This is a genomic window from Falsiruegeria mediterranea M17, assembly GCF_900302455.1.
GTDB classification, from domain to species: domain Bacteria; phylum Pseudomonadota; class Alphaproteobacteria; order Rhodobacterales; family Rhodobacteraceae; genus Falsiruegeria; species Falsiruegeria mediterranea.
The window spans coordinates 338,941-441,409 of the sequence record NZ_ONZG01000004.1 but is presented as its reverse complement, the minus strand read 5'-3'; the positions used below and the strand labels follow the sequence as shown (position 1 = coordinate 441,409).

General features: G+C 59.9%; 108 protein-coding genes, 1 other RNA gene, 1 pseudogene and 1 riboswitch. Of the genes and pseudogenes, 42 read left to right on the top strand and 68 right to left on the bottom strand.

What is annotated here, in order from left to right; all coding sequences use genetic code 11:
* From TRM7615_RS25920 to TRM7615_RS10700, 3 genes and pseudogenes are all read left to right on the top strand, one after another.
* A pseudogene (locus TRM7615_RS25920) lies at positions 1–140 on the top strand (sulfopyruvate decarboxylase subunit beta); the annotation flags it as partial.
* Entirely contained in the window at positions 140–1,237 is a 1,098-nt protein-coding gene (locus tag TRM7615_RS10705; RefSeq protein WP_108787249.1) for an alpha-hydroxy acid oxidase, read from the top strand. The pseudogene TRM7615_RS25920 and the gene TRM7615_RS10705, both read left to right, overlap by 1 nt.
* A gap of 340 nt (positions 1,238–1,577) precedes the next feature.
* Positions 1,578–2,945: an efflux transporter outer membrane subunit gene (locus TRM7615_RS10700; protein ID WP_165821412.1), complete on the top strand. Its 1,368-nt coding sequence runs from the start codon at positions 1,578–1,580 to the stop codon at positions 2,943–2,945.
* A gap of 23 nt (positions 2,946–2,968) precedes the next feature.
* Here the strand turns inward: TRM7615_RS10700 and TRM7615_RS10695 are convergent, their stop codons facing one another.
* The 9 genes from TRM7615_RS10695 to TRM7615_RS10655 all read right to left on the bottom strand — a co-directional run bounded on the left by TRM7615_RS10695 (position 2,969) and on the right by TRM7615_RS10655 (position 12,369).
* Complete coding sequence (locus TRM7615_RS10695) at positions 2,969–3,940, bottom strand: FecCD family ABC transporter permease (RefSeq protein ID WP_235824058.1); 972 nt, start codon at positions 3,938–3,940, stop codon at positions 2,969–2,971.
* A 43-nt stretch (positions 3,941–3,983) separates the two neighbouring features.
* Positions 3,984–4,931: an ABC transporter substrate-binding protein gene (locus TRM7615_RS10690; RefSeq protein WP_108787243.1), complete on the bottom strand. Its 948-nt coding sequence runs from the start codon at positions 4,929–4,931 to the stop codon at positions 3,984–3,986.
* Positions 4,932–4,949: 18 nt separating this feature from the next.
* Positions 4,950–5,735 carry an ABC transporter ATP-binding protein gene (locus TRM7615_RS10685; protein WP_108787241.1) on the bottom strand — a complete coding sequence of 262 codons (786 nt, stop codon included), beginning with the start codon at positions 5,733–5,735 and terminating at the stop codon, positions 4,950–4,952.
* 158 nt (positions 5,736–5,893) lie between these two features.
* Positions 5,894–6,100: riboswitch (cobalamin riboswitch) on the bottom strand.
* Positions 6,101–6,117: 17 nt separating this feature from the next.
* Positions 6,118–6,621 (bottom strand): DUF2478 domain-containing protein, encoded by a 504-nt coding sequence (locus tag TRM7615_RS10680; protein WP_108787239.1) that lies wholly within the window; start codon positions 6,619–6,621, stop codon positions 6,118–6,120.
* Between the two features lie 71 nt (positions 6,622–6,692).
* Positions 6,693–7,358 (bottom strand): NnrU family protein, encoded by a 666-nt coding sequence (locus tag TRM7615_RS10675; RefSeq protein WP_108787237.1) that lies wholly within the window; start codon positions 7,356–7,358, stop codon positions 6,693–6,695.
* Between the two features lie 40 nt (positions 7,359–7,398).
* On the bottom strand, positions 7,399–8,292 hold the full coding sequence (locus tag TRM7615_RS10670; RefSeq protein WP_108787235.1) for a DMT family transporter: 894 nt from the start codon (positions 8,290–8,292) through the stop codon (positions 7,399–7,401).
* Between the two features lie 3 nt (positions 8,293–8,295).
* Entirely contained in the window at positions 8,296–10,359 is a 2,064-nt protein-coding gene (locus TRM7615_RS10665; protein WP_108787233.1) for an ABC transporter permease, read from the bottom strand.
* Positions 10,356–11,408, bottom strand: coding sequence for a quaternary amine ABC transporter ATP-binding protein (locus TRM7615_RS10660; RefSeq protein WP_108787231.1), 1,053 nt, complete (start codon positions 11,406–11,408; stop codon positions 10,356–10,358). The genes TRM7615_RS10665 and TRM7615_RS10660 overlap by 4 nt, the downstream gene beginning before the upstream one ends.
* A gap of 10 nt (positions 11,409–11,418) precedes the next feature.
* On the bottom strand, positions 11,419–12,369 hold the full coding sequence (locus tag TRM7615_RS10655; protein WP_108787229.1) for an ABC transporter substrate-binding protein: 951 nt from the start codon (positions 12,367–12,369) through the stop codon (positions 11,419–11,421).
* A gap of 239 nt (positions 12,370–12,608) precedes the next feature.
* Here TRM7615_RS10655 and TRM7615_RS10650 point away from each other — a divergent pair, with 239 nt between their 5' ends.
* From TRM7615_RS10650 to TRM7615_RS10635, 4 genes are all read left to right on the top strand, one after another.
* Positions 12,609–13,187 (top strand): hypothetical protein, encoded by a 579-nt coding sequence (locus tag TRM7615_RS10650; RefSeq protein WP_108787227.1) that lies wholly within the window; start codon positions 12,609–12,611, stop codon positions 13,185–13,187.
* A 30-nt stretch (positions 13,188–13,217) separates the two neighbouring features.
* Positions 13,218–13,622 carry a PaaI family thioesterase gene (locus TRM7615_RS10645; protein WP_108787225.1) on the top strand — a complete coding sequence of 135 codons (405 nt, stop codon included), beginning with the start codon at positions 13,218–13,220 and terminating at the stop codon, positions 13,620–13,622.
* 59 nt (positions 13,623–13,681) lie between these two features.
* Positions 13,682–14,344: a DNA-3-methyladenine glycosylase I gene (locus TRM7615_RS10640; RefSeq protein WP_108787223.1), complete on the top strand. Its 663-nt coding sequence runs from the start codon at positions 13,682–13,684 to the stop codon at positions 14,342–14,344.
* An 85-nt stretch (positions 14,345–14,429) separates the two neighbouring features.
* Complete coding sequence (locus TRM7615_RS10635; RefSeq protein WP_108787221.1) at positions 14,430–15,110, top strand: hypothetical protein; 681 nt, start codon at positions 14,430–14,432, stop codon at positions 15,108–15,110.
* On the opposite strand, the gene TRM7615_RS10630 is transcribed toward TRM7615_RS10635, so the two are convergent.
* Positions 15,111–15,518 carry a c-type cytochrome gene (locus TRM7615_RS10630; protein WP_108787219.1) on the bottom strand — a complete coding sequence of 136 codons (408 nt, stop codon included), beginning with the start codon at positions 15,516–15,518 and terminating at the stop codon, positions 15,111–15,113.
* A gap of 12 nt (positions 15,519–15,530) precedes the next feature.
* Positions 15,531–15,920: a c-type cytochrome gene (locus TRM7615_RS10625; protein ID WP_207775228.1), complete on the bottom strand. Its 390-nt coding sequence runs from the start codon at positions 15,918–15,920 to the stop codon at positions 15,531–15,533.
* Between the two features lie 149 nt (positions 15,921–16,069).
* Between TRM7615_RS10625 and TRM7615_RS10620 the strand changes: the two genes are divergently transcribed.
* Positions 16,070–16,507, top strand: a complete 438-nt coding sequence (locus tag TRM7615_RS10620; RefSeq protein ID WP_108787215.1) for a DMT family transporter — start codon at positions 16,070–16,072, stop codon at positions 16,505–16,507.
* Here TRM7615_RS10620 and TRM7615_RS10615 read toward each other — a convergent pair.
* The 4 genes from TRM7615_RS10615 to proS all read right to left on the bottom strand — a co-directional run bounded on the left by TRM7615_RS10615 (position 16,491) and on the right by proS (position 21,473).
* Positions 16,491–17,177, bottom strand: coding sequence for an ABC transporter ATP-binding protein (locus TRM7615_RS10615; RefSeq protein WP_108787213.1), 687 nt, complete (start codon positions 17,175–17,177; stop codon positions 16,491–16,493). The genes TRM7615_RS10620 and TRM7615_RS10615 overlap by 17 nt on opposite strands.
* Positions 17,170–18,456 carry an ABC transporter permease gene (locus TRM7615_RS10610; protein WP_108787211.1) on the bottom strand — a complete coding sequence of 429 codons (1,287 nt, stop codon included), beginning with the start codon at positions 18,454–18,456 and terminating at the stop codon, positions 17,170–17,172. The genes TRM7615_RS10615 and TRM7615_RS10610 overlap by 8 nt, the downstream gene beginning before the upstream one ends.
* Before the next feature lie 851 nt (positions 18,457–19,307).
* The gene (locus TRM7615_RS10600; RefSeq protein ID WP_108787209.1) at positions 19,308–19,667 is read right to left on the bottom strand and encodes a group I truncated hemoglobin; all 360 of its coding nucleotides are present in this window, start codon (positions 19,665–19,667) and stop codon (positions 19,308–19,310) included.
* 408 nt (positions 19,668–20,075) lie between these two features.
* Positions 20,076–21,473, bottom strand: a complete 1,398-nt coding sequence (gene proS / locus TRM7615_RS10595) for a proline--tRNA ligase (RefSeq protein WP_108787207.1) — start codon at positions 21,471–21,473, stop codon at positions 20,076–20,078.
* Between the two features lie 161 nt (positions 21,474–21,634).
* On the opposite strand from proS, the gene TRM7615_RS10590 reads away from it, so the two are divergent.
* The gene (locus tag TRM7615_RS10590; RefSeq protein WP_108787205.1) at positions 21,635–22,609 is read left to right on the top strand and encodes an isopenicillin N synthase family dioxygenase; all 975 of its coding nucleotides are present in this window, start codon (positions 21,635–21,637) and stop codon (positions 22,607–22,609) included.
* A gap of 6 nt (positions 22,610–22,615) precedes the next feature.
* On the opposite strand, the gene TRM7615_RS10585 is transcribed toward TRM7615_RS10590, so the two are convergent.
* Positions 22,616–23,488 carry a hypothetical protein gene (locus TRM7615_RS10585; protein ID WP_108787203.1) on the bottom strand — a complete coding sequence of 291 codons (873 nt, stop codon included), beginning with the start codon at positions 23,486–23,488 and terminating at the stop codon, positions 22,616–22,618.
* A 375-nt stretch (positions 23,489–23,863) separates the two neighbouring features.
* Here TRM7615_RS10585 and TRM7615_RS10580 point away from each other — a divergent pair, with 375 nt between their 5' ends.
* From TRM7615_RS10580 to TRM7615_RS10565, 4 genes are all read left to right on the top strand, one after another.
* On the top strand, positions 23,864–25,720 hold the full coding sequence (locus TRM7615_RS10580; RefSeq protein WP_108787201.1) for an SLC13 family permease: 1,857 nt from the start codon (positions 23,864–23,866) through the stop codon (positions 25,718–25,720).
* Positions 25,721–25,790: 70 nt separating this feature from the next.
* Complete coding sequence (locus TRM7615_RS10575) at positions 25,791–26,858, top strand: AI-2E family transporter (protein ID WP_108787199.1); 1,068 nt, start codon at positions 25,791–25,793, stop codon at positions 26,856–26,858.
* Position 26,859: 1 nt separating this feature from the next.
* Positions 26,860–27,531, top strand: a complete 672-nt coding sequence (locus tag TRM7615_RS10570) for an HdaA/DnaA family protein (protein WP_108787197.1) — start codon at positions 26,860–26,862, stop codon at positions 27,529–27,531.
* Positions 27,532–27,611: 80 nt separating this feature from the next.
* On the top strand, positions 27,612–29,156 hold the full coding sequence (locus TRM7615_RS10565) for a Ppx/GppA family phosphatase (RefSeq protein WP_108787321.1): 1,545 nt from the start codon (positions 27,612–27,614) through the stop codon (positions 29,154–29,156).
* A gap of 230 nt (positions 29,157–29,386) precedes the next feature.
* Here the strand turns inward: TRM7615_RS10565 and TRM7615_RS10560 are convergent, their stop codons facing one another.
* The 7 genes from TRM7615_RS10560 to TRM7615_RS10530 all read right to left on the bottom strand — a co-directional run bounded on the left by TRM7615_RS10560 (position 29,387) and on the right by TRM7615_RS10530 (position 35,874).
* On the bottom strand, positions 29,387–29,770 hold the full coding sequence (locus tag TRM7615_RS10560; protein ID WP_165821410.1) for a hypothetical protein: 384 nt from the start codon (positions 29,768–29,770) through the stop codon (positions 29,387–29,389).
* Between the two features lie 30 nt (positions 29,771–29,800).
* Complete coding sequence (locus TRM7615_RS10555) at positions 29,801–30,805, bottom strand: endonuclease/exonuclease/phosphatase family protein (protein ID WP_108787195.1); 1,005 nt, start codon at positions 30,803–30,805, stop codon at positions 29,801–29,803.
* A gap of 3 nt (positions 30,806–30,808) precedes the next feature.
* Positions 30,809–31,489 carry a molecular chaperone DjiA gene (locus TRM7615_RS10550; RefSeq protein ID WP_108787193.1) on the bottom strand — a complete coding sequence of 227 codons (681 nt, stop codon included), beginning with the start codon at positions 31,487–31,489 and terminating at the stop codon, positions 30,809–30,811.
* Between the two features lie 65 nt (positions 31,490–31,554).
* The gene (locus tag TRM7615_RS10545; RefSeq protein ID WP_108787191.1) at positions 31,555–32,037 is read right to left on the bottom strand and encodes a GNAT family N-acetyltransferase; all 483 of its coding nucleotides are present in this window, start codon (positions 32,035–32,037) and stop codon (positions 31,555–31,557) included.
* Complete coding sequence (locus TRM7615_RS10540) at positions 32,034–32,642, bottom strand: VOC family protein (protein WP_108787189.1); 609 nt, start codon at positions 32,640–32,642, stop codon at positions 32,034–32,036. The genes TRM7615_RS10545 and TRM7615_RS10540 overlap by 4 nt, the downstream gene beginning before the upstream one ends.
* A 144-nt stretch (positions 32,643–32,786) precedes the next feature.
* Positions 32,787–34,913 (bottom strand): methylmalonyl-CoA mutase, encoded by a 2,127-nt coding sequence (scpA, locus tag TRM7615_RS10535; RefSeq protein ID WP_108787187.1) that lies wholly within the window; start codon positions 34,911–34,913, stop codon positions 32,787–32,789.
* Positions 34,879–35,874: a hypothetical protein gene (locus TRM7615_RS10530; RefSeq protein WP_108787184.1), complete on the bottom strand. Its 996-nt coding sequence runs from the start codon at positions 35,872–35,874 to the stop codon at positions 34,879–34,881. The genes scpA and TRM7615_RS10530 overlap by 35 nt, the downstream gene beginning before the upstream one ends.
* 108 nt (positions 35,875–35,982) lie before the next feature.
* On the opposite strand from TRM7615_RS10530, the gene TRM7615_RS10525 reads away from it, so the two are divergent.
* Positions 35,983–36,429: a DUF4174 domain-containing protein gene (locus TRM7615_RS10525; RefSeq protein WP_108787182.1), complete on the top strand. Its 447-nt coding sequence runs from the start codon at positions 35,983–35,985 to the stop codon at positions 36,427–36,429.
* A gap of 103 nt (positions 36,430–36,532) precedes the next feature.
* Here the strand turns inward: TRM7615_RS10525 and TRM7615_RS10520 are convergent, their stop codons facing one another.
* Both TRM7615_RS10520 and TRM7615_RS10515 read right to left on the bottom strand, forming a co-directional pair.
* Positions 36,533–38,578, bottom strand: a complete 2,046-nt coding sequence (locus TRM7615_RS10520; RefSeq protein ID WP_108787179.1) for an acetyl-CoA carboxylase biotin carboxylase subunit — start codon at positions 38,576–38,578, stop codon at positions 36,533–36,535.
* A gap of 126 nt (positions 38,579–38,704) precedes the next feature.
* Positions 38,705–38,887, bottom strand: a complete 183-nt coding sequence (locus tag TRM7615_RS10515) for a hypothetical protein (RefSeq protein ID WP_370739795.1) — start codon at positions 38,885–38,887, stop codon at positions 38,705–38,707.
* Between the two features lie 701 nt (positions 38,888–39,588).
* Here TRM7615_RS10515 and TRM7615_RS10510 point away from each other — a divergent pair.
* Positions 39,589–40,731, top strand: coding sequence for a DcaP family trimeric outer membrane transporter (locus tag TRM7615_RS10510; protein WP_108787176.1), 1,143 nt, complete (start codon positions 39,589–39,591; stop codon positions 40,729–40,731).
* Positions 40,732–40,808: 77 nt separating this feature from the next.
* On the opposite strand, the gene TRM7615_RS10505 is transcribed toward TRM7615_RS10510, so the two are convergent.
* From TRM7615_RS10505 to TRM7615_RS10485, 6 genes are all read right to left on the bottom strand, one after another.
* Complete coding sequence (locus TRM7615_RS10505) at positions 40,809–41,159, bottom strand: hypothetical protein (RefSeq protein WP_108787174.1); 351 nt, start codon at positions 41,157–41,159, stop codon at positions 40,809–40,811.
* Positions 41,160–41,228: 69 nt separating this feature from the next.
* Positions 41,229–41,366 carry a hypothetical protein gene (locus TRM7615_RS25540; RefSeq protein ID WP_165821409.1) on the bottom strand — a complete coding sequence of 46 codons (138 nt, stop codon included), beginning with the start codon at positions 41,364–41,366 and terminating at the stop codon, positions 41,229–41,231.
* A gap of 214 nt (positions 41,367–41,580) precedes the next feature.
* Positions 41,581–42,057 (bottom strand): DUF6497 family protein, encoded by a 477-nt coding sequence (locus TRM7615_RS10500; protein ID WP_108787171.1) that lies wholly within the window; start codon positions 42,055–42,057, stop codon positions 41,581–41,583.
* Positions 42,054–42,452 carry a cupin domain-containing protein gene (locus tag TRM7615_RS10495; RefSeq protein WP_108787169.1) on the bottom strand — a complete coding sequence of 133 codons (399 nt, stop codon included), beginning with the start codon at positions 42,450–42,452 and terminating at the stop codon, positions 42,054–42,056. Before TRM7615_RS10495 ends, TRM7615_RS10500 begins: the two co-directional genes overlap by 4 nt.
* A complete protein-coding gene (locus TRM7615_RS10490) occupies positions 42,449–42,937 on the bottom strand; it encodes a GFA family protein (protein WP_108787167.1) in 489 nt (162 codons plus the stop codon). Before TRM7615_RS10490 ends, TRM7615_RS10495 begins: the two co-directional genes overlap by 4 nt.
* Positions 42,938–42,997: 60 nt before the next feature.
* Positions 42,998–44,530 (bottom strand): acyl-CoA carboxylase subunit beta, encoded by a 1,533-nt coding sequence (locus tag TRM7615_RS10485; RefSeq protein ID WP_108787165.1) that lies wholly within the window; start codon positions 44,528–44,530, stop codon positions 42,998–43,000.
* Between the two features lie 194 nt (positions 44,531–44,724).
* Here TRM7615_RS10485 and TRM7615_RS10480 point away from each other — a divergent pair, with 194 nt between their 5' ends.
* The gene (locus tag TRM7615_RS10480; RefSeq protein ID WP_108787317.1) at positions 44,725–45,945 is read left to right on the top strand and encodes a multidrug effflux MFS transporter; all 1,221 of its coding nucleotides are present in this window, start codon (positions 44,725–44,727) and stop codon (positions 45,943–45,945) included.
* Here the strand turns inward: TRM7615_RS10480 and TRM7615_RS10475 are convergent.
* Positions 45,940–46,788 carry a LysR family transcriptional regulator gene (locus TRM7615_RS10475; protein WP_108787163.1) on the bottom strand — a complete coding sequence of 283 codons (849 nt, stop codon included), beginning with the start codon at positions 46,786–46,788 and terminating at the stop codon, positions 45,940–45,942. The two genes, TRM7615_RS10480 and TRM7615_RS10475, sit on opposite strands and share 6 nt — an antisense overlap.
* Before the next feature lie 97 nt (positions 46,789–46,885).
* Here TRM7615_RS10475 and TRM7615_RS10470 point away from each other — a divergent pair, with 97 nt between their 5' ends.
* The 3 genes from TRM7615_RS10470 to TRM7615_RS10460 all read left to right on the top strand — a co-directional run bounded on the left by TRM7615_RS10470 (position 46,886) and on the right by TRM7615_RS10460 (position 49,808).
* A complete protein-coding gene (locus tag TRM7615_RS10470; RefSeq protein ID WP_108787161.1) occupies positions 46,886–47,173 on the top strand; it encodes a YciI family protein in 288 nt (95 codons plus the stop codon).
* Between the two features lie 70 nt (positions 47,174–47,243).
* On the top strand, positions 47,244–48,644 hold the full coding sequence (locus tag TRM7615_RS10465; RefSeq protein ID WP_108787159.1) for a helix-turn-helix domain-containing protein: 1,401 nt from the start codon (positions 47,244–47,246) through the stop codon (positions 48,642–48,644).
* A 132-nt stretch (positions 48,645–48,776) separates the two neighbouring features.
* Positions 48,777–49,808, top strand: coding sequence for a fatty acid desaturase (locus TRM7615_RS10460; protein ID WP_108787157.1), 1,032 nt, complete (start codon positions 48,777–48,779; stop codon positions 49,806–49,808).
* Between the two features lie 48 nt (positions 49,809–49,856).
* Here the strand turns inward: TRM7615_RS10460 and TRM7615_RS10455 are convergent, their stop codons facing one another.
* The 8 genes from TRM7615_RS10455 to TRM7615_RS10420 form a co-directional block, all read right to left on the bottom strand.
* Positions 49,857–50,096 (bottom strand): HP1242/YdcH family protein, encoded by a 240-nt coding sequence (locus TRM7615_RS10455; protein ID WP_085794983.1) that lies wholly within the window; start codon positions 50,094–50,096, stop codon positions 49,857–49,859.
* A 102-nt stretch (positions 50,097–50,198) separates the two neighbouring features.
* A complete protein-coding gene (locus tag TRM7615_RS10450; protein WP_108787155.1) occupies positions 50,199–50,846 on the bottom strand; it encodes a thermonuclease family protein in 648 nt (215 codons plus the stop codon).
* 68 nt (positions 50,847–50,914) lie between these two features.
* Positions 50,915–52,573 (bottom strand): choline dehydrogenase, encoded by a 1,659-nt coding sequence (betA, locus tag TRM7615_RS10445; RefSeq protein WP_108787153.1) that lies wholly within the window; start codon positions 52,571–52,573, stop codon positions 50,915–50,917.
* Between the two features lie 97 nt (positions 52,574–52,670).
* Complete coding sequence (betC, locus tag TRM7615_RS10440) at positions 52,671–54,179, bottom strand: choline-sulfatase (RefSeq protein WP_108787150.1); 1,509 nt, start codon at positions 54,177–54,179, stop codon at positions 52,671–52,673.
* On the bottom strand, positions 54,176–54,748 hold the full coding sequence (gene betI, locus TRM7615_RS10435; protein ID WP_108787148.1) for a choline-binding transcriptional repressor BetI: 573 nt from the start codon (positions 54,746–54,748) through the stop codon (positions 54,176–54,178). The genes betC and betI overlap by 4 nt, the downstream gene beginning before the upstream one ends.
* A gap of 71 nt (positions 54,749–54,819) precedes the next feature.
* Positions 54,820–55,818, bottom strand: a complete 999-nt coding sequence (locus TRM7615_RS10430) for a DUF1036 domain-containing protein (RefSeq protein WP_108787146.1) — start codon at positions 55,816–55,818, stop codon at positions 54,820–54,822.
* Positions 55,819–55,857: 39 nt separating this feature from the next.
* Entirely contained in the window at positions 55,858–56,772 is a 915-nt protein-coding gene (locus tag TRM7615_RS10425) for a DMT family transporter (protein WP_108787144.1), read from the bottom strand.
* Between the two features lie 39 nt (positions 56,773–56,811).
* Positions 56,812–57,411: a LysE/ArgO family amino acid transporter gene (locus TRM7615_RS10420; RefSeq protein ID WP_181893083.1), complete on the bottom strand. Its 600-nt coding sequence runs from the start codon at positions 57,409–57,411 to the stop codon at positions 56,812–56,814.
* A gap of 91 nt (positions 57,412–57,502) precedes the next feature.
* Between TRM7615_RS10420 and TRM7615_RS10415 the strand changes: the two genes are divergently transcribed.
* From TRM7615_RS10415 to TRM7615_RS10405, 3 genes are read left to right on the top strand one after another with little or no spacing between them, the layout of a single operon-like run.
* Positions 57,503–58,387, top strand: a complete 885-nt coding sequence (locus TRM7615_RS10415; RefSeq protein WP_108787142.1) for a LysR family transcriptional regulator ArgP — start codon at positions 57,503–57,505, stop codon at positions 58,385–58,387.
* A gap of 38 nt (positions 58,388–58,425) precedes the next feature.
* On the top strand, positions 58,426–59,118 hold the full coding sequence (locus TRM7615_RS10410; protein ID WP_108787140.1) for a nitroreductase family protein: 693 nt from the start codon (positions 58,426–58,428) through the stop codon (positions 59,116–59,118).
* A gap of 21 nt (positions 59,119–59,139) precedes the next feature.
* Complete coding sequence (locus TRM7615_RS10405) at positions 59,140–60,000, top strand: COG3904 family protein (RefSeq protein WP_108787138.1); 861 nt, start codon at positions 59,140–59,142, stop codon at positions 59,998–60,000.
* A 118-nt stretch (positions 60,001–60,118) separates the two neighbouring features.
* On the opposite strand, the gene TRM7615_RS10400 is transcribed toward TRM7615_RS10405, so the two are convergent.
* The gene (locus tag TRM7615_RS10400; RefSeq protein ID WP_108787136.1) at positions 60,119–61,120 is read right to left on the bottom strand and encodes an isopenicillin N synthase family dioxygenase; all 1,002 of its coding nucleotides are present in this window, start codon (positions 61,118–61,120) and stop codon (positions 60,119–60,121) included.
* 140 nt (positions 61,121–61,260) lie between these two features.
* On the opposite strand from TRM7615_RS10400, the gene TRM7615_RS10395 reads away from it, so the two are divergent.
* Entirely contained in the window at positions 61,261–62,145 is an 885-nt protein-coding gene (locus TRM7615_RS10395) for a LysR substrate-binding domain-containing protein (protein ID WP_108787134.1), read from the top strand.
* On the opposite strand, the gene TRM7615_RS10390 is transcribed toward TRM7615_RS10395, so the two are convergent.
* Positions 62,142–62,594, bottom strand: coding sequence for an SRPBCC family protein (locus TRM7615_RS10390; RefSeq protein WP_108787132.1), 453 nt, complete (start codon positions 62,592–62,594; stop codon positions 62,142–62,144). The two genes, TRM7615_RS10395 and TRM7615_RS10390, sit on opposite strands and share 4 nt — an antisense overlap.
* Before the next feature lie 113 nt (positions 62,595–62,707).
* Here TRM7615_RS10390 and TRM7615_RS10385 point away from each other — a divergent pair, with 113 nt between their 5' ends.
* Entirely contained in the window at positions 62,708–63,403 is a 696-nt protein-coding gene (locus TRM7615_RS10385) for a helix-turn-helix transcriptional regulator (RefSeq protein ID WP_108787130.1), read from the top strand.
* 66 nt (positions 63,404–63,469) lie between these two features.
* On the opposite strand, the gene TRM7615_RS10380 is transcribed toward TRM7615_RS10385, so the two are convergent.
* The 3 genes from TRM7615_RS10380 to TRM7615_RS10370 all read right to left on the bottom strand — a co-directional run bounded on the left by TRM7615_RS10380 (position 63,470) and on the right by TRM7615_RS10370 (position 66,127).
* On the bottom strand, positions 63,470–64,210 hold the full coding sequence (locus tag TRM7615_RS10380) for a YebC/PmpR family DNA-binding transcriptional regulator (RefSeq protein ID WP_108787128.1): 741 nt from the start codon (positions 64,208–64,210) through the stop codon (positions 63,470–63,472).
* A 92-nt stretch (positions 64,211–64,302) separates the two neighbouring features.
* The gene (locus TRM7615_RS10375) at positions 64,303–65,523 is read right to left on the bottom strand and encodes a serine hydrolase domain-containing protein (protein ID WP_108787126.1); all 1,221 of its coding nucleotides are present in this window, start codon (positions 65,521–65,523) and stop codon (positions 64,303–64,305) included.
* A gap of 19 nt (positions 65,524–65,542) precedes the next feature.
* Positions 65,543–66,127 carry a TetR/AcrR family transcriptional regulator gene (locus TRM7615_RS10370; RefSeq protein WP_165821407.1) on the bottom strand — a complete coding sequence of 195 codons (585 nt, stop codon included), beginning with the start codon at positions 66,125–66,127 and terminating at the stop codon, positions 65,543–65,545.
* 163 nt (positions 66,128–66,290) lie between these two features.
* Between TRM7615_RS10370 and TRM7615_RS10365 the strand changes: the two genes are divergently transcribed.
* The 5 genes from TRM7615_RS10365 to TRM7615_RS10345 all read left to right on the top strand — a co-directional run bounded on the left by TRM7615_RS10365 (position 66,291) and on the right by TRM7615_RS10345 (position 71,955).
* Positions 66,291–68,063, top strand: a complete 1,773-nt coding sequence (locus TRM7615_RS10365; protein ID WP_108787123.1) for an SLC13 family permease — start codon at positions 66,291–66,293, stop codon at positions 68,061–68,063.
* An 18-nt stretch (positions 68,064–68,081) separates the two neighbouring features.
* Positions 68,082–68,552 (top strand): cupin domain-containing protein, encoded by a 471-nt coding sequence (locus tag TRM7615_RS10360; RefSeq protein ID WP_108787120.1) that lies wholly within the window; start codon positions 68,082–68,084, stop codon positions 68,550–68,552.
* Positions 68,553–68,604: 52 nt separating this feature from the next.
* Positions 68,605–69,339 (top strand): glutamine amidotransferase, encoded by a 735-nt coding sequence (locus tag TRM7615_RS10355; RefSeq protein ID WP_108787118.1) that lies wholly within the window; start codon positions 68,605–68,607, stop codon positions 69,337–69,339.
* Positions 69,340–69,422: 83 nt separating this feature from the next.
* Positions 69,423–70,280: a bile acid:sodium symporter family protein gene (locus TRM7615_RS10350; protein ID WP_108787116.1), complete on the top strand. Its 858-nt coding sequence runs from the start codon at positions 69,423–69,425 to the stop codon at positions 70,278–70,280.
* A 13-nt stretch (positions 70,281–70,293) separates the two neighbouring features.
* Positions 70,294–71,955: an FAD-binding dehydrogenase gene (locus TRM7615_RS10345; protein ID WP_108787114.1), complete on the top strand. Its 1,662-nt coding sequence runs from the start codon at positions 70,294–70,296 to the stop codon at positions 71,953–71,955.
* Positions 71,956–71,957: 2 nt separating this feature from the next.
* Here the strand turns inward: TRM7615_RS10345 and TRM7615_RS10340 are convergent, their stop codons facing one another.
* The 4 genes from TRM7615_RS10340 to TRM7615_RS10325 form a co-directional block, all read right to left on the bottom strand.
* A complete protein-coding gene (locus tag TRM7615_RS10340; protein ID WP_108787112.1) occupies positions 71,958–73,142 on the bottom strand; it encodes a TPM domain-containing protein in 1,185 nt (394 codons plus the stop codon).
* Between the two features lie 56 nt (positions 73,143–73,198).
* On the bottom strand, positions 73,199–73,873 hold the full coding sequence (locus tag TRM7615_RS10335) for a YbaY family lipoprotein (protein ID WP_165821406.1): 675 nt from the start codon (positions 73,871–73,873) through the stop codon (positions 73,199–73,201).
* A 165-nt stretch (positions 73,874–74,038) separates the two neighbouring features.
* Entirely contained in the window at positions 74,039–75,817 is a 1,779-nt protein-coding gene (locus tag TRM7615_RS10330; RefSeq protein WP_108787108.1) for an SLC13 family permease, read from the bottom strand.
* A 126-nt stretch (positions 75,818–75,943) separates the two neighbouring features.
* Complete coding sequence (locus TRM7615_RS10325; RefSeq protein WP_108787106.1) at positions 75,944–76,762, bottom strand: TIGR00282 family metallophosphoesterase; 819 nt, start codon at positions 76,760–76,762, stop codon at positions 75,944–75,946.
* A gap of 151 nt (positions 76,763–76,913) precedes the next feature.
* On the opposite strand from TRM7615_RS10325, the gene TRM7615_RS10320 reads away from it, so the two are divergent.
* Positions 76,914–77,141 carry a DUF333 domain-containing protein gene (locus tag TRM7615_RS10320; RefSeq protein WP_108787104.1) on the top strand — a complete coding sequence of 76 codons (228 nt, stop codon included), beginning with the start codon at positions 76,914–76,916 and terminating at the stop codon, positions 77,139–77,141.
* Position 77,142: 1 nt separating this feature from the next.
* Here the strand turns inward: TRM7615_RS10320 and TRM7615_RS10315 are convergent, their stop codons facing one another.
* Positions 77,143–77,700, bottom strand: coding sequence for a 5-formyltetrahydrofolate cyclo-ligase (locus TRM7615_RS10315; RefSeq protein WP_108787102.1), 558 nt, complete (start codon positions 77,698–77,700; stop codon positions 77,143–77,145).
* The gene (gene mgtE, locus TRM7615_RS10310; RefSeq protein WP_108787100.1) at positions 77,697–79,091 is read right to left on the bottom strand and encodes a magnesium transporter; all 1,395 of its coding nucleotides are present in this window, start codon (positions 79,089–79,091) and stop codon (positions 77,697–77,699) included. Before mgtE ends, TRM7615_RS10315 begins: the two co-directional genes overlap by 4 nt.
* Positions 79,092–79,238: 147 nt before the next feature.
* Here mgtE and guaD point away from each other — a divergent pair, with 147 nt between their 5' ends.
* A complete protein-coding gene (guaD, locus tag TRM7615_RS10305; protein ID WP_108787098.1) occupies positions 79,239–80,522 on the top strand; it encodes a guanine deaminase in 1,284 nt (427 codons plus the stop codon).
* Positions 80,523–80,640: 118 nt separating this feature from the next.
* Here the strand turns inward: guaD and TRM7615_RS10300 are convergent, their stop codons facing one another.
* From TRM7615_RS10300 to TRM7615_RS10290, 3 genes are all read right to left on the bottom strand, one after another.
* Positions 80,641–81,975, bottom strand: coding sequence for an 8-oxoguanine deaminase (locus tag TRM7615_RS10300; RefSeq protein WP_108787096.1), 1,335 nt, complete (start codon positions 81,973–81,975; stop codon positions 80,641–80,643).
* A gap of 122 nt (positions 81,976–82,097) precedes the next feature.
* On the bottom strand, positions 82,098–82,889 hold the full coding sequence (gene hisN, locus TRM7615_RS10295; RefSeq protein ID WP_108787094.1) for a histidinol-phosphatase: 792 nt from the start codon (positions 82,887–82,889) through the stop codon (positions 82,098–82,100).
* Positions 82,890–82,946: 57 nt separating this feature from the next.
* Complete coding sequence (locus TRM7615_RS10290; protein ID WP_085794954.1) at positions 82,947–83,318, bottom strand: helix-turn-helix domain-containing protein; 372 nt, start codon at positions 83,316–83,318, stop codon at positions 82,947–82,949.
* Between the two features lie 348 nt (positions 83,319–83,666).
* Between TRM7615_RS10290 and TRM7615_RS10285 the strand changes: the two genes are divergently transcribed.
* Positions 83,667–84,623, top strand: a complete 957-nt coding sequence (locus TRM7615_RS10285) for an NADPH:quinone oxidoreductase family protein (protein WP_108787312.1) — start codon at positions 83,667–83,669, stop codon at positions 84,621–84,623.
* 11 nt (positions 84,624–84,634) lie between these two features.
* Here TRM7615_RS10285 and TRM7615_RS26235 read toward each other — a convergent pair whose 3' ends face one another.
* On the bottom strand, positions 84,635–84,805 hold the full coding sequence (locus tag TRM7615_RS26235) for a hypothetical protein (RefSeq protein ID WP_370739798.1): 171 nt from the start codon (positions 84,803–84,805) through the stop codon (positions 84,635–84,637).
* 179 nt (positions 84,806–84,984) lie between these two features.
* On the opposite strand from TRM7615_RS26235, the gene TRM7615_RS26230 reads away from it, so the two are divergent.
* Positions 84,985–85,218: a hypothetical protein gene (locus TRM7615_RS26230; RefSeq protein WP_370739794.1), complete on the top strand. Its 234-nt coding sequence runs from the start codon at positions 84,985–84,987 to the stop codon at positions 85,216–85,218.
* A 669-nt stretch (positions 85,219–85,887) separates the two neighbouring features.
* On the opposite strand, the gene TRM7615_RS10275 is transcribed toward TRM7615_RS26230, so the two are convergent.
* Positions 85,888–86,766, bottom strand: a complete 879-nt coding sequence (locus tag TRM7615_RS10275; RefSeq protein WP_108787090.1) for a LysR family transcriptional regulator — start codon at positions 86,764–86,766, stop codon at positions 85,888–85,890.
* A gap of 125 nt (positions 86,767–86,891) precedes the next feature.
* Between TRM7615_RS10275 and TRM7615_RS10270 the strand changes: the two genes are divergently transcribed.
* From TRM7615_RS10270 to TRM7615_RS10260, 3 genes are all read left to right on the top strand, one after another.
* Positions 86,892–87,101 carry a DUF1127 domain-containing protein gene (locus tag TRM7615_RS10270; RefSeq protein ID WP_108787310.1) on the top strand — a complete coding sequence of 70 codons (210 nt, stop codon included), beginning with the start codon at positions 86,892–86,894 and terminating at the stop codon, positions 87,099–87,101.
* A gap of 179 nt (positions 87,102–87,280) precedes the next feature.
* On the top strand, positions 87,281–88,057 hold the full coding sequence (locus tag TRM7615_RS10265) for a Bax inhibitor-1/YccA family protein (RefSeq protein ID WP_108787088.1): 777 nt from the start codon (positions 87,281–87,283) through the stop codon (positions 88,055–88,057).
* A 96-nt stretch (positions 88,058–88,153) separates the two neighbouring features.
* Positions 88,154–88,624 carry a GNAT family N-acetyltransferase gene (locus TRM7615_RS10260; protein WP_108787086.1) on the top strand — a complete coding sequence of 157 codons (471 nt, stop codon included), beginning with the start codon at positions 88,154–88,156 and terminating at the stop codon, positions 88,622–88,624.
* A 2-nt stretch (positions 88,625–88,626) separates the two neighbouring features.
* Here TRM7615_RS10260 and TRM7615_RS10255 read toward each other — a convergent pair whose 3' ends face one another.
* The 3 genes from TRM7615_RS10255 to rpmG all read right to left on the bottom strand — a co-directional run bounded on the left by TRM7615_RS10255 (position 88,627) and on the right by rpmG (position 89,953).
* Complete coding sequence (locus tag TRM7615_RS10255) at positions 88,627–89,142, bottom strand: hypothetical protein (RefSeq protein ID WP_108787084.1); 516 nt, start codon at positions 89,140–89,142, stop codon at positions 88,627–88,629.
* A 64-nt stretch (positions 89,143–89,206) separates the two neighbouring features.
* Positions 89,207–89,689, bottom strand: coding sequence for a GNAT family N-acetyltransferase (locus TRM7615_RS10250; protein ID WP_108787082.1), 483 nt, complete (start codon positions 89,687–89,689; stop codon positions 89,207–89,209).
* A 96-nt stretch (positions 89,690–89,785) separates the two neighbouring features.
* Positions 89,786–89,953 (bottom strand): 50S ribosomal protein L33, encoded by a 168-nt coding sequence (rpmG, locus tag TRM7615_RS10245; RefSeq protein WP_039682682.1) that lies wholly within the window; start codon positions 89,951–89,953, stop codon positions 89,786–89,788.
* Positions 89,954–90,259: 306 nt separating this feature from the next.
* On the opposite strand from rpmG, the gene TRM7615_RS10240 reads away from it, so the two are divergent.
* From TRM7615_RS10240 to TRM7615_RS10230, 3 genes are read left to right on the top strand one after another with little or no spacing between them, the layout of a single operon-like run.
* Positions 90,260–90,898, top strand: coding sequence for a DUF1326 domain-containing protein (locus tag TRM7615_RS10240; protein WP_108787081.1), 639 nt, complete (start codon positions 90,260–90,262; stop codon positions 90,896–90,898).
* 12 nt (positions 90,899–90,910) lie between these two features.
* A complete protein-coding gene (locus TRM7615_RS10235; protein WP_108787079.1) occupies positions 90,911–91,753 on the top strand; it encodes a DUF2182 domain-containing protein in 843 nt (280 codons plus the stop codon).
* Between the two features lie 58 nt (positions 91,754–91,811).
* Positions 91,812–92,144 (top strand): GYD domain-containing protein, encoded by a 333-nt coding sequence (locus tag TRM7615_RS10230; RefSeq protein ID WP_108787077.1) that lies wholly within the window; start codon positions 91,812–91,814, stop codon positions 92,142–92,144.
* Positions 92,145–92,159: 15 nt separating this feature from the next.
* On the opposite strand, the gene rnpB is transcribed toward TRM7615_RS10230, so the two are convergent.
* From rnpB to TRM7615_RS10200, 6 genes are all read right to left on the bottom strand, one after another.
* Positions 92,160–92,558, bottom strand: an RNA gene (gene rnpB, locus TRM7615_RS10225) — RNase P RNA component class A.
* Between the two features lie 302 nt (positions 92,559–92,860).
* Positions 92,861–93,592 carry an N-acetylmuramoyl-L-alanine amidase gene (locus TRM7615_RS10220; protein WP_108787075.1) on the bottom strand — a complete coding sequence of 244 codons (732 nt, stop codon included), beginning with the start codon at positions 93,590–93,592 and terminating at the stop codon, positions 92,861–92,863.
* Complete coding sequence (locus TRM7615_RS10215) at positions 93,543–94,376, bottom strand: hypothetical protein (protein ID WP_108787073.1); 834 nt, start codon at positions 94,374–94,376, stop codon at positions 93,543–93,545. Before TRM7615_RS10215 ends, TRM7615_RS10220 begins: the two co-directional genes overlap by 50 nt.
* Before the next feature lie 43 nt (positions 94,377–94,419).
* Positions 94,420–95,907 (bottom strand): Asp-tRNA(Asn)/Glu-tRNA(Gln) amidotransferase subunit GatA, encoded by a 1,488-nt coding sequence (gene gatA, locus TRM7615_RS10210; RefSeq protein WP_108787071.1) that lies wholly within the window; start codon positions 95,905–95,907, stop codon positions 94,420–94,422.
* 3 nt (positions 95,908–95,910) lie between these two features.
* On the bottom strand, positions 95,911–96,198 hold the full coding sequence (gatC, locus tag TRM7615_RS10205; RefSeq protein WP_108787069.1) for an Asp-tRNA(Asn)/Glu-tRNA(Gln) amidotransferase subunit GatC: 288 nt from the start codon (positions 96,196–96,198) through the stop codon (positions 95,911–95,913).
* A gap of 147 nt (positions 96,199–96,345) precedes the next feature.
* The gene (locus tag TRM7615_RS10200) at positions 96,346–97,905 is read right to left on the bottom strand and encodes an adenylate/guanylate cyclase domain-containing protein (protein ID WP_108787308.1); all 1,560 of its coding nucleotides are present in this window, start codon (positions 97,903–97,905) and stop codon (positions 96,346–96,348) included.
* A 238-nt stretch (positions 97,906–98,143) separates the two neighbouring features.
* Here TRM7615_RS10200 and TRM7615_RS10195 point away from each other — a divergent pair, with 238 nt between their 5' ends.
* Both TRM7615_RS10195 and TRM7615_RS10190 read left to right on the top strand, forming a co-directional pair.
* Positions 98,144–98,722 (top strand): TetR/AcrR family transcriptional regulator, encoded by a 579-nt coding sequence (locus tag TRM7615_RS10195; RefSeq protein ID WP_108787068.1) that lies wholly within the window; start codon positions 98,144–98,146, stop codon positions 98,720–98,722.
* Between the two features lie 124 nt (positions 98,723–98,846).
* Positions 98,847–99,260 (top strand): ester cyclase, encoded by a 414-nt coding sequence (locus tag TRM7615_RS10190; RefSeq protein WP_108787066.1) that lies wholly within the window; start codon positions 98,847–98,849, stop codon positions 99,258–99,260.
* A gap of 54 nt (positions 99,261–99,314) precedes the next feature.
* On the opposite strand, the gene TRM7615_RS10185 is transcribed toward TRM7615_RS10190, so the two are convergent.
* Both TRM7615_RS10185 and TRM7615_RS10180 read right to left on the bottom strand, forming a co-directional pair.
* Entirely contained in the window at positions 99,315–99,839 is a 525-nt protein-coding gene (locus TRM7615_RS10185) for a hypothetical protein (protein WP_108787064.1), read from the bottom strand.
* A gap of 102 nt (positions 99,840–99,941) precedes the next feature.
* Positions 99,942–101,090, bottom strand: coding sequence for an aromatic ring-hydroxylating oxygenase subunit alpha (locus TRM7615_RS10180; protein ID WP_108787062.1), 1,149 nt, complete (start codon positions 101,088–101,090; stop codon positions 99,942–99,944).
* Between the two features lie 107 nt (positions 101,091–101,197).
* Between TRM7615_RS10180 and TRM7615_RS10175 the strand changes: the two genes are divergently transcribed.
* Complete coding sequence (locus tag TRM7615_RS10175) at positions 101,198–101,782, top strand: TetR/AcrR family transcriptional regulator (RefSeq protein ID WP_108787060.1); 585 nt, start codon at positions 101,198–101,200, stop codon at positions 101,780–101,782.
* Here TRM7615_RS10175 and TRM7615_RS10170 read toward each other — a convergent pair.
* Positions 101,757–102,422: a ceramidase domain-containing protein gene (locus TRM7615_RS10170; RefSeq protein WP_108787058.1), complete on the bottom strand. Its 666-nt coding sequence runs from the start codon at positions 102,420–102,422 to the stop codon at positions 101,757–101,759. The genes TRM7615_RS10175 and TRM7615_RS10170 overlap by 26 nt on opposite strands.
* Positions 102,423–102,469: the final 47 nt, after the last annotated feature.

The window sequence follows — 102,469 nt, the reverse complement described above, 5'->3', positions numbered from 1 at the left end:
CCGTGCTGCAGGCGGCGCTGGACGGTGGCAAGATGACCGTGATCGTCAGCAAATGCGAAAGCGGCAACGCAAAAATGCCCGTCATAACAATGGATCCCGTCGTCATCAGAGACAGGTTCATGAAGGCTGTCGCCAGCTGATGAGCAGCACTGCAATCCATTCGGCCGAAGATGCGCGCCGTCTGGCCAAACGGCGACTACCGTGGATGGTGTTCGACTACATCGACGGTGCTGCCGGGCGGGAAACCGGTGCCGCGCGCAATCGCGCGGCACTGGACGCCATCACGCTGCGCCCGCGGATCCTGCGGGACGTCAGTGAAAGGTCCTTGAGCACAACCCTCTTTGGAGCCGAGGCAGAACGCCCTTTTGGCATCGCCCCCATGGGCATGTGCAACCTGTCGGCCCCGGGTGCAGACCTGATGCTTGCCCGTTTGGCCGCGCGTTACAAGATACCGCACGGCGTTTCCACCGTCGCCTCAACCCCGATGGAACAAATCATCGAAACGGCCGAGGGCCACGCCTGGTTCCAGCTCTACTTCAGCGGCGATGGCAGTGGCACATTCAAGCTGGTGGAGCGCGCGAAATCCTCGGGTTATGAAACCCTTGTCCTGACCGTCGACGTGCCCGAAGTGGGCCGCAGACCACGTGAACTTCGTCACGGATTCACCATGCCCTTCAGGATCGGCCCAAAGCAGTTCCTTGATTTTGCCGTTCACCCTCGCTGGTCACTGTCGACGTTGTTCAAGGGACGCCCGACGATGGCCAATTTCGACATGCCCGGGTTTGACTTTGACCGTACGGAAAGCCGCGCCCGCGCCACTTGGGACACGCTCACACGACTGCGCGACGCCTGGCCCGGCAAACTGGTCGTCAAAGGTGTTCTGGACGTCGAAGATGCCCAACAGCTTGTCTCGGCTGGCGTGGACGCCATTCAGGTTTCAAGCCACGGCGCGCGGCAACTCGAAGCATCTCCTGCCCCGATCGAAGTGCTGCCCCGAATGCGTGAAGCACTCGGGCCGGAATTTCCGTTGTTCTATGACTCCGGCATTCGCTCGGGCGAGGACGTTCTTAAAGCCCTCTCAGGTGGCGCCAACTTCACATTTGTCGGTCGCAGCCTGCAATTTGCCATCGCTGCCAGAGGCGAAGCTGGCCTCAACAGTCTCTGGGATGTTCTGAGCAGCGAATTGGACATCGCCATGGCGCAAACTGGCCTGACAAAATTGCCAATTCCGAGCTAAAGCACACGTCAGCTCTGCACTCGACCTCGCCACAGTGTTTTCTTCTGTGTTTTAACCGTGGTGTGGCATGACAAGATGAGCCCGCCCTTTGTTCCGGAACAGGTTGGCACAGTGGCAGCGACAACATCTTTGGTCGAAGTGGGGCACGCCCTCATTTTCGCAACAAGCCCCCGTTGATCGCCGTGCAAATTGGCGACATTTGCAAAAATTGCGTACAGGCAAATTGTCAGCCACGACTTGGACTGTTTAACATAGGCACAAAATCCGAGCGGCGCAGGACGGCAACAACATCGGGCAACAAGTAAACAGGCGCAGGTTTCTGACAACTGCCGGGGCCCATTTGGCCTTGGCGGCAGGGTGCACTGTTGGCGAGGACTTTCAAAAACCGGCCAAGGACGTGCCTGCGCAATTCCTGGGCGATCAGACCGAAAGCTCGATCACGCGCGGCAATGTTCAATGGTGGCAGGCATATGGTGACAATAAGCTGAACCGCTTGGTGCAATTGGGGCTGGCACAGAACCTGGATGTCCGCAGGGCCGTTGCCCGCGTCGAGCAATCCCAGGCCATTCTGGATGGTGCAGGCTATCCGTTTTCCGGCACCACCCGCGTGTCCGAGTTCAAGGTTGCGGGCGGCGGCACTGACGGCCGGGCCGACACCGGGTTTGTGCGCGCCGAGGCCAGTTGGCAGGCGGATCTGTACGGGCGCCTCAAGCGCGAGCGCGAGGCCGCGCTCTACAGGCTCGAAGGGGCCTATGCCGATGCCAATGTGGCGCGCATGACGCTGTTGGATGAATTGGTCACGGCATATATCGACGCACGGTTCTATCAAGAGCTGATACGGATCAATCTCCGCGTGGTGTCTTCACGCGAGCAGACGCTGAACGCCACGTTGCAGGCGCGAAAGCGGCGCTCGGAAATAGGGCCGGTCGAGGCAGAGCAGATCGACATCCCCGAGGTGTCCGACCTGGATGTGGCACAGGCACGCACATTGGTGGCCTCGGCACGTGCGGAACTGCCCGAGGCGAAAATCCTGTTCTTCAAGTCGGTGTCGCGGGTGGGCACGCTGCTTGGCCAGGCCTGGGATCGCCCACGCGAGGGGCTGGATCGAACGGCTCCGCAGCCGGTTCCATCGCCACGAGGGTTGAAGACAGGCGTGCCAACGGATCTGGTCCGCAATCGGCCAGACGTGCGTTTGGCCGAAAAACGTCTGGCGGAGTCTGTGGCTCTTGCTGGCGTGGCCGAGGCGGACCTGTATCCCGAATTGAAGCTGACCGGAAATATCAACGTCAATTATTCGGGCAATGACCTGCTGCCAACTGCGGGATTTGCGCGACTTGGTTTGGACATCCCCTTGTTTGACCTTCCCGAACGTCGGTCCAAGGTCCGGTTTCAAAAGGCCCGCACCAAAGAGCTGCTGGCAGCTTGGGAAGAAACGGTCGTCGAAGCGGTCGAAGAGGTGCAGGATTCTCTGGTCAGCCTGAAAAACCACCAGGAGGCGGTAAAATTCACCGGTGAAGCGATTTCCAATCTGAACGAGGTGCTCAAGCTGGCCCGGCAGGCTTATGTCGCCGGGCAAAGCGGGTTCTTGCAGGTGCTGGATGCCGAGCGCGCCTTGCTGGCTGCCGAAAACGCCCTGGCCCTGGACAAGCGCAATTTTGCGGTGGATTTCGTTGATTTGAACGTCGCGCTTGGTGGCGCCTACGGTTAGGCTCCGGTGTGATACCGTGTCGCCTACCGTCTGGCTCTGGCGGTTCGGAACAACAAGGCGAACACAAACATCGAGCCGATGGATGTGGTGACGATCCCAACCGGAAGCTCCTGCGGTGCCAGCAACAATCTGCTCAGAATATCCGAGCCGGTCAGCAAAGTGGCCCCCACAATCGCTGCTGTCGGCACCAGGTTCCCGTGCAGCGGCCCTGTTATGCCGCGGGCGATATGCGGGACCATCAGGCCGACAAAGCCGATGACGCCCGCCACAGAGACAAACACAGCCGTGGCAAGGGCGGCGACAAAGAACATACTGAACCTCAGGCGCTGTACGGGGACACCAAGCGTCGAGGCCGTCAGGTCCCCGGTCAGCAAGGCATCCAGCCAACGGCTGCGGTAGAGCGCATAGGTCAACACCAGAAGCAAACCGGCGCAAACCAGGGGAAAGGTCTCCCACCGGGCCAGTCCAAGGCCACCCAGCATCCAGAAGATGACTGAATGCGCTGCCCGGCTGTCGCCGGCAAAAATCAGGTAGTTGGTGATGGCAGCAAACAGGAACGACACCGCAAGGCCCGACAGGATCAGTTTTTCCGGTGCGCTGGTGCGCAACGCGTGAACCAGCCCCAGAACGATCCCCGAGGCCACCAGACCGCCGCAAAAGGCGGCAAGGGGCAAGGTCCAAAATCCCAGGACATCCCCGGTGACGGTGATCACAAAGACGGCCCCCGCCGCCGCGCCCGACGACAGGCCAAACAGAAACGGGTCAGCCAGATCGTTGCGGGTCGTGGTTTGCAGGACAACGCCCACAATGCCCAGACCGGCCCCGATGACGGCAGCAAACAAGGCGCGCGGCAAGCGCAGATCAAAGACGATCCGATGCAGCGGCGACATCTCTCCGTCCGTGATCCCAGTGCCCAGCAGAACGGCCTTCAGCGCCTCGCCTGCGGGAATGGGGGTGGTCCCGTAGATGGTCGAAATCAACAAGAAGGCGGCCAAAACGGCCGTCCCCGGTATCAAGGTAAGGCTCAATCGCCCCATATCAGTTGAGCTCGGGATGCATCGCCTGCACCATTTTCGAGATCGCCTTGATGTTTGCAGGCCCCGGTGTCAGCTCTTCGTAGCGCAAACCGATCCAGCGTTCGTTCTTGACCGCATCGGTCTGGGACATGACAGGGTGCTCCTGAAGGAACTTGAACGTGTCCTCGGCGCCGTTGCCAGTCTGATAGTCCAGCAGAACCAGGAACTCGGGGTTTGCTGCTGCAACCGTCTCCCACGAGGTGCGACCCCAGCTTGTGTCCATGTCGTGGGTCACGTTTTCACCGCCTGCGGCCGCAATCATCGCATCCGGAATTGCAAACTTGCCAGCGGTGAACGGCGCATCAGCCGGACCATCCAGCAGGAAGACGCGGGGTTTTGCGAGATCGGCAGTTTTGGTTTGAATCGAGGCCAGTTCATCCTTCCACCCGCTTACCAGTGCTTCGGCCTTATCGGACACCTGCATGACCTCACCCAGACGCAGCACGTCCTTGAACAGCAAGTCCATGCTGGCAGCGGGGCGGTCCTTGTCCAGATGCACGCAGCTCTCAGACAGGATCATCGTTTTGATGCCAAAGGGTTCCAGCGTGTCGGGCGTCACGTCACCACCCGGCTTCATACCATAGTACCAGCCCGCAAAGAACAGATCCGGCTCAGCCGCGACCAGGTTTTCGACCGTGGGATATTTCGGCGCCAGTTCGGGGATATCACCACGCAACTCGTCAAACTCTGGGCTGGTCTTGTACCAGCCGGTGATGCCCGTCAGGCCCACGATCTTGTCCTGCAAATCCAAGGCAAAGGCCATGTCGGTCATGTTCATGTCATGCACGATCAGCCGCTCGGGCGCGGTCTCAAACGACAGCGGTTCGCCGCAGTTGTCGACGGTGATCTCTTGTGCAGAGGCACCGCCTGCCATGGCTGTGACCAGTGCCACGGACCAGATATGTTTCATTCCTGTTGTCTCCATAATTCAGGGTGTGAGCGTGGTTCTACGGATGTCCAAGGCCGGCACCATGCGGCCCTCGTGATGAAAACACAGGTAGTCGACACCAAAGGTGTCGCGCACATGTTCCGGTGTCAGCACGTCTTCTACCGGCCCAAAGCTGGTGAGGCGCGTGGATTTCATCAGCGCCACATGGGTGGCAAACTCGGGGATCATGACCAGATCATGCACGATCATCACCACCGTGATTCCCAGCCCGGCCACAAGCGACAGCATCCGCCCCTTGGCGTCCGGGTCCAGATGGTTGGTCGGCTCGTCCAGAAACAGCAACGAAGGCCGCTGCGCCAAGGCGCGTGCGATATGAGCCCGCTGACGCTCGCCGCCCGACAACATCGACATCTTCTTGGTCGCCAGATGGTCCAGACCCGTCGTCTGCAGAATACGGGCCAACTCATCGGCGTTTTCCCGGGCCGAGCGGTCCGAGCGGATGGGGATCTGTCCCAGGGCCACATAGTCGCGCAGCATCAGCCGCCCGTCTGGCAGTTCTTGCTGGCTGACCACGGCAATCATTCGGGCCCGCTCGACCGCTGTCATCTGTTTCAGGCTGTGCCCTTTGATCAGAACATCCCCCAACGCCAGATCGACCGCGCCGCAAAGCAGGTTCAAGAGCGTGGTTTTCCCCGCACCGTTTGGACCGGCAATCGCCAGAATGGCACCTTCACCCAGCTCGAATGAAGTGCTTTTCAGCAGGACGTCACCGTTCAGGGCATAGTATTCAAGATCGCGTGCAATCAGAAAAGAGTTGCTGGTCATGACAGCCCCCAAAAGGGTGTCGACATCAGAACATTTCGATCAAGTGTTTCCAGCATTGTCCGCTCCGCTTGTTGCCAAGCGCGGACAGAAGGTGCCGATCATGCAAACACGCAACGAACGTGCCATCAAAGCCTCCTTCCAGGACGCCCCGCCCCGGGTTGGTTGAACATAAGATGGCAGGTCTCCTGACTTGCGGGTCGATGCTTGGCCATCCTTCCCGACCTTTTCGGCCAGTGGACATTTGGCTTCGCTCACCGCTTACAGTTGCGGGGGCAGTCACGGACTTGGCGCGCGGGGCAAACCTCACCGTGTTCCCTTTTCATCCCTTGGGTGATCCCAAGGGAACCATCACTTGTCTGAGTGCCCGAAATTCGAAAACGCGTCAAGAAATACCATTCAGCCAGGCCGACATCGCATCCAGATCCGCAGGCAGCTTTTCGGCAACCCCTTCGGAGAATGTGATGAACCGGTCTTCGTTCAGGCCGTTCACACCAACCAGGACAGGGATGTCACGGGCAAGGGCCTCGCCGATGATAGGGCGGAACCCCCGGCCATCAGCCTCATGCTTGCCGAACTTGTTGACGATCAGCAAGCGCGGCTGTTCCTCGAGGGCCGCCGTCACCAGCCCAACGGATTGCTCCAGCGCGGCCGGATCCAACCGACACCCGCGTGAGCCCTCGCCGAGAGACTGCGAGATTCGGATCACCTCGCCGTTGCCCGAAAGCACCCGCAGATCCATGTCGCACTTGGCGCTGTCTGCGCATTCGGTGTTGGTCTGGACCACACCAGCCAGGGACACACCCTCGGCCTCGAGCCGCTCGGCAAAGGCGCTGAGCAAGCGGTCGGTTTCGCCACGCTGCGTGGTGGTGACATAAGCCAGATGCATGAAAAAGGTTCCTTCGTCCCCAGGTTCCCGACCAACTAGCACGGAGTATGGCCCTCGACCAGCGTGCCGGTTCACACGGGCAAGGGGGGCAGCCCGATGACAGTTTCATGAGCGAGCAGCAAAAGCGCGAAAAGGCCAGCCCCCATTACCCAGTCCAACAGCGCGACCTGCGCTAAACCACGCGGATTGAACATCGCGGTCCTGGCGGCCGCGGCTTCCCACGCGTGACACATCTCCCGACGTTTGCGCCGATCGATGAGGCGCATGCCAATCAGGGCAAATCCCCCCATCAGTCCAAAAAGGATGACATGGGCCAGATCGCCGTTGACCAGCAAATGGGCACTGGCCCAAAGCGACGCCGCCAGCAGGATCGGGTGACGCGACACGGCCAGAACGCCGGGGCGCATAGGATCGAAAGCGCCCCGCCCCAAGCCACCAAAGGACAGCGGATTTACGGCGCGCAGACCGGCAACCGCCAGCACGCTCGCAAGCGGCATCAGCACCAAAGGCACCCAACGCAACAGGGGATCGGCAGGAATGACACCCACGAACGGTGCGCGGGCCGCTGCACCAAACAGCCAGACCAGAATGACGATGGACAAGGCGCTGTAAGCCAGCAGATAGCCTCGCTGCCCCAGCCGCGACACCAACCACGGGCGCACGGGCGGACGCACGGGAATCATATGACTGAGGAAGAACACCACCAGCGCCGCATTGAATTCAAACCAACTGCTCATTAGGGCCCTATCCGTTTTCTGGCAGACTTACGGCGGCGTCTCAGGTCCGTCCTTGACCCGGATCAACCTTCTGACCGAAAAGCGAAGGCAAAATCTCACTCAGCGCGCCCAAAACGATCAACGCTGCCCCCGCCACGCGCAGCGGCCCAAAGGGTTCGTCCAGCAGAATGGCACTGGAAATCACGCCTGCAAGGATCTCGGCCGTCAGCAGAAAGGTCAGCGTCGCCGGGCTGAGCACCTGGGCGCTCCACAAGGTGAGTGCCAGGATCGGCACGACATAGAGCAGCCCCAGTCCCAACCCGCCCGCGATCAAGACCCCCTGCCCGCCGTTGGGCCAATCGCCTTCGATTGTCATGAACAACAGGGCGATCAGGGCAGCAGTCAGCGCCGAAACTGCGCTCAGCGGAATGGGGCGTGCGCTGCCGGGGTTGATGAAGATCAATGTTGCCCCTACCGACCAGGCGATGCCCGACATCACCGCCAACCCGTCGCCGACCGTCACACCGGTGGTTGCGATGTCCCCGCCCAGAACCAGAAACGCCCCGGACAGTGCTGCAATCAAGGCCAGCGTGGATGTCCAGCGCCACGGCATGTTCAGGAACCGCCACTCGATCAGCTTCGACCAGGCAGGCGCAAGGTAGAAGAGCAGGATCACCCGCACCACGTCGCCATAGTTCAGCGCCACCGAATAGGTGCCAATGGCCACACCGACACAGGCCGCGCCCAGCACCGCCTTTGGGCCCAGGAAAAACGGCTCGCGTCGGATCAGCATCCAGAGAAGACAGGACAGGAACGCCCCGGCGTTCATCGCCGCACCGCCCGATGCGCCGGTCAGACCAAGGGCGTCGAACCAGCGAATGGGGATCCACCATAGCCCCCAAAGAGCCGCGGCGAGGAAAGCCAGAATGACCGGCCTGAGCCCCGCCGCTGCCATGATCTATAGCCCCAACGCCTTGCGCCGCTCTTCGGCGAAGCCCTGCACCAGACGGTCGGCCACAAGGGCCAGGATCGCCATCGCCGCACCGGCCGAGATCCCAAGACCGATGTCCGCCTTGCCAAGCGCCAGATAGATCGACTGACCCAGACCGGTGGTTCCGATCAGCGCCGCGATGACCAGCATCGCAAAGGCATAAAGGATCGTCTGGTTCAGACCCAGCAGGATGGTAGGCGCCGCATAGGGGGCCTTGACGTCGCGCATGATCTGAAACTGGGTTGCTCCGCTAGCAATCGCCGCCTCCATCATTTCCTCGGGCGTGTTGACCAGTCCGTGCCGCGTATAGCGGATCATCGGCACGATGGCATAGGCGCAGATCGCCAGAAAGGCGGAAAATTCACCGATCTGGAACACCATCAGCACCGGGATCAGGAACACGAACAACGGGATCGTCTGCAACATGTCACAGATCGGGCGCACGATTTTCCATGCCAGCGGGCTGATTGCACTCAGCAGGCCGATCAAACCGCCGACGACGGCGCAGGCAAAGACCGCAGCGCCGCTGAGGTACAGCGACAGAAGCGCCCGGTCCCAGAGGCCCGAAATCAGGATCGTCGACAGCAGGCCCGCGGCCATGATCGCCAGACGCGGGCCGCCTGCGACCCAGCCGAGTGCTGCGGCACCGGTCAGGACAAAGGGCCACGGCAAATTCGAAATGCCAGTTTCCAGCATGCCAAAGCCGATCAGAACCATCAGTCCCCCCGTCACATTCCCCCGCCACGCCAGCACCGCACCGATCGCGGCACCAGCCAGGAACAGCCCAAGGCTCATGTTCGTGGTCCAGGCAAAACCCCAGGTGAACGGCAGAACCGCCTGATCCAATCCGATCCGCAGTGGCAGCAACACATAGAACATCGCGTTGTTCTTGAACGCATCCAGTGCCGCACCGTTCGAGCGCGTGAACTCGGTCAGGCCATTGTCCAACGCATCAGATACCGGGTCGAGCAATGTCAGGTCAGACGGAACCGGCAGGCGCGTCCAGAAAGCCACGGTGAAGATCACCGCAAAGCCGAGCAGCCCCCACACAACGCGGGTGTCATACCGCTTGCGCTCGGTCGCCAATGCACCGCTCATCCTGTCGATGACCATGGCAAAGACCACAATCACCATGCCCGCAATCAGCGCCTCGCCGAACTGTGCCTTGCGCATGGTCAAAAGCACTTCCCAACCAATGTCGTTAAAGCCGCCGATAACGGCCGCGATGATCACCATCGACAGCGCCGCCATCAAACATTGGTTCACACCCACCATGATCTGGGTCGAGGCCGAGGGGATCTCGACCTGAAACAGCTGCTGCAGGCGGGTTCCACCTGCCATCACAGCGGCTTCTTTCACTTCGGATTCCACGCGCTCCAACCCCAGCAGCACATTGCGCGCCATCGGTGGGGCGGCATAGATGGCCGAGGCGATCAGACCCACCACCGGACCAAAGCCAAAGAGCAGCAAGAGCGGCGTCAGGTAGGCAAAGGTCGGTACAGTTTGCATAATGTCCAGAACGGCTTGCAAGGCATTCTTGATTCTTGGGAATTCGTTTGCGAGCACACCGATTGCGCCCCCAACGAGCAAGGCCAGCGGCACTGACACTGCAACCAGCGCCAAGGTATTCATGCTCTCGGACCAGTAGCCCGAAGCGAGCACGAAGCTCAGCCCAAGAAACCCAAGCGCCGCCATCGGCAAGCCGCCCAGATACCACCCCACGGCCGTGACAATGCCGATCACCAGCGGCCAGGGCGTGCCGTTCAGGACAAAGTTGGCCCAGTCCATCGGGTACGCCATCAGCGCCGAAAACCCGCGTGCGACCGGTTTCATCGTGGTCAACACCGTGGTCAGGATCGACCCTACCCAATCGGTTGCGGGCAACACCCATGCCGCGGGCCATTTCACCAGCCAAGGGGCGACAGGCTCCAGCGCCAAACAGATGGCCCCCACGAGCAAAGTGATCAGCGCCGCCTGCGTGCCAACCGTCAGCCGCACGCGGGTCGTCGGCGCGTCTGTCAACGCGGTCATGCCTCTTCCACCTGAAGGGCGGCCGCCAGATCAGCCGGGTTCACCATGCCCACGAGGTTACCTTCCTTGTCGCGCACCGGCACGGGCTCATAGAGCTCCATGCAATGCGCAAGGGCCGCGTCCAGCGTCATATCCGTGCGCAGGCCAGGATCATCCGGGCCGACACCTTCGGTGCCCTGGTGCATGACTGAGGCGACACGGGCGTGCTGGCCTTTGGCCACGTCCTTGGAGAACTCGCGCACATAATCATCGACCGGGTTCAGCACGATGTCGGTCGGTGTGCCGATCTGCACGATCTTGCCATCGCGCATAATTGCAATGCGATCAGCGAGTTTCAGGGCTTCGTTGATGTCATGGGTGATGAACACGATGGTTGTTTTCAGCTTGGCCTGAATCTCCAGGAACTCGTCCTGCAACTGCCGCCGGATCAGCGGATCAAGGGCCGAGAACGGTTCATCCAGGAACCAGACCTCACAATCGGCCACCAGCGAACGGGCGATGCCGACCCGCTGTCGCTGCCCACCGGACAACTCGCGCGGATATCGATCTTCGCGCCCCTCAAGGCCAACCAATTCAATAACTTCGGCAGCCTTCTTCAGCCGCTCCTTGCGGGATACACCCTGCACACGCAGGGGATAGGCCACATTGTCCAGCACGGTCATATGCGGGAACAGACCGAAATGCTGGAACACCATGCCCAGCTTCTTGCGCCGCAACTCGATCAGCCGCTGCTTGCTGGCTGTCATGATGTCTTCGCCGTGAATGCGAATTTGTCCGCCGGTGCCATCGAGAAGTTGCGAGATACAGCGGATCAGGGTTGACTTGCCCGAGCCCGAGAGGCCCATGATGACAAAAAGTTCACCCTCTTTGACGTCGAAATTGGCGTCTTGCACGGCGGGAACATACCCGGTTTCGCGCAAGATCTTGGAGGCGGCGTCTGCGTCATTCCCTGACCGAGCCAAAGCGTCGGTCAGGGCCTTTTCAGCGCCCGGGCCAAACACCTGCCAGAGATCCTGGCAGGCGATGGCCGGCGTGTTTGCGTCGGTCACGTGGTGTGGCTCACTTGGTTGCGGCGTCGACAACCGGACGCCAGGTGCCTTCGTTTTCCGCCATCCATGCGGCGACAACATCTTCGACCGAACCGCCATCAACGTCGACGGCACCCATCATCGGCTGCTGGTCGGCAACATCGAGAGTGTAGTTCGACAGGATCTCGAACGCGGCCGGCCACTTGTCTTCCATACCGGACCAGGACGCCTTGAAGATGCGGGTCGGGGCAAAGTCGCAGTCGTTGACGGCATTGGGGTTCGGCCCCCACGACGCGTCGGTAAAGCATGCGTCTTCGCCTGCGGGCAGTTCAACAAACTGCACATCATAGGCCGACATCGCCCAATGCGGCTGCCAGAAGGTGATCAGCAACGGCGACTTGCGCTCGGTCGAGGCGCGCAGTTCTGCAATCAGGGCACCCTCGGACCCCGCCGGAACCGCTTTGAAAGGCAACTCAAGGCCGGTCATACGGTCCGCACCGGGTGTGCCCCAATCAGCTGGGTAGTCAACCAGGCGACCCGCTGGCAGGGTTTCGGCGGTGGCAAAGTTCTGCGCGCATTCTTTCAGGGCTTCCCACGCAGGCAGGCCTGGGCACATTTCGGCAACATGCGAGGGGTACGCGATACCCTCTTTCGCATCCAGGCCCAGATCGCCCAGCTCGGTCACGCCGCCGGCATCAATGTGCTTGGCGTATTCTTCGGACACGTTCGACGACCAGATTTCCAGCGCCGCGTGCAGCTCACCATCGGTCATCGCCTGATACATGTTCATGTAACCGGCGGTCACATATTCAACGTTGTACCCGGCCGCTTTGAGCATTTTGCCCGCCACATGAGTGGTGACGTGCTGACCCGTCCACTCATTGACCGCCAGTTTGATCGGCTCGTCCACAGCGCCAAGCTCGGCTGCGTGTACGGTGCCCGCCAAAGCAGTCAGTGCGATCCCAAGACCTACAGATTTCATTGAGGTGTCTCCCTGTTATTGTACGTTTTCCCTATCAGTATCCGGCAATTCCCAAGAGGTGTCACCTGACTATCTGACGGTTTTTTATTGATTGATGAGTCAATCAGTAACGATTCTTGCTCATTTGTCGACCCCTTACGCAATGCAGGATGTCGTTCAGTTAGTTGCACCAATACTTGGCACAGCAGCACAAGCCGCCTAAAGTTAGCCAAAGACGAAATGACGGAGGGGAACCCAAGATGAACCGGATGCCAACACTCAGCCGTTTTGTAGGTGCTGTCACAGGCTGTCTTTTGGGAACAACTGCACTGGCAGAGCCCATCGACTGGAAAACCGTAAGAGGTTGGGATATTTCGTTTTATCCTGCGAGCGAAGGCTGCCAGGCTTTTGCCCTATTCGAAGAAGACACCGCATTCTTCATTGGGTTTGACAACACCGAGAACGAGCTGTCGCTGGACGTGACATTGCTGGATCAGAAATGGCGGTCAATCGAGGCCGGCAAGGAATACAAGATCGAAGTCAAATTTGGTGACGAAAGCCCCTGGACCATGGATATGGACGGGCTCAAGACAGATGAATTTCCGGGTTTGGGCATCATGATCGATGCGGGATCGGATCAGGCCGAGCTGTTCATTGACGAGTTCCAGCGCGAGAACTCGATGAAATGGAGTTTCAAGTCGACTGTCTTGGGGCACTACACCCTGCGCGGGTCGCGTGCGGCGTTCAACGAGGTTATTGCATGCCAGCGTTCTTACATGCGGGCACAGTCTTCGTCTGACCCCTTCGCACAAAGCTCGTCAGATCCGTTTGCTGACTGATACCGCCTTTCCCCCCCGCCCGAGGTCCCGATGACACCACAATCTGCCCAGATCATCCTGGATGAAAACTTTGCTGACTGGGTCAAAGCACTGGACCTGAGGGTTCAGGCGATCGACGCGGATCACGCCCTGATCCGAATGCCCTTGGCCGATCATCTGGCGCGTGTTGGCGGGATCGTATCCGGGCAAGCCCTGGCGGCGCTGGCGGATACGACAATGGTCCTGGCCGCTGTGGCCCATGCGGGCGAGTTCAAACCGTTTGCCACCACCGACCTGCACACGCAGTTTCTGCGTCCCGGGGTTGGCACCGCCATCCTGTGCCGGGCCGAAGTGGTGCGCGCCGGGCGCGCTTTGGTCTTTGCTCGCTGTGACATGACCGAAGAAGACAGCGGCAAGAAAGTTGCCACCGCAACCGCCACCTTCTACGCGCCTTAGAGGGGGGCATCCCCTTACGGGAACAATGGCAACTCACCTCAAACGAGAGAGCAAGCCCAATGCATCATTTCGACGAGATCTTTGGCCTGGCCGCTGCCCGCCACGGGGGTGAGGCCGCTCTGAACGCCCAGCTCACCAAGCCCAAAACCGTCGCCGAATTGACTGAGATACCGGATGATCGATGGCTTTCGGTGATCACCAAATGCGTCTTTCAGGCCGGGTTCAACTGGAAAGTCATCGAGGCAAAGTGGGACGGGTTCGAAGAGGCATTTGATGGTTTTGATCTGGGTCGCTGTGCGTTCATGGACGACGAGAAATTCGATGCGCTTCTGACGGACACTCGCATCGTGCGCAACGGCACCAAGATCGCCACTGTGCGTGACAATGCTGCCTTTCTGCTGGAGCTGCGACAAGAGGGGGGCGTTGGTCAAACCCTGGGCGGCTGGCCTTCGACCGACTACATCGGGTTGCTGGCCATGCTCAAATCCCGCGCCTCGCGCCTGGGTGGAACCACCGCACAATTCGCCATGCGTTTTGCCGGGCGCGACGGCTTCATCCTGTCCCAGGACGTGGTGGCCCAGCTGGTGGCCGAAGGGGTTGTCGACAAAACACCGACCTCGAAAAAGGCGCTGACAGCCACGCAAGAGGCGTTCAACACCTGGATGGATCAATCCGGCCGCTCGCTGACCGAAATCAGCCGCGTTCTGGCGATGAGCCTGTGAACCGCGCACAAGGTATTTTGTCACCTCACAACATATTTTCTTCCGCCCCCTATCCGGGCCAAGGCGACCGGGCTAGGTTTGCCGCATGATCCTGCGTGCGTTCTTGCTCTTGCTGCTTCTAGCGTCCTGCGGGCGCCCACTTACGCCGACCGAGATGTCGTTCGTTTCCTCGATCCATGGCGAAGATCTGAACTTGAAACGGGTGCGTTTGGTTAAGGGCGCACCCGTGGGCAGCGTCACCTTCAAACGCACACCGCGCCCCCGAGTTGCTTGCCGCGAACGTATTCTGCCCCCCGTCAAGGAAGAGATCGTGACAACCTCTCCGGCGGCGGTGGCATTATTCAACAAGGTCTATTTCACAAAGAATTGGTATGTCGACGACTATCTGCCCACCTACCCCGAGCGGCTCTACCTGGTCGAAGCGATGCTCTTGGCCCACGAGTTGACCCATGTCTGGCAATGGCAGAACCGCGAGCGCACAGGATATCACCCGCTTTTGGCGGCCGCCGAACACACACGTTCGGACGATCCCTATCTGTTCGATTTGAACGGGGCACCGGATTTCCTGAGCTACGGATATGAGCAACAAGGCGCGATTGTCGAAGAATACGTCTGCTGTCGCGCCCTGGCTCCGGACGCGCCCCGCACACAGCGGTTGCACAATATGTTGATAGACGCCTTTCCGGTTTCAGACCTGCCACAATCCCGGCAGCATGACGTCTATCTGCCTTGGAAAAAGGCCGAACTGAGCGGTATCTGTGACTGATCAGCCCTCTGACTGAATGCTTTCCAGAAAGGCCAGCAACGCAGCGAGGCTGCGCGGCGTGGGTGTCATCGTGCCATCGATGTCAATCGGCACCTGCTCACCCGCAAGGATCGCCCCGAATTCCGGCATGGCGCCCGGATTGGCGTGCCCCTTTTGTCCGTATCCGTCGATCTTGGACAGCACCTTTGCCCGCGGGAAAGTGCCGCCATTGTCAGCGGCCAGCTGTGTCAGATCAGGCGCAATGGCCCGACTGCTCAACTCTCCGCCTGCGGCATCATAGTTGTGACAGGCAGCGCAGTTCTCCACAAAGATCTGCTCGCCTTCCTTGGCGGTCGGCATGGCGTTCTGGGCTTGGCATCCCGCCAACAATGCCACCGTGCCCAATGTCAGAATGCTTGCTCGTGCCATGCCCGTTCCTCCTCAATTCGCTTGTAGTGTACGCATGTAAGCGATCAGGTCCACAATCGGCTGGCTTGTCATCAAAGGTTGCCCCGTATGCGTTTTGATGGCGACATCCCGTCCTTCGAAGAAGTCACCATAAACCGGCATCGGGCTGCCGTGACTGATCAGAGCATCGCGGCCGTCGATCCGCTTGGCCACCCGCTCGACCGGAAAGATGCCATCCTGTTCAAGCTGGGTCAGGTCCACCGGCTTGATCACCAGAACACCCGCCATCGGTCCCTGCCCTGTCGCCTCTATCCCGTGGCACGTCGCGCAGTGTTTCAGATACAAAGCCTCGCCCATTTCGGCATCCTGCGCCATGCTAGCACTAGCCGCCAACCCCAAAACCAAAGACAACACCGCTTTCATCAAACTCTCCCTTTCCTAATCGCCTATTCACCCCTACGCACAGACCGCCACAACTTTGTGACCCGCGCGCCCCTGTCCAGCCTTGTGCACCCCCCCGACTGCCGCAATGATCCAGATCAACGCCAAACCCGTCCAACAAGAGGCCCCTCATGACCCACTACGCCACTCTGATGTTGGCCGCTGGCATCGGCATTCCGGTTCTGGCCGCGCTGAATGCGGCCCTGGGGCAACACATCGCCTCTCCAACGGCTGCCGGTGTGGTGCTGTTTGCCGTGGCCTTTCTGGGGTCGACGGTGGTGATGCTGCTCTTTCCCGGCCCCGCTGCGCTGATGCACCTGGGTGGGGCGCCCAAACACTTGTTTATCGCAGGGCTTCTGATCGCCTTTTATGTCCTTACAATCACCCATGTTGCACCGCATTTCGGGGTCGGAAACGCGGTGTTTTTTGTGTTGTTGGGTCAGCTGATCAGTGCCGCCGCCATCGACCACTTTGGCCTGTTTGGCGCGCAGGTCTCACCGCTCACATGGGTGCGCGCAGGTGGGATTGCAGTGATGGCCCTAGGCGTGGGGATCACGCAACTGGCGTGAGCACACCATTGTCCAGACGGAGCATCCGGTCCATGCGGGCCGCCAGTTCCATGTTGTGCGTGGCGATGAGCGCAGACAAGCCTGTACCCGAGACCAGATCAACCAGGGCCGCAAACACCTGATCCGACGTCGCCGGGTCCAGGTTGCCCGTGGGTTCATCTGCCAACAGGACGCGCGGCTTGTTGGCCAGGGCCCGGCAGAACGCAACCCGTTGCTGCTCGCCACCCGACATGGCCGCAGGACGGTGATCGGCGCGGTTTGCCACGCCGACACGACCCAGCAGGTCTTGCGCGCGAGCGCGGGCCTCACGCTCGGACACGCCATTGGCCAGTTGCGGCAAGGTGATGTTTTCAAGCGCCGTGAACTCGGGCAGCAGGTGGTGGAACTGATAGACAAAGCCCACATCGCTGCGCCGCGTGGCGGTGCGGCGGCGGTCGCTTTTACCGGTCATGTCCTGACCGCCGATCTCGACCGTTCCGGCGTCCGGCGTGTCCAGAAGTCCCGCGATGTGCAACAGCGTGGACTTGCCTGCCCCGGACGGCGCCACCAGCGCCACGGTTTCGCCAGCGCGCAGCTCCAGATTCGTGCCGCGCAGCACCTGAACCTCGCCCGGGGTGCCTGCCAGATAGGTCTTTGTCAGCCCGGACAGACGCAAACTTACATCATTCATAGCGCAGCGCCTCGACCGGGTTCAGCCGCGCCGCACGGCGGGCTGGAAAGTAAGTGATGAGCCAGCTCAGCCCCATGCTGAGCGCAACCGACGACAGCACATCCGACGCGGTGATTATAGCGGAAGGGAAGATGAAGCCGCTCGCTTCGAGATCCCGCACCCCGCTGCCCGAGACCCAATCGACAAATGCGTAAACGCTGTCGATGTTGAGCGCAAAGATCACCCCCAGGATCACACCGAACACTGTTCCGGCGGTGCCAACAGATGCGCCGCAGATAAAGAACACCCGCAGAACCGCCCCTTGGGTCAGCCCGATGGTGCGCAGGATGCCGATGTCGCGGCCCTTGTTCTTGACCAGCATGATCAGGCCCGAGACGATGTTGAGCGCCGCGATTAGCACCAGGATCGCCAGCACGATAAAAATTGCGTTGTCCTGCATCTTGAGGGCCCGGATCATGCCGCCCGCGCGATCCCGCCACGTATACAGATATGCCCGGTCACCCGCGGTTTCGAGCACCGGCAGGATCAGCGCCTCGGCCCTCAGCGGATCGCTCAGCCGGAGGTCGATCTGATCAACGGCCCCTTCGCGGTTGAAGAAACTTTGCGACTCGCTCAGCGGCATATACAGGCGGCTTTGATCGACAAAGCCCTGGCCAGACGTAAAGACATAAACCACGTCATAGACCGACACCCTGACCGAACGCCCCATCGGCGTGCGGGCCCCATCGGGCGACACCAGCTTGAGCCGATCGCCCACACCGATCCCCAGCTGTCGCGCCAGAGCACCGCCAATGGCGACCCCTTCGTCGAACCGGGCAAGATCGCCCCAGCTGTCTTCGGCCTCGGCAATCATCGGATAGTCGCGCAGGTCGTCCAGCGTGATGCCGTAGACATCAACAGGCATGTTGCGGCCCTGAAAGCTGCCCATGACCTGGGCCCGCACCAGCGGGGCCACGTCCTCGACACCCGCCATGTCCGCCAATCGCGCAGACAAGTCGTCATAATCTCGGATCAGGTGATCCTTGGGAATTTCAGCCTGCAAATCCCGGCGATAATGCACATCCATATGGGCGTTGGCACCCAACATTGTCTGCACGATGTCAGACCGTAGCCCTTCGCGCACCGCCAAGGTTGCCACCAGGGCAAACACCGCCAGAGTGATCCCGATCAAGCTGATCCACGTCATCACGCTTACCCCACCCTCGGCACGGCGCGCGCGCAGGTATCGCCACGCGATTTTCCATTCGAACGGGGCAAACGGGGCTGGGGTGGTGGCCATTTTGGCTCCTGCTCTTGTCGTTGCGGCGAAGAGTGAAGTCTGCGGTCAGTGGGGTCAAGTCAATGCCCCGTTATTCGCGCGGTATATGCGGGGTTTCTCGCGCATGCATGGTTTCCAATCTGGCAACACTGTGCCGATACACTCCGCGATTGTCACCAAAAAGCCCAAGCAATTAACCAAAGTTAACAAAAAAGCGCGGCAAATTTTGGTCAACTTCGATCCATCTGCAAACCTCAGGACACAAGGGGGTTTGCGAAATGCCACAGGGCAGCATCGAAAAGGAGATGTTCATGGAACCGAACCGACCCAATGTACCCCAAAACGTGCATCAACTGCGCGTCAACAGCATGGGACGTCAAATGACCCACGGACCCGCAAGGATCGATTGCGAAACCGCAAGCCTGCTGCGGGCCATCCTGCTACCACTGTTTGCTTCAGCCACAAGTTGGACTGACTTAATCGACAAGCTAGAAGCAAAGGGCTTTCACCCCATGTTCCGCACTGGGCAACTTTGCCTGACCAAACAATCAGACGGGTCAAGAATTTGCGGCTTGCGGTTTCTGGGACTAGATATATACGAGCTAGTTCTGCGTTTCGGACGACCTTGTGTCATGCCACATTCGGGATCGTCCGCTGACGGTGAGATACTACGCCAGCCACCGAATGGACCGCTGCTGCATTGAACAGGCCGCAGAAAACACCCAGTTCGCGAAGCTAAGTGCTGCGGGCACCGCTGATGCCCGCCTGCAATCCAATAAATGTATGTCGCCAGCTTGCATTGTTGCCCGGGCGCAGGATCACGACAGGAAAAATGATCCGACGATCAGCATAAACTCAAAGTTTGTTGCACCTCAGATCCCGACGACCTGATCTTTTAAACTGTACAGAATATACAGGACTTCTTCCTGTTCCCGCTGGCCTATGTCATTTGCCTGAAGCGCATTCATTGCATCATCAAGAACCGCGACAAATTCATCGCCATTGATGTTCATATGTTTATGCGTCGTAACCATATCTTTGCCGGTATAAATCTCTGGTCCGCCAGAGCCTGTAATGAAAAAGTTTCCGGCCATTTCCTTAAGATTGTCTGCATCACTTCCAGAGAAGCGCGCCGAGACGACTGGATTGCTCAGGTGATTGTCGACAAGCTTATCGACTATTCGCCTAATTCCCTCGGTTCCCCCCAATCGATCGTATAGCGTAGCAGTCATTATGCACCTCCTTGCATTCGGCTTACTCAAACTATTGATCTTGCAGACACGCTAGCACGATAAGTGGTTTGAGACCAAATTGTTACGACACCGGGTCGGGCACGGTGCTTTGACCAGCCACGCACTCAATCTCGGATTCAATCCGATTTGCTCGTTTTTTAGCTGACAAGAAGTTCAATCAAGCGAGCGGCCCACATTGATGAGCGCTGCATTGGCAATTCATTCACAACGATGAGGATACGCCTGTTATCAATTTAGACGCCGCGATATTCGCCGACTAACGCGTCTCTCGTTTCCAAGCCTGATTGCGAGGCTCGATCCGAAGAGACGTTGGCGTGACCTGCCACCCAAGATACGCATTTGCGACGAAGGCCGCCGATTTCATCAGGCAGCCTTCGTTTGTTGGTTTTAAACCCAGGTATGGAACGACCGGTTGGCCATGGGTTCCGGGTGTGCCGCGCCGCCACCGCGGTGCGGGGCATAGATCTCGGCAACTTTCTTGACCGCTTCTTCGGGTGCCATCTCAACGCTCTCACCGGTTTTGCGGCTGGTCAGTTCCACGACACCGTTCTTCAGTCCGCGCGGACCAACGGTGATGCGCCAGGGCAGACCGATCAGGTCCATCGTGGCAAACTTGCCGCCAGCCCGTTCCTTGCGGTCGTCGTAAAGCGGCTCCAGACCTACCGCGGTCAGCGCCGCCTCGATCTGCTCACAGGCTGCATCGGCGGCTTCGTCGCCCTGCTTCAGATTGACGATACCACAGTGGAACGGGGTCACGCCTTCGGGCCAGATGATGCCGTTTTCGTCGTGGCTCGCCTCGATGATTGCGCCCAGCAGACGCGAAACGCCGATGCCATGGCTGCCCATGTGAACCGGGGTCTGTTTGCCATCGGGACCCTGCACCACCGCATTCAGAGGTTCCGAGTATTTGGTGCCAAAGTAGAAGATCTGCCCCACCTCGATGCCTCGTGCAACGCGACGACGCTCTTCGGGGATCTGGTTGAACAGCTCTTCGTCGTGGGTTTCATCGGTGCGGGCATAGCGCGATGTGAACTCTTCAAGCACCGACTGGCACTGCTCGACGCTGTCATAATCGATCTCGCGGTCGCCAAAGGTCAGATCAGTGACGGCGCTGTCATAAAACACCTCGGACTCGCCAGTTTCGGCCAGCACCAGGAATTCATGCGTGTAATCGCCCCCAATCGGCCCGCCATCGGCGCGCATCGGGATCGCCTGCAGGCCCATGCGTTCATAGGTGCGCAGATAGCTGACCAGGTGACGGTTATAAGCGTGCAGCGCGTCCTCTTTGGTCAGGTCAAAGTTGTACCCGTCCTTCATATAGAACTCGCGACCCCGCATCACGCCAAAGCGCGGACGGATCTCGTCGCGGAACTTCCACTGGATCTGATACATCGTCAGCGGCAAATCCTTGTAGCTGCTGACATTGGCGCGGAAGATATCAGTGATCAGCTCTTCGGCGGTCGGCGTGAACAGCATGTCCCGGTCGTGCCGGTCCTTGATGCGCAGCATTTCCTCGCCATAGGCATCATAGCGACCGCTTTCGCGCCACAGGTCCGCCGACTGCATGGTCGGCATCAGCATCGGGATGTGACCGGCGCGCATCTGCTCTTCGTGGACGATGTTTTCCAGCTTGCGCAGCACCTTGAACCCCAAGGGCAACCAAGAATAGATACCGGCAGCAGATTGCTTGATCATACCGGCCCGCAGCATCATGCGGTGGCTGACGATCTGGGCCTCGCTCGGGGTTTCCTTGAGCACAGGCAGAAAATAGCGGGACAAGCGCATTGCGGTCTCTCTGATCATTGGCGTTTTCGCTGATCTAAGGCATCCCTGCGCCTGGGGCAATCGGCCATTGTGGTTTTCGCGACCACGATGTGTCGGAAATCGGGTTGATCCCTGCGACAGCACAGCCGAGGCTCGACCAACAGACAACATTGGAGCGCAGGATGCAGAGCATTCCCACCATCGACATTTCGCCCCTGCGCGATGCAGAGCACCCCGATAGGGCTGATGTGATCGCCCAAATCCACGAGGCCTGCACCGACATTGGGTTCCTGTCGATCGTGGGTACGGGTGTCACACAACAAACGGTCGACGAGATGCGCGCCTGTGTCCGCGCGATGTTCGCCCTGCCCGAGGCCAGAAAATGGGACCAGGCCATCACGCGCGACAATTACCGGGGTTTCATCCCGTTTGGCTTCTTCTCTCCCAACGACGGGTCGGGAACGGCAGACAAATACGAAGGCTACAAGCTGCATCAAGAGGTGGCCGCGACAGATCCAATTGTGGCTGAATGCCCGCTTTACGGCCCCAACCGATGGCCCACCGAAGTATCTGAGGCGCGTGACACGGTTTTGGCCTACTGGTCTCAATTGGATGAGGTGGCGCTATTGCTGCTTGGGGCCCTTGCCGAGGCACTGAACCTGCCGCCTAAGACGTTCCAAGACGCTTTTGCCACGCCCATGACCAACATGACCCTTCTGCATTACCCACCACAGGCCCCGGACGAACCTGGATTTGGCATTCACCCGCACAAGGACACCGATGCGCTAACCATCATCGCCCCCGATCCGGTCGGTGGGCTAGAGGTGCAGACACGCGACGGCGGTTGGATCACCCCCGATTGCCCGCCGGGCGGATTTGTCGTGAATATCGGTGACATGTTGGAGCTGTGGTCCGGCGGGCGTTTGGTTTCCACCCCGCACCGAGTGGTGAACCGGTCCGGGAAAGAACGCTTTTCTTTCCCTTACTTCGCCGTCCCCCGACATGATGTGGTGGTCGAACCGCTTCTGCCTGCCATGCCCGGTTTTAACAGGCCTTCGGTCCATTGCGGTCACTGGTCTGCTGAAGTCTGGCGCACCAACTGGCCGGACGAGACGGCCGACCAAGACACCCCAGAATTAGGTACGATCCATAGTTAGGCACCGTTACGGATTGCGTCGCATGTCCCGATAGAGCAGCACCGATAGAACCAAACCATACAAACCCCATTGTTCTTCGACGTATTCCGCTCCTGGGTAGAAGGAGGCAAAAATCCACAGCATCGGCATCATCCACAAACCGTAGCGGTCGCTGACCTGTATGATGCGGGGCACGCCGTTCATTCGATAAACCCAAGATAAAATCTCTATCCGTCGGAACCAGGTGAAGAAACACAAAAAAGCGGCGTTGAACGGTACATACAAATACTTCTGTATTGGGTTGATCAGATTGTGGAAATTCAGTTCTTCCTGATAGTTGTATTGCACCATTACGTCGGGCGTTTCGATTCCCAGAACCCGTTGACCCCAGCTGATTTCCTCGAAAGCGAAAAGCAACCAGGCAAGCCCCAAAAAGATCGAAAACCGCGACCCCATGTAACCGCATATCAAAAAGATCACGCCGCCAAGCAACGCCAGCACAAAAGTGCCCCACTCCAAAAGTGTATCTTCGGGATCCGCTCCCTGAAGTACGATCCGCAAATAGTAGCTGTAGAATAGGAAATGAACGACGAAGAAGGCCAGATACCAAAAGGCGAATGGCCTGGGAAAACTCCAGATCCGATATGTGACGGCCGAAAGCACGACCCAGAGCGCAAACAAGACCGGTGCCAAGGTAAATTTGGCAAAAGTGTACCTTGGGCTAGATATCTCACCGTCAGGTGACAGATACGTTGCCATAACGTGGATTAACTCAGCCTGAAAGCTTGTGTAGGCTATGACCGCGCCCAAAACCCAAAGGCAGGAAAAACACACAACCCCCACAAGCAATTGCCGACTGTTTCCTTGTGCGCCTTCACCCTGACATTGCTTCACGTCCATCACCCTCCTCCCCGAGAGAGATTGCGACAAAGGATGAGCTCCCCCAAGCGATCCCTTGCCACCCCGGTTCAGCCCAAGCCCTGCGTTTCGTCAAAATTGTCGAACCAGTTTAGACACTTAGGCAGAAAATTCAAATTTTTCTCTGAACCGCCGGCTGTGTCCGGATCAATTTGCTCGCTTCTGACACATACTGGGTGTGTTTTTGCAGCTCCACTTCGTCGGGCACGTTACCAGAATGAGCTGAAAATATTGTTGCGCAGCAACTGGACTCAAAGAAACATCATGACAATATAGCCAGTCATTGATTAGGGTAATTTCAATACCAACGACAAACTAAATGGGGGCGGAGTGGAACAACTTGCCTTTACTTACGAAATGGGCGTGGTCGCCGCGCTCTTGGCATTCACGGTTTTTCTCTTTGTTTCCGAGCTGATACGAATAGATCTTAGCGCCATTCTTGTGCTGGTGATCATCGGCATGCTCAGCTACCTGCCGGGGCTGGAAAGCCTGGCCGACGTCAACAACCTGTTTGACGGCTTTGCCTCCAATGCTGTGATCTCGATCATCGCCGTGATGATCGTGGGCGCGGGCCTGGACAAGACCGGGATCATGAACAAGGTGGCCGCTGTCATCTTGCGGTATGGCGGTCGGACCGAGGGGCGCATTCTGCCGATCATTTCGGGCACAGTGGGGGTGATTTCATCCTTCATGCAGAACGTTGGCGCCGCCGCCCTCTTCCTGCCTGTGGTAAGTCGCATTTCATCCCGCTCGGGCATTCCGCTGTCGCGCTTGCTGATGCCAATGGGCTTTTGCGCCATTCTGGGTGGCACCATGACCATGGTCGGTTCATCACCGCTCATCCTGCTCAACGATCTGATCCTGACCGCAAACGAAGGCCTGCCCGAGGGGCGCAAGATGGAGCCATTTGGCTTGTTTTCCGTCTTTCCAATCGGCGCGGTCCTGATCCTGACCGGGATCGTCTATTTCCTGGTACTGGGACGCTGGGTCCTTCCGGCCGTTCCGGCCCGCGTCGACGGCACCACAGCACAGGGTACGCAAACCTACCTCAAAAGGGTTTATGGCCTGAAAGCAGAGGTTTTCGAGGTCGACGTGCCCGCCGACAGTCCGCTGGTGGGGCAGATCCTGGCGGACATCAACCTGGAGAACAACCTCTACATCATCTCGACCTTCTATCGCGGCAAAGTGTCGATGGTGCAGATCCTGACGGCCGAAATCGCCGCCCCCTGTCGACTGGCGATTATCGGAAAATCCAAGGTGGTGCACAGCTTTGCCCGCAAATACGGGCTGCATGTCCGCCCCGAACTGGATGTGTTTTCCGAAGAGTTCGCCACCACCAACGCCGGTATCGCCGAGCTGGTCATCCCGCCCGACAGCCAGCTGATCGGCAAATGCCCCCGCGAGCTGCAGCTGCGCAAGACCTATGGCCTGAGCTTGCTGGCCATCCACCGGGGCGAGGACACGCTCAGCCACGTGGAAACCGAAGACCACGAGCCTACGGCCATTGGCCTGGTCGAGTTCAAACCGGGTGACATGCTCGTCTCGCATACACGTTGGGACAACCTGACACGGATCAAGCAGAATTCTGATTTCATCGTGGTGACATCGGACTTCCCGCAAGAAGAGCTGCGCCCGCAAAAGGTCGGCTGGGCCTTGCTGTTCTTTCTCATCGCCGTCTCGCTGATCCTGTTCACGGACATTCGCCTGTCGCTGTGCTTGCTTGTGGGTGCTGTCGGAATGCTGCTGAGCCGCGTGCTCAGCATTGACGAGGCTTATCGCGCGGTTGGTTGGAACACCGTGTTCTTGTTGGCGAGCCTCATTCCACTGGGGCAAGCTGTGCAAAACACCGGCACAGCTGCATGGATCGCGCAACAAATCATGTTCATCCTGGACGGCTGGCCCATCTGGTCGCTCCAAGCAGGCGTCGCCATTCTGGCGACCGTGTTCTCGTTGGTGATGTCCAATGTCGGTGCCACTGTGCTGTTGGTCCCGCTGGCCGTGTCAATTGCTGTCGCGGCAGGGGCCAATCCGGCGATCTTCGCGCTGACAGTTGCAATCTCCACCTCGAACAGTTTCATTATCCCGACCCATCAGGTGAATGCGCTGATCATGGGGCCCGCGGGCTATAAGGTGATGGATTTTGTCCGCTCGGGCGGCATCATGACTGTGCTGTTCCTGGTGGTATCCCTGACCATGCTGAACGTCGTGTTCTAGGTTCAGAACGCTTGCAACCTGCTCCACCTTGGGCGATGTACACTACAACGTTCACGGGTTTGGAGCAGGCATGTCCCTGACAGTTAAAGAACAGGTACGGTATTGGGGCATTGTGTTGGCGGTTTTCGTCCTTGCCCTGTGGTTTCTGGGTGACGTCCTTCTGCCTTTCGTGATCGGCGGTGCCATTGCCTATTTCATCGACCCGATAGCAGATCGGCTTGAGGCGTTGGGCCTGACGCGCATGGCGGCGACCGGCGTGATCACCATCGCCTCTGTCCTTCTTTTCGTGATCATGATCTTGATGGTTGTTCCGGCCTTGATCGCGCAGCTGATCGACCTGATTGAGGTGCTGCCGCAACTCTTCCGCGACCTGCGTGCCTTCGTCGACGAGCGCTTCCCTTCACTGATGGACCGCGAATCCAACGCGCATCAAATGCTGGCCACCATTGGCGAAACGCTCAAGGCGCGCAGCGGCGACTTGCTGGAGGGGCTCCTGGGTTCGGTGGGTTCGGCCGTCAACATTGTCGTGCTGCTGGTTATCGTGCCGGTCGTGGCCGTCTATCTGCTGCTGGACTGGGACCGCATGATCGAGCGCATTGACGAGCTGTTGCCCCGCGACCACCAGCCCATCATCCGCACGCTGGCCGCCGACATCGACAAGGTTCTCGCCTCTTTTGTGCGCGGCATGGGCACAGTCTGCCTGATCCTTGGCACCTACTATGCTGTCGCCCTGATGATCGTTGGCTTGCAGTTTGGTCTGATCGTGGGGTTCATCGCAGGTCTCGTGACGTTCATTCCGTATCTGGGCGCGTTGATCGGTGGCGCACTGGCCATCGGTCTCGCGATGTTCCAATTCTGGGGCGACTGGGTGTCTATCGGCATCGTCGGCGCGATCTTTGCCTTTGGTCAGGTGATCGAAGGCAACGTGCTGACCCCCAAGCTGGTGGGCAGTTCCGTCGGCCTGCACCCGGTCTGGCTGCTCTTGGCCTTATCCGTCTTTGGTGCGCTGTTCGGCTTTGTCGGCATGTTGGTTGCCGTCCCTGTCGCCGCCGCCCTTGGCGTGATCGCCCGCTTTGCCACCGCGCAATATTTGGACAGCCGCCTGTATCGCGGTGTGTCGGGTCGGGACGTCGAATAAAATGGCCGAACAGCTGAGTTTCGATCTCCCCGCCAAGACGGCTCTGGGGCGAGAGGATTTCTTTGTCTCGCCTGCCAACGCGCTGGCGGTTGCGATGATTTCGGCCTCAAGCTGGCCGGGCAACAAGCTGGTGCTGACAGGCCCCGCTGGGGCTGGCAAAACCCACCTCGCTCACGTCTGGGCAGGCGAGACCGGCGGGCGTATCGTGAATGCACGCGATCTGACCTATGACGCGGTGCCGGATTTGGCCACCGGCCCCATCGCGGTCGAGGATGTGCCTTTTGTCGCTGATGATCTGGAAAAGCAGAAGGCCCTGTTTCACCTGCACAATCTGACCCTGGCCGAGGGGCACACCCTGCTGATGACCGGTCGCCTGGCGCCCCGGTTCTGGGAAATGCCCCTGCCCGACCTGCAAAGCCGCATCCAGGGGGCACATCACGTCGCGCTTGATCCCCCCGATGACGCGCTCCTTTGTGCTGTGTTGGCCAAGCTCTTTGTTGACCGCCAGCTTAGCCCCAAGCCCGAGGTGATTTCCTACCTCGTCAAACACATGGACCGGCAATTCGACACTGCCGCCCAGGTGGTGGAACGCCTGGACCGCGTGGCGCTGGCCGAAAAACGCACCATCACCCGGGCGCTTGCGATCCGGTTGCTGAATGATGACACCCTCTGACCCTTTGGATGCAGACCACCATGACAATTGACGCAGACCCTGCAATCTCGCACTCTGACCATGATCTATCTGGGGACGACATGGATCTGCTCACTGATGAAAGCGCGCCCGAATGGGGCGTATTTGGCCGCCCGCTGTTTGATGATCCGAGCGTCCGGCATTTGTCCCGGATCGGCGTGGTCGATGTCGGTTCGAATTCGGTCCGGATGGTGGTCTTTGACGGCGCGGCGCGCTCGCCTGCCTATTTCTACAATGAAAAGATCATGTGCGCCCTTGGCGCGGGCCTGTCGGACACTGGACGATTGAACCCGAAGGGACGTGAACGGGCGCTTGCGGCGCTGGAACGGTTCCAACATCTAGCCAAGGGCCTGGAACTGCCCCCCCTGCACGTGGTCGCCACCGCAGCCGTGCGTGACGCCGAAGACGGGCGGGAATTTTGCGCCGAAGTGCTGGAGCAGACCGGCCTGCACATCCAGGTCATCGACGGCCAGGAAGAAGCGCGACTGTCGGCCCAAGGCGTCTTGCTCGGTTGGCCCGGGGCCTATGGCCTGATCTGCGACATAGGCGGCTCGTCCATGGAACTCGCCGAGATTTCCGACAACACGGTGGGTCGGCGCGTGACCTCATCCCTGGGGCCCCTCAAGCTGCGTGACATCAAAGGGGGCCGCAAGGGACGGCGGGCACACATCAAGGAAGTGATGGAGGGGCTGCGCGACCAAATGGGCCCCCAACGCGATCGCCTGTTCCTGGTTGGCGGCAGCTGGCGCGCGATTGCGCGCATCGACATGCTGCGCCGGGGCTATCCGCTCAAGGTTCTGCACGAATACCGCATGACCGCCCACGATGTCCGTGAGACGGTAAAGTTTATCGAAACCGGCAATGCGGACAAAATCCGCAGCGCCGCCGGAGTGTCGTCGTCCCGCATGGCACTGGTGCCTTTTGCGGCGGATGTGCTGGTTCGATTGCTGCGCACGTTCAAACCCAAGGACATTGCGATCTCGAGCTACGGTATTCGCGAGGGGCTGCTGTATGAGCAGATGCCCCTGCGCCTGCGCAAGCGCGACCCGCTGATCGAAAGCTGTTATTTCGCCGAATCCAAAGACGCCCGATTGCCCGGTTTTGGCAAACAGTTGTTTGACTTCGTCATGCCGCTGTTCAAATCCGCGCCCAAGTCACGCATTCGTTTGGTAAAGGCGGCCTGCCTGCTGCATGATGTGAGCTGGCGTGCCCATCCCGACTATCGCGCCGAGGTTTGTTTCGACAACGCCACCCGCGCCAACCTCGGCGGGTTGAAACACTCGGAACGGGTCTTCCTTGGGCTGGCGTTGCAGCATCGCTATCGCAACAAGCGCGAAGGCAACCGGTTCGAACCGCTCTATGAGTTGCTGGACGAGAAAGAACAGAAGCAGGCCGAGATCCTCGGCAAGGCTATGCGGTTCGGTGCGATGCTGTGGATGCAAAAGGACGCCGAATTGGGCAATTTGAAGTGGTATCCAAAGAAAAAGCAGCTGGAACTGCTTCTGCCCAATTCCTCGCGAGCGCTTTATGGCGAAGTTGGAGAGGCCCGATTGAAGTCGCTGGCGCAGACCCTTGAGGCCGAACTGGTCGTCAAACGGCGCGCCTAAGGCATTTGTACCTCCATTTCGGGGGCCCTCCCGCCCGTCGTTGATGTCCCTTGCGGGACATCGCCTCCCGTTGGGCCGGGCCTCGCTTCGCTCGGCGGATGGCGTTTGTAGGAAACCAGGCGTTTCAAGCGGAACCGCGCCGAGCGACAAGCGAGGCACCCGGCCCAAGGCCGTTCGCTGAGCTGACGAAGTCAGGTTGGCGCGGGCGCAGGAGCCTTTCGGCCAAGCACTCAGATGTCGGTCTGCTCTGGCGCTCCGTCTGGCTCAACCGTTTCCGGCACCTGTTCTTCGGGCCGCTTCTTGCGAATGATGATATCGCCATTGGGCAGCATTTCCGGCGCGTGATAGGCGCTCCAGTCCTGCACCTGGTCCACCAGATCGGCAAGCGCCGGGCCCATCTGTTCCAGAAAGCTCAACATCGACGGGCCAAACTGTTCGGCCATCTCCAGCATACTTTCAAGTGCTGGCTCCATCTCTTGACGCAACCCCTTGAAAAACAGTTCAGCGCCCTGCTCCATCAGGGATTTCTCGTCCGGTTCACCACCCGTGTCCTGCGCCTGAAGCGGTGCAGTCATCAACAACCCGACCATGGATAGCATAAGGATGTGTTTCATGGCTTCCATATAAGACCTTCGCGGCCCCATTCAAAGATCAACGTCCAGCGTCACCGGGAAATGATCCGACGCGAGCCGCAGCGCCTGTTGCAGCTCTGGCGACGCCTGACAGTCTGCGCATCGATCAGGATGCCAGATTTTCCATTCCGGGTGGCGGTTCTGAATGGTCGAAGTGACAAGGATGTAGTCCAGCAAAGCCTCCAGCGTGCTGCCGGTTTCCGGGTTTTCAAACCGGGCGGTGACCTGTTTTTGTCCCTGTTCCGTCGCATAGGGGTGAGGATCATAAAGGCCCGCATCCAGCAGGATCTCGACCGAGGACCTGCCAAAAAGGTTTTCGAATTCATCCAACCCCGGACCGTCGTTCAGATCCCCCAACAGGATAACCTCTTCGCCTCGCGCCTGATGGGCCTCCACCCGTTGCCGCAGCCAGATCGCCTGCGCCAGCTGTTTGCGCCGGTTTGCGATCGACCGGCGGATCACCTCATCGCGCGTCTTGGCCCCATGCGGCGCCTTGGATTTGAGATGCACGCCAATCATCCGAAACTGCGATCCGGCTGCTGTCTGCACCGCCAACTCAAGGGGCGGCTTGGAAAACCGCACCAGATCCTCGGTCGCGTCGATGTCCAGATCTATGCGGAAGGTTCCGTCGAACCGCGGTGCCTCGGCGCTGCCTTTCTTGCCGGTTTCATCCCCTTTGGGATCATGATGCACGGTCAGACGGTCCGGGTCATAAAGAACCGCAATCTCTTGATGGGTGTCATTGGGAAACCCCATCAAGGCCTTGCTGGTGCGCAGCCCAAAGGCCTGAACAAAATGATCAAGCGCCCGCACCGTGCTCTGCCGCTTGCCGGTGTTGGGCGCCTCTACAATCAGCACGATGTCCGCGTCGAGTGCGGTGAACACCTTAGCCAAAGCCTCAATCTGCTGCACCCGCGTGACGCCGTGGCGCCCCGACCAGCTGTCGTCGGCAATCAGTTGGTCATCCTTATCAAAGAGATTGGCGAACCACTCGACATTGTAGGTGGCCACGCGCATGGATCAGACCCGCGCGCCATTGATCTCGTCCCAGGCGCGGTTGATGTCGATCATGCGCTTTTCCGCCAGTTTGATCGCCTCTTCTGGAACCCCGCGCGCGATCATCGCATCGGGGTGGGTTTCGCGTACCAGCTTGCGCCAGACCTTGCGAATTTCGGGCAGCGGCATGTCCGGTTCGACCCCCAGAACCATGAAGGGGTCATTGGGCGCATCGGGTACAAAACGGGCCCTAAGACCGAGAAATTGCGCCTCACTCAGGCCAAAGATCCCGGCCACATCGCCCAGGAACTCATTCTCGTTGGGGTGGTAGAACCCATCCGCCATGGCGATGTGAAACAACCCCTCCATCAGGTCATTCAGGGTCTGACGATCCTCGGCAAACATCGTCTTGATCTGCTGGGCATAGTCACGATAGCCCGCCACATCCGTACGCGCCATATTGAACACGCGCGCCGCGCCAGCCTCATCATCACGCGCGATCTGGAACACTTCGCGAAAGGCGGTGACCTCGTCGCGGGTGACCTGCCCGTCGGCTTTGGCCATCTTGGCGCCAAGCGCGATCACGGCGATGGCAAAGGCCACCGACCGCTCGGGCGGCGTGCGCAGCTTTTCGAAAACTTGGCTAAGGCTTTCGCCCTGGGCCAGTGCGCTGAGCGCGTCGGTGATGCGGGACCATAAAGACATGGAGTTACCCTATCGTGGAGAAAACCCTTTGTCAGGTGCGTCTTAGTGGCACCAGGATCAAGACCCTAGGTCAGAATTTTCTGCATCAGGATCAGATCAAGGTACGTTTCCCACTTGCACCCAACCTGCGGCATACGCCCTACCTCGTGAAACCCAATAGCCGTGTGAAAGGCCACACCATTGGGGTTGCTGCTGCTCACCCCTGCGACAAATACATGCACGCCGTCATCCCGCGCCACCTGTTCCAGTGCGGCCATCAAGGCGCGTCCCACGCCTGCCCCCCTGGCCCGTGGGGCCAACTGGATCGAATGCTCTTTGGTCTTTGCATATCCCGGTCCGCCCCGAAATGCACCGTAGGTCGCAAAACCCGCAACGTGCCCGTCCATTTCTGCGACCAAGAAGCAAGGCCCGCGCGCCGAAATGGTGTCTGCAATCTCGGCCACATCTTTTTCGATGGTGGTAAAGGTGATCGTGGTGTCGCGGATGATGGCGTTGGTGATCTCGGCGATTGCCCCTGCATCCCCGTCCTGCGCCTGCCGGATGATCATGCCAGAACCCTTGGGCCAGACGGCGTGGTGAACTCGGCCCTCAGGCCAGGTGCTCCGGCCTCGACCACAATCCGCGTGTCACGGATCAGGACCTCGACAAGCTTGCCAAGCTCCCGGGCCTCAGGATGCGACAAGATCAATCGATCCAGAGAGCACCCCGAAGGCGCCATAGAGCCTGCCGGCGGTGTTCCCAACCACTGCAGCACAGCCGGGCACAGGTTGTCGAAGGGCAGAATTCCGTCCAGCGGCACCGTCATGAGCCATTGCAGATCGCCGCGCTGCATCTCGACCACCCGTTGCGCGTGGTCCGGCAGTTGCGCCTGCTCGGCCATCAGGTCATCGGCGCGCAAAATCCAGTTGGTCAGGCGTGCAGGTCCCTCAAACCGGTCAAGATCGAACCACCGTGGTTGGTCCTGAGGGTCAACAGATGGATCAACAGCAATCGCCTCAAGATACAGACCACCCTCCAGCCCGATCAGCCGGTTGTGGGTTCCATATCGCGGATGCTGCCCACCAGGCCCCATCGACACGCCAAGCGCCTTTTCGACATGAGCCACAGCCTCGTCCAACGTTGCGCCCGCAACAGCAAGATGATCCAACTTCATTCTCGGGTCCTCCTACCCGGACTTAGCCATGAAAAAAGCAGCGCGCCAAGGCCCGCTGCTTCTTCTTGTTTCAAAATACGGTCGGGGGTGAATGCTCATGCTGAAAGCTTGAGCAGAGGGGGCAGACAGCCCCCTCCCTAACGATTAGCTACGCGCTTCGCCGATCAGCTTCAGAATGTCCTGCGCTGCTTCGGGGATGTTGGTGCCCGGACCAAAGATTGCCTTGACCCCGTTGTCATAAAGGAACTGGTAGTCCTGCTGCGGGATCACACCGCCACAGATCACGATGATATCCCCGGCGCCCGCCTTCTTCAGTTCTTCGACCAGTTGCGGGGCCAATGTCTTGTGACCTGCCGCCTGAGACGAAATGCCGATGACGTGCACGTCGTTGTCGACCGCATCCTGCGCCGCCTCGGCGGGCGTTTGGAACAGCGGCCCCACATCGACGTCAAAGCCGATGTCGGCAAAGGCCGTCGCAATCACCTTGGCGCCGCGGTCGTGCCCGTCCTGGCCCATCTTGACCACCAGCAGACGCGGGCGGCGACCTTCGGCCTCGGCGAACTCGTCGATGCTTTTCTGGATCGCGGCAAAGCCTTCGTCGCCTTCATAGGCCGCGCCATAGACACCTGCCAGCGTTTTGACTTCGGCGCGGTGACGACCGAATTCTTTTTCCATTGCCATGCTGATCTCTCCCACAGAGGCCCGGTGGCGGGCGGCTTCGACCGCGGCTTCCAAAACGTTGCCGCCCTCTTTGGCGCGACGGGTCAGTTCGTCCAACGCGCCCTGACAGGCGGCTTCGTCGCGCTCGGCACGCATCTTTTGCAAACGCGCGATCTGGCTGTCGCGCACCGCCATGTTGTCGACGTCCAGAATGTCGATCGGGTCTTCTTTTTCCTTGCGGTATTTGTTGACGCCAACAACCACCTCTTCGCCGCGGTCGATCATCGCTTGACGGCGCGCCGCCGATTCCTCGATCCGCAGTTTGGGCATGCCGGATTCGACGGCCTTGGTCATGCCGCCCATTTCCTCGACCTCTTCCATCAGCGCCCAAGCCTTGTCGACCAGCTCGGCCGTCAAGCTTTCGATGTAGTAAGAGCCAGCCAAAGGATCGACCACATTGGTCACGCCGGTTTCTTCTTGCAGCACCAGCTGGGTATTGCGCGCGATACGGGCCGAGAAATCGGTGGGCAACGCAATCGCCTCGTCCAGAGCGTTGGTGTGCAGCGACTGAGTGCCGCCCAGCACCGCCGACATCGCCTCATACGCGGTGCGGATGACGTTGTTATAGGGGTCTTGTTCCTGCAACGACACGCCCGAGGTCTGGCAATGGGTGCGCAGCATTTTCGAGCGTTCGGATTTTGCGCCAAACTCGGTCATGACGCGGTGCCACAGGGTCCGCGCGGCCCGCAGTTTCGCGATCTCCATGAAGAAGTTCATGCCGATGGCAAAGAAGAACGACAGGCGGCCCGCGAACTTGTCCACATCCATGCCAGCATTGATCGCCGCGCGCACGTATTCGCGGCCATCAGCGATGGTATAGGCCAGCTCCTGCACCAGGTTCGCCCCGGCCTCTTGCATATGGTAGCCCGAGATCGAGATCGAGTTGAATTTCGGCATCTCGTTCGAGGTGTATTCGATGATGTCCGAAATGATCCGCATCGAGGGTTCCGGCGGATAGATATAGGTGTTGCGCACCATGAACTCTTTCAGAATGTCGTTCTGAATGGTGCCCGCCAGCAAGCTCTTGTCATGACCCTGCTCTTCGCCCGCGACGATGAAGCTCGCGAGGATCGGGATCACGGCGCCGTTCATGGTCATCGAGACCGAAACCTTGTCGAGCGGGATGCCGTCAAACAGCACCTTCATATCTTCGACTGAGTCAATGGCAACGCCCGCCTTGCCGACGTCACCAACCACACGGGGGTGGTCGCTGTCATAGCCACGGTGGGTGGCCAAGTCGAAGGCGACAGAGACGCCCTGCTGACCGGCGGCCAGGTTGCGGCGGTAAAAAGCGTTCGATTCCTCGGCGGTCGAAAAACCCGCGTACTGCCGGATCGTCCAGGGGCGGCCTGCATACATGGTCGCCTTGACGCCCCGGGTGAACGGACCCACGCCGGGCAAGGTGCCCATATGTGGCAGGTCCGCGGTGTCTTCTTCGGTATAGAGCGGCTTGACGTCGATGCCTTCCAGCGTCGTCCAGGTCAAATCGTCAACCGGGCGGCCGCGCAGCTCTTTTTCAGCCAGCGCCCGCCATTCGTCGGTCTTGGTCATTACGTCTTCCTCTTGTTCTGTTCGTCGTTGGCGGGGTTTGCCCCACCGGTTTTTTGTCCGGGTCGTAGACCAGCCAGGCCGTTCCATCGGCACCAGAGGTCAACCACATCAAATCGTCTGCATAAGCCTCGCGCAGGGCAGCGGTCTGTCGTTCGGTAAACGGCAACCAGCGACCGCTGCCCTTGGGCAGCTTGCGCGAGATGTTGCGCGGCAGGCTGCGCCGCAATTGGGGCAGGCGCGGCGTTGCGTTCAACCGCACGTCGCTGCGCGCCGACGGCACGGTGCAGCCCAGGACCGAGCGCAGCTGCGCGTCGGGTCGCCCCTGAAAACTCTCAAACGGCAGCACCCAAAGTCGCGCGCCGGGTACAGCACAGCTGACATCGGTGATCACATCGCGCCATGTGCGCAGCCCGTAAGCGATCCGGTCCAGCGCTTCGGCATCAGGAACCCCACGTCCACGGGTCAACCCATAGCCAAGCGCAGACGCCCAATACAGGTCGAGCCCGCGAATGTTCAGCATGACATCCGTAACCCGACCATCAAAGGCTTGCGCATAACGCGCCATGCGTTCACCGGCGCCCAGATACAGCGCCTTGTCTCGCAGGTTCTGCCGGACCGAGCCCAGCATGTTCTCCTCGCTGACCACCAGACGCTTGGCGCCCCGTGCGGCGCAGCTGTCCAGGTTTATCTGCACACGCCCCGCGCTGCGTTTCTGGAGGTTCTTGCGCAGAGGCGGCATCTTGTTCGGAACAATCCCGTTGAATAGCCCATTGCGTGTCCGGTACGGCCCCCAAAACACCGTTCCGCTCTGCCTAAGGCGTTCAGCATTGTCGCGCATGTAGGCCTGAAAAGTGGTGGTCGCGCACCGATGTGCGCCGATGTGCAGAATAACGTCCATAAGCTCGCCTTTGTCCAAAGCCGCGCGTGGCGACCGGTTCCGGGGGTATTCAATGACAGTCATGCCCAACCCCTGACGAAGCGATTAACGTTAAACTTTTTGGTGATGGCGTGCAGATCAGTGGTCGCAATCGGCGACCGAGGGTCTATATTCAACTCAACAGGAGACCCAATGACACGCACATTAGCCCTTGTTTTATCGGTGTTATTTCCGGTCACATCGCTGGCCGCAGACGCCACGCAGCCAGGCGATCCAGCCTTTGTGCAGCCCGCCGGTGACAGCGATTTGAGCGAATTTTTATGGACAAATCGGCCCATCGTCGTCTTTGCCGACACCGATGCGGACCCAAGGTTCCAGCAGCAGCTCGACATCCTGATGAAGGGCGAGGCCGAGATGCTGGAGCGCGATGTCGTGGTCCTGACCGACACCGACCCGGGCGCACGTTCGGCGCTGCGGACCAAGCTGCGGCCGCGTGGCTTCCAGCTGGTGCTCATTGGCAAGGACGGCGGAGTAAAACTGCGCAAGCCCTTCCCGTGGAGCGTGCGCGAACTGAGTCGCTCCATCGACAAGATGCCCTTGCGCGAACGTGAAATCCGCGAGCGGCGCGGGCTGAATTGAACCCGATCTGATACCCCCACAGGGGGACTGGTTGCCCCGGCAAGACCTGCCGGGACACCACATGCGTATACGCGATTATCACGTATCCGCAGCGACATAAGGCTTATTCGAACTCCATGATCACATCGTCAACCGCAAGGCTGTCGCCTGCGCTTGCGTTGATCTTGGAGACGACACCCTTCTTCTCGGCGCGCAGGATGTTTTCCATCTTCATCGCCTCGACGGTGCAGAGCGCCTGGCCCTCTTGCACTTCGTCGCCCACCTCGACGTCGACCTTTACGATCAGGCCGGGCATCGGGCAGAGCAGCAGTTTCGATGTATCCGGCGCCACCTTTTCCGGCATCAAGGCTGCCAGTTCCGCCTGACGTGGGGTGCGCACGTGCACGGTCAGATCCGCCCCGCGCGAGCGCAGGCGGAAGCCACCGGACACCTTGCCCACCTTCAGAACCAGCGGGCTACCGTCCACATCCAGCGTTGCCAGCTGATCACCGGGCGTCCAGTCCGACGCGACACGGTGCGTGCTGCCATCAGCAAAGGTCACGGTCGAGCCGTCATGATCAGCGGCGATGCTCACTTCAAAGCTTTCGCCCTGCAGCGAGACCACCCATTCGGTGCCCACCTTGCGCTCGTGGTTATCCATGCGGCCCGACACACGGGTACGGCGGATCTCGGCGACACGGTGCATGGCCGCAGCAGAAGCAGCGATGCGACGCAGGTCTGCCTCGGGCAGCTCAACGCCCTGGAACCCTTCGGGATACTGCTCTTCGATGAAGGCCGTCGTCATGGTGCCGTCGATAAAGATCTGGTGGTCCATCACGGCCGAGACAAACGGCAGGTTGTGGCCGATGCCCTCAACCTCAAAGCTGTCCAGAGCCACGCGCATCGCCTCGATTGCGGAAGCACGATCCGGGCCCCAGGTGCAAAGCTTAGCGATCATAGGGTCGTAATACATGCTGATCTCGCCGCCTTCATAGACGCCAGTATCGTTCCGTACGGCCGTTTCACCTTCAGGCGCATCGCCATGCCAGGTACCATTGGCAGCCATCGGACCGGCGGCAACCTCGGACGGAGGACGATAGCGGGTCAGACGACCAATCGACGGCAGGAAGCCGCGATAGGGGTCTTCGGCATACAGACGGTTTTCGATGGCCCAGCCAGTCAGGGTCACGTCTTCCTGCTTGATGCTCAGTTCCTCGCCACCGGCGACGCGGATCATCTGTTCGACCAGGTCGACGCCGGTGATCAGCTCGGTCACGGGGTGTTCCACCTGCAGGCGGGTGTTCATTTCCAGGAAGTAGAAGTTCTTGTCGCCATCGACGATGAATTCCACTGTCCCGGCAGAGGCATAGCCCACCGCCTTGGCCAGCGCGACCGACTGTTCGCCCATAGCCTTGCGTGTGGCCTCATCCAGGAACGGCGAAGGCGCTTCTTCGACAACTTTCTGATTACGGCGCTGGATCGAACATTCACGCTCGCCCAGATAGATGCCATTGCCGTGGCTGTCGCACAGAACCTGAATTTCGATATGACGCGGCTGCGTCACGAACTTTTCGATAAAGATCCGGTCGTCGCCAAACGAATTCGCGGCCTCGTTCTTGGACGATTGAAAGCCCTCGCGCGCCTCATCATCGTTCCAGGCGATCCGCATGCCCTTGCCGCCGCCGCCAGCCGAGGCCTTGATCATCACCGGATAGCCGATCTCGTTCGAGATCTTGACCGCCTCATCGGCATCCTCGATCAGCCCCATGTAACCCGGAACGGTCGAAACGCCTGCCTCTTGGGCGATCTTCTTCGAGGTGATCTTGTCACCCATCTTTTCGATCGCACCCTTGGGGGGGCCGACAAAGGCGACACCAGCGTCGGCCAGAGCCTCGGCAAAGCTCGCGTTTTCCGACAAGAAGCCATAGCCCGGATGCACCGCCTGTGCGCCGCTTTGCTTGATCGCGTCCATCACCTTGTCGATGACGATATAGGACTGGTTCGCGGGTGGTGGGCCGATGTGGATGGCCTCGTCCGCCATTTGCACGTGCAGCGCCTGCTTGTCCGCATCCGAATAGATGGCGACGGTGGAAATGCCCATCTTGCGCGCGGTCTTGATAACCCGGCAGGCGATCTCGCCCCGGTTGGCGATCAGGATCTTGTTGAACATGCGATGTCCTTTGTCTTGGGTGTTTGAGAACGCAAAACGCCGCCCCAGACCAAATGGCCCAAGGCGGCGTTCTGCGCATGTTGGATCAGACCGCAGGCGGCCTGGATGTGACGTGCAGCTGAGGCGTCAGTTGCAGGTGTTCTGTGTCTTGCAATAGATGACGTTGCCCGCAGCCCCAGCCGCGGCCCCGATGACCGGGTTACCGTCGAGCGCGAGTGCGCCCAGGAACCCTGCCCCGCCGCCATAGAGCGCCTGTTCCGTCGGGTTGTCCCCGCAGGCCGCCAAACCGGCGCACAGTGCCAAGGCCATACAAATCCCTTTTGCTCGCATCCTGCCCATCCTTCTTTTTGTTCTGGTGTTTGCGCGCCCAGATGAGGGGGATCGCCCCCTGCCCGCAAGACCGCAAAGCGGTCAGTCAGAACATGCGCAAAACCCTGCCGAACAAGGGGCTTAAGATAGGCAGAAAAAGGGGCGGGCAGATACGAATGCTCGCAACTGGCCCGCCCTTGAGAAGGGGTACGGAATAGATGGTGTGTGGATGGCGCAGGCATTGTAGTGCCACCCACAAGCGCCACGCTGCCCCAACGGCAGATGCGCGCCAAGCCTGTTGCCTGACACACGGTCCGATGGGCCGCTTTCTGCCGAATTTGGACCGGGGCTTGCAGAATCATGCCGATCCCATGCTCACCCAGAAGAGCGCGAGCGCGTGTGGCTGTAGACCGTGCATTCCGGTGGCAGGCGCCAGCTTTTGTAACAACGGCGTGACACCAAATCGCTGACTTTCCAGGTCTCGGTAACGCTTCATTAACCGATCGGTACACCATACACGGAAATGTATGGCGCGAATTCAACGACATGGCGAGCGACCAAAACTTGTCGTGATCAGAACCGCCATCAACATCAATTTTCGCTGAAAAAATAACACCTTCCGCTCTCATCGTTGTCATTTCACCGTGCCCGATCTGCGTGAAAGGGGTGGTCCGCACCACTCGCAATGGAGGAGAGACCCAATGCAACATTCTCACATGCATCGGCTGAGTTTGGCGGCCTTGGCCAGCTTGGTCACAGCCGGGCTTGCCCAGGCGGACGAGGCCGGCACCAAGGCCCAGATCGACGCTCTGAATGCGCGTGTTCAGGCGCTTGAGAGCGCCAAGGCCCAGCCCGAGGGGGGCGATTTCCGTCTGGGTGGCACCACTGTTGACCTTTACGGCTATGTCAAAGCCGACGCCTACTATGACTTCGACTTCAACCAGGGCGACACCGCCTTTGTGAATAACATTGGCGAACCCACCAACGCCACCGACGGCAATTTTGGCGCCACGGTGCGCCAATCTCGCCTGGGCGTACGTACCACCACGCAATCCGATTTTGGCGCCATCGGAGGTCAATTGGAGTTCGACCTGTTCGGATCGAGCGGCACGGCCGAACTGCGTGTGCGTCATGCCAACGTGCGGATTGGCGACAACTGGCTGATCGGCCAGTACTGGACCAACTTCATGCCGCTGGCTCAATATCCCACAACCGTGGAATTCAATGGCCCCGTCGGCATCGCCTTTGCCCGCGTCCCGCAGCTGCGATACTCGAAGTCCTTTGGTCAAACCACCTTCAGCGCCTCGGTCGAGGAAAACACTGCGGCCTCGAACGACCCGGTCATCACGGCGGCCCTGTCGCATGACACCGACCTGTTCAGCGCCCGCATTGCGGGCCTTTACGGTTCGGTGCAGGCAGGCAACGTCGAGGTTGATCAGACCGGTGTGACACTGTCCGGCTCGGTCCGTCCCTGGGCCGGAGGTCTGCTCCAGGCCACCTACGTTCAGGGTGAGGCGCTTGGCCCGCTTCTGGTTGGCGTTGGCAGCGCCATCTCTGGCGGTCAGGCCAATGACGTCGAAGGCTACACGCTGGAACTGCGCCAGTCGGTTGGGGAAAAGTGGAACTTTGGCATCGCTTATGGCCGCGAGGATTACGACCTTCCGACCTCGACCGGGGCGCTGTCGTTTACCGAGTTGGAAACGATCCACGTCAACGCCTTTTACAACGCCACCGATAACCTGACCTTCAGCGGGGAATACATCATCGGCGAGCGCAACGACGCCACCAGCGGTGCCACCTTTGAAGGGGACCGCATTCAGCTGGCTGTTCAGCTGAACTTCTGACGCAACACCACTGTCCCGCTCTTTCCCGAGCGGGGCCGCGGCCTGTGGCCAATACTTATGTCGGCGCCCCAAATCCATCAGCGGCGATCGAACACATCCGGGAACGAAACCTGGGCAGTACTCACGTCGATGACCAGCAGGGCCTCATAGCTTGCGGGATCAAACGGATCTTCGGCGGCAATCACCTCGCGCTCGAACAGCCAGCTCAAGCGGCCCGCGTCCAGATTGCCACGCTCGAACGGCTGATCGCCGAACTGCTCCCACAATGCCTTCATGAACCCCGCGTCGGCACGGCGATCTGCAGGCTTGCGATCGCGAAACCGCTCGCGCCGCGTGATGGCGGTGACGCCCTTGGGGTTGGGGCGGCGAATGATGAATTGAAAATCGGTGCCCGGAAGGCGGCCAGGAAATCCGCGGTGTTTCAGCATGACACGGCCCCCCGGTACAGGGCGGTCAGCAGGGTTGGGATCGGCCCAAAGGCCGACCCCAGGACCAGTTTACTTGAGTTTACCGGTGTAGACCGGCTCGGTCGAGATGGGCTCGACGATGACAAACTCTTCTTCTTGCGAGTTGTCGCATGCCGCAACGGCGCCGACAAAGGCGACCATTGCAAGGAATTTGATGCTCTTGGACATCCGTCTCTCCTGGTTAGGTTTTCGAAACCAGCAAAGGGCGTACCCTCTACCTGCCTCAGTTCCGAGGTTACGGCCCCCGATAGGGAACCGGGCCTGAACATACTGGAAAAGATGTCGGAAATACATCCGAAGCGCGTCAAGTCTGTGTGCTGTGACTCCAAAGCCTCATATCCTTCTTTCGGTGAAGTTCGACCCGCAACATATTGTGGTGTCATCAGAACTCCTCCCAGATACAGCGGGCATTTTCCAGCCGATAAGCTTCAAAAAACTGGGTTACATCAGGCGCGCTCTCACCAAATGCCACGGCTTTGTCCGAGAGCGAAATCACCACGCGCGCGGGCACCAGCTCGCGTTGTAGGACGTAAGGCACCGCCAAGGTTTCGCACAGATGGTCCATGTCGACGGCAGACACGTCATAGCCGACACGCCCCACCGTCTGGCCGATCTTGGGCGCGACAAAGCGAAAGCGCAGCCACAACTCGCCGGGGTTTTCATCAAGCAGAACGTTGTCCAGATAGATGGGTTGGCCCGAGGGAACGGGCAACGACGCTTCGGCGACGACATGGGTGGACACCAGAGACAGAACCGCAAATGCGCAGCCCCAGCCTCGCCAAGGGCGAGCTCCTCCTGCCGGGGCTGCGTGCGCACAGCAATCCGCGTGCGCGGTTCTATCTCTGCGTGCGCGGATCATGGAGCTGATTCGTCCTTGGTGTCAAACTGAGATGGTGACGTGATCTCAATTAGTTCCATGTCATCAGAATGACGGACTTCGCGGTGCTTGATGCCGGGGGGTTGCAGGACACTCGATCCCTCGCGCAGGACATGTTCGCCCTGCCCTTCGTATTCAAAGACGACCCAACCCTTGGTGACATAGACCATCTGAAAGTCCAGCTCGTGACTGTGCCACGCGCCAGGACTTTCCATGCCCGGCACAGCCCGGATCACATGCGCGCCAAACTTGCCTTGGGTTGCCGCATCAATCCCCAGATCGCGATATTCGAAAAACGCACGCAGCCCCTGCCCCACAAACTTGCCATCATCGGCGTGGGAAATGGTGAAGGCCTGATTTTTCCAAAGCTCAGTCATCCGCGCACCAGGCAATGCTCGTCATACACAACGGGTGTGATAGCACTCCCGTCCAGCGTTGAGGCATGTTCCTCAAACACCGGGAAACCGGCCTGAACCAACGTGCCTTTTTGCGCGCTAGATGTGAAAATATACTTCGAGTTTTCAGGGGAGCGCTCGAACCAGTTTGGATCGTCTAACGTTCCGGTCATAACACCTACGAAACCGGGGAACCGCTCCAACTCAATAAACACTGTGGTCGCGCAATTGGGGCACGAATTGAGATACAACTCCTTACCGCTTCCTTCGGACACATGCGTAAACACTCGGGGCGCTCCCGACATCACCTTGAATGCCGCCCCCTGAAACCCCGCTAGGGCGTTCATCGGCGCCCCAGTCATACGTTGACAGAATTGGCATGAGCACCAAGTCAGGCGCATCGGCTTTTCGGATAGGGCATACCGCAAGTCGCCGCAAAGACAGCCACCCTCATGTATCGCAGACATCCCCTATCTCCTTCTGTCACTGCTTACCGGGAGGCCGTGCCCCACCAAAACGAATTCCGATTACAACGGAATGTTGTCATGCTTTTTCCACGGGTTCTTCAGCTGCTTGTTGCGCAGACTGGCAAACGCGCGGGACACGCGGCGGCGGGTCGAATGAGGCATGATCACCTCGTCGATGAAGCCGCGCTCGGCCGCCACAAACGGGTTGGCGAACCGATCTTCGTAATCCGCTGTGTGCGCCGCGATCTTGTCTGCATCGCCCAGGTCGGCGCGGTGGATGATCTCGGTAGCGCCCTTGGCGCCCATCACCGCGATCTCAGCCGTGGGCCAGGCATAGTTGAAATCGCCGCGCAGGTGCTTGGACGCCATAACGTCGTAGGCACCGCCGTAAGCCTTGCGGGTGATCACGGTCACTTTGGGGACGGTTGCCTCGCCATAAGCAAACAGCAGCTTGGCACCGTGTTTGATGACGCCGCCATATTCCTGCGAGGTGCCCGGCAGGAAGCCCGGAACGTCGACCAGCGTCATGATCGGGATCTCAAAGCAATCACAGAAGCGCACAAACCGTGCGGCCTTGCGCGAACTGTCGATATCCAGGCAGCCCGCCAGAACCATCGGCTGGTTGGCAACGACACCCACGGTCTGGCCCTCAAGCCGGATGAAACCAGTGATGATGTTCTTGGCGTAATCTTCCTGGATCTCGTAGAAATCACCCTCGTCCGCGACCTTGGCGATCAGCTCTTTCATGTCATAGGGCGTGTTCGGGTTTTCCGGGACGATGGTGTCCAGCGAGTTCTCGATCCGGCCCGGTTCGTCAAAGAAGGGGCGCACAGGCGGCTTTTCGCGGTTGTTGAGCGGCAGGAAGTCGACCAGGCGGCGCACTTCGGCCAGAGCCTCGACATCGTTTTCGAACGCACCATCGGCCACGGATGATTTTTTGGTGTGGGTCGATGCGCCACCCAGTTCCTCGGCGGTGACGACTTCATTGGTGACGGTTTTCACAACGTCAGGGCCGGTGACGAACATGTAAGAAGTGTCTTTGACCATGAAGATGAAGTCAGTCATCGCAGGCGAATACACGGCACCACCGGCGCAGGGGCCCATAATCACGCTGATCTGCGGCACCACGCCGCTGGCCATGATGTTGCGCTGGAACACTTCGGCGTAGCCTGCCAGCGAGTCGACGCCTTCCTGAATACGCGCCCCGCCCGAGTCGTTCAGGCCAATGATCGGCGCGCCGTTCTGGATCGCCATGTCTTGGATCTTGCAAATCTTTTGCGCGTGGGTTTCCGACAGAGACCCACCAAAGACGGTGAAATCCTGGCTGAACACATAAACCATACGACCGTTGATGGTGCCCCATCCGGTGATCACACCGTCGCCCGCATGCTTTTGATTTTCCATACCAAACTCGACACAGCGATGTGCGACGAACATGTCGAACTCTTCAAAGCTGTCTTCGTCCAGCAGCAGTTCGATCCGTTCGCGCGCCGTCAGCTTGCCGCGTGCGTGCTGCGCATCGATGCGTCGTTGTCCGCCACCCAGACGCGCATCGTTGCGGCGATCTTCGAGTTCGGTCAGGATATCTTTCATGGCGGTTGTCCTCGCGATGGTCCTATGTACAATTTTGCCGGACCATATAGAGTGCGCAGCACGAACCAAAGGAATATTCCGCAAATTTGCAAAGCCCAAGAACGCCAACTCATGCGAAATGCAAATTTGCTAATTGTCATGTCAACGCGACGTCCCCCGTGGACCTTTCCGCGTGACAGGAATAGATGCGAAGCATGCAACCTGAGTCTCAATCCAAGACGCCATCTCGGTCGGGGCGCACACCGCCCACCATCACCACGCTGATCCTGCTGTCAGGGCTGTCGGCTTTGGGTATGAACGTTTTCCTGCCCAGCCTGCCGAACATGACCGAGCATTTTCAGACGGACTATCGCCTGATGCAGCTGTCGGTCGCCTTGTACCTGGCCGTGAACGCGGCACTTCAGGTTGTGATTGGCCCCATCGCGGATAAAGCGGGACGTCGGCCTGTCATCCTATGGGGGCTCGCACTGTTCCTTCTGGCCACGCTCGGCACAATCTTTGCCCCAACGGCCGAGATCTTTCTTGTCTTCCGAATGTGTCAGGCCGTGATCGCTGTTGGCATCGTCCTGAGCCGCGCCGCCGTGCGTGATATGTACGAACAGGATCAAGCGGCATCGATGCTGGGATATGTCACCATGGGCATGGCCGTGGTTCCGATGGTCGGCCCGGCCATTGGCGGATTGCTGGATGAAACATTCGGCTGGCAAGCAAACTTCTGGCTGTTGTTCCTGCTGGGCGCATTGGCAATCATACTGATCTACGTGGACTTTGGCGAAACCGCCCTGAAAAGCGGCAAGACGCTGATCGCCCAGTTCCGCGAATACCCCGAGCTGCTGACTTCGCCCCGGTTTTGGGGTTACTCGTTGGCCTCCGGCTTCTGCTCGGGCGCGTTCTTTGCCTATCTGGGTGGCGCGCCCTTTGTGGGCACCGAGGTGTTCGGGATGAACCCGGCCGAGATGGGGTTCTATTTCGGCGCGCCTGCGATCGGCTACTTCTTTGGAAACTTCATCAGCGGACGCTATTCCATGCGCTATGGCGTAAACCGGATGGTCATGTGGGGCTGCTGGCTGAACGCCATAGGCGTGGCGCTGTCCCTGGTCGTGATGATCCTTGGGCTTGGATCTGCGTTGAGCTTCTTTGGCTTCATGACGTTTGTGGGCCTGGGCAACGGCATGGCCATCCCCAATGCCACTGCGGGCGCCTTGTCGGTGCGGGTGCATTTGGCTGGCACGGCATCCGGCCTGAACGGCGCCATTATGCTGGGCGGCGGCGCAGCACTCAGCGCGCTTGCCGGGTTCCTGCTGACGCCGGAAACCGGGGCGCTGCCGCTGCTGTGGATCATGCTGATTACCAGCGTCCTGGGCGTTCTGGCGATCCTGGTTGTGATCTGGCGTGAACGGCAGTTGGGCCTATGAGCTGAGGTCGGAAAACACGCGATCCAACCAGGCCACAACCAGCCGGATGCGTTCCAGATCCCGCAGCTCTTTACGGACCATCAGCCACACCTCTCGCTTGGGGAGGGTGCCATGGGCAAAGGGAACCTCGACCAACCTCGCATCACTCGCCCCGATGATCCGAGGCAAAAGGGTTCGGCCATGCCCGGCGCAGACCATCTGAAACAGCGTTTCGGCATCGTTGACCAGGACCGGACATGCGCCGTCTATCGCGGCTGCTTTTGCAATCACCTCGGCATGTGACAGATACTGCATGCGCGGCTCATACCCGATCCAGGAACCGTTCATGGCCCTCGGGCTTGCGTATGCGGCATACTCCAGCTCTCCCAACTTGCGAGCCAAAACGCTTTGCCCCCCTTCGGTGGGCCGGGCAAGACGCAGCGCAACATCGGCCTCCCCCCGCAAAAGGCTCAGGTCCCGCGCCTCCGAGATCAACTCCAATTGCAGGCCCCTCGACGTCGCTTGCATGTCGGTCAAGGCAGGCAGCAGAATGTGATTTATGACCAAAGGCACCGATGTCAGCCGCACGGTTCCCAATTGAACCTCTGACCCGGCCTGTGTGAGAGCGTTCACAGCCTGCATCTCATCCCTCATGACCTCGGCGTGTCGATGCAGTGAGCGACCGAATGTGGTCAGGCCAAGGCCCGTCCCGTTGACCTCGACCACAGCTTGCCCAAGACCCCGTTCCATGGCACGCAGACGGCGCGAGACAGTGGTTTTGTCCACGCCCAACTGTCGGGCCGCACCTTTGAGGCTGCCGGCCTGCGCAACGGCCAAGAGAAATTGCATATCGTCCCAGTTCATGACTGCAATCTTGCACTACAGGAGTGCAATTTTCCACCCTTTGCAGCAACCTTGCAGCACGCCAATCTGACCCCATTCAATCAGAAAGGACACGAACATGCTCTATTGCGTCACCTTCCAGGACAATTCAGGGAAAGAACACCTGCGGCAAGAATACATGGCTGATCATCTGGTATTCCTCGCCACGCTTGGCCCCAAGATGATCGGAGCCGGACCCTTGTTTGACGGCCAGGATGGGCAAGGCGGCATGTGGCTGGTCGAGGCGGACAGCGCCCCCGAAGTCCAATCGCTGGTCGAGCAGGATCCCTTCTGGCCCACCGGCCTGCGCAAAAGCGTCAGCGTCCTGGAATGGCGGCAAGTTTTCCGGGATGGCCAGCGGGCCTAGGGTTGCCCGCCTAGCTTTGCAAATGTAACCTGAGCAATAAGTAAACTTGCAAAGATTCAGGCACCCATCCATGGCCACCCAAAAACTCTATGCTGGCGCCAAACTGCGCGAGATCCGCACCCGCCTGACACTGACGCAAAAGGATTTTGCTGCCAAGCTGGGGGTGTCTCTCCCCTATCTCAACCAGATGGAAAACAACAACCGACCGGTGTCGACCACGGTTGTTCTGGCGCTGGCGCAAGAGTTTGGGCTGGACGTGACCGAACTGAGCACTGGCGACAGCGAACGGCTGGTCAGTGACATGCGCGAGGCGCTGGCCGACCCGATCTTTGCCGATACCATGCCGCCGCTCGCTGACTTACGCCTGACCGCATCAAACGCCCCTGCGCTGGCGCGCGCCTTTATCGAATTGCACAAAAGCTATCGCCAGACCCACGAACGGCTGGCTTCACTGGACGAAGCTCTGGGTCGCGAAGATGCCCGTATTCAGGCCAGCCCGTGGGAAGAGGTGCGGGATTTCTTTCACTACTGCGACAACTACATCGATGCCGTAGACCATGCGGCGGAGCGGTTCTCGACCCAGGCCAACGACCCCGGTGACGTGCGCACGGCTGCCTTGGGCAGCCTGTCGGCGCGCGGTATTCAAGTGAAACTCACGGATATCGAGGCTTTGCGCAGTTTTGACGCAAATGCGCGGGTCTTGCACCTGTCCTCGCGCTCGTCGCCACAAACACAAGTCTTTCAGATGCTGTTGCAGGTGGCGCTCGTCAGTCAGGACAAGCTGTTAGAGGCAACACTGGATTTCGCCCGTTTTCACAGTGAAGAGGCGCGGTCGATCGCCAAGATCGGACTGGCCAACTACTTTGCCGGGGCCGCCCTGATGCCCTATGGCACCTTTCTTGCTGCCGCACGGGATTGCCGCCACGATCTGGAACTGCTGAGTGCGCGCTTTGGCGCTTCTATCGAACAGGTCGCACACCGCCTGTCGACGATGCAACGCCCCGGTGCCAAGGGCATCCCATTCTTCTTTGTCCGCGTCGATCAGGCCGGCACCATCACCAAGCGCCACTCGGCCACGCGACTGCAATTCGCCCGCTTTGGCGGCGCCTGCCCGCTGTGGAACGTGCACCGTGCCTTTGAAACGCCAGGGCATTTCCTGCGTCAGCTGGCCGAAACGCCAGACGGCGTGCGCTATATCTCGCTGGCCCGCGATGTGTCGAAACCCGGCGGATCTTTCGGCGCGCCGGTGCGCCGCTATGCCATCGCGCTTGGGTGCGAGGTGCGCCATGCCGACGCGCTGGTCTATGCCGACAACATGGATGTCACCAACGCCAGTGCCTATGAACCTATTGGTATCTCGTGCCGCATCTGCGAACGGAAACACTGCCACCAGCGCTCGGTCCCGCCATTGGAACGCCGCCTGACAATCAACGCCAATGAACGCGGCACGCTGCCCTATGAGGTGAACTGACCGCCCCTTGCCACCGCCAAAAGCGTACAAATTGACGCGGAATCCGGTCATTTCCTAACTTCACGTCAAGTTACGTTTGCGAAACCCACACAATCCTATAAGAGCGAGCAAACGACTCAGAAAAGCAGGCGAATGTTCGACACATCCTCTTCGCGGCCGCAGCCCGAAATCCGAGCCGCAAGAGACTGGATCAAGGTCCTCTCGCAGTATCGCACCCCCAATGCAGGCCGCAGCTGGTTCGAGCTGGCGGTGACTGCAGTTCCTTTTGTGGTGCTATGGGCACTCGCTTGGTGGGCCTTGTCCGTCAGCTATGGTCTGGCGGTTGTCCTCTCGCTGATCAACGCCGCGTTTCTGCTGCGGCTGTTCACTATCCAGCACGATTGCGGCCATGGCGCGTTTTTTGAGAACCGCACCCTCAACGATTGGCTCGGGCGCATCCTGGGCGTGTTGACCCTGACACCCTATGACGTCTGGAAGCGATCACATTCGATCCATCACAGCGGTGCCGGCAACCTGGCGCGGCGCGGAATTGGCGACATCCACACAGCCACGGTCGCGGAATACCGCGAGATGAGCCCTATGAGCCAGATGATGTATCGGCTTTATCGCAACCCCATCGTGCTGTTTGGCTTTGGTCCTGGCTACCTGTTCTTTCTGCAAAACCGCCTGCCCCTGGGGTTCACGCATCAGGCCAAATATTGGGTCAGCGCCATGTGCACCAATGTGGCCATTGTCTCGGCTCTTGCAGTGATCTGGTATTTCGGTGGATGGGCGCCCATCCTGCTGATCTTTGTGCCTAGCACCCTGCTGGCGGCCACTGCGGGCATGTGGCTGTTTTATGTGCAGCACCAGTTTGAAACCGCCCATTGGGACACGGACGAGGACTGGCAGTTGCATGATGCCGCTCTGCACGGCAGCTCGCACTATATCCTGCCGCCCGTGTTGCAATGGCTGAGCGCCAACATCGGCATTCACCACGTGCATCACCTGTATAGTCGCATCCCGTTCTACCGCCTGCCTGAAGTGCTGCGGGATCACAACGTTCTGGCCCAGGCCAACCGCATGACCATTCGTGAGAGCCTGAATAGCGCACGCCTGCATCTGTGGGACGAAAACTCGCGTCGCCTGCTGTCTTTTGCGCAGGCCCGTGCTCTGACCGACTGACATGAAAAAGGGGCGCTCAAGCGCCCCTCTGTTCTTCTCGGCCTAGATTCAGGCCTTGGATAGGATACCCCAAATCTCGTCCTTGAGAGCAGCGCGCTTCTTGCGCAGATCCACCTCGGCCAACTCCTCAAGCGGCTCGATGTTGGTCTCGGCACGGTGCACAGCGCGGTTGATCTCGTGATACTCATCCGCAAGCCGGGCGAAATGCGCGTCCGACTGTTTCAGCGCGCTCATGGCGTCGATCTTGTCGGGAAATTCCTCGGCCAATTCATGCGGGGTGTGAGACATCTGTTCGCTCCTTTTTTCCGGTTCGAACAGAGCCTACGTCAACGCCACCCGACGCCACTTTGACCCGGATCAAATGCGCGTAGAAAACCCATCTTTTCGAGACTAATTTTTGGCCGCGCGCCAACCTGCGCGCCGCGCTTCATCAGCGGTGCAGAACCACCGTTCACCTTTGGCCGTGCTGATCCGTGTGCGGCTGTAATGCGGTTGGCCGGGGCGATGGAAAATCCGCTCTCCCTTGGCCGAGATATTGCCCTTGATCTGACAGTTCGCGGGAGAATCTGCCGTTCGCTTGGCGGCGCGATGATCCCAGGGCAGCGCAACGCGCGCGGCATGCAGCCCCGCCGCCGCCAACTTGGCGCGGTTTTCGGCGCCGACGTAGTCCGTCGAATACTTGCGAAAAGCAAAGGCCAGCCCTTGCGACACCAGTGCCTGCCCGACATCGCGGCCCTGAACCTTACAGCGTGCGACCGTGCGGCCGTAGCGATCTTGGGTGATACGCGCGCATTGCGCTGTATGCCCATCATAGAGGCCGCGCACCTGCTGCGTCGCCCAGGCCCCGCAGTCCCATCCCTGCCCCGAGGAGCGGGTGCAGGTCTGGTCAAACTCGGGCGCGTCAATGCCATGCAAACGCACTCGGGTGCCGCCAACGTCCCATGTGTCGGTATCAATCACCCGGACAGGACCGGACAGGTCAGCGGATGCGACCACCGGAAAGGCGGCCAGAACAAAGGCGAAACAAATTCTTAACATGATCCTGATATGCGCCCCCGGATGGGCGCATTCAACAGGCGCTGTTAAGAAAGGTTAACGTCCTTTCGTCACCGTTGTGCGGTTTCCCAATTCGGGTTGATCCAGGGCGCATCATTTGCCCGCGCCAGCGCGTCACGCCCCAGCAAGTGATCCGACATTTTCTCGCCCACCATGATCGACGGCGCGTTGAGGTTGCCGTTGGTGATGCGTGGAAAGATCGAGCTGTCTGCAACGCGCAGGCCGTCGACGCCGATCACCCGACCCTCAGGATCGACAACCGCATTGGCGTCATCCGCGCGCCCCATCCGGCATGTGCCGCAGGGGTGATAGGCACTCTCGACGTGCTCCTTGATGAACCCGTTCAGCTCGTCATCGCTTTGCAGGGCATCGCCCGGCTGGATTTCATGCCCAGCAAAGGGTGCGAACGCCTCTTGCCCAAAAATCTCACGCGTAAGGCGGATACAGGTGCGGAAATCGGCCCAGTCATCCTCGTGGCTCATGTAGTTGAACAAAATTTTGGGCGCATCCTCGGCCCGGTTCGACCGCAGGGTGACCGCGCCACGCGACTTGGACCGCATCGGGCCAACGTGTGCCTGAAACCCGTGCCCCTCAGCCGCCGCCTGCCCGTCATAGCGCACCGCCATCGGCAGGAAGTGATACTGAATGTCCGGATATTGCACGCCTGCCTGCGAGCGGATGAAGGCCGCGCTTTCGAACTGGTTCGAGGCGCCCAGACCGGTTTTTGTAAACAACCACTGCGCCCCAATCGCCCCTTTGGAGATCAAGTTCCAATGCTTGTAGAGCGTGATCGGCTGTGTCGCGGCCTGCTGGATGTAAAGCTCCAGATGGTCCTGCAGGTTCGCGCCGACACTGGGGCGATCGGCTACGACGTCGATACCATGCTCGGCCAGATGCGCACCCGCGCCGATGCCCGACAGCATGAGCAGCTTGGGCGAGTTGATCGACGAGGCTGCCAGAACCACCTCGCGCCGGGCGCGGATAATCTGTTTTTTGCCGCCCTTGATGATCTCGACGCCGGTGGCGCGCCCCTCTTCCATCACAACGCGCGACGCCAGCCCATTGACCAGATCACAGTTCGGGCGTTTCAAAGCGGGTCGCAGATAAGCATTGGCGGCGGACCAGCGACGGCCTTTGTAAACCGTCTGCTCCATCGGGCCAAAGCCCTCTTGTTTCTCACCGTTGTAATCGCCGGTGACCTCATATCCGGCCTGCTGACCCGCATCGACAAAGGCCTTGAACAGCGGGTTTGAACGAGGTCCACGTGTCACATGCAGCGGGCCATCGGTGCCCCGCCAGGTCGGGTCGCCACCGTGGCCGCCGTCGTGCCAGGTCTCCATCCGTTTGTAGTAGGGTAGCACGTCTGCATAAGACCAGCCATCAGCGCCCATTTCGGACCAATGGTCGAAATCCATCGCATGACCGCGCACATAGACCATGCCGTTGATCGAGGACGAACCGCCGATCACCTTGCCGCGCGGACAGGCCAGACGGCGACCATCCAGATGCGGCTCAGGCTCGGACTGATAGCCCCAGTCATACCGCGACATGTTCATCGGATAGCTCAGCGCCGCAGGCATCTGGATGAACGGCCCCGCATCGGTGCCGCCATGTTCGATCACCAGCACCGAGGCCCCTGCCTCGCTCAGACGATAGGCCATGGCACAGCCGGCGGACCCGGCCCCTACGATGACAAAATCTGCTTCCATGTCTCAGGCTCCTGCCAAACCTGCCGGGGCCGCCCGCAGCAACGGGCGTTCAAGTTTTCATGCCTCCGGCGGGAGTATTTTCAAAAAGGTGAAAGGATCATTCGCCACGCGGGAAGCGTTGGCTGTCCTCCAGATTGTCCAGGTTCATGTGGTTGCGCATGTAGCGTTCCGAGGCCTTTTGCAGTGGCTGATAGTCCCAAGGGTAATAGCCCCCCTGGCGCAGCGCCTCATACACCACCCAACGTCGGGCTTGGCTGGCGCGCACATCTGCATCAAAACGGTCCAGGTCCCAGCGGGCCTCGGACTTGGCCTTGATGGTGGCCAGCGTGCCCGCGTGGGCCGGGTCGTCCGCCAGGTTCGTCAGCTCATGCGGGTCGGTGTCAAGATTGAACAGCTGATCGGGGTCCAGCGCGCAGCGGTTGTATTTCCACGGACCGTAGCGCAGCGACACCAGCGGCGCATAAGACGCCTCGGCCGCGTATTCGATCGCCACAGGCTCTGTCCGCTCGGTCCCCTGCGCCAGTGGCACAAGGTTCATACCATCAGTCCAGGGTTCGATCTCGGCCATGTCGACGCCCGCAAGAGCGCCCAAGGTCGGGGTCACGTCGATTGTAGACACCGGCGTGTCAATCAACCCGACAGGCATGTCGGGAGACGAGATCATCAAAGGCACACGCGACGAGCCCTCATAGAAGCTCATCTTGAACCACAGGCCCCGCTCGCCCAGCATGTCGCCGTGGTCCGAGACGAACATGATGATCGCCTCTTGCCGAGTGGTTTCCAGCACATTCAGAATTTCGCCGATCTTATCATCCAGGTACGAGATATTGGCGAAATAGGCCTGACGTGAGCGTTTGATGTTCTCCTCAGAGATGTCAAAGCTGCGCCAGTCGTTGGCATCAAAGATACGCTTGGCGTGGGCGTCGTGATCGTCGTAGTCCATCGCCGGGATTTGCGGAAGCAGATGCTCGGAATCCTCGTAAAGGTCCCAGTATTTCTTACGCGCCACGTAAGGGTCATGCGGGTGGGTAAAGCTCACGGTCACGCACCAGGGGCGGTCATCATTGCCGCGCGCCAGATCATAGAGCTTGGCGGTCGCGTTGTAGGCAACCTCGTCGTCATACTCCATCTGGTTCGAGATCTCGGCGACCCCTGCCCCGGTGACCGAGCCCATGTTGTGGTACCACCAATCGATGCGCTCGCCCGGTTTGCGATAATCCGGCGTCCAGCCGAAATCGGCCGGGTAGATGTCGGTGGTCAGGCGATCCTCAAACCCGTGCAGCTGATCGGGGCCAACAAAGTGCATCTTGCCCGACAGGCAGGTGTAATAGCCCGCGCGGCGCAGGTGGTGAGCGTAGGTGGGAATGTCACTGCGGAACTCGGCCGCGTTGTCGTAGACCCCAGTACGCGAGGGCAGCTGACCCGACATGAACGACGCCCGGCCCGGTGCACACAGTGGCGACGCCGTATAAGCATTGGCAAACCGGGTTGAGCGCTCAGCCAACTTTTTCAGGTTCGGGGCATGCAGCCAGTCCGCGGGACCATCGGGAAAGAGGGTACCGTTGAGCTGATCCACCATCAGGATCAGGATGTTGGGGTTTGTCATTTTCCGCTCTCGATCAGGGTATTCAGAACGCGCAGGGCGTGGTTGACGGCCAGTTGCGGCTCTTCCGGGGCGCTGAGCGCGGCGCGGATGTAGAGACCGTCAATCAGGGCGATCATGTTTTCGGCACCCTCAACCGGGTCCGCCAGCAAGGGACGCAAGGCATCAACCAGGTTCGAGCGTATGCGCGCCTGATAGATCTGCCACAGGCGCAGCGCATCGTCATTGGTCTGGGCCAGCACATAGAATGTCATCCAGGCTGCAATCACATCAGGCGTGAAGCAGGATTGCGCAAAACAGGCGCGGATGATGGCCTGTGCCCGTTCGTGACGTGGGGCTGCTTTCAGTTCACTGCGGGCCTCGGCGCCGAAATCCGTCAGGATACGTCGCATAGCGGCCAGAAAAATCTGATCCTTGCCGCCAAAGTAGTGGTGAGCCAGCGCACTGGACATGCCCGCGCGTTTGGCGATCTGGCTGACGGTGACGTCCAGGGACTTGGAGGCGCCAAGCTCGGCAATCGTGGCACGCACGATGGCATCACGGCGGATGGGTTCCATTCCAACTTTGGGCATTCATGCGTCTCCAGCTGTCTGGAGGAAACGCTAGGCGCTTTTTATTGACTCGTCAATCAAGAACCCGCAGATCAGTCTACCCGCTGGTATCGCAGGACATTTCCGCGCGGCAGGTGGGTCATGTTCAGGAATGGCCCATCGACCTGTAGATCACCATAGCAGGTCGCTGCCGAGTCGCCGTCGGACTGCAGAATCAGATATGGCCCGCCTTCGGAATAGTCGTTGCAACTGGCGCTGACGCGAATTGATCCGCTGTCCAGGATTTGGGTGTCATAAGTCAGATCCAACAGTGAGCCATCCAGCATCAAACCCGCTGCGGTATCGTCCCGCGACTGCCATTTGCCCTGCATGTCCTGCAGCAACTCGTCTGCCTCCCCCCACCCGCGCGCAAAGAGCTTGTAGGGCACCAGGTCGGCGGTGCGATCATGGACCGCTTCCATATCGCCATGCACGATCACGGGGCTGCCGGGGCGGAAGCGGTCGACAAAAGCAAAGGCCTCCTCTCCCTCGCGCCCGTCCTGGCGAAAGAACACCTGCACACCATCTGCGAACAGGCTGCACGCGATTTGCCCGCTCTCGGTTGTACAGGCCTGGAAATTGCCCGCCGCGCTGTAAGGCTCGCCGTATTTGCCCGGTGGCACAAAGGCCGGTTCGCTTGGGGGCGCGGGCCGGGAAACGGCAGCCAGATGGGTCACGTGGTCCTTTTCTGTCTTGCCGGTGTCAAGCTCCAGGAACTGCCCATGGCCGTAGCCGCGCCCGCCACACTCCTGATCGCCGGCGATGTCGAACACATCGGCCAGAATGCAAAAGCCGATCCCCTCGTGGTCGAACGCCCACCCGTCGGCCTGCGCCATCAGATAGTAATAGCGGTTGACCAGATCCCCAGCCAGAACGGTGGCGCATTGGTCGGGTTCGATGTTCCACCAACCTTGCGACACCCAGCCGTCGTCCCCGCGATAGCCGATAGCAACCGAATGCAGAACGGCGGTGTCATTGCACACCGCCAGCCCTGCCACGGCAGGGCCGGATGCCATCAGACCAAGGCCTAAGAAGAACGCGCGTAACCTCATGCCGCCACCCTAGGAGCAGGAGCGTTGCCCTGACAAGCGTCAGAGTTTGGGCGTGTTGGGATTGGGTGTAATTTCACGACGCTTCAGCACCGCCTCGCGCCAGGTGATAAAGCTGATGGCCGCCAGGATCAGAGTGCCGCCAAGGACAACCCAGAAATCGACGCCCTCGTCAAAAACCAGCGCACCAAGCAGCGTGGCCCAGATCAACTGTAGAAACGTCACCGGCTGCGTCACGGCCACCGGTGCCGCCTGCATTGCGAGTGTCATGAAGTAATGCCCCCCCGTCGCAAAAGAGGCGATGGCAAACAGGATGCCAAGTTGCGGCAACGTGGGCGTCACCCAGACGGCGATGGCAAAGGGCGCAATGCCGATGGTGACAAAGATCGACATCATCGCGACGACGACAACAGGGCTGATCTCTTCGACCAGCATTTTGACCATCAGATAGGAAATGCCCATGCACAGCGTCGTGCCCAGCATCGCCAGGTGGCCGGGGCTGATCTCGCGAAAGCCCGGACGCAGGATGATCATCGCCCCGATCAGCGCCACGATGATCGCGGTGATCCGGCGCGCCGCCATCGTCTCGCCCAGAAACAGCGCAGCACCGATGGTGACATAGACCGGTGTGAGGTAGTTCATCGCTGTCACCTCGGCCAGGGGGATCTGCGTCATGGCAAAGAACCACAGCATGACCGCCGCGCTGTGGATCGCACCCCGCAAGGTGAACAGACCCCATTGGCGTCCCGTCAATCGCGTTCGGATCAGCGTGCCGAGTGCAGGCACAAAGAACACCAGCCCCAACAGATACCGCAAAAAGGCCGACTGGGTGGGATGCATGCCCGAGCCCATGGATTTCACCAACGCAGTCATGACCACAAACGAAAGCCCTGCCGCCAGCATCCACAGGATACCAGCAATTGGGCGTTGGGTGGCGGTCGCGTCGGCTTGGCTCATACGCCCCTTGAACACCCATTCACAGGCAGGGGCAACCCTTCACATCGCAACAAGTTTTAGGGCAATTCCCCACATTACGACACCGATACCAGCGTCCAGCACTTGCCAGGCCCGCGGCCGGGCAAACAGCGGCCCCAAGGCCCGCGCCCCGTATCCCAGCGAAAAGAAGAAAACAAAACTCGCCAGCATCGCCCCCAAGGCAAAGAACATGCGGTCGTCATATTGGGCCGAGATCGAACCCACCAACACGACGGTATCCAGATAGACGTGCGGGTTGAGCCACGTGAAGGCAAGCACGGTTACCAAAGTGGCCGCCAATCCGGTCACTCGCGCGCCCGTCATCTCCATACTGGCCCCACCACGCCAGGCCGACCGAAAGCTCATCGCGCCGTAACACAGCAAAAACAGCGCCCCGCCATAGCGCATCGCGGGTTCGAACCAGGGCACCGCCTGCGCCAAGGAACCCATGCCGTAGACACCAGCCGCAATCAGCACCGCATCCGACACGGCACAGGTCAGGCACACCGCAAAGACATGCTCGCGTCGCAGCCCCTGACGCAGAACAAAGGCATTCTGCGCCCCGATCGCCAGAATCAGGCTAAAACCAAGGGCAAAGCCGGGAAAAAATGACGTCAGCATGAAGGCTCCTGTTGTTCGACTGCCCGGTTTGACTAGAGGCCACGCGTTGCGTAGTCTAGTTAAAGATAATCAGCTTAGATAAGCAAAACTAATGCAATTCGATCCACAGCACCTTGCCGCCCTGTCTGCCATCCTCAGCCGGGGAAGCTTTGAGGTCGCCGCCGCCGATCTGTCGGTGACGCCATCGGCCATCTCGCAACGGATCAAGGCGCTCGAGGATCGCCTGGGCACGTCGTTGATCAACCGTGGAACGCCCTGTACAGGCACACCTGCGGGCATTCGTCTGGCCAAGCATGCCGAGGACGTCGGCATCCTTGAAGCTCAGGTCAGCCGCGAGCTGTCGCTGGATGCAGCCCCTGGCCCCGCCCGATTGCGTATTGCCGTCAACGCCGACAGCCTGGCGACCTGGTTTGTCAACGCCATGGCAGCAGTGCCGGATGTCTTGTTTGATCTGGTGATCGACGATCAAGACCATTCCGCCGACTGGCTGAAGCGGGGGGAGGTCAGCGCTGCCATCACCGCATCGACCAAACCGGTGACGGGGTGCGACATGCACCCGATTGGCGCGCTGCGTTATATCGCGACTGCCAGCCCATCCTTCTTGGACCAATGGTTTGCCGAAGGCGTCACCGCCAAAGCCCTGGCCGTTGCCCCCTGCCTGACTTTCAATGCCAAGGACGGGCTGCAACGGGCCTGGCTGCAGGAAAATTTTGACACCCGGATCTCTCCGCCCACCCATTTCTTGCCGTCAACCCAGGCTTTTGTAGACGCAGCGCGCCATGGCATGGGATGGGGCATGAACCCGGTCCAACTGGTGCGCGGCCCAATCCGCAACGGCCGCTTGGCCCCCCTGATCCCAAAAACGCCGCTGGATGTGCCATTGGCTTGGCAGGTCAGCCGCATCATGGCCCCTGCCTTGGAGCCGGCCACCAAAGCGGTTAAACAGGCCGCGACCAAAGGGTTGATCCCCGACTGAGTGCGGCCAATAAAGGGGCAACGCATGAAGGATTCCAAATGTTTGCCCGCGAAGACCTGACCTACACCACCCTGCCCCTGCCCGACCGCGCCGACCTGAGCGATGACGAAATGCGCGCCGCCGCCCAAGCGTTCCACGAGGTCATGGGCAAGCGCCACACCGTACGCGACTATTCCGACCGGCCCGTGTCGCAACAGGTGATCGAGGATTGCATTCGCACCGCAGGCACCGCGCCCTCAGGCGCCAATCACCAGCCCTGGCACTTTGTTGCGATCAGGAACCCCGCTCTGAAACAGCGCATTCGCGAAGAGGCCGAAGAGGAAGAGCGCCGGTTCTACGCGGGCGGCGCAGGCGACGAATGGATCAAGGCGCTGGAACCCATCGGGACGGATGCGGTCAAGGAGCACCTGACCGTGGCGCCCTGGCTGATCGTGGTCTTTGCCCAACGCTGGGGCCAGTTCGAAGATGGCACCCGGTTCAAGAACTACTACGTCCCCGAAAGCGTCAACATCGCCACCGGCTTTCTGCTGGCTGCCCTGCATCACGCAGGCCTCTGCACGCTGACCCACACCCCCAACCCCATGCGGTTTCTGAACGAGGCGCTTGACCGTCCAGCCTCGGAAAAGCCCACGATGATCATCGCCGTGGGCCACCCGGCCGAGGATGCGACCGTGCCCGAAGTGGCCAAGAAGAAGAAACCCTTGGACGAGATTCTGACCATCTGCGATTGATCCAAGGCTCAGGTCATGTGCATGGTTGGCCCCATGCGCATCGATCCGGCCTCTGCTTCCCTGCCCCACGTCTTCTGGCTGTGGATCGTGCTGCCGCGTGCGCTGATCCTGGGGGCTCTGGCCGTGCTCGGATCTACTCTGACGATGCCTGCTCTGATCCTCTATCCGCTGTTGGCGGTGGACATCGTGGTCTTCGGCTGGCAGATCGCCCGCTTCCAACGCAGCGCCGACGCCCATGTGGTTGGTCACGGCGGGCTGGCCGCCGTCTGGGGCGGCCAACTGGCATTGCTGGTGGCCGCCGGTTTGGGCGTTGCCCTGTGGTGGGGGCTGGCGCTCGACACCCACGCCCCGCCGGAAGAAGAGCTGTTCACCGACCGGATGGACCGCGAACATGCCGCCACCTACCAGTTGGAGCTGTCGCAAGACGGCACCACGCTGATGTTCCAAGGGGCGATTACCTTTGGCCTGACCCGCCGCGCGACAGCCCTCGCCGATCAAGCGCCCCGGTTGACACAAGTGACCCTCCACAGTCCCGGCGGCCACATCTACGAGGCGCGCGGCTTTGCCAAACTGATCCGTGATCGCGGGTTGAACACCCACGCCGTCGGCGATTGCACCTCAGCCTGCACTCTGCCCTTTGTGGCCGGGCAAAACCGCTCCTTGGCCCCCGACGCGCGTCTGGGCTTTCACCAATACGCGCTGAACTTTGACACAGCCCTGCCGCAGATCGATCTGCAACAGGAACAGGACAAGGACCGCACCTTGTTCGAGACCCAAGGCGTGCATCCGTCCTTTCTGAACGACATGTTCAACACCCCCAAAACCGACCTGTGGTACCTGACCGAGGCCGAGGCGCGCGCGGCGGGTCTGATCACCCCCTGACCACGTCACAAGATCACCGGCTAGCGTTCTGCGGTGCCGCGCCTCACCGCAGGCGAGGCGCCCGGCCCAACTGAGCAAAGGCCCGTCAGGGCATACAGCGAGGGCGGGAGCGCGCCCCCTAGCCGTGTTGCGCCGCCAGATGCGGAAAGCTGTCGACAAAGCGCCCGAACTTGTGGCGTCCGCATGTCACCGCCTCGTATCGCGCCGGATTGTCCGCGCTGACACACCCCGGCAAGGGGGCAAACTCGGCCTCGTAATCGGCATCAATGAAGAACGGGATCGAATAGCGCTCGCGCCCGCTGGTGTTCACCACACGGTGCAGGTTGGCCAGATAAACGTCATTGGTCAGGCGCTGCACAAGATCGCCGATGTTGATCACAAAAGTGCCCGGGATTGGCGGCCCCTCGACCCAATCACCGTCGCGGTTCATCACCTGCAACCCGCCCACATCATCCTGCGCCAATATTGTCAGGTTGCCGTAATCGGTATGCGCCCCAATCCCCATGACGCTCTCGTCAATCTTGCCGGTCTGCGGCGGATAATGCAGCAAGCGTTGAATGCTGATCGGATCGCGCATCTTGGGTTCAAAAAAATCAGGCGTAAGGTCCAGGCTTTGCGCAATCCCGCGCAGCAGGATGGCAGATAGCCGCTTCATCTCTTCATGATACCCGTAAACTGCTTTGCTGAACTCCGGCAGCGCCTCGGGCCATTGATTGGCTCCAAAGAACGGCACATCAACACCCGGTGTCTCCGGACCAAGATCGAAGCACTCCTTTAGATCCTTGGTCTTGGTCGGGTCGGTGTTTTCGCCAAACACCTCAATATACCCTCGCATCGCCACTCCCGAGTTGCCGATGTGCAGCTTCATCTTGTCTTCCAGCGGCAGGTCAAAGAACGCGCGGGTCTGGGCAAAAGCTGCCTCAACCGTCTCGGCCGCAACGCCGTGGTTCTTGACGTACATGAAACCCACATTGGACAGCGCCCACCGGATCTCTTTTGCGACCCGCGCCGGATCGCTGCCATCCACCAGCGGGGCAACGTCGATCACCGGGATGCGGTCAAAGGATTGGCGCGCAGCACGCAGGCTGTCGTCGAGTTGGGCCAGGGCGGCATCGGACATGGGGTTCCTCCATTCATGTGCCGCCAGAAATACGCGCAAGGCCGGACATGACAATTGCGAAAATTCTCACCTTGAATTACTAGAAGTAAGTCATCCGCAACAACTCAGCCACAACTTCACCATATCGGGAAAGCACGGCGATGCCAAAACGCCCCTATGATCTGCCCCCGCTCAGCGCGCTCTCCAGCTTCGAGGCCGCCGCCCGGCACGAAAGCTTCAAATCCGCCGCTCAAGAGCTGAACGTCACCCCGGCCGCCATCAGCCATCAGGTCAAGGCGCTTGAGGCCGAATTGGGCCAACAGCTGTTCCACCGCCACCAACGCGGGGTGGAACTGTCTCAAACCGGGCAGATGTTGCAGCTGACCTTGCAACATGGTTTTGAGCAGATTTCCAATGTCGTCACGCAACTGCGGCAGGACAGCCAGACGCGCGCGGTGACCATCGGGGCGACAACCGCGGTCTCGTCTCTTTGGCTGACACCCCGGTTGGCAAGGTTCTGGAAACGGCACGGCAACATTGCCGTTACCCAGAACGTCTCGGACACGGATCATGCACAGACGGGGTGCAACCTGAGCATTCACTACGGCGACATGACCCGCGACAACGGCGATTGCCGACCGTTGTTCCGCGATCGGATCGCAGCGCTCGCCAGCCCTGTTTTTGCCGCCGAGAATCCCGCTGAGACATTAGCAAATCTAGCCCACCTACCTTTGATCCACCTGAATGCAACAGACGAGCGATGGACGGACTGGCGCACCTGGTGCACGGCACTGGACTATGATGGCCCCATTGGCGAAGGGCTGCGGGTCAACAACTACACCATTGCCTTGCAAGCGGCTCAGGATGACATGGGCGTCGTGCTGGGTTGGAACGCGCTGACCGCACCGCTGGTGCAATCAGGTGCGCTGGTGCGGTTGTTGCCGCAGGACATAACCGCGCCCTTGGATTTCTACATCAAGACCCACGCCTCGGCCAATGAACGCGCGCTTCTGTTGCGCGATTGGCTGCTGAAGGACCCCCCCTAGCGCCGTTCTGCGCGCACGCGTTCGGCCAGTCCCTGCAAATTCCCGCCAAGAACCCTACCCATCATGACCTTCATCATCGTCTGCCCCACCAGCCAACCCAAGGGGCCGTATTTTACACGATAATCAAAGCTCCAAGTCACGCGCGCCTGACCGCCAATCGGTGCGATACGAATGTCGGCAAATGCCTCATGCAGTGGCATTGCCGCCATTTCAGACAACGTGACTGAATAGCCGTGTCCAGGCGACCAATCCGTGACTTCCTCAACCAACGAAGTTCCATTCTTGAAATGGTTCCGACGTTTCGAACCGACGCCATCCTCACCCGTGTTGAGCGCGTCGACCGACACGATATCGGGGGCAAATCTGTCGATCTGCATGAAACTGCCTAAGACGGCCCAAACCTCATCCGGGGTGGCATCAAGGGACAGACTGCGTTCAAAGTGGATCATTTAGATGGCTCCGTGCTTGGGCGCGCGAACTGCGCGATTTCCTGTGTTCGGGCCTGTCCTAGAATTGTCCTGCTCTCACCGTTGTGACAGTAGTGTGAGAGGAGGATGCAAAAATGCGTCGCACGGAACGGCTTTTCCAGATTATCCAGATCCTACGGTCCACAAAGGCACCGATTACAGGGCGGGAGCTTGCCGATGAGTTGGAAATATCCCTCAGCACCCTTTATCGCGACATGGCCGAGCTGCACGCGCAGCGTATTCCGATCACCGGCGAGGCAGGCGTCGGCTATGTTCTTGACGACGGGTACGACATGCCGCCCCTGATGTTTACACCCGACGAGTTAGAGGCCGCCGCTCTTGGCGCCGCCTGGGTCGCATCCGAGGCGGACCCGTCGCTGTCCCGCGCCGCCCGCGATCTGGTGGCTAAACTGTCGAGCGCCATCCCCAAGGAACTGCGCCCAGTCGTACTGAATGCCAGCTCAAAACCGATCCAGACGCGTGCAAGCGTCAAGGAACGCTTTGACGGGGCCCTTCTCCGCCACGCCATTCGCGAGCGGTATCGCCTGCAACTGATTTATGCCGACCACGACGGGCAGGTCACCGACCGCCTCGTCTGGCCGCTTTTCATCGCATTTCTGGATCGTACGCGGTACCTGGTGGCTTGGTGCGAGACCAAACAGGATTATCGCCATTTCAAAACCGAACGGGTGCAGGAATTGAAAGTACTGGCCGAGAAATACCCCAGCCGTCGCACCGCCTTGCTCAAAGGTTGGGAAGAGGACACTGCGCGGCGTTATTCCGGTCAATAACCCAAAAGAAAACGCCCACCCTGCCTGTGGCAGAATGGGCGTTCGAATTCTCGATTACTGACAAGCTCAGAGCTGCTCCATCACCTCATCCGAGGCCTCAAAGTTGGCGGTGACACGCTGGATGTCGTCGTCGTCTTCGAGCGCATCAATCAGCTTCATCAGCTTTTGCATGCCTTCCAGGTCCAACTCAGTCGTGGTGGTGGGTTTCCACACAAGCTTGGTCGATTCCGATTCGCCCAGCGCGGCTTCCAACGCGTTCGATACGTCGTTCAGGTCGGTGTCCGCGCAATAGATGATGTGGCCGTTATCCGAGCTTTCGCAATCTTCGGCGCCTGCCTCGATCGCTGCTTCGAACACGGTATCGGCGTCGCCCGCGTCAGCGGTGTATACAACCTCCCCCTTGCGGTCGAACATGAAGCCGACCGAGCCGGTTTCGCCCAGGTTGCCGCCGTTCTTGGAAAACGTCGAACGCACGGTCGACGCGGTGCGGTTGCGGTTGTCGGTCATCGCCTCGACGATCACTGCGACACCACTTGGCCCATAGCCCTCGTAGCGGATTTCTTCGTAGTCATCACCCTCGCCCGCCTGCGATTTCTTGATCGCGCGGTCGATGACGTCTTTGGGTACCGACTGCGATTTGGCCTCTTTCACGGCCAGGCGCAGACGCGGGTTTTTTTCGGGATCGGGATCGCCCATCTTGGCGGCCACGGTGATCTCTTTGGACAGCTTGGAAAACAGCTTGGACCGCAAAGCATCCTGACGGCCCTTGCGGTGCTGAATGTTTGCCCATTTTGAGTGGCCGGCCATGTGGTGCTCCTGCAAGAATTTGGTTTCGCAGGCCTCTATAAAACAAGCAGGGGGCCGGGTTCAAGCATCCGGCACCCCGTTTGAAGCTTAGATCAGCTGTCCGGGCTCACATGTTTGGCAATGGCTTGCAAGGCCGACACCATCTGCAGCTCGGTTTCGGGCTTTTCATTGTAGTCGGGATAAGCCGCGTTCATCGCAATCACCACGCCCCGAGTAGGGTTGATGTAAAGGAACTGACCATAGATCCCGATGGCCGTGAAATCACCATCATCACGATCAACAGGTATCCACCACTGGTTCTTGTAGCCCAGCGGATAGTCCGACGCGTCGTGTTCCCCCGGCTTGGATTGCGGCGTATCGGTGGTGGTGGACTGCTGCAACCACGCCTCGGACACCACGCGTTCGCCAGTCATCGACACGCCTCCGTTCAGCACCATCTGCCCCACGCGAGCCAGATCGCGCAGGCGCAGGTTGGCGCCGCCAAAGGCCACTGGCTCTCCCATCTGGTCCACCAGCATCTGGGCATCCGCTTCGGCGCCGATCTTGGCCCAAAGATTGTCGTGAAAATAGTCAGCATATTCCCGCCCTGTCGCCCGGCGCAGCACCCAGGCCAGCACTTGCGTTTCAATGCTGGCATATTGGTTGAACGTTCCCGGCTCGCGCTGTCGCACAATGGTGGTCGAAAACTCGTCCAGCGAGCCACGCAAGGTCGCGACCACTGTCTGCACAATGTCCGAGTTCAGGTCGTCATAGTCTTCGACATACCGAATGCCCGAGGTCATATCGAGCACCTGTTGCACAGTCACACCGTCATACCCGGTGTCCTTCAGCTCGGGGATGTAACTGGTCACCGGTGCATCCAAGTCCAAATCACCCGCATCATGGGCCACGCCCGCAAGGATCGAGGTCAGCGACTTGGTCACCGACATTTCGATATGGTGGGTCTCGGCGCTGTTGCCTCGGGCATAGGCCTCGTGAATAAGTTTACCATCCTTTAGCACCGCCAGACCCGTCCAGTGGAAAGCATCAAACAGCTCTTGGGCCGACAGTTCCTTCCCCTCGTAGGTGAAAGTTTCGGGCAGGATATTGGCCTGCTCCTGCATCTCGAACTCGGCCACGGGACCACTTCGCTCGATGGTGATCGAGGGGTAGGTTTCATAGAGCGTGCGAAAATTTTCGTCGATGTTTTCAGGCTCAAAAACTGCCGAATAGGCCATCAGGGCACGCACGTCCTGTATCTTGTCCCAAAACACAGCTCCGCCGATCAGGGCCAGCGCCACTATGGCAACTGCCCCGCGTTTGATCCATTTCATGTGGGTCTCCTCCGTTTTCTCAGTCCGTTCCGTCCGACAGCAGCAACTGATGGGCGGCCTTTCGAACCGCTTTGGGGTCGGACGGCATAAAGCCGATGTCGGCAAAAAACGTGGCGCCAAATCCCATGGACACAATGCCATAGGCGCGCCGTTCACGGTCCTGGTCGCTGTTGCCGATGCCATCTGCCGCCATAAGGTTGGACAGCTCGTGGCACAGTCGCTGATAAAGCCCGCGCAACCGTTCCTGAATTCGCTCGTCCAGCGCGGCATAAGGCCAAAGCTCATCCACCATCAGGCTCAGATCCTCGTCCCCCAGCAGCTCATCCAGCACCAGATCGACCAACTGGCGCGCGCTCAAGCTCCCCTGCTTAACCTGTTCAAGCTGTTCCAGCTTGGCCTCACCCCGTTCGATCATCCGATCAAAAAGCAGCAGAACCAGGTCGATCTTATTGCCCGCAAAATACCGCAACAGTGAACGCGGGAGGCCCGCCTCCTCGGCCACTTTGGCCAGCGTCAGTTTGGCCAGCCCGTCGCGCAGAACGATGCGTTCGAGGGCATCCAGGATCTGCGCTTTGCGTTCGGTTTCCATCTTGGGACGGGCCATGAGTTTCGCCTTCATCGTTTCTTGTCAGATAGACAACTTACGCGATAAAGTGATTCTTGTCACTTTGACAAGTTTAGTTGTTGGCCGACCCTGCGTCACGAATGGCTCCACGACCCACGAATTCCCCGTCGCACCTTTGAGTTGAACCGGCTAGGGTTCCGACATGACGACAGATCAGATCATTTTGTTTTCGCTCTTTGGCTTGGTGTTTGCTTTCCTTCTTTGGGGTCGATTCAGGTACGATCTGGTGGCCTTTACGGCGCTGATGCTGGGCGTTGTGCTGGGGGTTGTTCCGGTTGCAGATGCCTTTTCCGGTTTTGGCCACCCCGCCACCGTCGTTGTGGCGTTGGTGCTGGTTGTCTCGGCCGGTCTGGTTCGATCCGGTGCCGTGTTCCTGATCACCCGCACGCTGGTCGATGCGTCCCGCGGCCTAGGCGCCCACATTGCGCTGATGGGTGGGATCGGTGCGGTTCTATCGGCCTTCATGAACAACGTGGCCGCGCTGGCCCTGCTGATGCCCGTCGACATTCAAACCGCACGCAAGGCGGGGCGCGTGCCGGGGCTGAGCCTGATGCCGCTGAGCTTTGCGACCATCCTGGGCGGCATGGCCACCCTGATCGGGACGCCGCCCAACATCATTATCGCCTCGATCCGTGCCGAGGCCGTGGGTGAGCCTTTCGCCATGTTCGACTTTGCCCCCGTGGGCGGGATCGCCGCCATCGCGGGCCTGATCTTTGTCGCCCTCATCGGCTGGCGGCTGATCCCGACGCGCGGCGACGATCAAGAGCACACCGAGGCTCTGGCCCAATACATCGCCGAGTTGACCGTGCCCGAAGAGAGCCCCCACATCGGCAAACGTCTGGCCGAGTTGGACGAAACCGCCGAGAAAACCGACGTCGCAATCCTGGGTCTGATCCGCGACGGCAAACGCCGCTATGGCCGCGCCGCAAACGCCATCCTGCGCGCCGGTGATGCACTGGTGATGGAGGCTGTGCCCGAGGCGCTCGACGAATTCCGCACCGCCCTGAACCTCGACTTCTCGGACAGTCGGCGACAAGAGGTGCTGAAAGCCGCTGGTGACGGACTGGAAGTGATCGAAGTGGTGGCAACCGAACACAGCCGGATCACTGGCAAGACCTCACAAGCCATTGGTCTGGCCTGGCGGCAAAGCACTGTGCTGATGGGCATCTCGCGTCAGGGCAAGCGGATCACCAAACAGGTACGCAAGACCGAGGTGGAAGCGGGTGACATCTTGCTATTGATGGTTCCCCGTCAACGGGGCCCGGACGTGACCGAATGGCTGAGCTGCCTGCCGCTGGCGGAACGCGGGCTAAGCGTGACGGCCAACGAAAAGGTCTGGCTCGCCATCGGCCTTTTTGCGGCGGCCGTGATTGCGGCCTCAGTCGGGCTGCTCTACCTGCCGATTGCTCTGGGGTTGGTGGTGGTGGGCTATGTCCTGACCAAGATCCTGCCCATTGCCGAGATTTACGACCACATCGAATGGCCCGTCGTGGTGCTGCTGGGATCGATGATCCCATTGGGCGCAGCACTCGAAAGCTCGGGCGGGACCGAGTTGATTGCGGGCAGCCTGATCTCGCTCACCAACGGCCTGCCTGCCTGGGCGATCCTGACCGTGCTGATGGTTGTGACCATGACCCTGTCGGATGTGCTCAACAACACCGCCACCACAATCGTCGCGGCACCCGTGGGCATTCAGATGGCCAACACGCTTGGCGTCTCACCCGATCCGTTCCTGATGGCGGTTGCCGTGGCCGCCTCGGCGGCCTTCCTCACCCCCATCGGGCACAAGAACAACACGCTGATCCTGGGGCCCGGCGGCTATCGCTTTGGCGATTATTGGCGCATGGGTCTGCCGCTTGAGGTGCTGATCGTCGCCGTGTCCATCCCGTCCATTCTGGTCTTCTGGCCAATGTAACCCCCGGAAAGGAACCTCATGAGTCACGACGGTTACCTGCTGACCGCCCAAGCCATCGCTGCGATGGCAGGAACAGCAAAGACCCATTTCCTGAACCCCAACGCGCAGCGCATCAACAAATCCCTGGGCGATGCCACCGGCCTGACGGGTATCGGCGTGCACATCATCGAGGTTGAGCCAGGCCGCGACACCACCGAATACCACGTGCATCATTTCGAGGATGAATGCGTCTATATCCTGTCCGGTCAGGCGGTCTCGATCATCGACAGTGAAGAGCGGACCGTGACCGCCGGCGACTTCATTGGTTACCGCAAGGGCGGCCATGCGCACGGATTGCGCAACGACGGGCCAGACCTGCTGCGCGTGCTGGTGATCGGACAGCGGTTGGCGCATGACGTGGGAGACTATCCCAACAAGGGCAAGCGCATCTACCGAAACGAGGCGCTGGAATGGGACTATGTCGATCATTCAGCGATCAAGAACCCTTAGCGCGGCAATGGGGCCGCTTGCCCCTTCCCCACGGCACGGGTAATCCGACCCCATGAAACCCTTCCTGATCCTGCAGCTTCGCCCTGAAACCGATGCCTCGGATGCCGAGTTCAACTCGATCCTCAAACAAACCGGCCTGACACCTGACCGCGCCGTCCGCGTTCGGCTGGATTGCGAAGACCTGCCAGCGGACCTGAACGTTACCGACTATGCCGGTGTCATTGTCGGCGGCGGTCCCGGCTGTGTCAGCGACGATCCGGCCACCAAATCCGCGCCGGACGCACGGGTCGAGGCCGCGGCTCTGTCGCTGATGCCGCAGATCACCGCGCTGGATCATCCGTTCATGGGCTGCTGTTACGGCCTGGGCATTCTGGCGACCCACCTGAACGGCGACGTGTCCAAGGCGCAGTATGGCGAACCGGTTGGCCCGTCGCTCTGTTCCCTGACACCCGAGGGTGAGGCCGATCCCCTGACCGCAGGGCTCAAGCACGTGTTCGACGCTTACGTCGGCCACAAAGAAGCGGTGCAGAGCCTGCCCGAGGGATGCGTGCACCTGGTGGCCTCGGCCCCCTGTCCGATACAGATGGTTCGCTGGGGGCAGAATGTCTATGCCACGCAGTTCCACCCCGAGGCCGATGCGGCTGACTTTGAACAGCGCATCAACATCTACCGCAACCATGGCTATTTCCCACCCGAAGACGCCGAGACGCTGATCGCCGCCTGCCACGACGCCGATGTGACCGAGCCCGGCAAGATTCTGAAACGGTTCGTTGAACGTTACAGTTAGTCAAATAACCTAACGGCATCCCCCATTGCCGAAACCATCCTCCCCCGCTTAGGCTGGCCAAAACGACTTTGGGAGGGGTGGTTTTGGATTTTCTGATCAACGTGGGGCTGCCGCTGTCGCTGGCCATCATCATGCTGTCACTGGGCGTTGGGTTGGAAGCAGCGGATTTCAGGCGCGTCCTGACCCGCAGGTTTCCCTTTGCCATCGGCGCCATCAGCCAGGTGATCCTGCTGCCCATCGTGACCTTTGCCCTGGTCACTGCCTTTGCCTTTCCCCCCGAGATTGCGGTGGGCTTCATGCTGCTCAGCTTTTGTCCCGGTGGGGTCACCAGCAACATCCTGTCGAAACTGGCCAACGGCGATGTGGCGCTGTCCGTCACGCTGACCGCCGTCATCAGCCTGCTGTCGATCCTGACGGTGCCAGTGCTGGCGGCCTGGTCCGTCACCCATTTCCTGGGCGAGGCCGCGCCCGAGGTGTCGATCAGCGGCTTGGCGATTGCCATGTTCCTGATCACCACCCTGCCCGTCGCCATCGGTGTCACGGTGCGGCACTATTTTCGCGGTGCAGCCATGGCCATCGACGGTCCGCTGTCGAAACTCGCCACCGTTCTGTTTGTTCTGATCGTGATCGCAGCACTGGCCGGAAACTGGCAGCTGTTTATCGACAATTTGGGCGTCATGGGCACCGGCCTGATCTCGCTCAACGTAATCCTGCTGCTGATGGGCTTTGGGCTGGCGCGCATCGCCGGTCTTGGCTGGACCGAAACCAAGACGATCGCGATCGAGACCGGCATCCAAAACTCGGCCCTTGGCATCACGCTGGCCGCGCTGATCACCGCCACATCTACGGGCCTCAGCCCGCTGGCCTTGCCCGCCGCCGTCTATGGGATCACGATGTATTTCGTCTCCCTTCCGTTCATCTTCTGGTTTCGCAGCCGCTGAAGGAGCCTGATCCATGACCACCAACACCGCAGATGCAATCATTGTGGGCGGGGGGCTGGCCGGGTTGGCCGCCGCTGCTGAACTGGGTGACCGAGGCAAAAAGGTCATCGTGCTGGACCAGGAGCCCGAGCAATTCCTGGGCGGACAGGCCTTTTGGTCCCTAGGTGGTCTTTTCATGGTCGATACGCCCGAGCAACGCCGCATGGGCATCAAGGACACCGCCGATCTGGCCTTGCGGGACTGGATGGGCAGCGCCCAGTTTGACCGGCCCGAAGACGCGTGGCCGCGCAAATGGGCCGAGGCTTATGTGGAATTCGCCGCCGGAGAGATGCGCCCCTGGCTGCATGAGATGGGGCTGCGCTGGTTCCCGGTCGTGGGTTGGGCCGAGCGCGGCGGGTCTTATGCCAACGGCCACGGCAACTCTGTCCCGCGGTTCCACATCACCTGGGGCACAGGTCCCGGCGTGATCGAACATTTCGTGCGCCGCGTGCGCGAGCACGCGAGCGCCGGGCTGATCGACCTGCGGTTTCGCCATCAGGCCAGCCACATCATCATGCAGAACGGCGCAGCCAGCGGTGTTTCGGGCGAGGTTCTGTCCGCCGATGGCGCCGAACGCGGCAAGAAAACCAACCGCGATGAGGTCGGCGAGTTCGAGGTCTATGCCCCCTCGGTCATCGTCACCTCGGGCGGCATCGGTGGAAATTTCGAGCTGGTCCGCAAATCCTGGCCGCGCGACCGTCTGGGAAGCCCACCCAAGGAAATGGTGGCAGGGGTCCCCTTTCACGTCGACGGCCGCATGATCGCAATCAGCGAAAAGGCCGGCGGTCACGTGATCAATGGCGACCGCATGTGGCATTACACCGAAGGGGTCAAGAACTGGGACCCGATCTGGCCCAGCCACGGCATCCGCATCCTGCCAGGCCCAAGCTCGATGTGGTTCGATGCCACCGGCAACCGGTTGGAACCCCCCTGCTTGCCGGGCTTTGACACGCTGACCACGCTCAAAGAGATCCTGAAGACGGGATATGAATACAGCTGGTTTGTGCTGACCCAGAAGGTGATCAAGAAAGAATTTGCGCTGTCCGGGTCCGAACAAAACCCCGACTTCACCTCGGCCAAGTGGTCCGAGGTTATCCGCCAGCGCATCCTGTCCGGCAAAAACGCCACCGCCCCGGTCGAGGCGTTCAAGGAAAAGGGCGAGGATTTTGTTGTCGCCAACACCCTAGGCGATCTGGTGCGCGGCATGAACCAGCTGGGTGGCAACCTGATTGACGAGGATCGCCTGCGCGCCCAGATCGAAGCGCGCGATTCACAGATGGACAACCCGTTCACCAAGGACGCGCAGATCATGGCCATTCATGCCGCCCGCAACTATCGCGGTGACCGGTTGATCCGCACCGCCAAACCGCACAAGTTCCTTGATCCCGCGAATGGCCCCCTCATTGCGGTGAAACTGCACATCCTGACCCGCAAGACCTTGGGGGGTTTGCAGACCAATCTGGACAGTCAGATGCTGGGGGCCGACGGCCAGGTCGTTCCGGGCCTCTTTGCGGCGGGCGAAGTCGCAGGTTTTGGCGGAGGCGGCTACCACGGCTACAACGCTTTGGAAGGCACCTTCCTGGGCGGCTGCATCTTCTCAGGGAGAAACGCAGGCCGCTCACGCGCCATCGCTTGACCCTACCAGCTCCCTCCGGCCCCGCCGCCGGAGGACGAGCCGCCGCCAAAACTCGACCGGCTGGACCCGCCCGAGCCGGAGCTGTCGGACAGCTTCGGGATCGTGCGAACCTCGCTGTCGTGGTACCCGCAGTGCTGGCAATCATAATCGACCCGTTTGCGACCGGTGCTGGATTTGGTCGCGGCACTGAGAACAGTGCTGGTGGTGGATAGCGTGCGATAGTTGCACTGAGGACAGGCGCCATAACCCGAGAACCAGCTGCGATAGCGGTTGATGTCCATGTGGCCACAGGACCGGCAGTGCCAGACGTCGTAGTCGACGGATTTCAGGTATTCCTCAAGCTGCTGCCCCCCGTCCAGATGGGCATCCTCGGCCTGTTCGCCTGCACGTTCCATCATCGCGCCGCAGTGCGTACAAGGACGCGGACGGTTGCGCATGTATTTCCGCAGCCACCAGACAAAGCCACCAATCGGGACAAGCACCAGCGCCAACAGCCCGTGTCCAACAGCTTGGATCTTGCGCCACAGCCAGCTGATGCCCTGCTGAAACGATCCCGCGTCCCATTGTCCGGGATAGACACCCGACACCTCTCGCACGGTCTCATCCGTGCCCTTCTCCAGTCCCGCATCGTACTGATCAGCCCGGAACCACGGCAGGAACCCGTTGTCGACGACCCGCTGCATCCGCGCGTCCCAACTGCTGTCATACCCATCGCCAAGCGCGATCCACATCTCGCGGTCATAGCGCGAGATCAAGATCAGCACGCCATCGTTGCGCGTCGCATTGCCCACGCCCCATTCGTTGAACGTGGCGGTGGCAAAGGTCCGGATGTCGCCGGAGTGCCCGTAAAACCCCATATCCTGAATGGTCAGCAGGGTCATTTCGACCCCGGTGCGGTCATAAAGCTCGATAAACTTGGCTCGGATCCGCTCCTCAGCCTCATCGGTCAGCAGGTCAACATAGTCGTTCACATAGACATCGCTGTAGCCGGGCAATTGAGCGCCCGTCGCGGTGATGATCTTGGTCGGGCGTTTGCGGTGTTCCGACTTGAGCGGCTGCGTCGGCGGTGCGGGTTCGACCACCGTGGCCGGCTTCGTCAGCACCCCAACGCCATAGCCAATCGCCCAGCCGACAAACACGACGGCGGCCACGATGATCATTGCAACGCGAAAGTCCCGACTGGTCATGTGCCTCCCCTGTTCTTGACCGAGACTAGCCGCGTTTTTCCTGCGGGGTAAAGCCGTTAAGGCACCAACATCAGGCGCATGACGGCGATACCTGCGTCATTGGTCAGCGCCAAAACCTCGCCATTGCGGACATAGCCGGTGACCTGTCCCAAAGCGGTCAGGAAATCTTTTTCCAGCTTGTCCAGCGGCGGCGGGCAGGCCATCAGGGTTCCGGCCATGTTGTCGGGGAATGCGATCTGGCCATCAGACACCTTGGCCTCGCCCCGATAGCTGTTGCAGCCGCCTTTGGCGCCGAATGCGCCACCTTCGGCAAACTGGATCTCGGGCACCCTCTCGCTTACCACCGCCTTGCCGGACAGTTGCGTCACTTTCCAGTGGGTGTTTTCCAATCCCAGACCAATATCAGCGGACACTTTTTTTAGTATCATCATCGCCATCGTGTCATTTTCGTCCTGCAAGACCGGATGCACCGTGTCGTTGATGAACAGCAGCTTGTCGCCCACCATGATCTTGGCTTGCACCGCATAGCGCATCCGCTCGTCAATCAACGCGTCGTCATACTCCAGCGAAAACTCCGTCGGCACGCCGGTCATCGCATAGCGCTTGCTTGACAGAACTGTCGCCGCAACGTCCTGACGCGAGATGTCGACCAGCTGCACATCCAGCACCGCGCCGGGCGGCAAGGCAATGCGTTCGCGATAAGTGGCCGAGCCATTGATGGTACCCGCCATGGCGCTTGTCCCGATTGCGGCACAGAGTGCCGCGCTTGCAAAAATCTTACCTAACGTCATCACATTCCATCCGAATTCATTCATGAATACTCAGATCGGAGCGCAAAATGGCGTTTCAAGTCAAGACATCAGTGATGCGCGGAAACACACCGTTCCGCGCAAGCCTTAAAGCGGCCAGATCAACGGGATCAAAGCCGAGGCCAACAGCCCCACGGTCAGGTTCAGAGGAATGCCCACCTTCATGAAGTCGGTGAACCGATAACCGCCCGGACCATAGACCAGCATGTTGGTCTGATAGCCAATGGGCGTGGCAAACGACGCCGAGGCCGCGACCATGACGGCAATCACCAGGGGGCGTGCATCGATCCCCATTGTTTGCGCCAATCCGATGGCAATGGGGGTCACGACCACGGCGACGGCGTTGTTCGACACCAGCTCGGTCAGGACAGAGGTCAGCAGATAGATCGCCCAGACGATCATGAACGGCGGCAATTGTCCCAGGTAAGGCGCAATCGCCTCAACAATCAGGCTGACGGCGCCCGAGCTTTGCAGTGCGGCCCCAATCGCCAGCATCGAAAAGATCAACGCCAGCAGACGCCCGTCGACAAAGGAAAACGCCTCATCCGCGTCAATGCAGCGGGTCACAAGAACCAACGCCACCGCCAAAATCGACAGCATCAGGATCGGCGCCACACCCAAAGCCGCAAGCGCTACGATCCCGATCAAGGAGACCACGGCAATCGGCGCATGGCTGCGGCGATAGGCCCGGTCCGAGGGCTGAGAAACATCGACCATGTCCATATCGACCGCCAGCCGCTGAATGTCCGCTGGAGCACCCTCGAGCAGCAGCGTGTCGCCCACGCGCACCACAAGCTCGTCCAGTTGCCGCCCGATGTTCTGATTGCGGCGATGCACCGCCAGCACATAGACACCATACCGCCGCCGCAGACGAAGGTTGCCCAGCGATCGGCCCACCATCTTGCAGCCCGGCGTGATCAGCACCTCAACGGTCGAGGTTTCGACCGCGGACACCTGATCAACCCGCTTGAGCTCCTTGTTGCTTTGCAGGCTGAGCAATTCGGTCATCCGGGTGCGCAACACCACACGGTCGCCCACCTGCAGCTCAACCCCCTTTAGGTTACGGCGCAGCGAGGTATCGCCGCGGATCACGTCGATCAGTCGCACGCCCGGGCGCTTGAACAGCTGCACCCCTGTCACCTCTCGCCCGATCAGGTTGCTATCAGGCGGGATCACGGCCTCGGTAAAGAATTTCATCTTGGACTTGTCCGACAACAGCGTCGCCATGCTGTCACGCTCGGGCAGCAGCTTGGGCGCGATGAAGCGCAGATAGACCATGCCATAGGTCACCACCGCCAGGCCAAGCGGCGTGACCTCGAAAATCGAAAACGGCTCCATCCCCTGGGCGCGTGCTACACCATCCACCAGCAGGTTGGTCGAGGTCCCGATCAAGGTCAGCGTGCCGCCCATGATCGCAGCATAGCTGAGCGGGATCAGCAGCTTCGAAGCAGGCATATCCAGCGACCGCGCGATCTGCACAAAGACCGGGATCATCACGACCACAACCGGCGTATTGGACACGAAAGCAGAGGCAATCACCACAAAGGCCATCAAGAGCGCGATGGCAAACTTGGGGTTCACCTCGGTCTGTTTGCGCGCGATGGACGTAAACGCATCCAAAGCCCCGGTTCGGACCAGCGCCCCCATGATGATGAACATTGCCGCAATGGTCCAAGGCGCGGGGTTGGCCAGCACCGGCAGGGCTACGTCATAGGGCAATACGCCCGTCACCAGCATCAGCGAGACGCCCGCGATGGCGACTACCTCGGTCGGGAACACCTCGCGCAGGAAAAGCACGAACATGACGCCCACGATAATCAGCGACAGAATGGCAGACCCGGTGTCGGAAAGCTGGAAAAGCTGCATATGTCCCTTGGTGCCTTGGAGAAGAAAAGACCGAAGGCCACTGTCCCCGATTGCCGGGGTCCGGGCAAGTCTGCGATTGCGCGCAGCCCGGCTTTTGGCCCCGGAACAGGTGAAAGCGCCTGAATATCAGACGTTCGGTCCAGCCTGCTGCAACCGCCCACCAACGCGCACCATGTTAATCGACTTGGCCGCGCCCGTCCGATCATCGGTTTCGACAAAGACACCCGACAGGGTTGCCTCTTCGGTCGCAGGGGTAAACCGCGCCTTGGGCATGCCGGTGATAAAGCGGCGCAGCGGCTCCATCTTTTCCATGCCGATGACGGAATTGTAGTCGCCGCACATGCCTGCATCGCTCAGATACCCGGTGCCGTTTGGCAGCACCATGGCGTCTGCGGTCGGAACATGGGTATGCGTCCCAACGACAAGGCTTGCCTTGCCGTCGCAGAAATGCCCCATCGCCATCTTCTCGGACGTCGCCTCGCAATGCACATCCACGATGATGGCATCGGCCAGCCCGCCGCGCGGATGCGACTTCAACACCATCTCTACGGCGGAAAACGGATCATCAAAGGCACGTTTCATGAACACCTGCCCCAGCACCTGTAACACCAGCACCTTGCGGCCACCCGGGGCATTGAACAAACGATAGCCCTTGCCCGGCGCGCCTTTGGCAAAATTCAGCGGACGGATGATGCGCGGTTCCTTTTCGATGAACTGCAACATGTCCTTTTGGTCAAACGCATGGTCCCCCAGCGTGACGCAATCAGCCCCGGCATCCAGCAGGATCTTGGCATGATCCCCGCTCAAACCCATTCCGTTCGACGCGTTCTCGCCATTGACCACGACAAAATCCAACCGCCATTCGTCGCGCAGACGAGGCAGGTTGTCCCGAACCGCCGCGCGCCCGGCGCGGCCCATCACATCACCTAGAAACAAGCATCTCATGCTCTGTGTCCTAGGCTGCCCTGCCCGTTCGGACAAGATCAAACACACCCCTGTGCTGTCTTGGCGCGAATTTTCCCCGCGTAAGCGCAGGTTGAAAACTCGGGCGCGCAATGCAACCTTTCCCGTTAAATGCAAAACGAGAGAGGACCGCATGAAATCCGTACTGACGACTGTGATTGTTCTTGCTGCAGCTTCTGCGGCCTCGGCCAGCGACACCAAAACCACGCTCGCCAACCCCGCCGCCACCTTCTGCATCGAAAACGGCGGCACCTATCAGCTGAGCAAGGATGAAAGCGGCAACGCCGTTGGTATCTGCATTCTGGCCGATGGCTCGAAAGTTGACGCCTGGGACTACATCCGGGCGCATTTCAAGGACTGACCTAGAACGTCAGAACCCGGCTTTCGGTGATCAGCATGTTGAGCGGCTGGTCCGTGGGTTCCAGTGGCAGGTCCTGTGCCTCTTGCGCGTCAAAGGCAAAGCCGATGGCCAGCGTCGGACGTTTGGCACGAAGCCCCTCGAGCGTGCGATCGTAAAAGCCGCCGCCGTATCCCAGCCGTCCGCCATTGGCATCAAAGGCCACCAGCGGCACGATCAGGATCTCGGGTTCGAAATAATCGTCAACCTCGGGCACCTTGGCCCCAAACGGGCCATCGCGCAACGCGCCCTCGGGTGTCCAGCGCGAGAACTTGAGCGCCTGCCCCTCGCCCTGAATCACCGGCACGCCAACGGGGCCATAAGCCGACGCCTCGGCCATGGCTGCCAGCGGGTCAATTTCGGTCCGGATCGGCATGTAACCTGATAGGGCCACACCGCGGTGGCCTGCCAGGACCTCGGACAGCCGCCCCGCCGCGCCGGGCAGGCGCGCGTCAAACGCCGCCTTGCGCCGGGCAAAGCCCGCTTTTCGTGCCTCTGCCTTGATTGCAGCCAGATCGCTCATAACAACACCACCGTCGCCAGTCCCAAAAAGATGAAGAACCCCATGACGTCCGTGGTGGTCGTAACAAAGGTTCCCGATGCCAGCGCCGGGTCCACGCCCAGCTTGTCCAGCACGATGGGTACTACCGTACCTGCAAAGCCCGCGATGATCATGTTCACGACCAAAGCAGACCCGATCACGACCCCCAGCATCGGAGAGCCGAACCACATCAACCCAATGGTCCCAAGCACCAGCGCAAAACAAAGCCCGTTGAGCACGCCCACCATCACCTCGCGCCGGATCACTCGCCACATGTTCGACGAGGTCAGGTCGCGCGTGGCCAGCGCCCGCACGGCCACCGTCAGCGACTGCGTGCCCGCGTTACCGCCCATCGAAGCCACGATAGGCATCAGGATCGCCAGTGACACCAGCTGCGAAATCGAATCCTCGAATTGCGAGATCACCAGCGAGGCGCAGATGGCGGTAAACAGGTTCACCCCCAGCCACGGCAAACGCCGCTTGCTGGTGTCGGCCACGCTGTCCGACAGCGAGCTTTCCTCGGCCACACCGGCCAGGCGCAGGATGTCCTCTTCATGTTCTTCGTCCAGCACGGCCATCGCATCGTCGATGGTGATCACGCCCACCAACCGCCCGTCATCGTCGGTTACCGGCGCCGAAATGAGGTGGTACTGGTTGAAGGCATAGGCCACATCCTCTTCGTCCTGATCGACGGGGATGGTCTGGAATTCCTCTTCGGCAATCTCGCTCAGCGGCACCTCGCGCTTGGTGCCCATCAGCTTGCCAAGGGTGACATAGCCAATGGGATGCAGGCGCGGGTCGACCAGGATCAGGTGATAGAACTGTTCCGGCAGATCGTCGCTGTCGCGCATGAAGTCGATGGCCTGGCCCACTGTCCAATGCTCGGGCGCCATCACGACCTCGCGCTGCATCAGACGGCCAGCGGAATTCTCTGGGTAAGCCAGCGCCTGTTCCACCGCGATCCGGTCAGCGTCTTCCAGCGCGTCCAGGATGGCCTCTTGCTGCGGCTCTTCCAGGTCCTCGACCAGATCGACCACATCATCGCTTTCCAGCTCACGCACAGCCTCGGCCAGCACGTCGGGCTTCAGGACCGCGATGACTTCTTCGCGCACCGATTCGTCGAGTTCGGACAGGATCTCACCATCGAACTCGCGATCATACAGGCGGATCAGACGCGACCGATCGAACGGATTGATCTGCTCCAACAGGTCGGCGATGTCCGCCGCATGAAGCGGCTCCATCAGCTCGGTCAGCTTTTCGCGATCCTCGACGTCCACCGCATACAGGATCGCTGCAACCTGCTTGCGGTCCAGCTCATAGGCGTCTTCATCGGATGTAGTATCAAGATCAATGGGAGTGTTGCCTGTCGTCATATTCCGCTCCCTTCTGGATTGGCCGCAAAATAGAAGAAGCTGCTACCGGAAAACAATGACAATAGCGTAATTTACCGAAATCAATGGGGCCTCTATCCTGTGTGCCGGAATATGACGACGTTCAGACGGCACGAGGAGCACAAAGAAATGGCCAGCCAAACCATCCTGCAGGGACGTGTTCTGTCCTTTACCGGCAGCCCGTTTGAGGGCGAGCCCGGCGATGCCGTGCAGGTACATGAGGCCGTCGCCGTGTCGGGGCAGCATATTGCGGCTTTGGGTGATCTGGACCAGTTGCGGGCCGCCTACCCCGAGGCCGATGTCGTTCATCACGGCGACAAGGTGATCATGGCGGGTTTTGTCGATGCCCATGTGCATTACCCGCAGACCGCCATGATCGCGAGCTGGGGCAAACGGCTGATCGACTGGCTGAATACCTATACCTTCCCTGAGGAGATGAAGTTCGCCAACCGCGCCTATGCAGACAACATCGCTGGCCGATATCTGGACCTGACAACGGCCCATGGCACCACGACCATGTGCAGCTTTGCCACCATCCATCCTGAAAGCGTGGACGCGTTTTTCTCGGCGGCTCAGGCACGTGGTCAGCGCGTGGTCACCGGCAAGACCTGCATGGACCGCAACGCCCCCGAGGGGCTGCGGGACACCGCGCAAACCGCATACGACCAATCCAAGGCCCTGCTAGAGCGCTGGCATGGTGTCGACCGGCTGGAATACGCGATCACGCCGCGGTTCTCACCCACTTCGACGCCCGAACAACTCGAAGCCATGGGAAGGCTTTGGGCGGAACACCCCGACTGCCTTATGCAGACGCATCTAAGCGAGCAGACGGATGAAATTGAATGGGTGCGCGGCCTGTTCCCCGACGCGCGCGACTATCTGGATACCTATGAGAGTTTTGGCCTGCTCGGCGGGCGTGGCCTGTATGGGCACGCGATCCATCTGGAGCCACGCGAACGCGATCAGTTGCGCGAACACGGCGCAGCGCTGGTGCATTGCCCAACCTCGAACACCTTCATCGGGTCTGGCCTGTTTGACATGGCGGGCTTGATGGCCGAGGGGCAGCGGATTGGTTTGGCGACAGACACCGGCGGCGGGTCGAGCTTTTCGATGCTCCGCACCATGGCAGCGGCTTATGAGATCGGCCAGCTGCGCGGCGTGCCGCTCCATGCGGCTCAATTGCTGTGGCTCGCGACCATTGGATCAGCCCGCAGCCTGCGGATGGACGACAAGATCGGCAACCTGGCCCCGGGGATGGAGGCGGACCTGATCGTGCTCGATCTCGCCTCGACGCCTGCGATTTCGCAACGCTCTGCCGTGGCGGATGACCTGTGGGAGGCGGTGTTCCCTACCATCATGATGGGCGACGACCGCGCCATCGCCGAGGTCTGGATCAACGGCCAGCGGCGCTGATCGCACCCCCCAAAGCGCAATCCGAAAAGTGGAATCCGGTTTTCGGGTCAAATTGCGCGCTAAAGTGAGGGGTGCGAGCCTCCGGTGGGAGTAGTTTTGAAAGGGTGAAACTCAGGGACTACGCCTGAAGTGCACAGGCCAACTGGTTCTGGCGTTCGATCACCCGTGGCAGGTCGACGGTGGTGACATGGCCCTCGCGGACCACTTGGCGACCTTCGACAAAGAGGTGTTTCACCTGCGTCGGCCCCGCCAGCAGCAGCGCCGCCGGATCCCAGCTGCCTGCACTTTCAACACCTGACACATCCCAGATCGCGATGTCCGCACGCTTGCCCGGCGCAAGCCGCCCGCAGTCAGGGCGGTTCAGCACATCCGCACCACCCCGCGTCGCGATCTCCAGCGCCTCGCGGGCCGACATGGCGTCCGCGCCATTGGCGACTCGCTGCAACAGCATCGATTGGCGCGCCTCGGCGATCAGGTTGCCACTGTCGTTGCTGGCCGAGCCGTCGACACCCAAACCCACGTTCACGCCCGCATCGCGCATGGCGCGCACCGGAGCGATGCCACTGCCAAGACGACAATTCGAACAGGGGCAGTGCGCGACGCCAGTTTTTGAGCGCGCAAACAGATCAATCTCTTGCCCGTCCAGCTTCACGCAATGGGCGTGCCAGACGTCATCCCCAGTCCAGCCCAGATCCTCGGCATATTGCCCCGGTCGACACCCAAAGTTGGCAAGGCTATAGGCGATATCCTCGTCATTTTCCGCCAGATGGGTATGCAGCATCACGCCCTTGTCGCGCGCCAGGATGGCCGCGTCACGCATCAGATCGCGGCTGACCGAAAACGGGGAACAAGGCGCCAGCCCCACTCGCACCATCGCACCCTCGCTGGGGTCATGGAAGGCGTCAATCACGCGGATCGAATCCTTTAGAATGGCGGCTTCTTTCTCGACCAGACTGTCCGGCGGCAGGCCCCCGTCGCTTTCACCGATGCTCATGGCCCCACGCGTAGGGTGAAACCGAATCCCGATCTCGGCCGCGGCGGCAATGGTGTCGTCTAGACGCGACCCGTTGGGATAGAGGTACAGGTGGTCCGAGCTGAGCGTGCAGCCCGACAGCGCCAATTCAGCCAATCCCACTTGCGCCGAGACGAACATCTCTTCCGGCCCAAAGCGTGACCAGATCGGATAGAGCGTCTGCAGCCAGCCAAAGAGCAGCGCATCCTGCCCGCCAGGCACTGCACGCGTCAGGCTTTGATACAGGTGATGGTGTGTGTTCACCAGGCCAGGCGTGACAACACACCCTTTGGCCAAAACTGTCTCACCTGTCGCTTCCAACCCCTGCCCGACCTGGGCAATCACCCCGTCCCGCACCAGAATATCAGCGCCGGACAGCTCTTGCCGCTGATCATCCATCGTCAGGATGACATCAGCGTCTTTGATCAGAAATTCTTGCATATCGCACACTCCGTTCGTCCGCCCACCTCAGGTCGAAGTGTGAAACGCACCGATGGAAAGTGGGCTGAAGAACCAGTGCGACAGCGAGCCTAGCGCCAAAACGCCAGGCTCTCAAGAACAGACTATTTTGATTTGAGAATGTTCAGCGCCGCGGCGTGAATGTCGGCATTGGCTGCGGCCAAAACGCGCCCACCGTTATGAGCCGGGCCGCCCTGCCAGTCGGTAACGATGCCGCCTGCCGCCTCGATCACGCCGATGGGCCCTTGGATGTCATAGGCATTGAGCCCGGCTTCGATCACCAGATCGACCTGCCCCGCAGCCAGCAGGGCATAGGCATAACAATCCATCCCGTATCGCGTAAGCCGCACCTTACGGGCCACCGCCTCGAACCCGGCACGCTCGTCCGGGCTTCCGACCTCGGGGAAAGTGGTGAACAGCACGGCGTCCGCAAGTGACTGTGTATCCCGGGTTTTCAGCTCGGCCACGCCATGTGGTCCGGTCATCACCGCGCCCTCGGGTGACCCAACGAAGCGTTCACCGATATAGGGTTGATCGACGATCCCCAAGATCGGCCCATCTTCTGTAGACAGCGCAATCAAGACGCCCCAGGTCGGGGTCCCGCTGATAAAACCGCGCGTTCCGTCGATCGGATCCAGAACCCATTGCCGCCCGGATTGGCCCGCGCTCTGGCCGAATTCCTCGCCCCAGATACCATCGTCGGGACGATGCCGCCCCAGCACCTCGCGCATGGCCTGCTCGGCGGCGCGGTCGGCAGCTGTGACCGGGTCGAACCCCTCGGTCAGCTTGTTTTCAGCAGTCAGGTCGGCACGACGAAAAAATGGCAGAATCGCTGCGCGTGCAGCGTCTGCCATTTCATGTGCCACTTGCAGGTCTGTAAGCGCGTCAAAAGTCATGCGTCACGAGTGACATTCACGCCCTTCAAATGCAAGCCTCAGTTGTCAGCCGAAGTGTTAAGCAACGTCGCTCAGGACACGTGCCAGTTCGAACAGGCGACGGCGCTGGTTTTCGGGGATCGCGTAGTAGGACCGCACCAGGTCCAGCGCTTCCTTGTCGCCCATCAGATCCGCAGGAACGTTGGGTTTCTCTGGGGTGCTCTTGTGCGCGTCGTCCAGGCCTTCGAAGAAGAAGCTGACGGGAACGTCCAAAGCATCCGCGATATCCCACAGACGCGAGGCGCTGATCCGGTTGGCACCGGTTTCATACTTCTGAATCTGTTGGAATTTGATGCCGACTTGCTCTGCCAGCTGTTGCTGGGTCATGCCGATCAACCAGCGACGGTGTCTTACGCGTTTTCCCACATGTACATCAACGGGATGGGTCATTAGGGTATCTCCTCTGTTTCACTGACAACCGTCCGGGTTTCGACAACAGGGCGCGGCGCTCATCCCACATTTAGGCGTGCCGTTTAACATATCCCTAATTTCACCAATGCGACCCGAACCGCACCACGTCTGAAAATATGACGAAGTTTTGGGTTGAATTCAACCCGGTTGATTCTCCTGAAGCGAACACAAGTTTAAGTATGATGCTCAAGAATTGGTGAAATTGACGAGAGCAAACCGTCGCACCTGTTGGTCCATGGGGTTGCAGCGCCCATCGTTTGCCCCCAAAAAACCGGGCAGAAACAACTTGGCAGCCTTTCGATGGGGCAAGAAAACAAGGAAAGTGGGATGCTTGCTTATCAAATTCGATCCAAAGGCGAGCACGCCGCATTTGTCCAAGTCGATGTGCCAAATCCCGGGCCCGGTCAGATCCGACTACGCATTCGCGCCTGCGGGCTGAATTTTGCCGACCTGTTGATGCAGAAGGGCACGTACCAGGATATCCCCCCTACTCCGTTCACCCTGGGTCTCGAGGTGGCAGGCGAGGTCGATTCTGTTGGCAAAGGCGTCACGGACCTGGCCCCGGGCGATCGCGTGGCGGTTTACTCAGGCCACGGCGGCCTGGCCGAATACGGCGTCTTTGACGCGGATCGCGCGGTGAAACTGCCCGACACCATGAGTTTTGAGGACGCCGCCGCCATCCAGATCGCCTATGGCACCAGCCACATGGCCCTGGACCACCGCGCGCGTCTGCAACCCGGCGAGACGCTCTTGGTGACCGGCGCCGCCGGCGGTGTCGGCCTGACCGCGGTCGAGATCGGCAAGTTGATGGGCGCGCGCGTCATCGCCCACGCCCGCGGGGCCGACAAGCTTGAGGTCGCGCGTCAGGCGGGTGCCGACATCCTGATCGACGATGCCGAAGACCTGCGCGCCCGCGTCAAGGACTTGGGCGGGGCGGATGTGGTCTATGACGCCATCGGCGGGGAGGTGTTCAAGGCCGCCTTTCGCGCCACCAACCCCGAGGGGCGCTTGTTGCCCATAGGCTTTGCCGGGGGTGATGTGCCTCAGATCCCGGCCAACCATCTGCTGGTCAAGAACCTGACCGTCATCGGCTTCTACATTGGAGGCTATCTGAAATTTCGGCCACAAGTGGTGCATGACAGCTTTGCCACCTTGTTCGATTGGCACGCACAGGGCCGCATCAAACCCCATATCAGCCACGTCCTGCCATTGGATCGGGCTGCCGAAGGCATGACCCTGCTGAAAGAGCGAAAGTCGACCGGCAAGGTGGTGATCACCCCCTAGGTGCCCGCCTCTCAAAGCTGATGCAGCCAGGCCTCATAACTTTCCGCCGTGTCGCGTCGGCTCAGATCGACACGGCGCAAGGTCTTGGCGTTTTCGCGGTATTCGCGCGGGGATTGGTCAAAATCTGCCCGAAACGCGCGCGCAAAGGCAGCGGCATTTTCGAACCCGCACGACAGGGCCACATCATAAATCGGGCAATGGGCCAGGGCCGGATCGGCCAACTGACGCGCAACAGCCCGCCGGCATGAGGCACAACCTCGATCGCTTGGGCCGTGGTCATGTCCGGCGCGATGCTGCGCAGCGTTGCGATCTGATTGTGCAGCAAACGCACAAGTGGCTCTTCGGAGGACAAATACCGCAGATGCTGATCATCTGGGGCCTGCAAAAACGGTGCCACCATCTCGCGCGGCAGGATCAACGAGACATTGATGAAGTTATTGGCCGCCGACTTTGCCTTGCGCGACAGATCAAACACCACCAGACCATCTTTCGGCGCAACGCCCCCGGTCGGGCCCTGATCCGTCGCCATGTTGCCGCTGGAAAACAGCTGAACCATGTAGTGATCCATGCCATCCGCCGCGATGCGCTGCGATGAGCGATGCCAGGTCTGCTGCCGCGAACTGGTTTGAGCCAGCATCACACCGTCCAGCAGATGCCCGTCCACGCTGGCCTTGAAATTGTCCTGCCTGACGTCTGATGAGGCCTCGACCTCGAATACACAGGATATGCTCTCGCGCCACTCTTCGAACCGATGTCGCCTGGGCAGGCTGCTTACGGAAAAGTGGCTATGGGCCAGCGATGCGGAAGAGGTGTCATCAATTGCCCCTTCTGTATCTGACATTCACCACCTCTCGTTACAATCACGCCCTTGACCCCTACGACGCACCCAGGCTGTCGAAATTCACAGCTTAGACGGCTTGTCTTGAACGACAAGATACGGGCCGGAAAAGCCGGAAAACTTTGCAATCCGTCCGAAAAACCATGCACCGCGTCCAAAGCGGCTGAAAACTGTTGGCAGAAAAACAGGCGTTCGGCTAACCGATGCTAAGGCACGTCAGTTTGGCAAAGATCCTTATTTCACAGATGCATAGTGAGTGGTTGTGGTTGTGTGCGGATCTCTTGCTAGGCCAATTGGGATACGGCTGATCTTGGGAACCCAAGACCGCGAAGAGGCGCCGAAGCGCTGTGACCAGTGTGTTTCTATGACCCAATCATTTTGCGTGAGTGACGTTTCATGCCTGTCGCCGGTTTTGGGTTCCCCCCCTCACCCTACCGCCTTCAGATGCGTACCACCAAGATTCACAAAGCTCTGGCGCACGAGCGACAACAGCTCATCCACCACAGGACCTTTGTTGCCTGACGCGCCATACAGGTTGATCTTGTGAACCGGCAGCTCGGGCAACGCACCACCGCTTTCGATCTGCACCAGATGACGCGGTTCTGTTCCCTCGAGCATCGCGTGCACCGCCAGATCTGCGCTAACCGTCGCTTCGATGGTGCGGTCATTGTCGGTTTCCACCGCCAGATCCCAGGTCACCCCGGCCTGATCCAGCGCGGCCAGAACCTTGGGTCGGAACAGGCACCGCCGCCCCATGGCCACCCGCAGCGGGCGTTGACGCCAGGCAGAACCGTCCGGCGCCCCCACCCATCGCAAGGGCAACTCTGCGATGGTTTCGCAATCGGGACCTGCGTCCACTTCGGTGGTCAGGATCACATCGCACTCGCCGCGCGCGAACTGTTCTTTCAACAGCATCGAATGAGACGACAACAGCTGCACCTTCATCCGTGGGAAAACCGTGCTGAACTGTTTCAGAACACGTGGGATCGCCGGATAAACGATATCATGGGGCACGCCCAGAACGACCTCGCCCTCGAACGCCTGATCGGTGAGACGCCCGATCACCTCGTCATTGAGGGCAACCATGCGCCGCGCATAAGCCAGCAACTGCTCGCCCGAGGCCGTCAGCGCAATACCCCGCCCCGAGCGGTCCAGCAGGTCGAGCCCCAAAAGCTCTTCCAGCCGTTTCAGCTGCATCGACACGGCTGATTGCGTCAAGTTCAGGAAACCGGCCGCCTTGGTCACCCCACCGCTGTCGGCAACGGCTACAAAAGATCTGAGCGTGGTGATGTCGAGATTTCGCATTATCACAATCCTTGATGTATTCGATCAAAAACATTCGTTTTCATAATCAAACACAATACGCCATATACATCAAGGAAATTGATCTAACTAACGTGAATCATCAACACCTGCGAAAGGAAAAGGCCATGACCCTGATCAACACCTCGATTGCCCACCGCCGCCGCCGCGCCTCGATCCTGAAGACCATCACGCATCTGGTCGCCGTACACCGCCAGCGCAAGGCCCTTGCCCGCATGGACGATACTGCCCTGGACGATATTGGCGTATCGCGTGCCCAAGCGCATCGCGAAGCAAGCCGCCCGATCTGGGATGCTCCGGAAACATGGCGTTGCTAAGCCATGAACAATGCACAATAGATCGGCGGCGCCCACATCAAACGCCGCCGATTTGACCGGTTTTCCGTGCAAATCCTGCACCGGAAATACTTGAATTTTCAGCCAACCTCTCCGATATTCACATAGAAAGCCGACGGTTTCTGCCGAACGGCCACAAGTTTATGGAATGGAGACCCTATATGGCACAATTCGACACAATCCGGACGGCCGCAGGCGCGCGCACGGCCGAGATTGACGCGGGCCTGCGCGCCCACATGAACAAAGTCTACGGCACCATGTCCGTGGGCATGCTCATCACCTTTGCTGCTGCTTGGGCCATTTCCGGCCTGGCCGTTACTGCCGATCCCTCGGCAGCCGTTGCTCAGCTGAGCGCGGACAAATACCTGACATCGTTTGGCTATTCGATCTATGGCTCGCCCCTGAAGTACGTGATCATGTTCGCCCCCCTGCTGTTCATCTTTGGCTTTAGCGCGGGCATCAACCGCCTGTCGGCCTCTGCTGCACAGCTGGTATTCTATGTATTCGCTGCCGTCATGGGCCTGTCGATCAGCTCGATCTTCCTGGTCTTCACCGGTCAGTCGATCATCCAGGTCTTCCTGATCACCGCGATCGCCTTCGCCGGTCTGTCGCTGGTGGGCTACACCACGAAAAAAGACCTGTCGGCCATGGGCACCTTCCTGATCATGGGGGTGATCGGCCTGATCGTGGCGTCCATCGTCAACATCTTCCTGGGTTCGCCTGCAGTTGCTTTCGCAATCTCGGCCATCGGTGTTCTGATCTTTGCCGGTCTGACCGCCTATGACACCCAGCAGATCAAGAACACATACCTGCAGATGGCCCACGCGGGCGACCAGGAGTGGCTGGGCAAGGCCGCCATCATGGGCGCGCTGAGCCTCTACCTGGACTTCATCAACATGTTCATGTTCCTGCTCCAGCTGTTTGGAAACCGCGAATAAGCGCACCCCAACAAACCAAATTCCAAAAGGGCGGGATCACATCGATCCCGCCCTTTTTCTTTGTTCAGCCACCATTTCTCGAAAACGGATATTCCAATGCTCATTCGCCCCTTGCTCCTGGACGAGGCACATCGTCTACTGCCGTTGCTCCATCAGGTCCACGCGCTGCATGTCACGCATCAACCTGAACGCTATCCGCCCCTACCAGCCGAGGAAGAGACACTCGCTTGGCTCACAGGCTGGCTGCAGGGCAAGGCCATGCACACCCTAGTTGCCGAAACCAAAGGCGCGCTCTGCGGCTATGCGATCTACGAGATCGAGCACCGTCCCGCGATACCTGTCCGTCACGCTGAAACACGCGGCATGCTGCATCATATCTCGGTCGATGCAGATCACAGGAGACAAGGCATCGGTCGCGCGCTGATTGACACCATGAAAGCGCAACTGGCCAAGGATGGCATCAGGATCATCGCCACCACATACGCCAGCTTCAACGACGCCTCAGCCCGGCTGATGGCGCAGGCGGGGCTACTGCCCAAAACGGTCTATGCGGAATGGCGAGAGTAGGCTCAACTGCAATTGAGCGGCACGGCATAAGCGGTCGTGCGGCGCCCGGCCTTGCCGTTTTGATAGGCCGGACCACTGGCCAGACACCCGGTCAGACGCGGGACCGAGGCCAGGAATGTATCTCCGGCTCCGCTCGCCATTCGGGTGGTGTCCCCTTCGCGCGTGCGCAGCACGGCAAACAGCACACCGTTGACCTCAACCGTGCTCAGATACAGCGTGCGGTCGGTTCCACCCACTTCGGCTGCATTGGCGGGCGTGCGGCCCCCAGCCTCCAGCGCAGCACCGGCGAGGGCCGAAACATCCGCGCTGTCAGTGCGCAGACGCACCGGCGGCAGTGTGGCCAACCGCGCGGGCACCGAGGACTGCCGGGTGACGTAATCGGCGGATCCCTTGGCCTCGCTAAAGGTCTTCGGCTCCCCGTCGATCCCGGTAAACCCAACGCCTTCGCGCACAAAAAAATCTGCGCAAGCAGACAGCGACAGAACGGCAAGACAAGCGGGCAGCAGGATTTTTTTCATGGGCGTCAGAACTTTGCAGCAGAATTGTGTGGCAGACGCCCATAGGCTAGCGGGTGCTGCCCCCTCATAGCAAGCGCTGTTTCATTCGGATCGCGGGGAAGGTTATTCCGGGTTGCAACGGCACATCAATCGGCCCTAGCGTTTCAAACCCCATCTCACGGTAAAATGGCTCGGCGGTGAAGGTGGACCAGCACTCCATCTGGGTGACGCCCTGGACGCGCGCCTGCTCCAATACATGGCCCAGCAACAGCCGCCCCACCCCGCGCCGCGTGGCGGTCGCATCCGTCACCACATGGCGGATATGACCCACAGTGCGCGCCTGCCTGTCCCGGCTCCACCCCCCTGCCCCCAGAATGCGGTGCCCGTCCGTTTCGACCAGATAGTAGGTGCCGCTGCTCAACAACGCAGGCTGTGCGCGCGAGATCAGCGGCAACGCCGTCACCAGAACCGAAGGCGGGTAATCCTTTTTGAGCAATTTGGGATAGGACCGCGCCAACAGCGCGTCGACAACGGCCAAATCATCGCGGGTGGTGGCCCTGACATGCATGCGCGCTCCCGGGTTTGGACAAAGAGGTCCAGACAAAAGAAAAAGGGTCACGCCTTAACGTGACCCTTTTTCGGGATTGGTCCAGATCAGCAAGACTTACTTGATCTTGCCTTCCTTGTACTCGACGTGCTTGCGCGCGACCGGGTCGTACTTACGCACAACCATTTTTTCGGTCATGGTGCGGGCATTTTTCTTGGTCACGTAGAAGTGGCCGGTGCCTGCGGTCGAGTTCAGACGGATCTTGATGGTCGTCGGCTTCGCCATGAGTTCTCTCCTGAGCCCAAAAGGCGCGGGCCTTTCGGTTGAATTCCTATGAGCGTGCGCTTTTACCTGTCCCGGCCCGCGAGTCAACACCAGAATCGAAGTCTTGGCACCGCAAATTGCATTTCCTGCCAACGTCTGCCCCGCACCGATCCTGGCTGAATTAGACTAGATCACGGATCTGTGATACGATCCGCCCAAGACCCAATACATCAAGCCGAACCGAAAAACGGCACGAGGCCGCGCTTCAGGCAACGAAAGTGCGAGCAGTAGCGGCGATTGTGCCGCGTCCTATTGGGGGAATTTACTATGACGAATTGGATGATCAGTGGCGAAGAAATGGCCAACTGCAACTGCAATTTTGGGTGTCCGTGTCAATTTAGCGTCCTGCCGACAGACGGAACCTGCGAAGCTGCTGTGGTCTACGATATTGAAAGCGGACATCACGGTGATGTCGACCTGAGCGGGGTTAAGGCGGCGTCGGTCTACAAATGGCCCGGCCCTATTCACGAAGGCAACGGCGAGATGCAGCTGATCATCGACGCCACCGCGAGTGCTGCGCAAAAGGCGGCACTGGAGACAATCATGACGGGGGGTGACACCGAGGAAATGGCGACCATGTGGTTTGTGTTCGGTGCCATGTGCCCAACCAAGCATGAAACCCTGACAGCAACGATTTCGGTTGAACTCGACAGAGAAAACCGAGTCGGAAAGGCCACCGTTGATGGCGTTTTCGAAGTTGAAGGACAGCCACTGGCCAATGTTGTCTCGGGGGAACCTCACCGGGTGCGCTTTGATTTGCCCAATGGATTTGAGTTTGCTCAGGCCGAGGCCGCACAGGGCCGAACCAGAACCATGGGTGGAGCTCTGTCTTTGCTGAAGAACACCGGCACCCACGCTCATTTTGCCAGGCTGCATCTGAGTGGAGACGGCGTCGTACGCGCCTGACGGGACCCGATCATGACACGAAACACTGGCGCTGCCGCGTCTGAGCGCGTTGAGCAATTGCTCAGGCGCGACAGGGCAATCGTTCTGATCAGCCTCACGCTGGTTGTTGTTCTGGCGGCCACATACACCGTGTTCGGGGTCGGCATGAACATGTCGGCTGTTGAGATGACGCGCATGGCTCGCCCGGTCGGAGAGCCCATGCAAATGGGTTCTGCCGCGCCGTGGACTGCGCTTCATGCGGTGCTCATATTCCTGATGTGGTGGGTCATGATGATCGCCATGATGACCCCAAGCGCCGCACCCACCGTGTTGTTGTTTGCTGCCATCAAGAAAATGGGGCCCGACGCCCCCAGGTCGGGCGCCTTCACCGCTCTGTTCCTGGTTGGGTATCTTTTGACCTGGGGGATCTTCAGCCTGGGCGCGACCGGGGCGCAATGGGGTCTTGAGGCCGCCGGACTATCGGATGGCCCAATGATGACGCTCAAATCCAAGGGCGCCGCCGGAGTGCTGCTGCTGGCTGCTGGTCTCTACCAACTCTCGGCCTTCAAGGATGCGTGCCTGCGTCACTGCCGCTCTCCTGCCCATTTTCTAGCCGAGCATCATCGCCCCGGCCTTTTGGGGGCCTTTGCCACTGGCGCGGATCACGGGCTGTATTGCCTTGGCTGTTGCTGGGCCCTGATGGCCCTGCTCTTTGTCGGCGGGGTTATGAATCTCTACTGGATTGCGGGAATCGCGATCTACGTAGCCCTTGAAAAGATCGCTCCGAAGGGCCGCTGGCTGTCATTTGTCACCGGGGGCGCACTTGTTTGCAGCGGCCTCTACCTGAGCGCAACTGCCGTGATTTCAGCGACGTGACGGTCGCCCGATTCGACAGAAAACGTATCAAAAACCACCAATCCCAAAGGAGGGAACCATGCCACTATTTATCACCTATGCGTCGTACTCGACATCTGGTCTGCAAGGCCTGCTGTCAAAACCCGAAGATCGCGGGGTCGCCATTCAGGCACTTATGGACAAAGTCGGGGCAAAGGTCGTCGCGCTTTACTTCACGACCGGATCCAATGACGTTGTCATGATCAGCGAAGCCGCCGATGGCACCGACACCGTTGCCTTGGGCATGGCGGTTGCCGCCTCAGGTGCTGTTCAGGACGTCGAAACGGTGCGGGCCTGGACCAGCGCCGAATTTGGCGACATCGCCAGCAAGGCCGCGTCGTTGACCTCGGGCTATACCCCGCCGGGTGGGTAAGCCCCTGTCGAGTGAGCGCGCGGAGGGCCTGTAAGCCGGATTCTGTTCAGGGGTTGCCCCCTTTGATGACCATTCATCTAGGCCACGCATTGCTGCGCGGCTCGAGCTGCCAACCCGACCCCTCTCGGCTGAAGCGCGCCTAGCGGCGGTATCGACCAGGGCCGACACAGGCCCGCGCGGGGGTCCTATTTGGCATTGCTCCAGGTGGGGCTTGCCGTGCCACCCCTGTTGCCAGGGGCGCGGTGGGCTCTTACCCCACCGTTTCATCCTTACCGCGACAGGCGCGGCGGTTTTATTTCTGTGGCGCTCTCCGTCGGGTTTCCCCGCCCGGGCGTTACCCGGCACCGTTGCTTCATGGAGTCCGGACTTTCCTCGCGTGGGGCGAGCCCCACGCGCGGCCATCCGGCCCTCCGCGCAAGCGGTGGGGTATGCGGTGACAGAGAGGGCGTCAAGAGGCGATGGCGCACGACGGGGGCCTCCCGCGCCCGAGCAGACCTGACTGCGTCAGCTCTGCTATCGGCCTTGGGCCCGGCGCCGCGCCTGTGGCGCGGCGCAGTCCCGCCTGTAGCCAAGGGAGCGTATCAATTCTCAGCGGGTGCGATGCAGCGCCCGCCGCCGCGCAAAGCGCGGCGGCCCGGCCCAACGGGAGACGGATTTTCGTCAGAAAATCTGACGACGGGCGGGAGTGCTACCAGAGTTGCTCATTCTCATGGACATCACGTCCAAAGCGACGTGTGCCCAAGCGGAGAAAAATCCTCCGGTGCCAACGCCCCGTGGCCCCAAGGGCGATACCGCAGCCGCACCGCAGTCAGCAGCGTCGCATCATCAACATCCGCGGTGAATCCGGCCTCTTCGGCCAAAGCACGGAAAGTCGTCCATGCCGCGTCTTGCGGGCCGTTGTCATTGCCTCGCCCACCTGCCAGACCTTGTTGCTCCAACCTCAACCAATCGAACCTTGGGCCGGGATCAAATTTACGCCCCGGCGCCATGTCGGAATGTCCGATCACACCCTTCGGCGCAATATCCCATCGCGACAATATCTGCGGCAGCAAGCGTTCCAGTGCCGCCATCTGCGGCTCGGCAAACGGATGATCTCCGCGATTGTCCAACTCAATGCCCACGGACCGCGAATTGATGTCACTCTGCCCGTGCCATTCCCCTGCCCCAGCATGCCAGGCGCGATCCGCCTCGCGCACCATCTGCCACAGCGTTCCATCCTGTCCGATCAGGTAATGCGCTGACACCTCGGCCATCGGATCACACAGCCGCTCCAACGCCGACACAGCCCCCTCCATCGCGGTGTAGTGAATCACTACCAGATAAGGCGTCAAATCATCCCGGCGAGGGCCAAAATTCGGCGACGGATGCCAGATGGCCCCTGTCGCATCAACCGATGCTTCAGTTCTGGACGGCACGGCGGAACGGGGCGGGATCCCAAGCGCAGGCATAGCCATCCCCATCCGGGTCCAGACTCTTGCGGTCGCGTTCGGGCCCGCCATTGGCCAGAAACTCGATCTGAGCCTGATCGGACGATGCAAAGCCTGCGCAATTGCGCTGCGACTTGGCCTGCAGGTTGAAGCCCGCCCGGCTGTAGATCTGCACGCCCTTCGGATTGGTGGTGCGAAGCGCATAACTGACGATGTTGGGCTGGGCGGCACTGTCCCGTTCCGGGATCGCTGTCGGCGTGACCAACTGGTACTGCTCCTTGTTGCGCGCAATCCGGTCGGCGTCGCTTTCGATCGACTGTCGGCTGGATACGGCGGCAAAGTCCTGTTCGTCCGAGATCGAGGGGTTGTTAAGCACCTGAGGCGCCGGGTTCGACGGGCTGGCCTGCAAAGGCGCCACACCGGAATTCTGCGACGCAGCCGTCAGCGCGGCCTGCGTTTCGTTGGCGATGTCTTGTGCTGTCAACGTCGCGCTACTGGCCGCAACCGTCGACGCAGGCGTGGTTGCAGCCACAGTAGTTGGGGCCGCCGTTGTTGTCGCATTGGTGAACAACCCCTGCTCCTGAGCAGGGATGCCCACTTGCGAGCTGCCCGCAGGCAGGGTTTCGCTTGAGACGGCCGAGGCCGGGATCAAAGGATCACCATTCACCGTTTCCCCGGACAGAGCCGCCTCACGAGCGGCCTGTTCAGGCGAGGTGTTGAACCCGACACCAGCGGCGGAGTCGGGTATCTGGGGGCTACATGCTGCAAGAACCCCCATAACGGGGATCAAAAGATATGGGCGCATGGCTGCTGTCCTGCCGGTTTTTGCTCTTACTTGAGCGGCAGCTTTACCACCATTTTGCCGGTTTGGCTACAAAGCCCGCCGCATCCTCGAGCGCATAGGCGGTATTGAGCAGATCGCCCTCTTCCCACGGACGCCCGATCAGCTGCAGCCCCAGGGGCAAGCCCTGTTTGTCCACGCCTGCGGGCACGGCGATACCGGGCAGACCGGCCAGGTTCACAGTGACGGTAAAGACGTCATTCAGGTACATCTGCACCGGATCCGCATCCGTCATTTCCCCCAGCCCAAAAGCCGCCGAAGGCGTGGCGGGCGTCAGGATCGCGTCGATACCAGCGGCAAACACATCCTCAAAGTCTTTCTTGATCAGCGTACGGACGCGGCGCGCGCGGTTGTAATAGGCGTCATAGAAACCAGCCGAGAGCACATAGGTCCCGATCATGACGCGGCGCTGCACTTCTGGTCCAAACCCTTCGGCGCGGGTCTTTTCGTACATCTCGGTGATGCCATCACCCTGCGCCAGCGTGGCGCGGTGGCCATAGCGCACCCCGTCATAGCGCGCCAGGTTCGACGAGGCCTCAGCCGGTGCGATAACGTAATACGCAGGCAGCGCGTACTTGGTGTGCGGCAGGCTGATATCGACGATCTCGGCTCCGGCTGCCTTCAGCATCTCCGCGCCATCGGACCACAGCTTTTCGATCTCACCTGGCATACCGTCCATACGGTACTCTTTCGGGATACCGATCTTCTTGCCCTTGATGTCGCCGGTCAGCATCGCCTCGAAATTCGGCACGGCCAGATCGGCACTGGTGCTGTCTTTCGGGTCGTGGCTGCACATCGCCTCGAGCATGATGGCGGCGTCGCGCACGTTCTTGGTCATCGGACCGGCCTGATCCAGCGAGCTGGCAAAGGCCACCACACCCCAGCGTGAGCAGCGGCCATAGGTGGGTTTGATGCCGGTGATGCCGGTGAAGGCCGCAGGCTGGCGGATCGAGCCACCGGTGTCGGTGCCGGTCGCGGCCAGACAGAGGTCAGCCGCCACAGCCGAAGCCGAGCCACCCGACGAGCCGCCCGGGGTCAGCTCGGCGGTGTCGCCTTCACGACGCCAGGGACTGACCACGTTGCCATAAACCGAGGTTTCGTTTGACGAACCCATGGCAAATTCATCCATGTTGAGCTTGCCCAACATGACGGCGCCTGCGTCGACCAGGTTCTGGCTGACGGTGGATTCGTATTCGGGCTTGAACCCTTTCAGGATGCGGCTGGCCGCCTGGCTGTCGACACCTTTGGTGCAGAACAGATCCTTGATGCCGATCGGCAGACCACACATCGCGGGCGCGTCGCCTGTCGCGATGCGCGCGTCAGCGGCCTTGGCACGCTCCAGCGCGATCTCGGGCGTCTTGTGGACAAAAGCGTTCAGCGCATCGGCGGCATCAATCGCCTTCAGACAGCTCTCGGTCAGCTCGACAGAGTTGGTCTCGCCCTTGCGCAGCAGGTCGCGGGCCTCGGCCAGGCCCAGTTTGTTCAGATCAGACATGGCTTACTCCACCACCTTGGGAACCGCAAAAAAGCCCTCGCGGGCGTCGGGCGCGTTGGCCAGCACTTTGTCCTGCTGACTGCCATCATTCACCACATCTTCACGGCGCTTCAGGCGCTGGGGCGTGACCGAGGTCATCGGTTCGACCCCATCCACGTCCACTTCGTTCAGCTGTTCGATGAATCCAAGGATCGTGTTGAATTCCGAGGCCAGCGCCGGCAGCGCGTCGTCCTCGACCTTGATCCGGGCCAGTTTGGCCACCTTGGCGGCGGTGCTTTGGTCAATCGACATGGGAACCCTCAATATCGCGTCAGACAGGCATTTACCGCCCTCGCCCATGGGCTGCAAGGTCGCATGTACACAAGAGGCTCCGGCCACGACCCAAGAAAACACGGGGGGCCCTGCGCCAAGCGACACCTCATATCACGACCCAACCGCTTAAGATGCCTGAGCCTTGCCCAGAGCTTCGCGAATGGCCGTGCGAACCCGCGCCCGCGCAGGTTCATCCAGGGCCGCCAAATCCACTGTCAATTTGCCGTCTTCTTCTCTCGGCGAAAAGCTTGTCCCTTTGTTATCCGAAACCGGAATATTCGTAATGTGGTAAGGGGTAATTTCACGTGCAATTCCCTTAAAATGAACAGCTTCGGACGGCACCGCCTGGACGATGTCACGAACGTGGGCGTAGGTCTCGTAACTCATTACAATGCCACCGGGCTCCGCGATGCTCTCGAGTCGCGCGGCCAAGTTCGCCTCAGCTCCAATTATCGTGTAATCCATCCGATCGTCAGACCCGAAGTTTCCAACATTGCAATACCCAGTGTTGATCCCCATTCGGGCTTTGAACGGGTGCTCCAACCCTTTTTGGTTCCAGACTTCGGCCAATTCGGCCAGCCGCAGCTGCATATCCAGAGCCATACGTACACACGCCCGCGCGTCTTCGGCGGCACCTCTGGTCTCAGGATCACCAAAAAAAGCAACGATGGCATCGCCGATGAACTTATCGATTGTTGCGCCATGAGCCTCGGCGATGAGGGACATTTCTGTAAAGTACTCGTTCAAAAGAGCCGTCAATTCTTCTGGCTGCATGCGCTCGGTCGTCGCTGTGAAATCCTTAATGTCGGAAAAGAAGACCGTCAGCTTCTTTCGCTCGGTCGAGATATGAACGTCTTTCTCTCCAGAAAAAATTGATCTGTAGACTTGTGGGGAAAGATACTTGGAAATCTTCAACGATATGCCTGCCAGAAACTCGTTGTTCGCGGTCAATTCGTCATTCATCCGGCTGAAACTGGCAGCAAGCTTGTACTGCATGACAGCAAAGAAAAAGCCCATGGTTCCAGCAGCGGTAAAGTAGAGCAGCAACCACTTGAAGGACCACAGGTTGAGAGCGACGGGCTGACGAACGGTAACCGTCTGCAGCGCACGAACGTCACCAACCTTCCAATCCTTCTTTGGGCTTTCGGCATGGGAATTGTGACAACGGACACACCCTCCTGCCATGACCACCGGCGTAGCCAAGGTAATCTCGCGGTTCCACACATTCCCGGTCGAATTCACAAAAAAATCATGATCCATAGGATCAGTTCGAAACTTGATCAACGCATTGCGTTCAAATTCGTCAAGCTTATGGGGAGGCCGGTTTGCGAAGGTATAATCAGAGACAAAGCGATACTCAACGTCGCCTTCCACTGCCCCGATCTTCTCTCCCAGTTCAAGCGACAGTGTCGCCGGGATCGGGATCGCGCCGTTAACGTCAAGGTAGTTGTGCAACGCCTGCGTTTCCGTATTGGAGTTGACCACCCGAGATACGACATTTGTTGCGTAGTAGGTCCGCACTGATGTGATAATACTGTTCAGGCTGGTAGCCTGCCGACGCAACGTTTCATCAGAGAGATTGCGCAGGTCCAGCCAAATCGCGGCGGGAAGGCCGACTAACGCTATTAAAACAACCACGATTAACCAATAGGGCCGCGCCAAAAGAAATCGCCCGAATTGATCCATCAAATTCTCCCGCAGCATGCCCCAAATAAGAGTACTTATAGTCTATCTTCTTCATATGGGCACCCTTCAAGCCATCCGGTCGCATTGCCGCCATCCCTGTCTCGCTTTTGGGAAAGCCCGGATAGAGCATTTCCGGAACCACTGAAGTAGCATATGGGTCGGAAGCCAGTTCATGACCTTTGATCACAGCTTGTTGAGGTTCATTGTCATTTTCAATCGAACGTTTTAATACTCCCCCATGGGCAGACCAAGAACATACTCCCGCGATGCGGTGATCGAAACCGCCATGAGCGTCTTCTGGCGGAACGGATACATGGCGACCTCGATCAGCGATCTGGTGCGCGAGACCGGGTTGAACACGGCCAGCATGTACAAGGAATTCGGCGACAAGGACGGCCTGTTTGTCGAAGCACTTGAATACTACCGCGGCCATGTCATCGGCCCTCGGTATCAGATCCTGATCGAAAACCCGAACCTTGCGGGGGTCGAGATGTTCCTGAGGAACGTCATGACGGGTGCCGCAAGAACGGAGTACAAGGGCTGCCTGATGATGAACCATCTGGCTCAGAGACATCTGATCAGCGCAGATGCGGCAATGCAGGTCGGTGCCTTCTGCGCCGAGGTCGAATCGTTGATCGAAACCGCCTTGCTAAACGCTCAATCCGATGGTGACATCGGACCGGAAAAAGATGCCAGGCAACTTGCAAGCTTCATCGTATTTTGTGTGCATGGCACTGTTCTTTATGGGCGCCACGACGCAAAAAAAGACGTCATTCCAGATTTTTATGACATGATCATGGGCGTGTTACATCGGTAGCCGAAAGGTCCTCCATATTTTAAAATATATTTTTTAAAATGTTTATTTTATATTGCCTGCACCGGCCGCCCGACTTCGATGCGTAAGGCCGGTTCCTGCAAAACAACTTTTGGGAGGCAACACCATGACAATATCCGAGACAGCAATGGCATTCTTCGATGCGTGTGAAACCGGTAAGGGTTGGGAAGTGTGCAAATCCTATTGCCACGACGGCGCGGGCTTTTCCTGTCAGGCCGATGCTCTGGCCGACATTGACACGCTCGAAGGGTACACCGGTTGGACTGCCGGCCTACTGACCCCGGTTCCGGACGGCCATTATGATCTGAAATCCTTTTCCACCGACCACGAACGCGGCATCGTGGTTGCAACTTCGGTGTTCAAGGGTACCCAAACGGGCGAAGGTGGCCCCGTACCGCCCACCGGAAATACGGTGGCTGCGGAATACGCCTATGTGATGGAGTTCAAAGACGACAAGATCACCCGGATGACCAAGATCTGGAACGATGTACACTCGCTGAAACAGCTTGGCTGGGCCTGACCCGCAAAGAGCCGAAAACACACCGCCCCGTGGGGCGGTGTTGTTCCATCGGGCTCAGAGCACCATCGCAGCCGCGGCGCCCACGACCATGGTGCAGCCCAACGCCAGACCCACCTGAGCCATGCGACGGCGCATTTTGTATTTTCGGGCTTGCCGGGCCAGGTCCTGATGAAGGGCGGTGATTTCAACCTCGTCCATCGGCTCGGCGGATTGGAAGTAGTCCAGAAACGCCACAATGTCGAAGCCGCCCCAGTCCCGATCCTTGAGGTTTTCGACCTTCCCCATGTTCTTGGCCAAGCGGCTGACACAGGCGTTCCGGGCGTTCTCGTCCCGGGCCGGGAAACGGCCCTCAGGCGCGCCGCTGTGACAGACGTTGAAGCCAAAGCCCGAATCCAGAAACATCTGCTTGATTTCTTCATCCGCACTGCGCAGCGCCTCAGCCAGTCCGGGATCGCGAAACAGGGCCACTTGTTGGGTCGCCGTATGGGCCATGCCAATCTCGTTCAGAAAGCCCTGAAACTCTTGCTGGACCTCATCGGGCATGACCGAAAACATATCGAAATCATAGGAATAAGACACGGGAACGCACCTCTGCCAGGTTGGAATGCAACCATGGATAGAGGGCGTTTGTGTTTGAATTTGGGCAATATCCCCGGAAATTCGCGAAAATGATCGGCTGTTTCAGCCCGCAATCAGCTCCTCGACCGCCAGATTGAACCGGTTCAGCGCCCCTTCGAACCGTCCGAACAGGTGGCTGTGGTTCCCGCGCGAAGCAAAGCCCGATTGAATCTCCTCCCCCAGCTCAAAATCCTCGGCCAGCGTGGCCATGGTGATCTTCTGGTTCAGCTTCCAGTGCGCCTGCATCTCGTCGCCCTCGATCTTGTCGGCCGGGACCAGTGTGACAATGCGCAATGTGGTGTGCCCTTCGGATTGGGGCTGTGCATTGATCCAGACCACGTGATCCTGCTGCACCAACAGTTGCGTGGTGGGCATCAGAGTATAAAGCACATTGGCATCCGCCCGGATCGACCACTTCTCTTCGGGCGTATCGGTCAGCGTTTTCATGCTGGTGCGCGGCAGAACTGACCGAATGTGCGGGCCAAAACACCGATAGGTCGACAGGTTGTCGGGGAAATGCGGCGCGATGGTGTTGGCATGCGCAACGCGGAAGTGATAGGCCTCGATCCCGCCCTCGACCAGCACCTTCCAATTGGCCTTGACCTCGATCGTGTTTTCCATGGCGATCTTGTGGTTTGCCAGATCCAGCCAGCGGAAATCATCGGCAATCGGCCCCAGCCAGCCCTCGATGTTCAGCGGCTCGTTCATCTCGGGATTGGCGATGATCCAGATGAACCCGTGCGCCTCGGCCACCGGCAACCGCCGCAGGCCCCGCTCGGCGCGCGGCAAATCCGGAAAGCCCTGCTTTTCCTGCGGCACCGCGCGCAACTCACCCTGATTTGTCCAACTCCAGCCATGATAGGGGCAGGTAAAGACCCGTTTGCACCCCGCCCCCTCGCGTTCCAAAGTGGCCCCGCGATGGCGACAGACGTTCAAAAAGGCCCGCGCCTGGCCCTCTGCGTCTCGTACCAGCAGCACCGGCAGCCCAATGACCGAGCGGGTAAGAAAGCTCGACGGCCCGTCCAACTCGCCCGAATGCGCCGCCACCACCGGCTTGCGCCGAAACAGCGCCACCTCTTCGCGCGCGAACCGTTCCGGGCTGGCATAGCGCGAAATCGGGGAATGGCTGATCGTATCGTCCAGATAGGCAGATTTCTGTTCGGCCAGGCCGATGATTTCGCGGATCAATCCAATCTCTTCGCTGCGCTCCATGATGGCTCCCTCCCTCGGCTAGCACGGATCACTTACCAATCGGTAAGTAACTTACCAACTGGTAAGCCGTCAAGTGTTTGGTATAGGGTCCCTATGAAGGAGCCCCCATGTCCCCCAAACTCGACCCCGCCGAGCGATACCTGGACCTTGCGACCACGCGCTTTTCCGAGCTTGGGTTTCACGGGGTGTCACTCGCACTTGTGGCCAAGGATGCAGGTGTTACCAAACAGGCCGTCCTGCATTATTTCCGCTCCAAGGAACGGCTCTATGCCGAGGTGCTCAACCGCCTCGCCCTGCGGCTGCTGGCCGAGATTGACGCCACCCTCGCCCCCACGCCCGCACAGCGCCTGATCGCCTACTTCAACGCTTATGCCGCAAGCGCCATCGCAAACCCCGAGGACGCGCGCCTTGTGGTCCGCGCGCTGCTGGACAGCGACGCGCAGGCGCGTAGCTGGCCATTGAAACCCTATCTCGACAGGCTCACAGAGCTGGCACTTCAAACGCCACGCTGGCAGAGCGCAAGCCGCGAAGAGGCGCTGGCCGGTCTTTATCAGCTAATCGGTGCAATACAGTATTTCGCAATCTCTGCGCCCACGTTGTCCGGCATGTACGGCAAGACCTCCTTTGACAAGGTTCAGGGCGCCCTGACGGACGACTTTCGAAAGGTCATTCAGGGGTTTGAGATACCCTAGTCAGCCCCAGCATGTGACGCCTCAGAACCTCGATCATCCAGCCCAACATGATCCCGTTCAAGATATGCCACATGAAATGCGTGCCCATCAGGATCGCGCCACAAACCGGCTCGTCCAAAGCCCGAAACGTGATCGAGGCGACCAGGATCGTGGCCCCGATGGCCAACCCCCGCGCCGTGTCCGGCGCGCGGTGACGCAGCAGGACCGCGTAGATGTAAATGAGCAAGGGCACCGGCGCATACCCGGCGGAATCCCCCACCCCCGGCACCATCTGAAACAACGGCAAAGTCGCTGCGACATAGGGAAAGAACAGCCCCGTCAGGCCCAGCGCAGGCAGCACCCGCAGCCCCCAGACATGACGGTTCACCGCATAGATATAGACCAGAATGTACCCCAGGATCGGTGTCACATCTGCAATCGCAGCCCAGACTTGGGCATGGGTGTGAAACAGATAGCTGCCCACACCGATGCTCGCCAGGATCACCGCCAGCACACGGGCAATCGCAATCCCTTTGGTCCGCCGCCACATGATCAACGCGGCCACCAAAAAGGCCGCATTTGTCACTGCATTGATCGGCTCGGCCCAGTATTCAGGCCCCAATCGCTCACAGTAGCCATCAATTTCGCGCAACCAATCCATGGATTTCTATGTAACCGGTGTTAGGCTCGTGCCAACAGGAAACGGAG

What these genes read in the sequence shown, in the direction of transcription:
- TRM7615_RS10455 (WP_085794983.1), bottom strand. Translation starts at nt 50,096, where the DNA reads ATGTCTCACACCCCGCATGAATTGGCCGAGGAATTTCCCGACAAGATC.
- TRM7615_RS10420 (WP_181893083.1), bottom strand. Translation starts at nt 57,411, where the DNA reads ATGCTGACGTCATTTTTTCCCGGCTTTGCCCTTGGTTTTAGCCTGATT.
- proS (WP_108787207.1), bottom strand. Translation starts at nt 21,473, where the DNA reads ATGCGCTTGTCCCGCTATTTTCTGCCTGTGCTCAAGGAAACCCCGAGC.
- TRM7615_RS10610 (WP_108787211.1), bottom strand. Translation starts at nt 18,456, where the DNA reads ATGGCCACCACCCCAGCCCCGTTTGCCCCGTTCGAATGGAAAATCGCG.
- TRM7615_RS10195 (WP_108787068.1), top strand. Translation starts at nt 98,144, where the DNA reads ATGGGCAGACCAAGAACATACTCCCGCGATGCGGTGATCGAAACCGCC.
- TRM7615_RS10285 (WP_108787312.1), top strand. Translation starts at nt 83,667, where the DNA reads ATGCTTGCTTATCAAATTCGATCCAAAGGCGAGCACGCCGCATTTGTC.
- TRM7615_RS10220 (WP_108787075.1), bottom strand. Translation starts at nt 93,592, where the DNA reads ATGCCTGCGCTTGGGATCCCGCCCCGTTCCGCCGTGCCGTCCAGAACT.
- TRM7615_RS10625 (WP_207775228.1), bottom strand. Translation starts at nt 15,920, where the DNA reads ATGAAAGCGGTGTTGTCTTTGGTTTTGGGGTTGGCGGCTAGTGCTAGC.
- TRM7615_RS10390 (WP_108787132.1), bottom strand. Translation starts at nt 62,594, where the DNA reads ATGATCCACTTTGAACGCAGTCTGTCCCTTGATGCCACCCCGGATGAG.
- TRM7615_RS10645 (WP_108787225.1), top strand. Translation starts at nt 13,218, where the DNA reads ATGACACCACAATCTGCCCAGATCATCCTGGATGAAAACTTTGCTGAC.
- TRM7615_RS10290 (WP_085794954.1), bottom strand. Translation starts at nt 83,318, where the DNA reads ATGACCCATCCCGTTGATGTACATGTGGGAAAACGCGTAAGACACCGT.
- TRM7615_RS10510 (WP_108787176.1), top strand. Translation starts at nt 39,589, where the DNA reads ATGCAACATTCTCACATGCATCGGCTGAGTTTGGCGGCCTTGGCCAGC.
- TRM7615_RS10405 (WP_108787138.1), top strand. Translation starts at nt 59,140, where the DNA reads ATGGTTGGCCCCATGCGCATCGATCCGGCCTCTGCTTCCCTGCCCCAC.
- TRM7615_RS10560 (WP_165821410.1), bottom strand. Translation starts at nt 29,770, where the DNA reads ATGAAACACATCCTTATGCTATCCATGGTCGGGTTGTTGATGACTGCA.
- guaD (WP_108787098.1), top strand. Translation starts at nt 79,239, where the DNA reads ATGGCCAGCCAAACCATCCTGCAGGGACGTGTTCTGTCCTTTACCGGC.
- gatC (WP_108787069.1), bottom strand. Translation starts at nt 96,198, where the DNA reads ATGTCGATTGACCAAAGCACCGCCGCCAAGGTGGCCAAACTGGCCCGG.
- TRM7615_RS10345 (WP_108787114.1), top strand. Translation starts at nt 70,294, where the DNA reads ATGACCACCAACACCGCAGATGCAATCATTGTGGGCGGGGGGCTGGCC.
- TRM7615_RS10260 (WP_108787086.1), top strand. Translation starts at nt 88,154, where the DNA reads ATGCTCATTCGCCCCTTGCTCCTGGACGAGGCACATCGTCTACTGCCG.
- TRM7615_RS10175 (WP_108787060.1), top strand. Translation starts at nt 101,198, where the DNA reads ATGTCCCCCAAACTCGACCCCGCCGAGCGATACCTGGACCTTGCGACC.
- TRM7615_RS10255 (WP_108787084.1), bottom strand. Translation starts at nt 89,142, where the DNA reads ATGAAAAAAATCCTGCTGCCCGCTTGTCTTGCCGTTCTGTCGCTGTCT.
- betI (WP_108787148.1), bottom strand. Translation starts at nt 54,748, where the DNA reads ATGCCCAAAGTTGGAATGGAACCCATCCGCCGTGATGCCATCGTGCGT.
- TRM7615_RS10500 (WP_108787171.1), bottom strand. Translation starts at nt 42,057, where the DNA reads ATGATCCGCGCACGCAGAGATAGAACCGCGCACGCGGATTGCTGTGCG.
- TRM7615_RS10230 (WP_108787077.1), top strand. Translation starts at nt 91,812, where the DNA reads ATGCCACTATTTATCACCTATGCGTCGTACTCGACATCTGGTCTGCAA.
- TRM7615_RS10275 (WP_108787090.1), bottom strand. Translation starts at nt 86,766, where the DNA reads ATGCGAAATCTCGACATCACCACGCTCAGATCTTTTGTAGCCGTTGCC.
- TRM7615_RS10375 (WP_108787126.1), bottom strand. Translation starts at nt 65,523, where the DNA reads ATGAAATGGATCAAACGCGGGGCAGTTGCCATAGTGGCGCTGGCCCTG.
- TRM7615_RS10650 (WP_108787227.1), top strand. Translation starts at nt 12,609, where the DNA reads ATGAACCGGATGCCAACACTCAGCCGTTTTGTAGGTGCTGTCACAGGC.
- TRM7615_RS10360 (WP_108787120.1), top strand. Translation starts at nt 68,082, where the DNA reads ATGAGTCACGACGGTTACCTGCTGACCGCCCAAGCCATCGCTGCGATG.
- TRM7615_RS10315 (WP_108787102.1), bottom strand. Translation starts at nt 77,700, where the DNA reads ATGAGCGATCTGGCTGCAATCAAGGCAGAGGCACGAAAAGCGGGCTTT.
- TRM7615_RS10570 (WP_108787197.1), top strand. Translation starts at nt 26,860, where the DNA reads ATGGCCGAACAGCTGAGTTTCGATCTCCCCGCCAAGACGGCTCTGGGG.
- TRM7615_RS10540 (WP_108787189.1), bottom strand. Translation starts at nt 32,642, where the DNA reads ATGAAGTTGGATCATCTTGCTGTTGCGGGCGCAACGTTGGACGAGGCT.
- TRM7615_RS10385 (WP_108787130.1), top strand. Translation starts at nt 62,708, where the DNA reads ATGCGTCGCACGGAACGGCTTTTCCAGATTATCCAGATCCTACGGTCC.
- TRM7615_RS10635 (WP_108787221.1), top strand. Translation starts at nt 14,430, where the DNA reads ATGATCCTGCGTGCGTTCTTGCTCTTGCTGCTTCTAGCGTCCTGCGGG.
- TRM7615_RS10640 (WP_108787223.1), top strand. Translation starts at nt 13,682, where the DNA reads ATGCATCATTTCGACGAGATCTTTGGCCTGGCCGCTGCCCGCCACGGG.
- TRM7615_RS10235 (WP_108787079.1), top strand. Translation starts at nt 90,911, where the DNA reads ATGACACGAAACACTGGCGCTGCCGCGTCTGAGCGCGTTGAGCAATTG.
- TRM7615_RS10465 (WP_108787159.1), top strand. Translation starts at nt 47,244, where the DNA reads ATGGCCACCCAAAAACTCTATGCTGGCGCCAAACTGCGCGAGATCCGC.
- TRM7615_RS10400 (WP_108787136.1), bottom strand. Translation starts at nt 61,120, where the DNA reads ATGTCCGATGCCGCCCTGGCCCAACTCGACGACAGCCTGCGTGCTGCG.
- TRM7615_RS10200 (WP_108787308.1), bottom strand. Translation starts at nt 97,905, where the DNA reads ATGGATCAATTCGGGCGATTTCTTTTGGCGCGGCCCTATTGGTTAATC.
- TRM7615_RS10600 (WP_108787209.1), bottom strand. Translation starts at nt 19,667, where the DNA reads ATGACTGCTACGCTATACGATCGATTGGGGGGAACCGAGGGAATTAGG.
- betA (WP_108787153.1), bottom strand. Translation starts at nt 52,573, where the DNA reads ATGGAAGCAGATTTTGTCATCGTAGGGGCCGGGTCCGCCGGCTGTGCC.
- TRM7615_RS10365 (WP_108787123.1), top strand. Translation starts at nt 66,291, where the DNA reads ATGACGACAGATCAGATCATTTTGTTTTCGCTCTTTGGCTTGGTGTTT.
- TRM7615_RS10170 (WP_108787058.1), bottom strand. Translation starts at nt 102,422, where the DNA reads ATGGATTGGTTGCGCGAAATTGATGGCTACTGTGAGCGATTGGGGCCT.
- TRM7615_RS10450 (WP_108787155.1), bottom strand. Translation starts at nt 50,846, where the DNA reads ATGTTAAGAATTTGTTTCGCCTTTGTTCTGGCCGCCTTTCCGGTGGTC.
- TRM7615_RS10620 (WP_108787215.1), top strand. Translation starts at nt 16,070, where the DNA reads ATGACCCACTACGCCACTCTGATGTTGGCCGCTGGCATCGGCATTCCG.
- hisN (WP_108787094.1), bottom strand. Translation starts at nt 82,889, where the DNA reads ATGACTTTTGACGCGCTTACAGACCTGCAAGTGGCACATGAAATGGCA.
- TRM7615_RS10475 (WP_108787163.1), bottom strand. Translation starts at nt 46,788, where the DNA reads ATGAACTGGGACGATATGCAATTTCTCTTGGCCGTTGCGCAGGCCGGC.
- TRM7615_RS10470 (WP_108787161.1), top strand. Translation starts at nt 46,886, where the DNA reads ATGCTCTATTGCGTCACCTTCCAGGACAATTCAGGGAAAGAACACCTG.
- scpA (WP_108787187.1), bottom strand. Translation starts at nt 34,913, where the DNA reads ATGACCAAGACCGACGAATGGCGGGCGCTGGCTGAAAAAGAGCTGCGC.
- TRM7615_RS10300 (WP_108787096.1), bottom strand. Translation starts at nt 81,975, where the DNA reads ATGCAAGAATTTCTGATCAAAGACGCTGATGTCATCCTGACGATGGAT.
- TRM7615_RS10615 (WP_108787213.1), bottom strand. Translation starts at nt 17,177, where the DNA reads ATGAATGATGTAAGTTTGCGTCTGTCCGGGCTGACAAAGACCTATCTG.
- betC (WP_108787150.1), bottom strand. Translation starts at nt 54,179, where the DNA reads ATGACAAACCCCAACATCCTGATCCTGATGGTGGATCAGCTCAACGGT.
- TRM7615_RS10460 (WP_108787157.1), top strand. Translation starts at nt 48,777, where the DNA reads ATGTTCGACACATCCTCTTCGCGGCCGCAGCCCGAAATCCGAGCCGCA.
- TRM7615_RS10415 (WP_108787142.1), top strand. Translation starts at nt 57,503, where the DNA reads ATGCAATTCGATCCACAGCACCTTGCCGCCCTGTCTGCCATCCTCAGC.
- TRM7615_RS10380 (WP_108787128.1), bottom strand. Translation starts at nt 64,210, where the DNA reads ATGGCCGGCCACTCAAAATGGGCAAACATTCAGCACCGCAAGGGCCGT.
- TRM7615_RS10575 (WP_108787199.1), top strand. Translation starts at nt 25,791, where the DNA reads ATGTCCCTGACAGTTAAAGAACAGGTACGGTATTGGGGCATTGTGTTG.
- TRM7615_RS10180 (WP_108787062.1), bottom strand. Translation starts at nt 101,090, where the DNA reads ATGGAGCGCAGCGAAGAGATTGGATTGATCCGCGAAATCATCGGCCTG.
- TRM7615_RS10270 (WP_108787310.1), top strand. Translation starts at nt 86,892, where the DNA reads ATGACCCTGATCAACACCTCGATTGCCCACCGCCGCCGCCGCGCCTCG.
- TRM7615_RS10490 (WP_108787167.1), bottom strand. Translation starts at nt 42,937, where the DNA reads ATGTCTGCGATACATGAGGGTGGCTGTCTTTGCGGCGACTTGCGGTAT.
- TRM7615_RS10690 (WP_108787243.1), bottom strand. Translation starts at nt 4,931, where the DNA reads ATGAAACATATCTGGTCCGTGGCACTGGTCACAGCCATGGCAGGCGGT.
- TRM7615_RS25540 (WP_165821409.1), bottom strand. Translation starts at nt 41,366, where the DNA reads ATGTCCAAGAGCATCAAATTCCTTGCAATGGTCGCCTTTGTCGGCGCC.
- TRM7615_RS10525 (WP_108787182.1), top strand. Translation starts at nt 35,983, where the DNA reads ATGACACGCACATTAGCCCTTGTTTTATCGGTGTTATTTCCGGTCACA.
- TRM7615_RS10430 (WP_108787146.1), bottom strand. Translation starts at nt 55,818, where the DNA reads ATGAGGTTACGCGCGTTCTTCTTAGGCCTTGGTCTGATGGCATCCGGC.
- TRM7615_RS10215 (WP_108787073.1), bottom strand. Translation starts at nt 94,376, where the DNA reads ATGCGCCCATATCTTTTGATCCCCGTTATGGGGGTTCTTGCAGCATGT.
- TRM7615_RS10505 (WP_108787174.1), bottom strand. Translation starts at nt 41,159, where the DNA reads ATGCTGAAACACCGCGGATTTCCTGGCCGCCTTCCGGGCACCGATTTT.
- TRM7615_RS10630 (WP_108787219.1), bottom strand. Translation starts at nt 15,518, where the DNA reads ATGGCACGAGCAAGCATTCTGACATTGGGCACGGTGGCATTGTTGGCG.
- TRM7615_RS10190 (WP_108787066.1), top strand. Translation starts at nt 98,847, where the DNA reads ATGACAATATCCGAGACAGCAATGGCATTCTTCGATGCGTGTGAAACC.
- TRM7615_RS10320 (WP_108787104.1), top strand. Translation starts at nt 76,914, where the DNA reads ATGAAATCCGTACTGACGACTGTGATTGTTCTTGCTGCAGCTTCTGCG.
- TRM7615_RS10425 (WP_108787144.1), bottom strand. Translation starts at nt 56,772, where the DNA reads ATGAGCCAAGCCGACGCGACCGCCACCCAACGCCCAATTGCTGGTATC.
- TRM7615_RS10325 (WP_108787106.1), bottom strand. Translation starts at nt 76,762, where the DNA reads ATGAGATGCTTGTTTCTAGGTGATGTGATGGGCCGCGCCGGGCGCGCG.
- TRM7615_RS10585 (WP_108787203.1), bottom strand. Translation starts at nt 23,488, where the DNA reads ATGGACGTGAAGCAATGTCAGGGTGAAGGCGCACAAGGAAACAGTCGG.
- TRM7615_RS10665 (WP_108787233.1), bottom strand. Translation starts at nt 10,359, where the DNA reads ATGACCGCGTTGACAGACGCGCCGACGACCCGCGTGCGGCTGACGGTT.
- TRM7615_RS10515 (WP_370739795.1), bottom strand. Translation starts at nt 38,887, where the DNA reads ATGGCCTTGGCACTGTGCGCCGGTTTGGCGGCCTGCGGGGACAACCCG.
- TRM7615_RS10655 (WP_108787229.1), bottom strand. Translation starts at nt 12,369, where the DNA reads ATGAAATCTGTAGGTCTTGGGATCGCACTGACTGCTTTGGCGGGCACC.
- TRM7615_RS10705 (WP_108787249.1), top strand. Translation starts at nt 140, where the DNA reads ATGAGCAGCACTGCAATCCATTCGGCCGAAGATGCGCGCCGTCTGGCC.
- TRM7615_RS10410 (WP_108787140.1), top strand. Translation starts at nt 58,426, where the DNA reads ATGTTTGCCCGCGAAGACCTGACCTACACCACCCTGCCCCTGCCCGAC.
- TRM7615_RS10590 (WP_108787205.1), top strand. Translation starts at nt 21,635, where the DNA reads ATGCAGAGCATTCCCACCATCGACATTTCGCCCCTGCGCGATGCAGAG.
- TRM7615_RS10340 (WP_108787112.1), bottom strand. Translation starts at nt 73,142, where the DNA reads ATGACCAGTCGGGACTTTCGCGTTGCAATGATCATCGTGGCCGCCGTC.
- TRM7615_RS10680 (WP_108787239.1), bottom strand. Translation starts at nt 6,621, where the DNA reads ATGCATCTGGCTTATGTCACCACCACGCAGCGTGGCGAAACCGACCGC.
- rpmG (WP_039682682.1), bottom strand. Translation starts at nt 89,953, where the DNA reads ATGGCGAAGCCGACGACCATCAAGATCCGTCTGAACTCGACCGCAGGC.
- TRM7615_RS10520 (WP_108787179.1), bottom strand. Translation starts at nt 38,578, where the DNA reads ATGTTCAACAAGATCCTGATCGCCAACCGGGGCGAGATCGCCTGCCGG.
- gatA (WP_108787071.1), bottom strand. Translation starts at nt 95,907, where the DNA reads ATGTCTGATCTGAACAAACTGGGCCTGGCCGAGGCCCGCGACCTGCTG.
- TRM7615_RS10565 (WP_108787321.1), top strand. Translation starts at nt 27,612, where the DNA reads ATGGATCTGCTCACTGATGAAAGCGCGCCCGAATGGGGCGTATTTGGC.
- TRM7615_RS10330 (WP_108787108.1), bottom strand. Translation starts at nt 75,817, where the DNA reads ATGCAGCTTTTCCAGCTTTCCGACACCGGGTCTGCCATTCTGTCGCTG.
- TRM7615_RS10240 (WP_108787081.1), top strand. Translation starts at nt 90,260, where the DNA reads ATGACGAATTGGATGATCAGTGGCGAAGAAATGGCCAACTGCAACTGC.
- TRM7615_RS10265 (WP_108787088.1), top strand. Translation starts at nt 87,281, where the DNA reads ATGGCACAATTCGACACAATCCGGACGGCCGCAGGCGCGCGCACGGCC.
- TRM7615_RS10395 (WP_108787134.1), top strand. Translation starts at nt 61,261, where the DNA reads ATGCCAAAACGCCCCTATGATCTGCCCCCGCTCAGCGCGCTCTCCAGC.
- TRM7615_RS26230 (WP_370739794.1), top strand. Translation starts at nt 84,985, where the DNA reads ATGCTGATCATCTGGGGCCTGCAAAAACGGTGCCACCATCTCGCGCGG.
- TRM7615_RS10495 (WP_108787169.1), bottom strand. Translation starts at nt 42,452, where the DNA reads ATGACTGAGCTTTGGAAAAATCAGGCCTTCACCATTTCCCACGCCGAT.
- TRM7615_RS10670 (WP_108787235.1), bottom strand. Translation starts at nt 8,292, where the DNA reads ATGGCAGCGGCGGGGCTCAGGCCGGTCATTCTGGCTTTCCTCGCCGCG.
- mgtE (WP_108787100.1), bottom strand. Translation starts at nt 79,091, where the DNA reads ATGACGACAGGCAACACTCCCATTGATCTTGATACTACATCCGATGAA.
- TRM7615_RS10580 (WP_108787201.1), top strand. Translation starts at nt 23,864, where the DNA reads ATGGGCGTGGTCGCCGCGCTCTTGGCATTCACGGTTTTTCTCTTTGTT.
- TRM7615_RS10250 (WP_108787082.1), bottom strand. Translation starts at nt 89,689, where the DNA reads ATGCATGTCAGGGCCACCACCCGCGATGATTTGGCCGTTGTCGACGCG.
- TRM7615_RS10335 (WP_165821406.1), bottom strand. Translation starts at nt 73,873, where the DNA reads ATGGCGGGTACCATCAATGGCTCGGCCACTTATCGCGAACGCATTGCC.
- TRM7615_RS10355 (WP_108787118.1), top strand. Translation starts at nt 68,605, where the DNA reads ATGAAACCCTTCCTGATCCTGCAGCTTCGCCCTGAAACCGATGCCTCG.
- TRM7615_RS10555 (WP_108787195.1), bottom strand. Translation starts at nt 30,805, where the DNA reads ATGCGCGTGGCCACCTACAATGTCGAGTGGTTCGCCAATCTCTTTGAT.
- TRM7615_RS10675 (WP_108787237.1), bottom strand. Translation starts at nt 7,358, where the DNA reads ATGAGCAGTTGGTTTGAATTCAATGCGGCGCTGGTGGTGTTCTTCCTC.
- TRM7615_RS10370 (WP_165821407.1), bottom strand. Translation starts at nt 66,127, where the DNA reads ATGGCCCGTCCCAAGATGGAAACCGAACGCAAAGCGCAGATCCTGGAT.
- TRM7615_RS10545 (WP_108787191.1), bottom strand. Translation starts at nt 32,037, where the DNA reads ATGATCATCCGGCAGGCGCAGGACGGGGATGCAGGGGCAATCGCCGAG.
- TRM7615_RS10530 (WP_108787184.1), bottom strand. Translation starts at nt 35,874, where the DNA reads ATGACTGTCATTGAATACCCCCGGAACCGGTCGCCACGCGCGGCTTTG.
- TRM7615_RS10550 (WP_108787193.1), bottom strand. Translation starts at nt 31,489, where the DNA reads ATGTCTTTATGGTCCCGCATCACCGACGCGCTCAGCGCACTGGCCCAG.
- TRM7615_RS10480 (WP_108787317.1), top strand. Translation starts at nt 44,725, where the DNA reads ATGCAACCTGAGTCTCAATCCAAGACGCCATCTCGGTCGGGGCGCACA.
- TRM7615_RS10485 (WP_108787165.1), bottom strand. Translation starts at nt 44,530, where the DNA reads ATGAAAGATATCCTGACCGAACTCGAAGATCGCCGCAACGATGCGCGT.
- TRM7615_RS10685 (WP_108787241.1), bottom strand. Translation starts at nt 5,735, where the DNA reads ATGACCAGCAACTCTTTTCTGATTGCACGCGATCTTGAATACTATGCC.